The following is a 115,343-nucleotide window of genomic DNA, read 5'->3' on the forward strand; positions in this document are numbered from 1 at the left end:
AGCTGTTGGTAATAACGGTGAGCCTTTTTTTGCAACCATACGTGTTGGTGTGTTGTAGATTTTGCTACTAAACAAAATTTGTTTCGCACGTTCATCAGTCACCGTCATTGATGAAAGAATACCGTCAAATTTTTTCGCTTTAAGTGCTGGAATCATCCCATCAAAAGAGTTTTCAACCCAAACACATTTGGCTTTGAGTTTTGCACAAATAGCATTACCCAAATCAACGTCAAAACCAGTTAACTTGCCATCTGGTGTTTTATATTCAAACGGCGCATAAGAGGACTCAGTCCCAAAACGAATCACCTTCCAATCCTTTGCTTGTACATTCGTTGCAACAGCAGCCAAAACTAAAGTTGTTGAAACGAACATTTTTTTCATAAAGCTTGCCATCTTGAAGCTTCTCCTTAAAATCCAAATAAGGTGATAAAAACTTGAGTAATTAAATTACTCTTCTGCCGAAATAATTGCAATTTCTATACCAGTAAATTAAGGATTTATGAAGATGACTAAACAGTGGATTTTATTAACTGATTAAATGTTGAAAAATCACTCAAAATATGAAGCTAATTTTTGAGTGTATAAGCCTCTGCCATATTTTCATTTTCGACCAATGTCCGAATCGTATATTCATGGTTATGTTCTTTGGCACTGGCAAATTCACATTTCTGATCCCATAACATTGAGCAACCACTCAACAATGGACAACCTGCAAATAATTCAGCGACCCAGTCAACAAACACGCGAACTTTAGGCGATAAATGACGGTTTTGCAGATATACGACTGATATTGGCATAGGTGCTGGCAACCATTCAGTGAGTACTTCCTTGAGTGTTCCATCTTCCAGATGTTTAGCTACCATATAATATGGACATTGAATTAAGCCAAACCCCTGTACAGCCAAATCAACATATGAATCACCATCATTGACAGAAACACGCCCTTTCACACCAACGCTATGAATTTCACCATCTACCATAAAATCCCAGTCGATATTGCGTCCGGTACGACTGTTAAAGTAATGCACAACCTGATGTTTTTTTAAGTCCTCAATAATTTTGGGTTCGCCATGCTCTGCCAAATAACGAGGTGCAGCAACCGTCACACACTGAATTGTTCCAATACGACGTGCAACCAAACTTGAATCTTTCAACTGACCAATACGAATGACACAGTCCACCGCATCTTGTACCAAATCGACCGGACGATCACTCATTCCAATCACCAAATCAATATCTGGATAACGTGTATGGAAGTCACAGAGCATTGGAATTAAGATCATACGCCCAATCGAAGCTTTAACATCAATACGCAGTCGGCCTCTTGGTCCACGTTCCGAATCATGAAAATTTGATTCTACGTCTTCGACATCGGCTAAAATTCGCGAAGAACGTTCATAATAAACCGCACCATCTGGTGTCAAACTCAATTTACGGGTAGTTCGGTTTAATAAACGAACCTGTAGATGTTTTTCTAAACCCTGAATGGTTGTAGTCACAGAAGCACGCGGTAGGCCTAAACTGTCAGCCGCTAAACTGAAACTATTTGTTTCGACAACTTTGTTAAATACTCTCATCGCATGAAATAGATCCACACGCACACTCCTATCAATTCATGCATTTTTCATTCAAACACATCAATTGTTATAAAAATACGAATAGTGTTATCAAATTTAATATATTTATTCGTGATTGACAAACTTTTATGCTCCGTCCATCCCATAAACCCTGTTTCTCCCATACGGACCATAATTAAAAGTCTGAAAACAGGTATCCAGATGATTAGGAGCACCTCATGTCATTTTCACGCAAACAGTTCGCACTGTCTGCCATCTTTGTTGCCATTTTAGCAACAGGAGGCAGTTTTATATTTTTACATGAAAATGCCGATGCAAAAGCTGCACCAACAACAGCCCAACAAGCTGCTACTGTTGATATTTCTAATGTCATTAGCAAAACCATTACCGATTGGCAAGAATATTCCGGTCGCTTAGAAGCCATTGATCAAGTCGATATTCGGCCTCAGGTTTCAGGTAAACTCATCGCCGTACATTTCAAAGATGGCAGTCTGGTTAGAAAAGGTGAGTTACTTTTTACCATTGACCCACGTCCTTTCGAAGCAGAACTCAATCGTGCTCAAGCACAACTTGCTTCCGCTGAAGCACAAGTGACTTATACGGGTTCAAATCTTTCTCGTATTCAACGATTAATTCAAAGTAATGCTGTCTCGCGCCAAGAGCTGGATTTAGCAGAAAATGATGCACGCTCAGCCAATGCCAACTTGCAAGCAGCTAGAGCAGCCGTTCAATCTGCACGTTTGAATCTTGAGTACACGCGCATTACTGCACCAGTCAGTGGTCGAATTTCTCGTGCCGAAGTGACTGTGGGCAACGTGGTCTCTGCTGGTAATGGAGCACAGGTTTTAACAAGTTTAGTCTCTGTATCTCGCCTTTATGCATCTTTCGATGTTGATGAACAAACTTACCTCAAATACATCAGTAATCAGCGTAATTCTGCACAAGTTCCTGTCTATATGGGGCTTGCCAATGAAACTGGGTTTTCTCGTGAAGGAGTCATCAACTCAATCGACAATAATCTAGATACGACCTCAGGTACGATTCGCGTTCGCGCGACTTTCGACAATCCAAACGGAGTTTTATTACCGGGTTTATATGCTCGAATTCGTTTAGGTGGTGGTCAACCTCGTTCAGCAATTTTGATTAGTCCAACCGCGGTCGGCGTCGATCAAGATAAACGTTTTGTTGTGGTAGTCGACGCTAAAAATCAGACCGCTTACCGTGAAGTAAAACTTGGCACACAACAAGATGGCTTGCAAATCGTAAATAGCGGATTACAAGCGGGTGATCGTATTGTTGTAAATGGTTTACAGCGGATTCGTCCGGGTGACCCGGTTACCCCGCATCTTGTTCCAATGCCAAATGCACAAATCACTGCGAGCAGCACTACTCCTCAACCTCAGCCAACAGAAAAAACATCAACTCCGGCAAAAGGTTAATCACATATGAATATTTCTAAATTCTTTATTGATCGGCCGATCTTTGCTGGTGTGTTATCAGTATTGATTCTACTTGCCGGTTTACTTTCGGTATTTAAATTACCGATTTCTGAATATCCGGAAGTTGTTCCACCATCTGTGGTGGTACGTGCTCAATATCCGGGTGCGAACCCAAAAGTGATTGCTGAAACTGTTGCCTCTCCGCTTGAAGAGTCGATCAACGGCGTAGAAGACATGCTGTATATGCAGTCTCAGGCAAACAGTGACGGTAACTTAACCATTACAGTGAACTTTAAGCTCGGTATCGACCCTGACAAAGCTCAGCAATTGGTTCAAAACCGTGTGTCGCAAGCATTGCCCCGCTTACCTGAGGACGTACAGCGTTTAGGTGTCACCACTTTAAAAAGTTCGCCTACATTAACCATGGTTGTGCATCTGACTTCGCCAGATAATCGCTATGACATGACCTACTTGCGTAACTACGCGGTGCTTAACATAAAAGACCGTTTGGCACGCTTACAAGGTGTTGGTGAAGTCGGTTTATTTGGTTCTGGTGACTATGCGATGCGTGTGTGGCTCGACCCACAAAAGGTAGCGCAACGTAATCTCACAGCAACTGAAATTGTGAGTGCAATCCGCGAACAAAACATTCAAGTTGCAGCAGGTACCATTGGCGCATCGCCAACTAATTCTCCTGTACAACTTTCGGTGAACGCTCAAGGCCGCTTAACGACTGAGCAAGAATTTACAGATATCATTTTAAAAACTGCACCAGATGGCGCGGTCACTCGCTTAGGTGATGTTGCTCGTGTTGAACTTGCAGCTTCACAATATGGTTTGCGTTCATTGCTTGATAATAAACAAGCAGTCGCGATTCCAATTTTCCAAGCACCTGGTGCCAATGCATTGCAAGTTTCTGATCAAGTGCGTAGCACGATGAAGGAGCTTTCAAAAGATTTCCCATCTTCAATTAAATACGACATTGTGTACGACCCGACTCAGTTCGTACGTGCCAGTATTAAAGCGGTCGTTCATACCTTACTTGAAGCAATTGCACTGGTTGTTGTTGTTGTAATTTTATTCTTGCAAACATGGCGAGCTTCCATTATTCCATTGCTTGCCGTACCGGTTTCAATTATTGGTACGTTCGCACTCATGCTTGCTTTTGGTTATTCCATCAATGCACTGTCACTATTCGGGATGGTACTCGCCATCGGGATTGTGGTCGATGACGCGATTGTCGTCGTCGAAAATGTCGAGAGGAATATTGAAGCTGGTTTAAGTCCAAGAGATGCAACTTATCGCGCCATGCGAGAAGTGAGTGGGCCGATTATTGCGATTGCCTTAACGCTTGTTGCGGTATTCGTACCTCTTGCCTTTATGACAGGCTTAACAGGGCAATTTTATAAACAATTTGCCATGACGATTGCCATTTCAACTGTTATTTCGGCATTTAACTCACTAACGCTCTCGCCGGCTTTAGCAGCTATGTTACTGAAAGGACATGATGCTAAACCTGATGCATTAACACGCCTTATGAACCGTGTGTTCGGACGTTTCTTTGCGCTGTTTAACCGCGTATTTACCCGTGCGTCAGACAACTATGGTAAAGGCGTAAGTCGCGTTATCTCCCATAAAGCATCGGCAATGGGTGTCTATGCTGCACTTTTAGGTTTAACCGTTGGTATTTCTTATATTGTTCCGGGTGGCTTCGTACCTGCTCAAGATAAACAATATTTGATTAGCTTTGCTCAATTACCAAACGGCGCTTCATTAGATCGTACCGAAGCAGTCATTCGTAAAATGAGTGACACTGCACTTAAACAGCCGGGTGTAGAAAGTGCTGTTGCTTTCCCTGGCCTATCAATTAATGGTTTCACCAACAGCTCAAGCGCCGGTATTGTTTTTGTAACCTTAAAGCCATTCGATGAACGTAAGGCGAAAGACTTATCTGCCAATGCAATTACTGGTGCTCTCAACCAGAAATATTCAGCTATTCAAGATGCCTATATTGCGGTTTTCCCACCGCCACCAGTGATGGGTTTAGGTACTATGGGCGGCTTTAAACTCCAACTCGAAGACCGAGGTGCCTTAGGTTATTCAGCGCTGAATGATGCTGCACAGAACTTTATGAAAGCAGCACAATCAGCTCCTGAACTTGGTCCAATGTTCTCAAGTTATCAAATTAACGTACCTCAACTAAATGTAGATCTGGACCGTGTAAAAGCTAAACAGCAAGGTGTTGCAGTAACAGATGTTTTCAACACCATGCAGATTTATTTAGGTTCTCAGTACGTTAACGACTTTAACCGCTTTGGACGTGTTTATCAGGTTCGTGCACAGGCAGATGCCCCTTTCCGTGCTAATCCTGAAGATATTTTGCAGCTTAAAACCCGTAACAATGCCGGACAAATGGTGCCGTTATCTTCATTGGTGAATGTAACTCAGACTTATGGTCCTGAAATGGTAGTACGTTATAACGGCTACACATCAGCCGATATTAACGGTGGCCCTGCACCAGGTTATTCATCTAGCCAAGCAGAAGCTGCGGTTGAACGTATTGCTGCACAAACCTTACCGCGTGGCATTAAGTTTGAATGGACTGATTTAACTTACCAAAAAATCTTGGCAGGTAATGCAGGACTCTGGGTATTCCCAATTAGTGTATTACTCGTTTTCTTAGTCTTAGCAGCACAATATGAAAGTCTCACCTTACCATTAGCCGTGATTCTGATTGTGCCAATGGGTATCTTGGCGGCTCTGACAGGTGTCTGGCTAACAGGTGGAGATAACAATATCTTTACTCAAATTGGTCTGATGGTACTGGTCGGGCTGGCCTGTAAAAATGCCATCTTAATTGTCGAATTTGCGCGGGAACTTGAAATGCAAGGTGCGACTGCATTCAAAGCTGCTGTTGAAGCAAGTCGTCTACGTTTACGTCCAATTTTAATGACTTCTATTGCATTCATTATGGGTGTCGTACCACTGGTTACCTCAACTGGTGCAGGGTCTGAAATGCGTCATGCCATGGGTATTGCAGTGTTCTTCGGGATGATCGGTGTAACGCTGTTTGGTTTGTTCCTAACCCCTGCCTTTTATGTCCTGATTCGCACACTGAACAGTAAACATAAATTGCATTCGGCAGCAGTTCATGAAGCGCCTTTATCTACCCCACATGATCATTAAGGAGGATATTTGATGGCTACAGCAAAACAAAGCTTATTATTGTCCTCACTGATGGGAAGCCTGCTGCTTGCAGGCTGCTCTTTGGCTCCAGAATATCAACCTGCAAAGGTGATAGTTCCAGTCAAATTTAAAGAGTCTGATCCTAAATTTGAAGACAATAATTGGAAAATTGCCCAACCTGCCGATCAGCAGATTCGAGGTGAATGGTGGCGTGTTTTTAATGATGCTCAATTGAATGAGCTCGAACAACAAGCCATTTCTGGAAACCAGAGTCTTAAAGCGGCAGCGGCTAATATTCAGGCTTCACGTGCGTTACGTTCCGCAGCACAAGCTGAACGTTTGCCAAGTATTGGTGCTGGCTTTGGCCCAACTCGTCAAAAACCCTCTCCTGCTTCATTGGGTTTAGATGACAATGCCCATACATCTGCACAAACCTTATGGCGTGCTCAAGCAAATGTTTCATATGAGCTAGATTTATTTGGTCGTATCGCCAGTAGTGTCAATGCAGCAACAGCTGATGTACAGCAACAAGAAGCTTTATATCAGTCGGCACTTTTAGCCTTACAAGCAGATGTTGCCCAAGGTTACTTTCTCATTCGTCAGCTTGACGCTGAACAAGCAATTTATAATCGCACTATTAAACTGCTTGGCGAGACACGAGATCTCGTTCAAACTCGATTTCAAAATGGCTTAGTCAGCGAATTAGATGTTTCTCGCGCACAGACTGAACTGGCTACCGCCCAAACCAATGCACTGAACATTGCTCGTAACCGAGCCAATGCGGAACATGCACTTGCAGTATTGTTAGGCAAAACACCTGCTGAGTTTAACTTGGCAATTCAACCATTAACTGCAAACAATCTCCGTCTGCCAGCAGGTTTACCATCGGCCTTACTTGAAAGACGACCTGACATTGCTGCTGCCGAGCGTGCGATGGCAGCAGATAATGCACGTATTGGAATTGCACGCGCTGCTTTCTTCCCAAAACTGGACCTAACAGGTGCACTCGGTTATGAATCATCAACTTTAGGTGATTTAGGTAAATGGTCGAGCCGTACATTCTTACTTGGTCCAGTCGCAGGCACTATTTTATCTTTACCATTATTTGACGGCGGGCAACGTAAAGCTGGAGTCGCTCAAGCGCGAGCTGCCTATGAAGAAAGCGTTGCGAATTATCGCCAAACTGTATTGAATGCATTTCGCGAAGTTGAAAATGGTTTATCTGATCAAAGAATTCTCGATCAGCAAATCCAGGCTCAAAGCCAAGCACTTTCTTCTTCTCGCCATGCAAATCAGCTGTCTCATCTACGTTATCGAGAAGGTGCAATTAGCTATCTTGATGTGATTGATTCAGATCGGACTATTTTGCAACAAGAGCAACTTTCCGCACAGCTTAACGGCACTAGAATGATGGCTAGTGTAAATTTAATCCGTGCATTAGGTGGTGGCTGGCATGATGCCGAGTCATCGGCAAAATCTAAAAGTTAATTCTTCCATAATTAACTTGATATAAAAAAAGCGCCGTATGGCGCTTTTTTTATATTTACAACTTATTGTGCGTATACAGGGAATTTTGCACAAACAGTTTCAACTTTCGCTTTTACATCAGCAATAACTTTTTCGTCACCTTTGCTGTCAATCACGTCAGCGATCCAAGCAGCAAGTTCACGAACTTCAGCTTCACCGAAACCACGAGTTGTTACCGCTGGAGTACCGATACGGATACCAGAAGTCACAAATGGAGAACGTGGGTCATTTGGAACTGAGTTTTTGTTCACAGTAATGTGAGCAGCACCTAACCAAGCATCTGCATCTTTACCAGTTACATCTTGCTTGATTAAAGATAACAAGAATAAGTGGTTTTCTGTACCACCAGAAACAACGTCATAACCACGAGCGATTAACACTTCAGCCATAGCTTGAGCATTTTTCACAACTTGTTGTTGGTAAGCTTTAAACTCATCAGACATTGCTTCTTTGAAGCAGATTGCTTTAGCAGCAATCGCATGCATCAATGGACCACCTTGGTTACCAGGGAATACAGCTGATTGAAGTTTTTTCTCGATTTCTTCATTCGCTTTCGCAAGGATTAAACCAGAACGTGGACCACGAAGTGTTTTGTGAGTCGTAGTTGTAGTTACGTCAGCAATTTGAACTGGGTTTGGATATACGCCAGCAGCTACAAGACCTGCAACGTGAGCCATATCAACAAAAAGGTAAGCGCCAACTTTGTCCGCGATATCACGGAAACGTTGCCAATCTACAACACGGCTGTAAGCAGAGAAACCAGCAACGATCATACGTGGCTTGTGCTCTAATGCTAAGCGTTCAACTTCTTCATAATCGATCTCGCCAGTTTCAGCGTTTAGACCGTATTGAACTGCATTATAAGTTTTACCAGAGAAGCTTACTTTAGCACCGTGAGTCAAGTGACCACCGTGAGCCAAGCTCATACCTAAAACAGTATCGCCTGGGTTAAGAAGCGCTAGATAAACAGCAGAGTTAGCTTGTGAGCCAGCGTGTGGTTGAACGTTTGCGTAATCTGCACCAAAAAGTTCTTTAGCACGATCAATCGCCATTTGCTCAATGATATCCACATATTCGCAACCGCCATAATAGCGTTTACCTGGATAACCTTCTGCATATTTATTCGTAAGTTTTGATCCTTGCGCTTCCATCACAGCAGGAGAGCAATAGTTTTCAGAAGCAATTAACTCGATATGTGCTTCTTGACGCTCACCTTCAGAAGCAATTGCTTGAGCTAATTCTGGATCAAATTCAGAAATGGAAATATTGGCAAACATTAGCGGGGGTCCTATAAAATTAGGGCTTTTAAGCCGTGCTAAGATTGCGACATATTGTAGCATGAACTTTATAATTAAACAGAATGAAGTTAGCTCAGTTTTAAATAAAAATGGCTCAAGTTTTATAAAAAATGAGCCATTGTTTATAAATCAATAAAAAAGCTGGTTTAAAGCTTATATGTTAAATTTTTTCCTCATTCACTTTAGCTTACAATAATGTTAAAAATACTTTAAATATCAATAACTCTATTGTGCTGTTAGCAAGGTCTGAACATTTCCAACAATGTTGTCTACATTACTACTCATCGCCGTGCCATGGTCCCAGTTACCAGTCACATAACTATTAATTTTAGTACCTACGACAGTGGCATTAGATATCAAAATATCTGTAGCTACTTTAGGAACTGTTGTATCTGCTACCCCCTGATAAATAATGATTGGTGTAGATACTTTTGCCTGTAAAGGTTGAGAATCTTTATCTAAGAATGTTTTAACCAAGGGTACTGCCATAAAGTTAGGTTGTGTACGTGTAAAACCGTCCAATGTGCCGCCATGTGTTGCTGCGTAGGTTTGCATATTAACTACCAAAGCTTGAGCTAATGGCCCCGCACAAATCGTTTCTGCCTGCTGTGCTGTACTTTCTGTTTGTGAAGTAAATACCTGCGAATAATTAAAACTTGGCTGTGTATTTCGAATACCTGCTGTAACTAACGCAGTATAGGTATCAAGCTGTGCATACATCGGAATCTTTTTATCTATAGTTGTATTAGCAACAGCTTGTTCACCTGCAACTAAAATAAAACCTAAATTAGAAGCTGGTGCTACGGCTACTGTACCTTTATAGTCTAGCTGTGCACGACTCGCATATTGTGCAGCACTCAACGCAGCATGTCCCCCTTGGGAATGTCCGACTGTAAGCCATTTTTTTGAAGTTAATAAGTTACGCTGTGATAAATAGTTACGCGTTGCAACCACAGCATCTGTAATTGAGAAAGCCTCACTTTTAACATTTAAAAATGGATGTATGCCTGAAGTACCTAAACCTTCATAGTCTGGTGCAACAACAACATAACCAGCTGCAAGTAACTTACTAATTAAATCTTTTGTACTGTCTGTTAAAGCTGCTTTACTCGGTGCACAGGCATCAGCAACACCTGTAGTGCCATGTGCCCAGACTACAATTGGCCAACCTCCTACTGGTGGTGGAGTATTTGGTGTAAATACCAAACTGGTTGCCTGTACTTCTTGACCACTTTGACCCAACATTTTATAAGTCAAAATACTACTTTCTGCTGCCACACTTCCTAAGTTAGTACTTGTGTAAGCTTCAACTTTAACAACTGGATTTTGAATATTATTGATTGGTGTCCCGGATGGATTAGTAGGAGCTGGGCCATCATCACTACTCCCTCCTCCACAAGCGACTAAAAATAAACTCGTGCTAAGAACACTGGTCATGAACAGTTTCATTTTCATTGGTATATCTTCCCTTAAATTCCATTTTTGTTGTGCTTTAGTTTTTTAATCAACATTTTCTAATGCCTTAAAAACAATTACGCCTAAACTTAATTTTTGGCAAGTCATATTTGAGCAAAATTAATCCATGAAAGACTCTATTTTTGAGCATGAATTGTCATTCTCGCTAATTTCTGGCTCTACTCCATGTTTTAAAGTGAATAGCCAACTGTTACCATTCATAGCTACTCGTAATTATTTGAAAGGCCAAATATGCAAGCCATTATTTTAGATACAGAAACACATACACTAAATGGTTTGCCTATTGAAATCGCGTATGCCCCGATTGAACTTAATGAAGGCAAACTCACCTTAGATAAAAGCAAATTGTTTGATCAGCTCTATCAAGTGGGTACTCCTATTTCTTACGCGGCTATGGCAGTTCACCATATATTAGAGTCAGATTTAGAAAACCAGCCCCACTATAAAACCTTTGAATTACCAGAGACCACAACTTATATTATTGGTCACAATATTGATTACGATATTGCCGCAATTGCTCGTTGTGGTGTTGATGTATCGAATATTAAACCGATTTGCACTTTAGCTTTAGCACGTAAAGTTTGGCCTGAAGCAGAAGCACATAATATCTCCGCCCTCATTTATATGATTTCACAAGGCAGCAGTAAAGCTCGTGAATTACTCAAAGGTGCACACCGTGCCGATGCCGATATTATTTTGACTGCCAATATTTTGATGCATATTGTCTATCATTTAAATATTCAAGATATTGAAGAGCTATACCGAGTTTCTGAAGAAGCACGTATCCCCACGACGGTTAACTTTGGTAAGCATAAAGGCACAGCAATTGCTGAACTTCCTAAAGACTATATTCAATGGTTATTACGCCAAGATGAGCTTGATATTTACCTTCGCAAAGCATTAGAAAGTGTACTTTAATGACTTAAATAGATGATATTCATCAATTCTTCATCATATTGTCATTTTTGAGTTTTATGGTTAACCCCATTTATATTTTATTAAAAACAGCACTGTTCAACTCAGAAGATTGAACAGTCTGATTTTTTTTATATTGGGGAAACATAATGGCTGGTTTTTATAGAACCAATTTAGGAAGAGTTGCGCTTCAACAACGCAATATTGTTTTAAATGCAAAACAAAGACGTTTATTACTCTTAATAGACCATGAAGATTTTCAAAACTTAAATGTTGAATTTAAAAAACGTATTGCTTCTCCAGAATTGATTCAACAGCTTGTCGACTTAGAACTTATTGCCTCAACTGCCTCTACAGAAACGTTAACTGATGAAGAAATTATTTTAAAAACATCCCCATCCCCAATAAATAAAGTAGAAGAAAATCAAAAAGAATCTGTTGGTAGCTCCATAGCACATTCCCCAAATATTGTTGGAGAAATCCAGCTTTCCGAACAAAAAACTTTAGATCAGTCCAGTACTACATATTTTCAACCAGTAATACCTTCTAAGGCTCTTTCTTTCGAAGAAATACAACTATTAATGATGAAAACGCTTAGCAGTTATTGTGGACTAATGACTAAACCACTAGTTCAAAAAATAGAGAAAACGACTACAATACAAGAGCTTAAATTATGTCAGATGCAGTGGATTACCAGTTTACAAGAATCACGGATTCCTCCTCAGGAACTTGCAAGTGCTTTACATACAATTAACTATTCAATTCAGCTTCTTCAAGAAAGTATATAAATATTAAACAACTTGCTGTTTAATTAAGCATTAAATTCACTTGGCACGTATTTCGTGCTTTACCTGCCAGTGTTTTTTTCCTATGATGTGCCCCACGCATGCGCTCGTAGCTCAGTTGGATAGAGTACAGGTTTCCGAAACCTGGGGTCGTGGGTTCGATCCCCGCCGGGCGCACCAGCTTTTATATAATAATTTCTCAATTTCTCTTAATTTTATAAAATTCCGACTATTTTACTTGGTTTATTAATCATTATCGCTCAAAATATACCCCTCTTTCATAATGTGAGAATTTCATGACTGATGCTTTGGTTTTAAGAGATTTGTCCAAAACATATCGTAATGGTTTTCAGGCGTTAAAAGGTATTAACCTCACTGTGCCTGAAGGTGAATTTTATGCGTTGTTAGGCCCAAATGGTGCCGGCAAATCAACAACCATTGGTATTATCAGCTCCCTCACGAAAAAAACCTCAGGAACTGTTGAGATTTTTGGGCATAATCTCGATACCCATCCATCTCTGGCAAAACAGCAGCTTGGTGTCGTTCCTCAAGAATTTAACTTTGGACAGTTCGAAAAAACATTCGATATTTTGGTCACTCAAGCTGGCTATTATGGAATCCACAAAAAGATTGCAGAAAAACGTGCAGAACATTATTTAGAAAAGCTCGGTCTTTGGGAAAAACGTAATATACAAGCACGTATGCTATCTGGTGGTATGAAGCGTCGTTTGATGATTGCCCGTGCCATGATGCATGAGCCTAAACTTCTTATTCTAGATGAACCTACTGCCGGTGTAGATATTGAATTACGCCGTTCTATGTGGGATTTTCTGACTGAAATGAACGAAAGCGGTACTTCTATTATTTTAACGACCCACTATTTAGAAGAAGCAGAAATGTTGTGTCGTCAAATTGCGATTATTGACCGCGGTGTAATTAAAGAAGATACCAGCATGAAGAACTTCCTTAATCAGCTCAATGAAGAATCATTTATCTTCGATTTAGCCGAACCGATTGGGCCGCTTCAGTTAAATATTATTGGTGTAAAGTTTAACTTAATCGATAGCAATACATTAGAAGTAACGATGGATAGAGCGCATACATTAAATGACCTATTCCAGCTATTAGAATCTCAAGGTATTCGTGTTCGTAGTATGCGCAATAAATCGAACCGTTTAGAAGAGTTATTTGTCAAAATGGTCGAGAAAAATCTTGAAGGAGAGGCAAAATGAATTTTAGCCAACTGCAAATTGCTCTCTGGACCATCGTTCGTAAAGAAGTACGCCGTTTTCTACGCATTTGGCCACAAACCTTATTACCACCGGCAATTACAATGAGTTTGTACTTTGTCATTTTCGGTAATTTGGTGGGTTCACGCATTGGACAAATGGGTGGTGTGAGCTACATGCAATTTATTGTGCCCGGTTTAATTATGATGGCGGTCATTACCAATAGTTATGCCAACGTTTCTTCAAGTTTCTTTAGTGTGAAATTCCAAAAAAGTATTGAAGAACTCATCATGAGTCCCGTGCCACTCCATATCATTTTATGGGGCTATGTAATTGGCGGTATTTGCCGTGGTGTATTAGTGGGTGCTATTGTGACTGCAATGAGCATGTTCTTTACTGACCTTTTCATACATAACTGGTTCGTAACTATATATACAGTCTTAATTACATCGGTTCTTTTCTCATTAGGTGGTTTTATTAATGCAGTCTATGCAAAATCATTTGATGATATTTCTATTATTCCCACCTTTGTTCTTACACCCTTAACTTATTTAGGTGGTGTGTTTTATGCCATTAGTGCACTTGGTCCTTTTTGGCAAAAACTTTCTTTAATTAACCCTATTGTTTATATGGTTAATGCTTTCCGTTTCGGCATTTTAGGTCATAGTGATGTGAATGTTTCATTCTCTTTAATCATTGTGACATCATGCTGTGTTGTACTTTACGGAATTGCTTACTATTTACTTGCTCGTGGTTCAGGAATGCGTGAATGAGTGTCGAACAGTCTTTATTGGGTAAAGAAACCCAATATCCAACTAATTATCAACCTGATGTTTTATTTCCAATTGCCCGTGCTCAGTCTCGTGAAAGCTATTCACATATTGAAGGCATTACTCAAGGTAAAGATTGGTGGCATGTTTTTGAAATCTCATGGTTAAACGCTCATGGTATTCCACAAGTTGCGATTGGCAGAATTACACTGCCCGCTTCTTCACCTAATTTGATTGAGTCAAAGTCATTAAAACTCTACTTCAATAGTCTTAATTTCACTCAATTTGATTCGAAAGATTCATTCATTGAAACGGTTGAAAAAGATCTCTCAGCTGCTGCGGGTGCAAAAGTTGAATTAACCTTATTTCAGGTTGATGATTTAGATATCTCTAAACCTCAAGGCATTTGTATTGATGACCTTATTCCAGAACGTTTAGAGCATCATCCTGATGCAACTCTTTTAAAACGAGATGAGGCTGGTGAAGAAGTTGAAATTGAGCTGTATTCTCATCTTTTGAGAAGTAACTGCCCAGTCACGGGACAACCAGATTGGGGTACAGTTTTTATTCGTTTTAAAGGCAAAAAACCTTGTTATCGTAGTGTTTTAGCTTATATTATCTCGTACCGTCAGCATAACGGCTTTCACGAACAGTGTGTTGAACAGATTTTTGCCGATATTTGGCAAAATCTAGAGCCTGAGAAGCTGATGGTTTATGCAACTTATACTCGTCGCGGCGGACTTGATATTAACCCTTGCCGAGTATCGGATCTTTCATGGATGCCAAAACCGATTCGATTGGCACGACAATAAAACGAATAATTTGAGGATACACCATGCCGTTTTTTGGTTTTACCCCTTCTGAAGGCTTATTGAACGATATACAAACTGGAATTGCGAATAAAAATTCTAGCGAACCTTTATATCCACTTCGCGATAAGATTGCTTTACAACTTAATGAAGAGATTATTGATAATGTCTTAATTCAGTTAGTTCAGCATTTTCCTGCAAGTGAAAAGCGCGATACTGCCGAAAAACTAGCAGGCTATGTCAAATCAACTGTTGCTGTTCTTTTAAAGCAATTGTTAAGCAAAGCACCAAATGATGTGGTTAAACAATCAGTAGAGTTTTCTGAAAAAAGCTTATTTAAAGACCCACAAGGCCAATATAAAGTAGGCGTAAATTTAGATGCAGGTTTAGTGACTAACCTTAAGCATAACTTTGCTGAGCTTGAAGCAGGCAATGACATTAATAAAGCTGCTTTAGCCGAGTTATATAAACAATTCGGCGATGCCATGATTAAACACTTCATGTCTGATTTTAATAAAACATTAGATCTTGGGATGATTAAGCGTAAAGCAGCCGATATTGGTGCAGCAGCTGTAACAAAAGCTGTTCACATTGCGATCGACAAATTGATTCCAAGCTTAAATCGTACTGAACTAAAAGCGATGGCTGAATATCATGATGGTTTATTCTTTAACTAATAAAAAATAGACTATCGGAAACCTAGCGAAAGCTAGGTTTTTTTATTGCAAAATATTGATATACATTGCCATTAACCAAGTTTATGTTAGCATGCGCCAAGCACTGATTGACCTTAGTTAACGCCGCATGTCTCCTAGTCCGCAATATAAATTTTTACGCCAAGCTCCTCGAGATGGTCTTAGCACTGCTATGCAACCTTCAAAGTGGCAACAACTCCATGTTGACCCTTGGCTATGCCTATTTCTGCTCTTAAATGCGCTATTAGGTTTAACCGTACTATATAGTGCTTCTGCACAAGATGTAGGGTTAGTGAGTAAACAAGCCATGAGTTTTGGTATTGGTTTTCTAGTGATGATTGGCCTAGCCCAAATTCCACCTAAGGTCTATCAAGCTTTTTCACCCTATTTTTATTTATTTGGCTTATTTTCACTTTTGGCAGTCATGATATTTGGTGAAGTCCGAATGGGTGCTCAGCGTTGGATTGATATTCCTGGTTTCGGAAGTGTGCAACCCAGTGAATTCATGAAAATCGGCATGCCCATGATGATTGCCTGGTTTTTAGCACGTAAACCCCTTCCCCCTAGTTTTTCACAAGTTGTTTTATCATTAATGTTAATTGGTATTCCTTTTTTATTGATTGCAGAACAACCTGACTTAGGGACATCACTTTTAGTATTAGCAAGCGGTATATTTGTTTTATTTTTAAGTGGGCTATCGTGGCGTATGATCGGTGCTGCGGGAGCCTGTGCCGCGGTGGTCATTCCGATTGCTTGGGAATTTCTTTTACACGACTACCAACGTCAAAGGGTTTTAACTTTACTTGATCCAGAGGCAGATGCACTCGGTACTGGTTGGAATATTATTCAATCTAAAACTGCAATTGGTTCTGGTGGTTTTTCAGGTAAAGGATTTCTTGAAGGTACCCAATCACATTTGCACTTTTTACCTGAAGGTCATACCGACTTTATTATTGCTGCGTACTCCGAAGAGTTTGGGCTTATCGGTGTACTTATTTTAGTTATTCTTTATTTTGCTATTATTTTTAGAACATTCCAAATCGGTTTACAAAGCTTCCATAACTATGGACGTTTAGTTGCTGGCGCCTTTGGTTTGTCTTTTTTTGTGTATGTATTTGTAAATGCGGGAATGGTCAGTGGTATTTTACCTGTAGTAGGTGTTCCTTTACCTTTTATGAGTTATGGCGGAACAGCTATTATTACTTTAATGGCCACCTTTGGTTTAGTCATGTCCATTCATACACATCGATAATCTGGAATTTTAAAACGATATGTTGTCTCAACACTTAAATAAAACTTTAAAAATGCTCGCTTTGTGTACTGGTTTAATCAGTACAAGTCACTTCGCTCAGGCCAACGATTTTGCCACGCATCCTGATTATGTAAATTTTAAACAAAAAACGATGAGTGCTTATGGTTTAAGTGGCGATCAAGTTGATGCAGCTATGAATGGTGCAAAAAATTTACCAAACATTCTAAATATTATGACTCGTCCAGGTGAAAGCAAACCTTGGTATGACTATCGCTCTATGTTTTTGGTTGAAGGAACAATTCAACGTGGTGTCCGTTTTAAAAACCAATATGCAGATGCTTTAAACCGTGCTGAACAACAATATGGTGTATCTCAAGCTGTCATTTTGGGCATCTTGGGTGTTGAGACAGGTTATGGCGCAAATAAAGGTTCATTTATTACACGTGATGCATTAGCCACACTTGCTTTTGGCTACCCTCGCCGTGCTGAATATTTTGGAGATGAACTCGCGGCTCTTATTGCATGGACCTATAAAGAAGGTTATCCAACAAGTAGTATTGTAGGTTCCTATGCAGGTGCAATTGGCTATCCACAATTTATGCCGAGTAATATTAGTAAATATGGGGTCGATTATGATGGTAATGGACACATCGATTTAAGAAACTCTGCAGAAGATGCAATCGGTTCAATCGCAAATTACTTAGCAAAACAAGGATGGCAACGCGATCAACCTATCGGTTTCATGGCACGTTACACAGGGTCAAATCCAGACAGTGTTATTGCTAAAGATTTAACTCAACCTTTTCCATATGGTGCATTAAAGACACTCGGGATTTCACCCTTAAATCCTTTAGTTAAAATTGATGATTTGGATATGGTGAATGTTATTCAATTACAAGACTATAATGGTCCAATTTATTATTTGACTTACCCGAATTTTCAAGTAATTACGACCTATAATAAGAGCCGTATGTATGCGACTGCTGTATGGTTATTAGGCACTGAAGTGGCTAGCCGATAGGCTAGCTTTTTTATTAGTTATGTAAAAGTCAATAAATATTTTTGTTAAATAGATCACAATACGCACAAATTTAATATTTTGTTACACTTTTGATTATTTTTTAACCCAGAACTGTAAGTTTTTGCCCTTTTTGTAACTATTTCTCGTTAAAGACTAGACACTCTCCGTAAGCGATGAATATCATCCACCCCAATGTAGCAATTGCAAAAGTGAATAATAAGACATGTTCACTTTAAATTTCAGTCAATCGCTGAAAGAAAAAAGTACATGTTCTCAGGAGTTTATACAAATGCAGTTATCGCTGAAATACGTTCTTGCACTGACGGCTAGTTTAAGCATAGCCCCATTGCACGCTGAAATGGTGCAATCTTCATCATTAAATAGTGATGTAGATGGTTCTAATTTAGCAGCACGTGTATTGAGTAAAGATACTCAAAATTTTAATTCTCGTTTTTCTAACATTAACAGTCTTTCAATCACTGAACGTTCTGGCGATCAAATCCGTCGTCAAGCGATCGCAGCAAAAATTGAAATCCCTGAAGATGAGCCTTCAGTGATTGAAAAACTTAACACAGTAGCTTCAAACACTGTTCGTAAGTTTAGCCAAACTGGTATGGCTTCATGGTATGGTCGTCAATTCCATGGTCGCAAAACAGCAAGTGGTGACACATTCGATATGAATGCGCTTACTGCTGCTCACCGTAGCCTACCGTTGAACTGTTACATTCGAGTAACGAATAAAGACAATGGCAAAAGTGTGGTTGTAAAAGTAAATGACCGTGGTCCTTTCCATGGCAATCGTGTACTTGACCTATCTTACGGTGCAGCTAAACGTCTTGGTATTACCAATGCTGGAACTGCAAAAGTAAATATTGAGCGCGTTGATGGTCCAACTTCATAAGTTATAGACTCTAGAGCTCATGTAAAAAGCCGCAATTTTTCTGCGGCTTTTTTTATGTTTTAAACTATAAAAATAATTCCTAGCTTAAGGTAAAAAAATTATCTTTTTTAACCCTTCTCCAACCCCAGTTTTGATTATTTTTCGAACAAAAAATTTCTTTTATTTTATCAAAGTCTATTTCGCCTCTAAATTGCGCTTAGAGCGACCTTAATAAATTTGCGCTACCCTAGTACCATTTTTCTAAAATAAGGGCTATTTATGGCGTTTTTAGAGTAGATGAGTAGAGCTTTTTCACACAATTTTCCCACTCATCTCAAAATTACACTTTTTTTGATGTTTTCATCATTGAGCAACACAGAAAAAATATTATGAAATATTGCACTCTTTTTTGAGTTCAAATGGACTATTTTTTCAATCATCGCCACATTATTTTTTCTTCCACCCCTTCCTCAGTTTTTACTGCCAAGTTGCTATAGTTGAATAGTGTGGGTTTCTTGTCGAACTCCTCCAGAACAGGCTAAAATATATCCAGAAAAAATAAATCAAAGTTAAAACAAGGAGTGTGCCATTAATGAAATCCGTTACAGAATGGTTTGACGAATATAGCGAAAGCCATCAAAACCCAACCAATAAACAAATTCACTGGCTCTGCGTTCCTGCCATTTTATTTTCTATTATTGGAATCATTGCCCATTTCAGTACCTTGCTCACTGCTCTATTACTTGTACTCACTTTAGTATTTTATGCTCGTTTAGATCTTGTACTTGCTGTTGCTATGGCAGCTTTACTTGTTGTTATGGCGTGGCTCATTTACACCCTACCTGTAGGAGTAGGATTTTATATTGCTATTTTTGTAATTGCTTGGATCGGACAGTTCTATGGCCATAAAGTTGAGGGTAAAAAACCATCTTTCTTTAAAGATTTACAATTTTTACTCATTGGCCCGGTCTGGTGTATGGATGCTTATCTAGGAAAAATCTTACCTAAATGGAAAAGTAGACAAAAACACGCTATATCCTAATTGTTGAATTAAAGCTGGATCATCTCGATTCAGCTTTTACATTTTAGTAATTTATTAGAAAATTTATAAAATAGAAAAAAACCAAACTAGCAATAACACTTAAAAGCACTTTCTTCAGATAAAGGGCAATCACAATACAGAAGATTGCTGCATAAATATAAGGATTATCAATAATTCCTTTTAAATTATCGCCATCAAAAAAAACAACTGGAATACAAATTGCTGTTAATAAACAAGGTGCAGAATAATTAAGCATCTTATTCATAATAATTGGTAATTTAATTTTAACGTTAGGTTCTAAAAAATAATAACGATTAAAAAAGACGATTGCTGCCAAACCTAAAATCATAAACCAAGACATATTATTGCTCCTTACCTATTTTTTCAGTTAACACAGCAACCAACATCCCTATTAATCCTGAAAGTAAAATTGCCCCTTCAACTTGATACAATTTAAAGAAAAATCCGCTGAAACAAGTCATTAGGACACCCGCAATTACAGGTAACCCCTTACATAGCGGCACGATCATGGCAATAAAAATAGCCACAATGGAAAAATCTAAATGATAATTTAGTAAATCTGGAATCACTGTTGCCAAAAGTATTCCAACCAAGCTAAAAACTACCCAGAATAAATAAAAAGACAGACCTGCACCCAACAGATATTCTGGCTGTCTTTTTTCGCCGGATACACACACCGCAAATAATTCATCTGTTAATAAAAAACCCACACTTAACCGTTTCGAAAGAGACAAAGCAGAAATGTCATTTCTTAAAGTTAATGCATAAATAAAATGCTGAGCCGTTAAAAAGAAAATCGTCACATAAATTGTAAAAGTAGATGCCCCTTCTATTACCATGCTTAAACTAACTAATTGAGCTGCTCCAGCAAAAACAATTCCCGACATCGCAAAGGCTTTATAAAAAGATAAACCTGCATGAATTGCCATAGAGCCTGCCAAAATTGCCCACGGAATAACAGAAATTGACAAGGGCAAAATATCCATTGCACCACGTAAAAAAAGATAGGATGGCTTATTTTTTGGAAACCTCACCAACTGATGAAGTTGAATATTCATATATAAAATCCAAGATAAAAGATCTCTCTATAAAATGCGTAATGAGAGTTGATTTATATTGAATAAAATTGCTGTAAATAAATTTTTAATAATCTAGTTATTTAGGCTAACTACATATTGAGTAGGCGTCACTCCCATTGCTTTTTTAAAGTGACGATTAAAATGGCTTTGATCAGAAAAACCACATTGCTGTGCCACCATCGCAATTTGGTCACCCTGTTTTAATAATTGTCTTGCTTTTTGTAAGCGTGCTTGAACAAGCCAAGCATGAGGTGGCAAGCCCACATATTTTTTAAATTGTCTTAAGAAGTGCCATGCGCTTAGACCCACCATATCAGCCAGATCTTGCAAAGAAAAATTCGTTTCAGGCATTTCTATTAGTAATTCTTTAACTCTTAATATTTTTGAATATGCTTCTGGCAACTCACAAAAAGTATGATTTGATTTACCATGTCGCTTCATTAGACAGGCTAAAGTTGATAAATACATTGTTTCTTTAAGTAAAAAATTATCTTTTTGTTCTAATAAATCAAAGAGTAAACAAAGTTGTTGAGCCAGACCTAAGTCACGAATGACAGCTTGAGGAAACCATGGAGCTCCGCGTGAATTTTCAAAAAAATCTTGGCTGACTTCTGCCAACATTTCAGGTGTAGGATAAATTGCCCGATATCGCCAACCTGATTCAACAGCAGATGAGCCCGTATGAATTTCGTCAGCATTTACTAAAATAATATCGCCTTTGGGAGCTACATGCAGCTGGCCCGTCCTAAAAAAAGACTGTGCTCCCTCTTCAATTACACCAATACAGTACCCTTCATGAGTATGCTTCGAAAATTGTGTTTGGTGATAATGTGCTTTTAGTAACTCTAAACCGCCCAGCTCTCGCACATGCAGATAATCGGCTTGCTCCCGCTGCATAAATACGTCTCATCTATTCAATAAAAAAACCATAGCATGTTTTAAGAAACTGAATAGAATAAAATTGCTCTATAAAAACAATCTCTTTATTTGTTTATTCGGCTTTATTGGTAGATTTGCCCATCATGTTTGAGCCAACCGCTTTCATGACGATTTTGTGGATCACGATGTGTCCAGTGCAATACACCGCCTTTTGGGTTATATTCATATTCACCGTAAAACTCTACCGCATCACCTTTTTTCAAATTAGGAATTTTAGGTGCTAAATCAATATTATGTGCGACTAAAATTGAAAGGCCATTTTTTAGTACAAGAATAAATTTCTGGTGTCTCGACCCATCATTATCATCTCTTAAAATTGCTTTTACTCGGCCACTTCCCTGCACTTGAACATTACTTTGTCTCTGCTCATAAGCAGCTTTTATTGTATCCGCCCCATTATTTGAAAGTGTAGTTTCAGTATGCTGAGCTTCGGGTATGACTAATGATGGCGATTGATTTTGCTTATGCCCAGATAAATCCAGACCAAAATATGCAGCAATCAATAAAATTATGACACCACCAATACTGAGATTTTTTTTATTTGTCATTTTCTACCCTTAATTTAACTGAGATAAAAAAAGCCCCAATGGGGCTTTTTTTATTGTGATACGAATTACTTCGCAGCAGCTTGAGCAGCAGCAACTTCTTCAGCGAAGCTCATTTCTGCTTTTTTCTCAATACCTTCACCAACTTCGAAACGTACGAAGTTAGCAACAGTAGTACCAGTTGCTTTTAATACATCAGCAACTTTTTTGTCGTTGTCAATTACGTACATTTGACGATCAAGAGCAACTTCGTTCAAGTATTTATCAACTGAACCAGTTACCATTTTCTCAACGATGTTAGCTGGCTTACCAGACTCTAACGCTTTCGCTTCAGCAATTTCTTTTTCTTTAGCGATAAGGTCAGCAGGAACAGCTTCAGCATTTACAGCTACTGGGTTGAATGCAGCAACGTGCATTGCAATACCTTTACCAGTGTCAGCATCACCAGTATAAGAAACTACAACACCGATTTTTAAACCGTGTTTGTAGATAGCCAAGTTTTCGCCTTCAACGATTTTCGCACGACGAACTTGGATGTTTTCACCGATTTTTTGAACAAGCGCAATACGAGCTTCTTCAACTGTTTGACCGTCTGCTAATTTTAATTCAGCGATTTTAGCAGCATCAGTTTCACCAGCAGCTAAAGCAGCAGTAGCAACAGCTTTAGAGAAGTTAGAGAAGTTTTCGTCTTTAGCAACGAAGTCAGTTTGACAGTTAACTTCAACTAGGATTGCTTTGTTGCCTTCTTGAACGATTGTGATTGCACCGTCAGCAGCAATGTTACCAGCTTTTTTAGCAGCTTTAGCTTGACCAGATTTACGAAGGTTATCAATAGCAAGCTCGATGTCACCGTTCGCTTCTGTTAATGCTTTTTTGCATTCCATCATTGCAAGACCAGTACGGTCACGTAATTCTTTTACCATGCTTGCAGTAATTGCAGTCATGTTGATCTCCTAAAATCGGTAGAAAATAAATCTTTTCAACAAAAACGGCCCAAAGAAACTCTGGGCCGTTTGCACTCTCGACGCTTAATTTGCCACCATTACATGTCGCAAAAATGACAAGCATGCGTCAAAACGCATTAAGCCTCAGAAGCGTCTTTCGCAGCGTCATCGCCTTTTGCTTGAGCGTTCGCTTGAGATTGAGCGTATTCTTTACCAGCAAGAATTGCGTCAGCCATAGCTGAAGCATATAGAGTTACTGCACGGATCGCATCGTCGTTACCCGGAATAACGTAATCAACGTTGTCTGGATTAGAGTTTGTATCAACGATACCGATAACAGGAATACCTAAGTTCTTCGCTTCTTTGATTGCAATCGCTTCGTGATCAACGTCGATTACAAATAATGCGTCAGGTAAACCACCCATGTTTTTAACGCCGCCTAAAGAACGCTCAAGTTTTTCCATCTCACGAGCACGTTCTAAAGCTTCACGTTTAGTAAGCTTAGCAAAAGTACCGTCTTGAGATTGAGTTTGAAGATCTTTTAAACGGTTGATAGATTGGCGAAGTGTTTTCCAGTTCGTCAACATACCACCTAACCAACGGTGGTCTACATATGGTTGACCAGCGCGTTGAGCTTGTTCACGGATGATGTTAGAAGCAGCACGTTTTGTACCAACGAACAAAACTTTGTTCTTTTTGCTTGCTAATTGGTTAGCGAAGTTCAAAGCATCATTTAACGCAGGAACAGTGTGCTCAAGGTTGATGATGTGAATTTTGTTACGCGCGCCAAAAATGTATTGACGCATTTTTGGGTTCCAGAAACGAGTTTGGTGACCAAAGTGCGCGCCTGCTTGAAGAAGGTCACGCATGCTTACGTTGTAATCTGCCATTTTCTTTACCTTAAAAGTTGGGTTAGGCCTCCATATATCCGCATTCTCCACCCTTTTACAGGCACCCAGAGTAATGTGACGATATATGTGCGGATTTTTTACTCCACCTATCAAATTTGTTCGTAAAAGATATTCACGAAAAGCATTTGATAAAATGGGCGGCTATTTATACCATAGACACTTGTAAATTACCAAAAGTTTTTAGAGATCATGAACAGTACTTATACAGCTCCACGTCGATTAATCAAAACTCCAGATGAAATTGAAAAAATGCGCATTGCAGGACGACTGGCGGCTGAAGTTCTAGAGATGATCAAGCCGTATATCAAGGCGGGTGTAAGTACACTTGAACTTGATACCATTTGCCGTAATCACATTGAAAATGTACAACATGCTATTCCTGCCTGTGTCGGCTATGGTGGCGCTCCTGGACGCCCTGCTTTTCAGCACTCTATTTGTACTTCGGTTAACCATGTTGTCTGCCATGGCATTCCTTCTGAAAATAAAACGTTAAAAAACGGTGATATTTTAAACATTGATGTGACTGTGATTAAAGATGGTTATCACGGCGATACAAACATGATGTATATCGTCGGTGGTGAGACGTCTATTTTAGCCAACCGTCTATGTAAAGTTGCTCAAGAAGCAATGTATCGAGGCATGGCAACTGTTAAAGATGGTTCATATTTAGGTGACATTGGCCATGCAATCCAGAAATATGTCGAATCAGAGCGTTTTAGTGTAGTTCGTGAATATTGTGGCCACGGTATTGGTACCGTTTTCCATGATGAACCTCAAGTATTACATTATGGTCAAGCTGGTACAGGTATGCGTCTGGAAGCTGGTATGACTTTTACTATTGAACCCATGGTAAATGCTGGCGTATGGCAAACTAAACTATTAGGCGATAAATGGACTGTTGTAACGAAAGACCATAAACTTTCAGCTCAATATGAACATACTATTTTAGTGACTCAAACAGGCATTGAAGTTTTAACTGCACGCCCTGAAGAGGACTTATCTCGCTTCAACTAATAGTTTAACAAACTTAAATAAAAGGCTGCTTTATGTAGCCTTTTATTATTTATTATGTATTTAAAATTAAAAAATATTGCCAAATATAAACAATTATTTCAAAAAAATTACAATTATTAATTTTTAATAAACAATCATTTTAATAAAACGCGGTATGGTTGGCTCAATAAAAATCAGTAAACAAATGTTCGGACATGGAGTCCTTTTATGATGAAAAAGTCATTATTTTGTATGACAGCTGCCTTTTTTGCCCTGCCAACAATCACTAACGCCGCTTCGCCGTATTTTAGTTTAAAGGATGGTGATGGCTTCAAACGTTTCTCTGTATCTGCTGGTCCTTTATATGTTAAACCGACTGGTAATGCTCAGCCTTTTAGAATTAATACTTCTGTTAAAGAAAATGAGCAATCTAAAGTCGGAGATATTAAAGTTAAAACAATTCAAGACAACATTTCAGACAGTAATAGTAATGTCGTTCTTGAACAGCTCATTGGTGTTATTGGTTTAGGTACAGATACGATTCCTTCTTGGCTAAGCGGAACAGCTGAGGTGCGCGGTCTAAGTCAATGGGATGCTGACAAAACAGGTTTAGAAGCCGATGATGTCACCACCTTAGGATTGATGAGTAATTACTTTTTTACAGATAATTTTTCATTAGAGTTAAAAGCTGGGATTCCACCTAAAGTTGACTTACAAGGAAAAGGGAAAATTTATGCGCCTTTTTCAGCCACAGCGAAACCCGCTGGTGGGATTCTTGGATCTATGGAACTTGAAAATAATCTTTTCATTACAGATCTTGAAGGACATGGGAGTGCCGCTTCAGCGCGTGCTTGGACACCAGCATTTGAATTTCAATATCACTTCGGCAAAACTGGTGTAAATAAATTTAGACCATATGTTGGACTAGGGGTTATGTACGCCTATTTCAGTGAATTAGAAATGAACCCAGAAATTGAGAAAGATTTAGTCAATGCTGGTCATATGATTGTGAATATTAAAGATGGTAAAGCAGGTGCTGCTTTAGAAAGAAAAACTAGCTCAGGAGATCCTAAAGTAGAACTTGAAGCTTCAGATGCTATAGCTCCTGTAGCGACTTTAGGTTTCACCTACGACTTTAATGATAAATGGTATGCGGTTGGCTCTGTTTCCTATGCTCACTTAAAAACAGATACGACGATTACAGTAAATGATGCTAAGTATGGTGAATTAATCAATGCAAAAGCAGATATCGAAATTAACCCAATTTTAGGTTACGCTGGTGTTGGTTACCGCTTCTAATTTCTGGTCCCGTATAGAGCTATAAAAACTTATGCACGTTTTTATAGCTTTCTTTCTATCTACATTTTGCTTCTTTTTAAATCAAAATGCTAAAAAAATGAGCATTTTTTATAAAAACTACAAATATAAAGACCTTCTTATTCTCTTATTACTACTTAACCATTTTCGTAATTGTTTTTCTTACATTCATCCTCACAAACTAACTCAATAAAATTAGAAAGTAATTTTTCCTTTTTAGTAAAATTCATTTTTTGGCACAAGCTTTGCTTTATTCATTGCATGATGAATCAATGATGATTCAATGAATAAACAAAGACGGCCAACGATGTCCGCTCTGATCAGTCTGCAGATAGGCAATAAATTGCCATGCAAATTAAATTTCGTTCAGTTCAGAGGGACGGCGTATGTCTTCGAATATCCAATTAGATGCAAAAAAAGCAACTGAAATCAAATTATTTAGTTTTTCAACTCCAGCAATGCGTGCCTTCCACATGACATGGCTCGCTTTCTTCGTATGTTTCTTTGCATGGTTTGCGTGTGCACCACTAATGCCCGTGATTAAAGGGGAATTTGGCTTAACAAAAGACCAAATTGCTAATATTAATATTGCTGCTGTTGCTATTACTATTTTAGTGCGGCTTATTGTCGGACCACTCTGCGACAAATATGGTCCACGTATTACGTATACCACCCTCCTATTAGTTGGCAGCATTCCAGTATTTGGTGTAGCTGCTGCCAATAGCTATGAATCTTTTCTATTCTTTCGCTTACTTATTGGTGCGATTGGGGCAAGTTTCGTCATTACTCAATACCATACAAGTGTCATGTTCGCACCTAACGTTGTAGGAACAGCAAATGCGGCAACGGCTGGCTGGGGAAATGCTGGCGGTGGAGCAACACAAGCTTTAATGCCTTTATTACTTGGCGCAATTGTGATGTTTGGTGTTGAACAAACCATGGGATGGCGCGTGGCATTAATCGTACCTGGCGTAATGATGGTTATTGTTGGCATTCTTTACTGGAAATTAACTCAAGACTGTCCTCAAGGGAACTTTAAAGAAGTTCGCGCACAAGGTATTGAAGTCGGAAGTGGTAAAAAAGGTGGTACTGCCATTTTAATGCAAGCTGCACGCAACTATCGTGTCTGGATTTTATTTTTGGCATATGGCGCAAGTTTTGGTATAGAGATTTTTATCCATAACGTTGCAGCAATGTACTATGTTGATCAGTTCAAAATGGATTTAAAAACCGCTGGTCTAACTGCCGGAATCTTTGGTCTGTTGGCATTATTTGCTCGTGCACTGGGCGGTATCATTTCCGATAAAGTCGCACTCAAAAAAGGCTTAGATGGTCGCACCAAAGTACTTGTACTCATGATTTTAGGTGAAGGGTTATTCTTAATACTCTTCTCACAAATGAATGCTGTTGCGCTCGCAATTATTTCGATGACTATTTTTGCATTGTTTACGCATATGGCATGTGGTGCAACTTACGCTCTCGTACCATTTATCGATCGTACTGCATTAGGTGGAGTCGCAGGAATTATTGGTGCGGGTGGTAATGTTGGCGCTGTGGCAGCAGGTTTCCTACTCAAAGGTTTACTTGATGTCCAAACTTGCCTGTTTATTTTAGGCGGTCTGGTTATGGTCGCAGGATGTAGCGTAATTTTGATTCGCTTCACAACTGAACATAAAGAAAAAGAACAAGTTCTTTTTGAGCAAGCATTACTTGAACGTAATTCCACAGCTTAATTTTTATAAGAAGCAGAGATCAAAATGGTGTCTGCTTCTTCAAATTTCTTATCATAAAATATTAACATTAGTCACTTTTTAATTCTTCTTAAATATTCTTGCCATCTATATCGATATTCCTCGATATATCTTCTACAATAAATGACCACATTATTATAATTTTCCATTAATCATGACTAAAACTGCTCACAACTTTTCCCAGCCACTTATCTATATGCTGATTGGTAGTGCCCTTATTTTGGCTCTTTCTTTAGGCGTTAGGCATGGTTTTGGACTGTATTTGGTCCCAATGAGCCATGAATTTGGTTGGGGACAGCATGTTTTTAGTCTCGCAATTGCGATGCAAAACTTAATCTGGGGAGCTGTGCAGCCTTTTACTGGTGCAATCGCAGATAAATATGGCAGTAAAATTGTAGTTGCTGTTGGCGGATTGCTTTACGCCCTCGGCTTACTCTTAATGGCTTTTAGCTCAAGCATCTTAATCTTAAATTTAAGCCTAGGATTGATTATTGGCCTAGCTTTATCAGCCACCTCTTTTACAGTTTTACTTAGTGCAGTAGGTCGAGCGGCACCTCCAGAAAAAAGAAGTATGGCAATGGGGATTGCCAGTGCAGCAGGTTCTTTCGGTCAGTTTATTATGTTGCCATCTACCCTTCTCTTACTCAAAAATGTTGGATGGTCAGCCGCCCTAATGGTCAGTGCACTACTAATTGCTCTTATTATTCCTCTTGCATGGATGTTAAAAGGACCAAGCAATCAAACACCAAAAGCAATTGCACAACCTCAGCTTACATTTAAACAAGTACTGAATATTGCCAGAAAACATAAACCCTTTTGGTGGTTAGCTTTAGGTTTCTTAGTATGTGGATTCCAAGTTGTTTTCTTAGGTGTACATTTACCCGGCTATTTAATCGACCACGGCTTTGATGCAGCTACAGGAACTGTATTTCTAGCCCTAGTTGGACTATTTAATATTGTGGGGACTTATGGTGCAGGCTGGTTAGGAGACCGCTTCTCAAAACCTAAATTATTAATGGCGCTTTACGGCAGCCGTGGCATCGCGATCATTGCCTTTCTGTTATTACCTTTAAGCATTTATACGGTATATGCTTTTGGCGTCATTATGGGCCTTTTATGGCTCTCTACTGTTCCGCTCACCAACGGTATTGTGGCAAATATGTTTGGCGTTAAATATCTTTCAATGCTCAGCGGCATTGTGTTTTTCACTCATCAAGTCGGTTCTTTCTTTGGCGGTTGGCTTGGCGGTGTTAACCATGACTTAACAGGTAATTACAATGCAATTTGGCTATGCTCTATTGCATTGAGTATATTAGGTGTAATCGTACACTTCTTTGTGAATGAGGAGGCTGTTATTCATGATGCATAATGCCTTACTTTTGAAAACAATTATGACTTTTATCCTAGTCACGCTTTTGGTGCTTTCTATAATTTTATGGAAACAAACACCAGATTTATTTGAATATTTTAACCAAGCATTTTGTCCACACTAGTAGGATGAAAAGCTAGAATCATCCTTTGGATTGTCATAAAAATATAAAAAACTTATGGTCTAATGAAAATAAAAAAGCCCGCAGATTTGCGGGCTTTTTTATTAAAAACTTATTTAAAATCAAAACAAACGATTCATACCATTAAGTGCAGCTACACGATATGCTTCAGCCATTGTTGGATAGTTAAATGTCGTTTCAACGAAATATTTCAATGTATTATTTGGGCTGTGCATAACTGCTTGCCCAATGTGGATAATTTCGGCAGCATTATTACCAAAACAGTGAATACCTAAAATTTCCATAGTGTCGCGGTGGAAAAGAATCTTTAACTCACCTACTGTATCGCCCGTAATTTGTGCACGAGCTAAGTGACGGAAAGAAGCTTGACCCACTTCATACGGAATTTTCTCTTCCGTTAATTCCTGTTCATTTTTACCAATTGATGAGATTTCCGGAATGGTATAAATACCAGTTGGAATGTCTCGTACTGGTTTAGCATCTTCACCACTCATGTTTGCGCCAGCACAGCGCCCTTGGTCATAAGCAGCAGAAGCAAGTGATGGCCAACCAATCACGTCACCAGCAGCATAGATGTTTTCAACTTCAGTTTGGTATTGATCATTTACAGAAAGCTGACCACGGTTGTTTGGAACTAACCCAACGTTCTCAAGACCTAAGCCTTCTGTATTACCTGAACGGCCATTACACCAAAGAATGGCATCGGCTTTAATCTTTTTACCACTTTGTAGATGTAAAACAACATGGTCATCAAACGTTTCAAGATGATCCATTTGTTCATTGTGACGAATCAATACACCTTGTTCACGTAAGTGATAAGACAAAGCATCAGCAATTTCATCGTCCAAATAACTTAAAAGTTTTTGCTGAGTATTGATCAAGTCAACTTTATGATCTAGACCAATAAAGATTGAGGCATATTCACAGCCAATAACGCCCGCGCCGTAAATAATGATTTTTTGAATTGAATAATCAAGATCAAGAATCTTGTCCGAATCAAATACGCGAGGATGATCAAAGTCGAGACCTTGTGGATGATAAGGACGACTACCTGTCGCAATCACTATTTGCTTACAGATAATTGTCTCTTTAATGCCTTCGTGGCTAAAAACTAAGACTGTATTTTTATCTTGAATGTATGCACGACCATGGAAGACACCAATCTTGTTACGGTCATAAAAACGTGTATGTGTATCAACCTGTTGTTGAATCACTTTGTGTGCATTACGCAAAACCTGTTTCATGGTGAACTGCTTCCATTCACCTACTTTTTGAAACATTGGATCACGCTGATAGCGAATAATACTAGAAACTGTTTGACGTAAAGCTTTACTTGGAATCGTTCCTACGTGTGCACAGTTACCACCAAGTTGATCACGCACATCTACAATTGCAACACGCTTACCAGCTTTTGAAAGCTTCATTGCCGCGCCTTCACCCGCAGGTCCAGAACCGAGAACTACCGCATCGTATTTAACGAAATTCCCACTAACGACCTCTTTTTTACGTGGCATTGAAAGCTCCTTCCTCACTTGAATGACCATATTTTATAATAAATTATGGCTAATATGCGGTGAATTTATGTATTTCTCAACCCTATATTTCTGAATAGCCACATTTATTATATGAATAGTTATTTTCCGCTATTAACTGAAGAACTTCGCTATAATACAATGTCAATGTCTCTATAAACGAGTGGAAAAGTTAGATATGTCAGAACACCGTAAACCTGAACAGGGTGTAAAACTTCGTGGCGCAGAAAAAGTCGCAAGAATTCCTGTAAAAGTTGTACCTACGGTTGAAGTGCCGCGTAAACCTGACTGGATTCGTGTCAAGATGACGGCACCAGAAGAAGTTCAGCGTATTAAAACGACTTTACGTGCTCAAAAACTCCATACCGTTTGTGAAGAAGCTGCTTGTCCTAACCTACCAGAATGTTTTGGTGGCGGTACGGCAACATTCATGATTATGGGCGATATTTGTACACGCCGTTGTCCTTTCTGTGATGTAGCACATGGTCGTCCAAATGCACTCGATGCTGATGAACCTCGTCACATGGCAGAAACCATTTCTAACCTGAAACTCAAGTATGCAGTAATTACTTCAGTTGACCGTGATGACTTACTTGACGGCGGTGCACAACACTTTGTGGACTGTATTAAAGAAGCTCGCGCGCTTAGCCCAACGACATTGCTTGAGATTTTAGTACCTGACTTCCGTGGACGTATGGATATTGCTTTACGCATTATGACTGAATGTCCGCCAGACGTATTTAACCACAACATTGAGACTGTACCTCGCTTATATAAAGCAATGCGTCCAGGTTCAGACTATCAACACTCTTTAACCTTATTAAAAATGTTTAAAGAATACTGTCCAGATATCCCAACAAAATGTGGTTTGATGGTCGGTATTGGTGAAACTGAAGAAGAAGTTATTGCATTGCTTGATGACTTACGTGCTCACGATGTTGACTATGTGACGATTGGTCAATATTTACAGCCATCTAAACAACATGCGCCAATCGACCGCTTTGTAACGCCAGAAGAGTTTGAACGTTATGCAGAGCATGGTCGTAAACTTGGCTTTAGAAATATCTGGTCTGCACCAATGGTTCGTTCTAGTTATTTTGCTGATCGTCAATACCACGGTGAACCAGTACCAGAAGTTCGTCGTAAAGTAGATCCAGCTAAGAAAATCGCTGTTCAAACCGTCGAAGCTTAATAAATTAAATATCTATAAAAAGCCCTCTAACCCAGAGGGCTTTTTATTTGTATAAGAAAATCAATAACATTTCTTGACAAATCGATAAAACAAGCCATTACACTTTCACTGAAAAATATCTTATACCTAAAAGTACGATATATCCCTGCTCTAGCATATACATCAATTGCGATATAAAAAATTAAATTTAAACAGCATTAAAATTAGCTAGTTAAGCCTTAAATCTCTCCTCGCTTTTTTGTAACTTCTAACTTGAGGGCTTATCTAGCAAGGAGCAAGTATGATTTTCCTACTCTTTGTTTTAAGCATTGTCATTCAGCTTTTTGCAATATGGGCAATTTTCTTTTTTAACCTGAATCGAATCATTGGTAGTGTAATTACGATTGCGGTGGCTATATTTACTGCACTCATATTAACCCCATGGGCTCTCATTTTAGGTATTCCCCTCATTGCCGTTAGTATCATTATTTTATTTGCACCATTACGCTTTAACCTGATTACCAAACCAGCCTATAAAACTTTAGCGAACTCAATGCCAAGCATCAGTACTACTGAACAAGAAGCTTTAGAAGCAGGTACCAGTTGGTGGGAAAAAGAATTATTTATGGGGGCACCTGATTGGTCTCAATTTGAGAAATATCCCTACCCAACGTTGTCAGAAGAAGAGCAAAGTTTTATTGATAATGAAGTTGAATTACTTTGTAGCATGCTAGATGAGTGGGAAATTCATCATCACTTAAAAGATCTTCCACCAGAGGTTTGGCAGTTTATTAAAGACAAAGGTTTTTTAGGTCTCATTATTCCAAAATCCTTTGGCGGCAAAGAATTTAGCTCATTTGCCCAAAGCCGTATTATGAGCAAAATTGCTTCACGCTCGCTCACCACTGCTGTGAGTTGCATGGTTCCTAACTCATTAGGACCGGGTGAACTACTCATGCACTACGGTACTGATGCTCAAAAGCAACAATATTTACCGGGCCTTGCTAAAGGCGAAGAAATCCCATGCTTTGGTTTAACCAGCCCAGAAGCAGGTTCAGATGCTGGTGCCATTCCAGATTCGGGTGTTGTTTGCTACGGCGAACATGAAGGTGCTCAAATTCTTGGTCTCCGCATGAATTTCTCTAAACGCTGGATTACGCTTGCACCAATTGCCACCGTTGTTGGTCTAGCATTTAAACTTTATGACCCAGAAGGCCTACTCGGAGATAAAAATAAAACAGAATACGGCATTACTTGTGCCTTAATTCCTGCAAGTCATGCGGGTGTAAAAATTGGAGCACGACATTTTCCAGGTTCTCCATTTATGAACGGAACTGTAGAAGGAGAAGATATTTTCATTCCTATTGACTGGATTATTGGTGGGCAAGAAAATGCCGGTAAAGGCTGGCGAATGCTCATGGAGTGCTTAGGTGTTGGGCGTGGTATTTCCCTTCCAGCTTTAGCAACAGCAGCAGGTGAAATGAGCTATTTAACCGTTGGTGCTTTTGCGAAAATTCGTCAACAGTTCAATATTTCAGTAGGTAAATTTGAAGGCGTGCAAGAAGCGACCAGTGAAATTGCCAGCGATGCCTACATGCTTGAAGCATTCCGTTATTTAGTGACATGTGGCTTAAACCAAGGTGGAACTCCTGCTGTGATGACGGCCATGGCAAAATATTATGCAACTGAAACGATGCGTAAAGTCGTTAATCACGGAATGGATATTGCTGGAGGACGCGCAATTCAACTTGGACCACGTAACTTCCTTGCCCTTACCTATCAAGCGATACCAATTGCGATTACGGTAGAAGGCGCAAATATTTTGACTCGTTCATTGATGATTTTTGGTCAAGGTTCAATGCGTTGTCACCCTTATCTTTTTGAAGAATTACAACTCCTTCAATCTGAGGATAAGAATGATTCAGTCAAAAAATTCGATGATTTATTATTTAAACATTTAGCCTATACCTTTAACCGTGGTGCAAAATCATTTGCTTATGGTTGGACAGGTGGCTCAAATGATGCTCCACAATCAGTAGATCAATTTACTGCCAGTTACTATAAGACCATCAACCGTTTTAGTGCCAACTTTGCACTTGTTTCGGATATGTCACTTGGTTTACTTGCAGGAGACTTAAAACGCAAAGAAATGTTATCAGGACGCTTGGCAGATATTCACGCGCACCTCTTTATTTCTACAGCAATTTTAAAATTTTATGAAGCTGGACAAAAAACTGAAGCTGAACAACTTCACGCCAAATTAGCTCTACAAAAAGCTTTCTTGAATATTCAGGAAGCATTTTGGGGATTATTTGAAAACTTCCCAGCTAAACTCCCAGCAGCACTTGTAAAATGGATCTGTTTCCCTTTAGGCCGTGTCATTTCAAAACCTGACGATGAGTTAAAACAACAAGTCGCTGAACTTATGATGCAAGAGCATCCTTTTAGAGAGCAGCTTAAACATCACGTATTTTATTCAACTAAAGCCGATGATGTGACTGGACGTTTAGAACATGCATTTCAAATTTTACGAACGCTTGAGCCTCTTTGGGATAAGTTTAAAAAAGCTGAATCTAAAGGCAAATTTACTGGACTGACTTTCGAAGAGAATATTCAACAAGCGATAAAAGAAGGTTTTATTACTGAAAGCGAAGCTCAACAATTATTGCAATACAATGCAATTCGATTCGACAGCATGCTTACAGATGTATTTGATAAAGATTTAAATAAAGATCTTCCTTTGTCAAACCCTCATCAAATTGTGTGACTGATGCCTCCACTAATTCACTATTGCAATCACACTTGATTCGCATTAATTAATAAACAGCCATAAAAGCGTCAATCGACGCTTTTATTTTTAGGAGAAATTAATGTCTAAGCAAGATTACGAAAATGGATTAAAAGTTCGCACAGAAGTGATGGGAGAAGCTTTTGTAAAACGCGCCCAAGAAAACACCGTACCCTTTACCCAGCCTTTACAAGACTGGATTAACGAGCATGCATGGGGATCGACTTGGCAGCGTGAAGGCGTATTACCGCGTAAATATCGTTCATTAATTACTTTGGCAATGTTAACTGCACTTAAGTCACCAACAGAACTCAAAGGCCATGTTCGTGGTGCACTTAACAATGGCTGTACAGTTGAAGAGATTCAAGAAACTTTATTGCATAGTCTGCCATATTGTGGCGCACCTGCTACTCAAGAAGCTTTTCGCGCTGCTCTAGAAGTGATTCAAGAATATCAACAAAAATAACTTCAATATGAGCCAGCACTCTACTGGCTCTTTTAAGCTAATTCAATTTAGTCGAATGTATCTGAAAATTACGGTCATCAATCACGATAGCCTGACGACAAATCCCTTCTACTTGACGTTGCTTTTCAAAAACTGCTGCTGACATCGGTTCAAAATTATCAAAAAAGCAGATTTCTTTTGGGTCAATAGAATAGATAAGAGACTGATTTCCGACACCCTCTAAAGTATCGTAATAGACAATCACCATTTTGCCATGTTGAATTTCAGCTTGAATATCTTGATAGCTCAACGCAGGTCCTGTCGGTATTTTCAGTACCTTTGCTTCTTTATAGCTCATTCGTTCGCTTGGGCTAATATTAGGATCTTCATCTGAATGAAATGACACGTTAAATCCTAATTTCTTTAATGCAACAGCTAAGGCAATAGTATAGGTGCCCCCTTCGTCGTGTCGGCAAACTTTAATCAACTCAGCAAAATCAATTTGTACTCCATGATGTTGAAGCACCATCCAAACCGCAAAAACACCACAGTTTGCTTCGAGGTTTGCTAGAGCTTGGGGAATATTTACTGCCATAATTTGAATCTATAAGGATAATTAGGCAGATAATAAACAAAACTGGATTGGCACTAAAAGCTTTTCCAAGTACAATGTTTCGCTAGTCGAGGGATGCTGCGACAAATGATCGGCACTAAAGATCAATTTGCCAGGCTCGACAATCGGTTAAACACTCGTTTTAACCAACAACGGCATCCGCGAACAGAACGATCCATACTATTTTTTCCCTAGGAGATCCTGATGAACGCGGTTAATGCTTCATTTACAGATTATAAAGTTGCTGACATCTCTCTTGCTGACTACGGTCGTAAAGAAATCAAACTTGCTGAAGCAGAAATGCCGGCTTTAATTGGTTTACGTAAACGTTATGCAGCGTCTAAACCACTTGCTGGTGCAAAAATCCTTGGTTGTATTCACATGACCATTCAAACAGCGGTTCTTATTGAAACGCTTGTTGAGTTAGGTGCTGAAGTTCGTTGGACTTCATGTAACATTTTCTCGACTCAAGACCATGCTGCTGCTGCAATTGCTGCTCGCGGTATTCCTGTTTTTGCTTGGAAAGGCGAAACTGAAGAAGAATATGTATGGTGCCTTGAACAACAAGTAAATGTTAACGGTCAACCTTGGGATGCCAACATGATCTTGGATGATGGCGGTGACTTAACTGCTCTTGTTCATGAAAAATACCCTGCTCTTTTAGAACGCATTCACGGTATTACTGAAGAAACGACTACAGGTGTTCAACGTCTTATCGAAATGTGGAAAGACGGTTCTTTGAAAGTACCTGCAATTAACGTAAATGACTCAGTTACTAAATCTAAAAACGACAACAAATATGGTTGCCGTCACTCATTAAATGACGCAATCAAACGCGCAACTGACATGCTTTTGTCAGGCCGCCGTGCGCTTGTGATCGGTTATGGTGACGTTGGTAAAGGTTCTGCTCAATCTTTACGTCAAGAAGGCATGATCGTTCGTGTAACTGAAGTTGACCCAATTTGTGCAATGCAAGCATGTATGGATGGCTATGAAGTTGTATCTCCATACAAAAACGGCGTACAAACAGGCAAAAAAGAAGATATTAACCACGACTTACTTGGCAACACTGACCTTGTTGTAACGACTACTGGTAACTACCACGTATGTGATGCTGCAATGTTAGATAGCTTAAAAGCTGGCGCAGTTGTATGTAACATCGGTCACTTCGACACAGAAATCGACACAGCTTATTTACGTGGTTACAAGTGGGTTGAAGTTAAGCCACAAGTTCACCAAGTTTATCGTTCAGAAGACGAAAACAACTACCTCATTCTTCTTTCAGAAGGTCGCCTTGTAAACCTAGGTAATGCAACTGGTCACCCATCACGCGTAATGGACGGTTCTTTTGCTAACCAAGTGTTAGGTCAAATTCACTTATTCCAAGAGAAATTTGCTGACCTTCCTGCAAACGAAAAAACTGCAAAAATTCGTGTAGAAGTTCTTCCTAAGAAACTTGACGAAGAAGTTGCTGCAGCAATGGTTGCAGGTTTTGGTGGTGTACTTACTCAGTTAACTCAAGAGCAAGCTGGCTATTTAGGTGTTGCTGTTGAGGGACCATTCAAGTCTGACGCTTACAAATACTAAGAACTTAAGGGCAGACGGTGAACCGACTGCCCTTTTTTCTAAAAATATTGTTTCGCTGTTTACAAGGATTTGACATGACTAAACGTATACCTATTTCTTTTGAGTTTTTCCCACCGAAAACTGATGCCGGTGCTGAAAAACTTCGTATTGTTCATCAAGAATTACAACTATTAAATCCAGATTTTTTCTCGATTACCTATGGTGCTGGTGGTTCTACTCGCGAACGTACTCTTGCTGCTATTGACGATTTCAATGGTAAAGGTACACCAGTTGCGCCTCATCTTTCATGCATTGGTGATGATAAAGCGCGTATTGCTGAGTTACTAGATTTATATAAAACTCAAGGTATTAACCGTATTGTCGCTTTACGCGGTGACTTACCTTCTGGTCAAGTCGGGCTTGGCGAACTTCCTTATGCTCAAGATTTAGTACGTTTTATTCGTGAGCACTCAGGTGATCATTTTCATATTGAAGTTGCAGCTTATCCTGAAATGCACCCTCAAGCTGAAAACCTTGATTCAGATATCCAACGTTTTATTGAAAAAGTACAAGCTGGCGCTAATGCAGGAATTACACAATTCTTCTTTAATCCAGACTCATACTTTTATTTTATTGAGCGTCTGGAAAAAGCTGGAGTTAATATTCCGGTGGCTCCTGGCATCATGCCGATTACCAATGCCAGCAATTTAATTCGCTTTGCTGATGGTACAGGTGCTGAAATTCCTCGCTGGATCCGTAAACAATTACAAACCTATGGCGATGACAGCGAGAGTATTAAAGCTTTTGGTCATGAAGTTGTTGTGAAGCTATGTGAACGCCTAATCGCAGGTGGTGCACCAAGCTTACATTTCTATTCAATGAATCAAGTCGAACCAACTCGTCAACTCGTTGTTGATCTTGGTTTAAATTAATTTTGTAAGGCGTACCCAATGAATCGTTTTTTTATCGAAACTGAACTTACAGTTGGTTCAACTATTCAACTAACTGAATCAGTATTTCATCATTGGGTGCGTGTCTTACGTGCACAATTACAAGAACAAGCGACTCTATTTAATGGCCAAGGTGGCGAATATCTCGCGACACTGACCGAAATTAATAAAAAAAATGCGTTTGTCACCATTGAGAATTTCAACCCTAATAACCGTAATGCCCCATTTAAAGCAGTTCTTGGTCAAGTCATGAGTAAAGGTGACCGAATGGATTATGCCATTCAGAAAGCCACTGAACTTGGCGTAAGCAAGATTCAGCTTTTAACCAGTGACCGCTGTGAAATGCGTTTAAAATACGACCGAGATCAAAAAAAATTAGATCACTGGCAAGCTGTTGCAATTGCAGCATGCGAACAATGTGGTTTGAACTTAGTCCCAGAAGTATTAGCACCTATTTCTCTTAATGAATGGTTAAGCTCTTCAGAACTTCCTCAATCTAAATTTGTTTTAGCACCAGAAAAAGAACAAAAAGATGTATTAGCAGGCATACAACCTGAACTTGCCTTGTTGATTGGACCAGAAGGCGGTTTAAGCGAGGATGAAATTACTCAAGCCAATCAAGCTGGTTTTATGAACTGGTGTATTGGTGACCGTGTTTTACGTACAGAAACTGCACCAGTCGTCGCCTTATCTATTTTAAATTATCGGTTTTTATCCACCTAAGTTCATTGAACATTGATTAAATCGCTATTTAAAGTTAATTTACTTTTATTGTATGAATAAAATTTCAAATTCTTTATCACTGATAAATCAGATTCTTTCTGTGTATATGTAAAAAAATAGGATAGAAAAATCTTATGTCTGGGCTTCAGGAAGAATATTTACAGCATCAAACAAAAATTGAGCAGCTAAAACTTTCAATTCAATATATACGCTGGTATTTAGTTAGCTTAATACTGCTATGTCTCATTTCATACGCTATTTTTTCTTATTATTTTTCATCTTCAATAACAATATTTAACTGGTCTATGGGCCTGACTATTGCATCTCTTACCTGCCTATTATTTGTTCCAAATATTTTAACGCACTATCGTACTATTAATTTTATTAAAAAAGCTGATCTTATCTTACAAAGTATTTGTTTTATTTCAGGAGTTTTATTAGGGGCAACCGTTACGGTTATTCATTTTTATCTTCCTCAAGAGCTAGTTACCCTACCAGATACTCATATTTTAATTGCTTTGTTTATCACTTCTGCCCATATCATTGGACTGACTTTTTTAACGCAACAACCTCGATACTTTTATCTCTTATTTATTCCCAGTACATTACCCCTATTAATCGCTCAATTTACACACACCCCCATTACTCAGCTGCCTTTTTATTTCGCCTATAACATTGCTTTTGTAGCTACCATACTTTGTGCATACGCCACTCAACGTAACTATCAAAAAATTTCTCAACTATTATTCAGAAATAAACAGCTCATTCAAATTTCAGAACAACATACCCAGTGGGCTGAAGAATTATGTGTACAACTTCAACAAGAAGTGAATAAATCTAAAGATATTGAAGCCCAGCTCCAATTTAATAACCATTTACTAGAACAAAAGGTACGTGAACGTACATACGATCTCACAAAAATGAATGAGCAACTCGAAAGCCACCACTACAATTTAGCTTTTGCAAATGAAACGGCAGGCATTCGACCTTGGGACTGGGATATTGAAAATCAAAAATTAGAAATTACGTTTTTTGATCAACAAAAGCAGACACAAACGACTGTTATTCATCTAAATACTATTTTAGACCGCGTACATCCCAGTGATAAAAAACTGTTTAACGAGCGTTTAAAGCAACATCTGGAAGGAATTACAGATCATTTTAATATTAATTTCAGGATTTTACGTCGAGATGGTTCATGGCGATGGATTCATGATGTAGGTCGTGTCATTACCAGAGACCCCAAAACACAAAAAGCGCTCCGTATGGTTGGGATGACCCGAGATATACATCAAGAGAAAAAAGACCAAGAACACTTAAGACTATCAGCAATTGTGCTTGAACAAGCAGCAGAAGGCATATTCATTTTAGATGAACACCTAAACTATATTGATATTAACCCTTACTACGAAAAATTAACCGGATTTTCTAAATCAGAACTTCTAAATAAAGAATTATTTAGCATTGCGATTAATCAAAAAGAATTACAACAACAATTTCACACCTCAATTACCCAACAGCTCCTAGAGACTGGAGAATATATGGGTCAATTCGATGAAAAATTTAGTTCTGGCAAAAGCGTCTATTTGTGGTTACACATCAATGTCGTCAAAGATGAGTTCCATCAAATTACAAATTATATTGGATTTGCACGTGACCTCACTGAGCAAAAACGTCAGGAACAACACCTATCCTATTTAAAAAATTACGATAGTCTCACCCACTTACCTAATCGCCTTTACTATTACAATCAATTACATCAATATCTTGTAAATCCTTCATATAACATTAAAAATCTAGCATTGATACGAGTAAATATTGACCGTTTTCGCGCGTTTAATGAATTTTTAAATAATGATAGTGGTGATGAACTTCTTAAACAGTTCGCACAACGATTACGCCTAATTAATATTAATGCAATTTTGGTTGCCTATTTAAATAGTGACGATTTTGCAATTATTTATGAAATTTCTCCAATTCATCCAAATATTGAGCAATATTGCCAAAACATCCTGCAAGCGCTCAACGCACCTTTTTATATTGATAATCACGAATATTTTATTACAGCATCTATCGGTGTGGCATGCTTTCCTGAGCATGGCCGACAAATTGACCATCTTAATAACCATGCAGAACAAGCACTTTCAGAAGCAAAGCGCTTAGGGGGCAACACCATTTCCTACTATTGCAATAAAGCAGAGCATCCATATAAAACTGCTGATTTAGAACAAGAGTTACGTAAAGCCATTCAGAATGATGAATTTGTCATTTATTACCAACCCAAAATTAATCTACTAGATCAATCTATTATAGGTTTTGAAGCATTAATTCGTTGGCAACATCCTGAAAAAGGATTAGTCATGCCAAATATGTTTATACCTTTTGCTGAGCGTAGTAGCCTGATTTCAGATATTGGTAAAGTCGTTTTAGATAAAGTTGGAAAACAATTACAAGAATGGAAAAACGCGGGCTACACAAATGTTCAAGTCTCTGTAAATATTGTCGCTCAGCAAATACATCGTGGCTTATTACTTAATGATCTAGATGAAGTTTTGCAAAAATATAATATACAGGGTTCGGACCTTGAACTTGAAATTACTGAGTCGGCTTTATTAGACAATACGGATAACGTCAAAACGCTATTACATGCGATAAAACAACGAGATATTTCAATTGCTTTAGATGACTTCGGTACAGGTTACTCCTCTTTGGCTTACCTGACAGAGTATCCAATTGATGTACTAAAAATTGACCGTGCTTTCATTTCTAAAATTGGTGATCACAAACAAGAAGCTATTGTAAATGCCATGATTGCAATGGGTAAAAGTATGGGCCTTAAATTGGTTGCCGAAGGTGTAGAAACAGAAGAGCAAGTTGCCTATCTGCAAAAACAGCAATGTGATTTTTTACAAGGCTATTTCTTTAGCCGCCCTATCCCAGCTGAGCAGATTCTTCCTTATCTACAAACAGATTCGCATATTTATTAATTGTTCCAACTCTCTATTTTTACATATGCTGCTTTTTCCAAAAATGAGCGTTTTTGACTGTGAGAAATAAAGAAGTAGTGTTATATTCTTTAGCATTTAGCTCACTACAGGGCTATTGGCAATTCGTCTACTATTCTCTTAATTGGTAAAAATTAAAGCATAGTAAAAGAACTGAGTTGCCTTCTCCCTGAATGAGTGATTTGACTAGTTTGCTTTTTTGTATCAAATAGAGACTCAGATGGACGATCAATCTTTAAAACAGGCCGCTTTAAATTACCATGAATATCCAAACCCAGGGAAAATCAGCGTTACCCCAAGTAAGCAACTTGTCAACCAACGAGATTTGGCTTTAGCCTACTCACCCGGAGTTGCTGCGCCATGTTTAGAGATTGAACGTGATCCTTCAACTGCTGCTAAATATACAGCTCGCGGAAACTTGGTTGCTGTAGTAACTAACGGTACTGCTGTTCTTGGTTTAGGTAATATTGGCCCATTGGCTTCTAAACCTGTAATGGAAGGTAAAGGCGTTCTCTTCAAAAAGTTTGCTGGTGTAGATGTATTTGACATCGAAATTGCAGAAAACGATCCAGATAAAATTGTAGATATCGTTGCCTCTCTTGAGCCAACTTTCGGTGGTATCAACCTCGAAGATATTAAAGCGCCTGAATGTTTCTATATTGAAAAGAAACTTCGTGAACGCATGAAAATTCCTGTATTCCATGACGATCAACATGGTACAAGTATTATTGTAGGTTCAGCTTTGCTTAATGCATTGCAACTTGTAAATAAAAAAATTGATGAAATCAAAATCGTAGCTTCAGGTGCAGGTGCAGCAGCACTTTCATGTTTAGACTTGCTTTGCGCGCTTGGTGCTAAAAAAGAAAATATCATTGTTGCCGATTCTCGTGGTCTATTAACCACTTCACGTGAAGGCTTAGATGAATCTAAAAAACGTTATGTTCAAGATATTTCAGCATCTCAGCTTCATGAAGTAATGGCTGGCGCTGATATGTTCTTGGGTCTTTCTGCTGCTGGTATTCTCACCAAAGAAATGGTGAAACAGATGGCTGAGAACCCTATTATTTTTGCTTTGGCAAACCCAGACCCAGAAATTTTACCTGAACATGCACATGAAGTACGTTCTGACGTCATTATGGCAACTGGCCGTTCTGATTATCCAAACCAAGTAAACAACGCGTTATGTTTCCCATACATTTTCCGTGGTGCACTTGACGTTGGTGCGACTACGATTAATGAAGACATGAAAATTGCATGTGTACATGCAATTGCGCGTATGGCTCACGTTGAAGCTGATGCAGCAACATATGGTGAAAAATCTGCTTCATTTGGCCGCGACTATTTAATTCCACGCCCACTTGATCAACGTTTAATTTTAGAAATTGCACCAGCAGTTGCTAAAGCTGCAATGGACTCAGGTGTAGCAACTCGTCCTATCGAAGATTTCGCTGTATATCGTCAAAAATTGTCTGAGTTTGTATATAACTCTGCATTCTTGATGAAACCAATTTTTGCTCAAGCAAAAGCTGATCCAAAGCGTATTGCATATGCGGAAGGTGAAGACGAGCGCGTATTACGTGCAGTACAAATTGCTGTTGATGAAGATTTAGCTAAACCAATTTTAGTAGGTCGTACTGCTGTAATTGAAGCAAATATCAAAAAATTAGGCTTACGTTTACAACATGGCGTAAATATTGAGATCGTAGATCAAGAACAAAACCCGATGTATGAAGAGTTTTGGAAAGATTACTATCAAACAATGCAACGCAAAGGCATCACAGTTGAATATGCTCAACGTGAAGCTCGCCGCCGTTCAACGTTAATTGCATCTCTACTGGTTAAATTCGGTAAAGCAGACGGTATGTTATGTGGTACTTACAGTAGCTATAACATTCACCTTGACTTTGTACGCAATGTTATCGGTCTTAAAGAAGGCATGAACAACTTCTTCACATTAAATGCATTAATGCTTGAAGATCGTAACTTGTTTATTGCAGATACCTATGTAAACACTAATCCGACTGCTGAACAACTTGCTGAAATGACTATTTTGGCAGCTGAAGAAGTACGTCGCTTTGGTATTACTCCACGCGTAGCACTTCTTTCTCATTCAAGCTTTGGTAGTGACCAAACTGATTCAAGTGCTCAAAAAATGCGTGAAGTTTATCGTATTTTATCTGAGCAAGCTCCTGAGCTTGAAGTTGAAGGTGAAATGCATGGTGATGCAGCATTAGACGAAAGCATTCGTCAATTTGCATTCCCTGGTTCACGTTTTAAAGGTTCTGCAAACTTGCTCATTATGCCAAACCTAGATGCAGCAAATATTTCATTTAACTTGTTGAAAGCGACTTCTGGTAACAACGTTACTATTGGTCCAATTTTGCTTGGCGCAGCAAAACCTGTTCATATTTTGACACCGACAGCAACGACTCGTCGTCTTATCAATATGACAGCTTTAACTGTTGCAGAAATTCAACAACAAGAAAAGTAATTTAGAAAGAGCTTTTTACGAAAAGCCTGTCTAATGACTTGAGAAAACCTCTATTCTGTAGCATGATTGCTTGAAGAATAGAGGTTTTTTCATGCAAGTGTATTTAGTAGGCGGTGCCGTCCGAGATTCTCTACTTGGGCATCCCTATCAAGAAAAAGATTATGTTGTGGTCGGAGCAACACCTGAACATATGCTCGCCCAAGGTTTTCAACCTGTAGGCAAAGATTTTCCTGTGTTTCTTCATCCTGAAACGAAAGAAGAATATGCACTTGCACGTACTGAGCGAAAATCCGGTAAGGGCTATCACGGTTTTCAGTTTTTTACTGATACCACAGTAAGTTTAGAAGAAGATTTAATTCGCCGTGATTTAACCATCAATGCCATAGCAATGGATCAAGATGGCAAATTATATGACCCTTATGGCGGTCAGAGTGATTTAGAAAATAAAACCTTACGACATGTTTCAGAAGCTTTTGCTGAAGATCCTTTACGTGTTTTACGTGTCGCACGCTTTGCAGCTCGATATTCTGCATATGGTTTTCATATTGCACCTGAAACCTTACAACTCATGCAAACGATGGCTGAATCAGGTGAACTTGATGCATTAACGCCAGAACGTGTATGGAAAGAAACTTCGCGTGCGCTTTTAGAAGATCATGCAGATATTTATTTTCAGACATTACGAGATTGCGGTGCGTTAAAACATCTTTTCCCTGAAATTGACGCATTGTTTGGTGTGCCACAACGCCCTGAATATCATCCTGAAGTAGACTGCGGCATACATACTCTCATGTCTTTGCAACAAGCGTGTAAGTCAAACTACTCGCTTGATGTTCGATTTGCTGTTTTAGTACATGATTTGGGTAAAGCATTAACGCCAGTTAACGAACTTCCTCGCCATATCATGCATGAAGAGCGTGGCGTGAAACCAGTTACCGAACTATGCGAACGTTTAAAAGTTCCGACACAAACTCGACAGTTAGCATTATCGGTGTGTAAAGAGCATTTAAAATGTCATCAGATTATGTCTTTAAAACCAGGAACGGTATGGCGTCTATTACAACGCCTTGATGTGCTACGTCGTCCTGAGAGAGTTGAAGCTTTTGTACAGGCATGTGAGTGTGATGCTAGAGGAAGACTAGGTCTAGAAGATCGCCCCTATCCTCAAGCTCAATATATGTTAGATGCAATGCAAGTGGTTCGCTCTATTAAAGTTCAGGATTTACCAGACAACATTAAGGGTGCTGAAATTGGCGAAATGTTAATTCAATATCGCATTGATGCTTTAACTGAGTTCAAACATCAACATCAGACACCGACACATTCTTAATTTAAGCTAATAAAAAAAGCCTCATTACGAGGCTTTTTCGTTTTACTGTTTAGGTAACGGTATATATTGAGATTGACTATTTTGGTTTTTTCTTTCGCCAACTGTTACCACAAAGTTTTCTTGTTTCCCAGCTCGCTCAACCACTACATTAATTTCGCTATTAGGCGCTTGTAATGCAACGTAATTAATCAAATGAGATGCCGAAGTGATTGGTTCATTATTTACTTGAACAATCTTATCTCCAACTTTTATACCTGCTGAAGCCGCTGGACCACTTTTTAATACATCAGCAACAACTACACCAATTTGTTGTTTTGGTGCCAATACATCGTCTTGTGTAGGCGGTACTAAACTAATGCCTAACCATCCACGAACTACTCGGCCATCTTTCAAAATCGAGTTTAATACTTGTTGGCAAATTTTAGCTGGAATTGCGAAGCCAATACCTAAAGAACCACCTGACTGAGAGAAAATAGCAGTGTTTACCCCAATTAAGTTACCAGCAACATCAATTAATGCACCACCTGAGTTACCTGGATTAATTGCGGCATCGGTTTGAATAAAGTCCTCATAGGTATTAATGCCTAAATCAGAGCGCTCAGTGGCAGAAATAATGCCCTGAGTTACCGTCTGCCCTACGCCAAATGGGTTACCAATTGCCAAGACAACATCACCCACTTCATTGCCGCTGAGCTTAAATGGCAACACAGGTAATTTATCTAAATCGATTTTAATGACAGCTAAATCTGTATCTGGATCCGTTCCAACAATCGTTGCTTCTGCACGGCGGCCGTCACGTAATGCCACTACAATTTGATCAGCTTGAGCAATCACATGATTATTGGTAAGAATATAACCATCAGCACGTACAATAACCCCAGACCCTAAACTATTTTCATTTTGCTGTTGTTGTTCAGGAACCTGATTTCCAAAAAATTCGCGGAATACGGGATCGCTTAACAATGGATGATTTTGTTTAACTTTCTGGGTCGTAAAAATATTAACAACTGCCGGCGCTGCAACTTTTACCGCAGCACTATAAGACACCACCCCGCCCGTTCGTGAAGTATCAACCAATGGCTCAACTTTCTCAGCAGGCATTTGTACCCCATCAACTGCAACAGTTGGTTTTGGTTGATGGTATTTTTGCCATGCAATAAAACTGGCAATTACAATAATAAGTAACACCCAAGGTAACCATGTAAAGGTGCGGCGCACGTTTATATCCTCTACGAAAAGAAGTTTTTAATTAAATTAATATATTGAACAAAAAGAGTTTTCAGTTAAGCATTTTAAATTAAATATGTCGATATACACAAAAAACTCAAAAAAGATTTGTCTAGCTTTAGTTACACAACAAAATATGTTTCTATAGCTTTAGCAATTATTTACTACTCAATTCAGGAAATATCATGGCGAATTTGCATGAAATTATTCAGTGGTGCGACCAAACCTTAAAAGCAGCAGAATTTAAAGATTACGCACCAAATGGCCTGCAAATTGAAGGTTCAACTGAAGTAAAACGTATCGTTTGTGCGGTTACTGCTTCCGAAGATGCGATTGATGCAGCAATTGCTCAAAATGCGGATCTATTACTTGTACATCATGGTTATTTTTGGAAAGGCGAACCGTACCCAATTACAGGAATGCGCGGTAACCGCATTAAAAAACTCATTCAAAATAATATTTCATTAGTCGCTTATCATCTGCCGTTAGATGCGCACCCAACTTTGGGCAACAATGTAGCCATTGCAGAGAAATTAAATTTACAGAATTTAGAACCACTTGATTTAACCGAGAAACATCCAATTGGTAATATTGGATATTTAGAGCAAGCACTTTCTGTGGACGAATTTAAAGCAAAACTACAAAACAGTTTTGATTTTAAGGTGATTCATTTACCAGCTGGAAAACAAAGCATTCAAAAAGTAGGTTTTTGTACAGGCGGCGCTCAAGATTTTATTGCTAAAGCAGCTATGCAAAATTGTGATGCTTATATTTCAGGCGAAGTCAGTGAACGAACCTTCTATGAAGCAAAAGAATTAGGTGTTCACTATTTTGCTTGTGGTCATCATGCAACTGAACGTTATGGAGTTCAGCGATTGGCACAAGCAATTTCACAGCAGTTCGCTATTGAAAGTGAATATTTTGAATTGAATAATCCGATTTAATTAAGTCTTTTTTTCAATCTGTATTATGCGTATTAATTAGATCTTTATTGTGTATAGTTCTTTAAAACGATGCCCTATTGTGAACAGAATCATTTACAATAGAGCCACTTAATATTGTATAACCCAGCAAATGCAAGGAATAGGAACATGACAACCATTACTTTACCTGCACTTCCATATGGCTATGATGATTTAGCGCCACATATCAGTAAAGAAACTTTAGAATACCATCACGATAAACACCACAATACCTACGTTGTTAACTTAAACAACTTAATCAAAGGAACTGACCTTGAAGGTAAAACTTTAGAAGAAATCATCAAAGCAACTGCTGGTGATGCATCTAAAGCTGGTATTTTCAACAACGCTGCTCAAGTTTGGAACCATACATTCTACTGGAATTCGATGAAGCCAAATGGTGGTGGTAAGCCTACTGGTGCAATCGCTGCTAAAATTGAAGAAGCTTTTGGTAGCTACGAAAAATTTGCAGAAGAATTTACTGCTGCTGCAACAACTCAATTCGGTTCAGGTTGGGCTTGGTTAGTTGCTGACGAAGTAAATGGCAAATTATCTATTACTAAAACTTCTAATGCAGACACTCCACTTGCACATGGTCAAATCGCTGTATTAACAATTGACGTATGGGAACATGCTTACTACATCGATTTCCGTAATTTACGTCCTAAATACATCGCAACTTTCTTAGAAAGCCTAGTGAACTGGGACTATGCAAATGCAAAACTTGCAGGCCAACCAGCGGGCGTAGAGAAATAATTTTATTTCTTTCTAAAAAACCACCCTTTTTGGGTGGTTTTTTAATTTTTAGTGCCGTAAAAGCATATTAATCAAGCAAACGATTCATTTTCTTTAATATTCTTATTGACGCTTTTAGATTTCATCCATAAAATGCGCATCAGATTCTCCAATAGCTCAGTCGGTAGAGCGACGGACTGTTAATCCGCAGGTCCCTGGTTCGAGCCCAGGTTGGAGAGCCATCTACTAATCTCCCATAGCTCAGTCGGTAGAGCGACGGACTGTTAATCCGCAGGTCCCTGGTTCGAGCCCAGGTGGGAGAGCCAAGATTCTAAAAGCCCGCATCTATTGCGGGCTTTTTCTTATCCAATCATTTAATAATTTTCTATTATTTTTAATAAAATCAATGTTTCGAATATTTTTAAACCAAACGATTAGATATTCTCACTAATTCTGTTATTAAGACTTGACCCAGCCCCCTTTCCTCCCTAAAATCCTTTTCCAGATTCTCCAATAGCTCAGTCGGTAGAGCGACGGACTGTTAATCCGCAGGTCCCTGGTTCGAGCCCAGGTTGGAGAGCCAAGATTCTTAAAAACCCACTCATCATGAGTGGGTTTTTATTTGTATGATGCCTTCACATGTTCGAATCGAGTCACTTATTTTTTATTGTTTTAGGTTGTATAAGTACCTGCTTTTTTCTTGTTGTTTGTTTACGTCCTTATTTATTTCCAAAACAAAAATTCTTTGCTCGTCCTGTCATTACGAACTTTGAAACTCAAATGTTTATTCGTTTAAAACAAAGTTTTCCAAGTCATCATGTTTTAGCACAAGTGGCTTTTAGTGCTTTGATTACCAGCAATGACTATAAAATTCGTAGTCAGTTCAACCGTAAAGTTACTGACTTCGTTGTGCTTAACGACAAGATGGAAGTAATTGCCATTATTGAGTTAGATGATCCTACCCATCTTGAAAAAGCAGAAGAAGACCGTATTCGCGATCAAATGCTCACAGAAGCAGGTTATATAGTAAAACGTTATACAAACATCCCAAGTGTACGTCAGCTACAAAAGGATATTCATTAAAAGCACTGCTATTATTTCTTTTCAGAACTTGCTGCTTCTTTTTCAGCTATTCTTTTTTCCATCTCTAAACGTTGCTGTTCATATTGCTTTTTAGTCTTAGCATCACTTTTTGCAGCCAAGAAAAGTATTCCAATAATTAAAAAAGGAATAAGTAAACCTAATCCCATTAATAACCAAGGAACAGATTTTTTTTCAACAGGTTGCTGGCTCATAAATGCTTTAAACTCAAATAGTATCAATTTCAGACCACGTAACAATATAACAAAAAGAGCCGCTATAAAGTGGCTCTTTTTTTAAAGCTAATTTTTTAATTAGATAATTAAATCTTAGAATTTACCGGTACAGTGAGGACTTTGGCTAGCATCCTTCTGAGCATCTGTTAGTACAATACCCGTACCAGCTGACATATTGGCTTGAATAAAATCTACAGCATTCGCATTTTGACATATGATTGCTTGTGTATGGGTCGCATTAGGTACAATGGTTAGCTTATAGCCTTTATCATAGGCTGCTTGAGGGAAAAATTTCAAAGCATTCGCTTTCATATTCGTGAATAAGCCTTGTGTTACCACAGGCAACACAGCTTGATCTTTTTCACCTTGAATAATAAATACAGGCGTTTTAATGATTTTCTCGACTGTAGCATTCGTCGCAGGTTGGGTTGCTGTCAAAAAGTTTTGAACAACTTGATCTGTCTTGAATTTATTCAGATCAATACCGTACTGTGCAATTTGATGAGTAGGATCAGCCAAGAAAGTTAAAATTCCTGCTTTAAATTTCTCTTGCAAGCCATTTGCACTATCAGGTGTAGGATAACTTAAACAAGCCCCATCATCACCTGTACGTCCATAAGCCAATTCTGCAACGTCAGCCGCTCCTGATGTAAAGATTGACTTCATATCATAATTTGGTTGCTGTGCTTTAATTCCTGCACTTGCGAATGCTGCATATGCTAATAATTCGGCATAACCATCTGCAATTTGGTCAATCATCACCTGACCTTCAGCTTCTGTAATCAACTTATTGGCCACTGCATAACGAACTTGTAGTAAGTTCTCATCCAATTTATTTACTTGTTTAGGTTTTCCATTTGCATCAAGATTAAATTGAGGATCAATATAAATTTGAATAATTGTTCCTAAGCTTGAAGCTGGTGCACCAGCTACAGCTCCTTTATAACTTGCATCCGTATTGGCAAATTCGGCCGTACCTAAAGATGCATGTCCACCTTGTGACTGACCAATCGACATCCAATCACCTTTTAACTGGGCACCATAATGCTCTTTTACTGCTTTTACTGCCGCAAGCGCTGATTTTGCTTCGCTAGATAAGTTTAAGTACGGATGTACTCCTGGGGTACCTAAACCCTCATAATCTGGCGCCACAATCACATAACCAGCCGCCAATAAAGTCTCAGCTAGGATTTTAAATCGTGGATTAATTGTATTCTTACTTGGCGCACAACCATCACCCACCCCAACAGTTCCATGCTCCCACACGACCACGCGATAACCATCTTTCGGTTGTGTGGCTTTGGGGAACAATACCATTGCTGTGGCAGTTGCTGTTTTTCCTTGAACATTTGCCATGTTATAAGTCATTACTTTAATCGTTGAAGCATTATCAACTTGATCTATAGCGTAATTACTTTCAGACAGATAGGTTTTATCAGGGTTTACGCCAACATAGTCATCATCATTGTCATTACATGCTGCAAGAAATAATGTTGAAACCGATAATGTTATAGCTAAAGCAATTTTTGACCGTTTCATAGAATATCCTTTTTTATGTATTATTTATTCCGCATATTTTTTATGCACGAATATTAAGACATAAAAAAAGTGCTCTGCATAGAACACTTTTCAACCTTGCGGTCATTTTTACTATATGAAATTTAAAAATATTCCTAGAAAAATGATTAATCCAACCCAGCGATTGTGACGGAATGCCCAAAAACATACTTGAGGGTTGCGGTCTTTGGTTTTAATTGTTTGATATATAAAATCGAATGCAACAACAATTAAAGCAATGATCGCCCATGGAAATAAGATATTTTCTAAATACAGTGCAGCCCCAATCAAAACAAGGCTAGTTGCCTGTAAGAGTGCAATAATCTGAATGTCATATCGACCAAAAAGAATAGCAGTAGATTTGACGCCAATCTTTAAATCATATTCACGGTCTGTAATTGCATATTGAGTGTCATAAGCCACTGTCCAAGCCAGATTACCAAAATAAAGTAGCCAGCAAGTCAAATCTGGAGTTTTACCTACCGCAGTAAAAGCCATTGGAATTGACCATGAAAATGCCGCACCCAAAAAGACCTGTGGTAAGTTGGTATAGCGCTTCATAAATGGATAAATGAACGCTAAGAATAATGCCCCAAATGACCAGTAAAAGGTTTCAATGGGTAAAAAGAACAATAAACATGCGCTTGCTAAAACGAGTACTAAGAACACATATACTGCTTCTCTTGCACGAATAATTCCAGTTGCGAGCGGACGCGTTTTAGTACGTTCAACATGAGCATCTACTTTACGATCAGCAAAGTCATTAATCGCACACCCCGCAGCACGCATAAAAATCACGCCTAAAATCATGACAAATAAAATACCTAAATCAGGTATTCCTTTTGATGCAATCCAAAGCGCCCACATGGTTGGCCAGAACACCAGTTCAGTACCAATTGGCTTATCAAATCGACATAGATAATAATAAGCCTCTAAGCGCTGACGCCATGTTGTGCTTGTTGCAGTCGTCATAGTAATTCCTTGTCGTGCTGCTGATTTAAAAAAGCTTCAAAAGCCGGTAAGAATGTTTCTTGAACAATAAATTTACACCCATGCCAAGTATAGCAACTTTGTCTTGTCCAACCTTCTGGCAAACGAATGACACGACGGTCACAAAGTGGTGTTGTTCTTTGAAATAGAAAAAAGCCAATTGGCTTAGAACCAATGTGCTGAAATATACGCGCTTTTTTTTGTAAACTTTGAATTGGAAAAATACTTTTTGCTTTCACCCATGGCTCTGCTTCACAGCCATATAAATAGGTTTCCCTTACCCACGAAGTGTGAGCATGAGACATCTTCATCCACTGACTATCTGCAAAAGTTAAACGCTGAAAATGTTCTTGAAAAGGCTTTACACTAAACTGGCCACCGCCAAGTTCAGTCAATTGTTGGGTCAGTGAACCAGACGCATACAACCATGTTTTCAATTCAGGATTTAAAGTCTTTTCCTGTTTAAGTACTGGTTGTCGTTTACGCATAATCTGCTCACATGAAAACTCGCACCTAGTTTACCCCAAATTTTTGATAAAAAACGTAGAGAATTCAATCAACATTCCAAGCAATAAAAAAGCCTGCATAAGCAGGCTTTTTTACGAAATACGTATTACAAGCTGTAGTACATATCGAATTCAACTGGGTGAGTAGTCGTGTTAAGACGACGTACATCTTCAGTTTTAAGTTCGATGTATGCATCAAGCATTTCTTTAGTGAACACGCCGCCTTTTAACAAGAATTCGTGATCTGCTTGAAGTGCTTCAAGAGCCATATCTAAGCTATGAGCAACTGTTGGGATTTTTGCTTCTTCTTCTGGAGGAAGATCGTACAAGTTCTTATCAGCAGCTTCGCCCGGATGGATCTTGTTTTGGATACCGTCGATACCAGCCATTAACAATGCAGCGAAACCTAAGTACGGGTTCATCATTGGGTCTGGGAAACGAGCTTCGATACGCTTACCTTTAGGGCTAGAAACGTATGGAATACGGATAGACGCAGAACGGTTACGTGCTGAGTAAGCAAGCATGATTGGCGCTTCGAAGTGAGGAACCAAACGCTTGTATGAGTTTGTAGATGGGTTTGTGATTGCATTCAATGCACGAGCGTGCTTGATAACACCACCGATGAAGTACAATGCCATTTCTGAAAGGCCTGCATATTCATCACCAGCAAACAAGTTCTTGCCATCTTTAGAGATAGACATGTGAACGTGCATACCAGAACCGTTATCACCTACCATTGGTTTAGGCATAAAGGTTGCAGTTTTTGCATATTGGTGAGCAACGTTCCAAACAGCATATTTGAACTGTTGAACTTCGTCAGCTTTACGTACAAGTGTATTGAAGCTCACACCAATTTCTAACTGGCAAGAAGCAACTTCGTGGTGATGTACTTCTACACGACCTGGGCCCATGATGTCTTCGATTTTTGCACACATTTCTGCACGCATATCTTGTGAAGAATCTACTGGAGGAACTGGGAAGTAACCGCCTTTAACACGTGGACGGTGACCAGAGTTACCAGACTCGTAATCTTTACCAGTAGACCAAGCAGCTTCTTCAGCGATTAATGTATGACGAGCGCCAGACATATCGATGTCCCACTTCACTTCGTCAAATACAAAGAATTCTGGTTCTGGACCAAAGAATGCAGTATCACCGATACCTGTAGATTTTAAGTATTCTTCTGCACGGCGAGCAATCGAACGTGGGTCACGCTCATAACCTTGACCAGTTGAAGGTTCAATAACGTCACAAGTCACAACTACAGTTGGTTCAGCAAAGAACGGGTCGATGAAACCAGTTTCTGCATCTGGACGTAAAATCATGTCAGATGCTTCAATGCCTTTCCAACCAGCGATTGAAGAACCATCAAACATTTTACCGTCTTCAAAAGTATCTTCATCAATAGAATCAGCTGGGTAAGTTACGTGCTGTTCTTTACCCTTAGTATCAGTAAAGCGAAAATCGACCCATTTTGCGCCACTTTCTTGTATGAGTTGAAGGACCTTGTTCGCCATGCTCATTTTGCTCCAATGAAATTTTGTTGCACTTGTTAAGTGCGTGTTAATTGCTGGTATTTATATAGCAATTCTCATACCAACTTTATAAGACTTACCTAAAACATTGAATTGCTTATAACTATCCATGATTTAGGCCCCTTGTCTTGAACCCATTATACTGTTTGCATAGTTAAATGCACCATATTCAGACATTTTCAAATTATGGCATACAAGAATAGCTCGCAATCGCCCTAATTTAGTGCAAAATTGTTGCGCCAATATGAATCACCGCATCAATATCTAACAGTCCTTCATGATCATAATACTTTCTCATATAGAAAGCTGACTTTCTTATTACAAAGAATGAAAATAATAAACGATGACTTATACAACTTTAATTTTTAACTGAGCCTTCTATATCTATCCATGCCTTTGCCAAAAGCTCTAACGCAAATATCACTTCAAAGAATAGTTCTCAAAAATTTAAAAAAGTCAGCAATCGAATCATCCCCTTACCTCAATAACAACTAAAGTTTTATAAAATTCATTTTCTTTGGCTTATCAAGTTCTCTGCCGGGAAGTAAGTTTTGATCAGCTTTGGTGCAGTAAGAAACTAAAGGGATTTTTTACCATTTGTTATATACCTTTTTTATACATGACCAACTTGCTTTTCAATTTAAAAAAATCTAAAAAATAAAACATAACTTTTTTTTATAACTAAACAAACTAAAAGTTTGGCTTATTAAACTACAAATATGTTCAAAGGATTTGAAATGAAGCATGAACTCGAACAATCTGACACAGCTTTTTTCGGCCATCCAAAACCCTTAAAAACTTTATTTTTTACAGAACTGTGGGAACGCTTTTCTTACTATGGAATTCGACCCTTACTCGTTCTTTATATGGTTGCGATGGTCAATGATGGTGGTTTAGGTCTTGACCGTCCTACCGCCGCCGCAATTGTTGGATTATTTGCAGGCTCTATGTATTTAATGACCGTTTTAGGTGGTTGGATTGCCGATAACTGGTTAGGTCAAGCACGATCTGTCTGGTATGGCTCTCTCATTATTGCATTAGGTCATTTATCAATTGCGCTTACCCCCATCTTTGATCAGTTCTTTTTTTATTTCGGTTTAGTCCTTATTGTTCTTGGCTCAGGTTTATTTAAAACCTGTATTTCAGTGATTGTCGGAACATTATATAAAGCTCAGGATAGTAGACGAGATGCCGGCTTCTCCATTTTTTATATGGGAATTAATATAGGTTCCTTTATTGCTCCCCTTCTTACAGGTCTATTTGCACGTGATCATAACTGGCACTTAGGTTTTGGAATCGGCGGCCTTGGAATGTTGATTGCATTACTCATTTTCCGAGCATTAGCCATTCCTCAATTACAGTCCTTCAATCAATTGCGTCAGCAAACTGACAATTGGAATAAACCAATTGTTGAAAATAAAAATGCGCCAAAAATTGCTTTCTCCTTTTTGCTATCTGTTGCAGTTGTTATTGCTCTTACCTTCTTTGGTGTCATTCACATCAATCCAGTCGCTGTAGCAACCTACTTAACCGTAGGAATCGGCGTTGGTATTATTGCTTACTTTGCATATTTACTATTTTTCCTGAATTTAGAGCAGCATGATAAATTCAAAATTATTATTTGCTTTGTTTTATTAGCAGCATCTGCCTTATTTTGGTCAGCTTTTGAACAAAAGCCCACAACTTTTACTTTATTTGCGCAAGATTACACAGACCGTATTGTTTTCGGATTTGAGATTCCAACTGTATGGTTTGAATCAATCAATGCTCTGTTTATTATTGTTTTTGCTCCAGTTGCAGCTTGGCTTTGGGCTAGACTAGGTAAGGCAAATAAAGACCCAAGTTATATCAGCAAATTTATTATTGCGCTTTTACTGGCAGCAGGTGGTTTCTTATTGATGTCACTTGCAAGCAGTTTTGCTATTGCGGGTGGATTAGTTTCACCATTTTGGTTAGTAGGTACTTTATTTCTACTTACTATCGGAGAACTTTGCTTAAGCCCGATTGGTCTATCTACCATGACTAAACTTGCACCTGATGTTATCCGTAGTCAAATTATGGGCCTATGGTTTACAGGTTCAGCTTTGGGTAATCTTATCGCTGGCTTAATTGGCGGGCACGTATCGGCAGATGGTATTAATCATTTACCTACCCTATTTATGCGATGTGTTTTAGCGTTAGTGATTGGCGCAATCGTGTTATTTTTATTAAAGAAACCTATTAATAGATTAATGAACAAAAGTACCAGTAAAGTTCAACCTGAGTTGGAAACTATATGAGCGTTTTAACTGTTCCAGAAAAACTTGAGAAACTTCGTGAACTCATGCGCAATCAGCATGTTGATGCTTTGATTGTGATGAGTGCCGATCCGCATATGTCAGAATATTTACCAGACTACTGGAAAGCAAGGCAGTGGTTAAGTGGTTTTAGTGGTTCGGTTGGTACGCTCGTCGTGACCAAAAACTTTGCAGGACTCTGGGCTGATGGCCGCTATTGGGTACAAGCCGAGCAACAACTTATTGGAACTGGCTTTGATCTTCAAAAATTAACAAGTGAAGAATCTTCAACACATCTCGCTTGGATTGAAAAGAATCTACAACCAGAATCAGTCCTTGTGGTAAATGGACATACCTTATCAATTCAACAATTTAAGGCACTCGAACATACTGCACGAGTTAATAATTATAAACTCGAAACCCAGCAAGATTTAGTCGGAGAGATTTGGTTAAACCGCCCAGAACTTCCATCAAAGAAAATCCATCTCATGCCTGAAGGGTTAAATGCCCTATCTCGTAAAGAAAAAATCCAGGCTATTCGTGAGACATTAGTTAGCAAGAATATTGCGGGTCATTTCATTTCATCTTTAGACGATATTGCCTGGGTCTTAAATGCACGTGGGCAAGATGTAGAATATAACCCTGTGTTTCTTTCACATTTATATGTCAGTGCAAAACAAACTGTTCTTTTTATTGATGCTGAAAAAGTTGATGTAAGCATTCAACAAGCTTTGGCAACCGATGGTATTGAAATTCGTAACTACCAAGATACAGCTAAGTTTTTATCGAATATCTCTGATGCTTCAGTACTTTTAGATCCAGCCAAAGTCTCGATTTTTCATGAACAAGCAATCGCAAAAGATATTCGGGTTGTATATGACATCAACCCGAGTACGCTTTTTAAATCGCGTAAACATGAAAGCGAAATTGCTCATATCCGTCATGCAATGGTTAAAGACGGAGTCGCGCTTTGCCACTTTTTCCACTGGTTAGAAAAAACGCTTCATCAAGGTGAAAGTATTTCAGAACTCACTATTGATGAAAAGATTACAGCTTTCCGTGCTCAGCAAGATGGATTTATAGGGCCAAGTTTTTCAACGATTGCTGGCTTTAACGCTAATGGTGCTCTACCCCACTACCGTGCAACTGAAGAGCACTATTCATTTATCGAAGGCGATGGTCTATTGCTGATTGACTCAGGTGGTCAATATGTAGATGGAACAACCGATATTACTCGTGTTGTTCCTGTAGGCACGCCAACAGGGCAACAAAAACGTGACTACACCTTGGTTTTAAAATGTCACATTGCTTTGGCAAAAACGATTTATCCAGAAGGTTTAGCAGCTCCTCTACTCGATTCAATTTGTCGTAATACTTTATGGCAACATGGTTTAGATTATCGACATGGAACAGGCCACGGCGTAGGCTTTGCGCTTAACGTACATGAAGGTCCACAAGTGCTTTCTTATTATGCGCCTATACATGCTTATAGTAAGTTGCGTGAAGGAATGATTATTTCTAACGAGCCGGGCTTATACCATGAGGGACAATATGGTATTCGTATTGAAAATCTAGTTGCAAACCAGCTCCACTCTGGGTTTGAAAAAACTTACGGTGAATTCTTGGAGTTTGAAACGCTGACCCTTTGCCCGATTCATTTAGACTGTATCGTAGTTGATATGCTAACTAATGAAGAGAAAGACTGGCTAAATCATTACCATCAAACAGTCCAAGAAAGACTTGCTGAACATTTGTCTGGAGAAGTTTTAGACTGGCTGATTTACAACACTAGAGCGATTTAATCTTCTTTTTTAACTCAGGCAGAATAATTTTCTATTTCCAATGAAAAGCTTATTCTGCCCGAGTTGTAGTTATTTATCATCTCAAAAAGTTTCACTTCTCAAAGTCGTTTTTTCTGCAAATTTCTAACGAATGAAATAGTTAAACTGGTTACTTCTTTTTTTGTTATATTAGCCGCTTAGAAAGCGGCTTTTTATTTGATCAAATAAAGGTACTTTTTAAAAAGTGAGCAATATTGTGAGTAAATCTCTAGTCACTTATTAAATATATATTAACTATCATGAGGTTAAGTTCATCATGCTTCTAATGATCGACAATTACGACTCTTTTACCTACAACATCGTCCAGTACTTTGGCGAGTTGGATCAGGAAGTAAAAGTTGTTCGCAATGATCAAGTCACATTAGAGGATATTGAACGATGGCAACCTAAATATCTGGTTATTGGTCCTGGCCCATGCTCTCCAAGTGAAGCAGGTATTTCAATTCCGGCAATTAACCACTTTGCCGGAAAAATTCCTTTGCTTGGCGTGTGTTTAGGGCATCAAAGTATTGGGCAAGCTTTTGGCGGAAACATTGTAAGAGCCAAAACGGTGATGCACGGACGTTTATCTGATATGTACCATAGCAATAAAGGTATTTTCAGTAATCTCCCTAGCCCATTCTCAGCAACCCGTTATCACTCATTGGTCATTGATCAGCAAACACTGCCTGATTGCCTTGAAGTAACGTGCTGGACCAATGAAGCAGATGGCTCAATGGAAGAAATCATGGGTGTTAAACATAAGACATTGCCTGTTGAAGGTGTGCAGTTCCATCCAGAATCAATCTTGAGCCAACATGGTCATCAAATCTTTAAAAACTTTTTAGATATTTATGCATAAGTGATATTTATGAACATTCAACAAGCACTTAACCATATTACAAAAAATATTCACCTGACTCAGCCGCAAATGGAAGACATTATGCGCAGCATCATGCAAGGTGAGGCAACCGAAGCACAAATTGGTGCTTTGATGATGGGCCTTCGCATGAAAGGTGAAAGTATTGACGAAATTACTGCTGCCGCACGTGTTATGCGTGAATTTGCCATCAAGATTGATGTCAGTGATATCAAATATTTAGTTGATATTGTCGGCACGGGTGGCGATGGTCAAAACTTATTTAATGTCTCTACTGCTTCAAGCTTTGTGATTGCGGCGGCAGGTGCAACCATTGCCAAACATGGTAACCGTGGCGTTTCAAGCAAATCAGGTTCATCTGACTTACTTGAGCAAGCAGGTATTAATCTTGATTTAGACATGCAACAAACTGAACGCTGCATCCGTGAGATGGGTGTAGGGTTTTTATTTGCTCCAAACCACCACAAAGCAATGAAATATGCTGTTGGACCACGTCGAGAGCTTGGTGTTCGTAGCATCTTTAATTTACTTGGCCCGCTTACGAATCCGGCTGGTGTAAAACGCTTTGTGATTGGCGTGTTTTCAGATGAACTTTGCCGTCCGATTGCCGAGGTTATGAAGCAACTGGGTGCAGAGCATGTCATGGTGGTTCATTCAAAAGATGGACTTGATGAAATTAGCCTTGCTGCTCCTACTGCTATTGCTGAACTTAAAGACGGCGAAATTACCGAATGGACGCTTAATCCAGAAGATGTCGGGATTGAATCACAAACCTTAAATGGTTTAGTGGTAGCTGATGCCGCAGCAAGCTTAAAGCTGATTAAAGATGCATTAGGTAAAAATAAATCTGACATTGGTGAAAAAGCAGCAAATATGATTGCGCTTAATGCAGGTGCAGGTATTTATGTCTCAGGCATTACCAAAACCTATGCTCAAGCTGTTTCATTCGCTCAAGATATTATCTATGGCGGACAAGCATTAGAGAAAATGAGTGTTTTGGCGGAATTTACCAAAACATTAAAACAATGTCAGGCAGATTAAGGACTTCTCATGATTAATATTCAAAATACCATTTTAGGTAAAATTGTTGACCGTAAACATGAGGAACTTGCTGCACGTTTAAAACAACGTAATTTGCAAGATGTTGAAGAACTAGCAAAAGCTGCGACTCCGGTACGAGGCTTTGCAAAAGCTTTACAGCACAAACGCCCTGCCGTAATTGCTGAAATTAAAAAAGCGTCTCCGTCAAAAGGCATTATTCGTGCAGATTTTAATCCTGCTGAAATTGCCGAGCAGTACGAACAAGCTGGAGCAGCATGTTTATCCGTTTTAACTGATGTTGATTTTTTTCAGGGTGCGGATGAAAATATTGCCATTGCACGAAGCCACTGTGCTTTACCTGCTTTGCGTAAAGACTTTCTGATTGATCCATATAATGTAGTTGAAGCACGTGCATTACATGCTGACTGTATTTTATTGATTGTTGCATCTTTGTCAGATCAACAACTTGAAGAAATGTCTAAAACTGCTTTTGAACATCAGCTTGATGTATTGGTTGAAGTTCACGACGAAGAAGAACTGGAACGTGCTTTAAAGTTGTCTGAGCAATGTGTATTAGGTGTGAATAACCGTAATTTAAAAACCTTTGATGTAGATTTAAATACCTCAATTCGTTTGAAAAATTTGCTTCCATCATCACGTTTACTTGTGACTGAAAGTGGTATTGCCACTCCAGATGATGTTCGTATGATGCAAGAAAATGATATTCACACCTTCTTGGTTGGCGAAAGTTTTATGAAACAACCAAGACCAGATCAAGCCTTTACAGCCCTTTTTGGACAACCCCAAACGGTTTAATAGAAGATATATGAGTAATAAAGATTCATCGCTTTCTAAAGAGCAACAAAAGTTACTGAAGCAATTTAAAAAGCAAATCTCCAATCCTCATTCAAGCAAAATCGCAAGTCAGTCTGAGGCCCCAAAACCTCAGGCTGAGTCTGAAGAATTGGAAGATGCAAACCTGTTTCAAAGTGCTCTAGCAGGTGTTAAGCCCATCAACAATAATAATATTGCTGATGTAAGAACGCCTCGCACAAAAAAAATTGATGCTCAAACACTCGCTAAACGTGCAGCCGCCGAAGGTGGTCGTGAAACTGAACATGCCGAGTTATCAGACACTCAAGCCGCTCTAAATCCTGTAGCAAGTCAAGCAACGCTAAGCTATCGCATTGCCACACTTCAGCATAAAGTTTTCGAAGACTTAAAAGCTGGAAGAATGCGCTGGTTTGAAGCTGTAGATTTACATGGCTGTACGATTGAGCAAGCACGTGACGCGGTTTTACAAGTTATCCAAATGGCAAAAGATGAAAATCAAAATGTTGTCAAGATTGTACATGGTAAAGGCCCTGAAGCTGTTTTAAAAACCTATGTCAACGGATGGCTACGTCAGCACCGCGATGTTTTAGCTTTTGTAAGTGCACCTGAAAATCAAGGCGGCACAGGTGCCGTTCTCGTACTGCTTAAACGTGCAGAAAAAAATCCAAAGTTCGAACAAAAGAAATGATCCCAAAAGATCATTTCTTCACATCAAACACCTGTAATAATTGAGCAACCACTGCAACGGCAATCGTTGCAGGTTGTTTCGATGAAATCCCTTCTATCCCGATCGGGCAAACTAAACATTGTAATGCTTCTGGTGCATAACCGCGCGTCAGCATACGTTTCTCAAAAATAGCCCTTTTACTTTTTGAGCCAATCATCCCAACATAAGCAAATGGCTTGGGCGCAGGTTTTAAAGCTGCAAAGCACAGTTGCAGATCTAGTTGATGATCATGGGTTAAAATTAAAATTGCACCCGAACGATCAAAATGTTCAATTTCGGCGTCTAATGCATCAGTCGTTAAACATTGCACCTGCTCTAATAAGTCTAATGGGAAAATATCATCACGCGGATCAATCCATTTCACACTAACACCAATAGGCAATAAACAACGGACAATTGCTTCACCCACATGCCCCGCGCCACAAATCAGCACTTGCATGGCATAAGGTTGAATCTGCTGGTCAAATTGCCATTGGTCACTGCTGGCAGGCTGAACCTCGAAACATGGTTGCTGTTCCTTGTTCATATCCACAATCTGCCAAATGGATGCGTGTTGACGTGAGACTGTACGCCATATACGCTGTCCGGCTCGCCATGCTTGCAAACAATGGGATAAATCTGAGGTAATTACAGCGGGTGATATTTTTTCAAACAATAACCACATTACTCCGCCACAACACTGTCCCAACCGAGCACTGAGGTTAAATCGCTCAACACGCCTCACACAAGCTTCCGTTTCTCTTAACATTGCTTTCGCAATATCAATAGCCTGAAACTCTAGATGCCCGCCCCCAATCGTATCCGACTGCTGCCATTGTTGTTGCAAATTAAGCCGCAATAACATTGTTGCACCAACTTCTCGTGGTGTTGAACCATCAGCGCGTACCACTGTTACCAATACCGTAGGCACAGCATCGGCTTGCCACGCCACAAAATCAGTCCACCATTGTAAATATTGCATAATCTTCTACATTTTAGCTTGTGGGCGGTCAGCCAAAGTTTGTCCCCGTCCAATAGCAATTGCACTTAAAATTTCTTCGGCAGTTGCTGGCGCATTAAGTACGAGCGGTGCATTTTCTGGAATAGCCGCCTGTACCGCCTGACGAATTGCAGAGAAAACAGATAATGCCAACATAAATGGAGGTTCACCTACCGCTTTGGAGCGATAGATGGTGTCTGCCTGATTTTGGTTATTAAACAGTTTGACGTTAAAAATATGAGGAATATCAAAACTGGTCGGGATTTTGTAAGTTGAAGGTGCATGCGTAAACAAGCGTCCTACATGTGGGCCTTGTGGCTGCCAATACAACTCTTCTGTGGTGAGCCACCCCATCCCTTGAACAAAGCCACCTTCAATTTGCCCAATATCAATTGCAGGGTTAATCGACTGACCAACGTCATGCAAAATGTCAGCCCGTAATACTTTCATTTCCCCAGTTAAGGTATCTATTGCGACCTCACTGACTGCTGCACCATAGGCATAATAGAAAAATGGACGCCCTAAATGGTTGACCTGATCGTAGTGAATTTCTGGTGTTTTATAAAAACCACTGTCCCATAGTTGCACACGTGCCATATATGCCCGTTGAACTAAGTCAGGAAATGTCCATGAATGTCCATTCGCTGTTGAAACCATACTATCTTCAAATTGGATTTGCTCAGCATCACTTTGACTTATTTCTGCTGCAAGTTTTGCCAGACGCTCACGAATTTTAATACAGGCATTTTGCACAGCTTTACCATTTAAATCCGCTCCACTCGATGCTGCGGTTGCCGATGTATTTGGCACACGAGAAGTATCGGTTGCAATTAAGCGAACACTATCGATTGGTAAACCCAACTCATGTGCAGCAACCTGCCGTACTTTGGTATATAGCCCCTGTCCCATTTCTGTACCACCATGCGTAATGGCGACCGTACCATCCATATACACATAAACCAATGCACCTGCCTGATTGTAATGCACGGCGTTAAACGAAATACCGAACATTAATGGTGTTAACGCAATACCGCGTTTAATGATGTCATTGTTCTGATTAAAGGTATGAATGGTCTGTTTACGTTTCGCATAATCACTACTTTGCAACAATTCAGCCACCAGTCGAGGAGCAACATTATCACGGACTTCTGCCCCATAATGCATACGATCACGTCCGGCACCGGGCTGCTCAGCAAAGAAATTACGCTGCCGAATTTCAACCGGATCACAACCTAAATAACGAGCAATGTCATCAATAATATTTTCAATGACAAACATGCCTTGCGGTCCACCAAAACCACGATATGCCGTATTGGAAACAGTATTGGTTTTACAGCGTAAGTTACGCAACTGAACCGCATTTAAATAATAGGCATTGCCAATATGACAAATAGCACGTTCATTCACAGGCCCAGAAAGATCAGCCGAAAAACCACAGTTTGAAGCCAATTGCACCTTTAGGCCTTGCAAAATACCAGTGTCATCAAAAGCCACCGACCATTCATATGCAAAACCGTGACGTTTGCCTGTAGCGCTCATGTCATCATCACGGTCTAAGCGTAATTTACAGGGATGGCCTGTTTTTTGTGCTGCCAAAGATGCAATGCATGCCCATTGTGCCGACTGCGACTCTTTACCACCAAAACCACCACCCATACGGCGGCTTTCCACACTCACCTGATGCATATTCATGCCTAATGCATGACAAATCAGCAACTGCATTTCTGTTGGATGTTGTGTCGAGCAATAGACTTTTAGGCCCTGATTTTCTTGTGGAATAGCATAGGAAATCTGTCCCTCTAGGTAAAAATGCTCTTGCCCACCCAACTCAATAGCACCTGAAAGTTGATGTGCAGCATTTTGAAATGCCTGTTCAACTTCACCATGACTAAATTCGACAGGCGGTAACACCCACGATTCTTTTTCAATCGCATCTTGAATTGTTAAAATCGGGGTTTCTGGCACATACTCAATTTTTGCCAACCGAACTGCCTGACGGGCTTGCTGATAACTATCGGCAACAACCACAAACAAGGCTTGTCCATAAAATTCGACCTGTTCCTCGGCAAAAATCGGGTCATCTTTAACAATTGGTCCCCAGTTATTTTCAACCTCAATATCTTTTGCTGAAAAAACTGCATGGACGCCATCAGCCTGACGTACTGCATCCAAATCAAACTTACTGATTTTACCTTTGGCACAACTCGAAAATCCGACCGCTAAGTGCATGGTATTTTCAAGTTCGGGTAAATCGTCAATATAAGTTGCCTGCCCAGTCACATGTAAATGTGCACTTTCGTGTGGAATGGAGTCGCCTGCTTTAGCAGACTTTTTAGAAACACTTAAGTCAATGGTTTGGTTCATGTTAGATCTCCACCAGAGCAATCAAGTCATTCACACGAGTGATCGCTTGAGACAGGATTTTTTCTACATAAAACCGCTGTAAACAGTTTTTCGCGACTTGTAAACGATATGCCGAACTAGCCCGTCCATCATCTAGAGGCTGATAGTCTTGCGACAACACGTACTGTGCCTGAACCATCAATTCTGCTGTAAGTTGCTGACCTTCCAATATGGCTTCTGCATATTTTGCACGTTTGGGAATAGCAGCCATGCCACCAAAAGCAATTCTCACATTGTGAGCAGCATAATGAGTATCTAACTCACATGAAATAGCTGCACATACCGCAGAAATATCTTGCTCAAAACGTTTGGCAATTTTATAGCTGGCAAATTTAAAACGCGTCTGCCCTTCACGAAGTGGAATAACAATCGCTTCAACAAATTCACCAAGCTGTAATGCTGTTTTTTGATAATCTAGATAAAAATCTTCCAAGGTGATTTCACGGGTCTGTTCACCTACACGCAAAATCAATCGTGTACCTAGCGTAATTAATGCCGGCATTGAGTCACCAATAGGCGAGCCATTTGCAATATTTCCACCTAGAGTTCCCGCGTTTTTAATCGGCATGGAAGCAAAACGGCGCTGTAATTCTTGAAAGTCAGGATAAAAATCTGAAATTTTGATGAGTGCATCACTCAAGCTTACATTTGCCCCAATCGTTAAAGCGTGGTTGGTAACTACAATCTTTTTCAGTTGTTCAACCTGACCGATATAAAGCATATCACCTAAATCACGGCCCTGCTTGGTTACCCACAAACCGACATCTGTGCTACCAGCGACAATACGTGCTTGCGGTAACTGCAAACGTAATGCGGCAAAATCCTGCAAAGTCTTTGGTGCAAAAAATTGCTGACCATGATCATTCAAATGCAATGCGGGTAATGCTTTAATCTCTTTTAATACATCAAGTACCTTTTGACGTTCTAATACAACACGTGGATAGTCATATGCTTTTTGTGCTGCATCTAAAATAGGGCGATAGCCTGTACAGCGACACAAGTTTCCAGAAATATAATCGCTGATTTGATCTTTGCTTGGAGGTTGTTTTTCATTTTCATACATTGACCATAAGGACATGATAAAACCGGGCGTACAAAAACCACATTGTGAACCATGCATGTCCACCATTGCCTGTTGTACTGGGTGAAGTGCTCCATCTTGTGTAGGCAATAAATTATGCAGATCTTCTACTGTAAACAGGGCTTTACCATCTAAAGTCGGTAAAAACTGAATACACGCATTCACACTGCGCAATTGCAGATTGTCATTGACCAACTCACCAATCACTACTGTACATGCACCACAATCGCCCTCAGCACAGCCCTCTTTTGTACCAGTCTGCCGAGTCTTACCCGTTTGAGTATATTCTCGCAAGAATTGTAAGACTGTCATGGTGGGTAATACATTTTCTACTTGTTGCTGACTACCACGAAAAAAAAAGGTGATTGGACGTTCTGACATGTTTTATCCTTATGCTCTATAGTACGGCATATTTGCAAATATGATGCCATCAGGCGATCATTTATAACTTACCCATATTAGTTGCACATTTCATGCTCAAATAATTGACTATTAACGATAAAAAACATGAAATTTATTCACCATTTATCTAATGCATGCCGAACAGGATAAATATAGTGCGACGAGTTATGAACATCAGGTCATGTTTCTGATACAATGCCGAGCTTGTCTAATAGAGTAAATTTATACGCCTTATGTCAATGCAGCAATCGTACGCAAACATTCTGACTGCCGTCGGTGAAGACCTTAATCGTCCCGGCCTTAAAGATACGCCTGTGCGTGCGGCTAAAGCTTTTTCATATTTAACTTCTGGCTATAGTAAAACTTTAGAAGAAGTCACCAATAATGCGGTTTTCCCATCAGATAACCATGAAATGGTATTGGTGAAGAATATTGAATTCTATTCGCTTTGCGAACATCATCTCCTCCCATTCTATGGCCGTGTTCATGTTGCCTATTTACCAGAAGGCAAAGTTCTTGGCTTATCTAAATTTGCGCGTATTACCGAGATGTTTGCTCGTCGTTTGCAAATTCAAGAAAATTTAACTCAGCAAATCGCTGAAGCTGTAGCTGAAGTGACTGGCGCACGTGGTGTTGCTGTCGTTATCGATTCAGCACATATGTGTATGATGATGCGTGGTGTAGGTAAACAGGAATCTACAACTCGTACAGTTTCTTTTGTCGGAGATTTTAAAACTGACAAAGAAGCACGCCGTGAATTCTTAAGTGCAGTTCCAGAAAGCTACTAATCTGGTGACTACTGCAAAAAAGCCCGACTCAGTTGGGCTTTTTTTATATTTAGATAAAGCACTTACTCTATAAAACATAACAATCAAATTATGTGATTTTTGTTATAAAAGTACACATCTTTAATTTTAAATAATTTATGAGTTAATCATGCGATTTAACAAAATTTCTTGCTTACTTTTATCCCCTCTTTTTATTTTTAGTACCTCAATTTATGCAGAGAATACATCAAAAGAGCAAGAAATTAAGAAACTGGTTGATCAAAATTTTAAACCTTTATTAGAAAAATATGATGTGCCCGGTATGGCTATTGGCGTCATCCAAAATAATAAAAAGTATGAAACGTATTATGGTCTACAATCCGTTCAAGATAAAAAAGCCGTAAATAGCAGTACCATTTTTGAGATAGGTTCTGTTAGTAAATTATTTACTGCTACAGCTGGCGGATATGCCAAAACAAAAGGAACAATTTCTTTTAAAGACACTCCCGGAAAATATTGGAAAGAATTAAAAAACACACCGATTGACCAAGTTAACTTACTTCAACTTGCTACTTATACAAGTGGCAACCTTGGCTTACAGTTTCCAGATGAAGTCCAAACAGACCAGCAAGTTTTAACTTTTTTCAAAGACTGGAAGCCTAAAAACTCAATCGGTGAATATCGACAATATTCAAATCCAAGCATTGGTTTATTTGGAAAAGTTGTTGCTTTGTCTATGAACAAACCTTTCGACCAAGTCTTAGAAAAAACCATTTTTCCAAATCTTGGCTTAAAACATAGCTATGTAAATGTGCCTAAAACTCAAATGCAAAACTATGCATTTGGCTATAACCAAGAAAATCAGCCGATTCGAGTTAACCCCGGCCCGCTAGATGCACCTGCGTACGGCGTTAAATCGACCTTACCTGATATGCTGAGTTTCGTTAATGCCAATCTAAATCCACAAAAATATCCGGCAGATATTCAACGCGCAATTAATGAAACACATCAAGGTTTCTACCAAGTGGGTACGACGTATCAAGCATTAGGTTGGGAAGAGTTCTCTTATCCAGCACCATTACAGACTTTATTAGACAGTAATTCAGAGCAAATCGTAATGAAATCTAATAAAGTGACAGCTATTTCAAAAGAACCTTCAGTCAAGATGTTCCACAAAACTGGTTCAACCAACGGTTTTGGAACCTATGTCGTGTTTATTCCAAAAGAAAATATTGGTTTAGTCATGTTAACCAATAAACGTATTCCCAATGAAGAACGCATTAAAGCAGCCTATGCGGTGTTAAATGCAATAAAGAAATAATCTTTTGCTAAAACAAAAAAGGGAGAAATGATTTCATTCATTTTTCCCTTTTTTTATTCATAATGCTATTTAAAAGAACCAAACATATCCTAGACTTGATTTCATCCAGTCTCGATGATTTTGTTGTTCATAATCCCAGTTTAATCGAACGGTATTATTACTATTAATCACATATTGCCACTGAGTATTTACTCTCAAATTCCATTGGTTTTGGTCTTCCCAATAGGGCAATTCAATTTGCACCACAGAGTTGAAGTGTTCAAACCACTGATTCATACAACCTAAAGTTGGGCCCATCCCTATGCGCCATCCTTTATCTAGATTTGAGCCTGCTTGTAGGTAGGTTTGTAGTTGCCCATAGCAAATATGTTTGCGTTCATAGTCAGCAAAGCTATATCCGACTTGAGCATTAAAATTCGCTACGCCATGCTGTTTTTCTTCACTAAAAGTACCATCATGAATCGCTTCCTGACGCCAACCTAAATTAAATCCCCAACTCAGCGGCGTTTTAAAAGGTTGAATCGGGTTATAAGAATTTACTTCTAGCAGATCCAGACGTTCTAGCTTTAAATGATCATTTCGCCACTGTGTATTACCATTTAAAAAAAGTAATTGAGTTCCCGCACGGTATCCTCCTTGAGGATCTATTAAGTCATGGTAGGCTTGGCGATGACCAATTTCGATAAACTTATCACCTTGCACCTCACCAGCTTTAACTGAAATATTACGTGCATTGTGACCTTGAGTTGGCACTTTTGTTGGTCTTTTAGGTTCTTGACGCTGTTTGTCTAAATCAATCTGACTTCTGAGTGCTAAAAGCTGCCGCAACTGCGGCTGAGCAACGCTTTCTTCTATTTTACGGCTCGTAAATTGAAGATATAAATCATCATAGGCCATCTCTAAAATTTTAGCCTGATCCTGCTCACTAAATGATTTTAAAATTTGAGAAGACTGCTGTGTTGGCATCATCGCAATGTGATGAGCCACCTTCGCTAGTGAGGCACCATGCTGATGAGCTTGGGCCAATAACTGAGTTTCTAAAGCAGGTCGATATACAGGAGCTTTAGTTAACCCTTGCTGCTGCATCGCTTTAATAGTTTCCATTGGGATGGAAGCATGAGTAAATTTTTCTTGTAAGTTAGATTCAGGTTTTACTAAATCGACTAACCCTAACAATCGATAGGCGCAATTATCACTTACAAAGTAATAAGGGAAGCTCACATGTTGCATTTCCCAAATATGGCTTACTAAAAACCGTGTTTCTTCAGGTGTTAAATTTAACTCATATTCCCATAAGTCACGGCTTTCAAAATCACCATACTCTTTTACCTTACGGTAATAAGGCATGAGTGAATATTCACCCGGATATTGCCCTGTTAAACCTTTCCATGCATATGACCAGTTGTCGTTACCTGCTACAGTTGCTGCATAATTTACAGCGTAAGAAACTAAATTTAATTGTTGCTGATCTTTGGGGTCTAAACGCAATAAAGTATGGCCAAACATTGAGCTCGGATTGCCCATAAAATCTGTCGCATAAATTAATGTCGCTTTATGAGGCTTAATCTGCCCAATCCAATTTTCAAACTCTGAACACTTCACTTGAGGCAATTCATTTTCTTGAATGCCTACTTTTTTTATAAGCCATTGACTGCGTGCCGGAAATTTACAGCGAATCGACTGATTATCTTGAGCGGGCATAAATAATGCCGAGATATCCGCTTTCAGTTCTTCTTTTAAATTATTTTTCCCATTTTCCGACATGAAATAGCCAGAATAAGTCACTTCACTTTTATGGTCTTTATTGGCATACATAAGCCTTTGCCAGGTAATGTCTTGATCTAAGTTTTTCTGTTCTGCAATTGACCAATATTTTTGAATAGATGGATTTATATCTGCTGAATACGCAATATTAACTGCCAAAGAGGCAAAAACTAAAACAACTGACTTCATTAAGCTCATCAATTTTTATCATTAAATATAAGAAAAACCCTGCCAAACGACAGGGTTTTCAATTTCAAACTTATACGTAAGCTTTTAAAACGTCGTCTTTAGCCATTACAGTTTGTAGTGATGCTAAAACTTGAAGGGTATTTTGGTTGTTTGCAGAATAGATTTCACCAAAGTTTGCTTTTGAAACTTTAAAGAAACGGTCTTTGTCTTGAGGTTTGATTTGCATTAACTCAGCAAGTACGTTCAGGCTTTCACCTTGGCCTACAGCCATATCACGTGCTAAAGCTTCTGCATTTTCATTTGTGAATGTTACAACTTGCGCTGTTACTGTTCCGCCTTGACGGCAGCCTAAAGTACCGAAAGTGATCCCTAGTAATTGGTTAGTAAAAATACCGTTTGTTGTTGCAGCAAGAATTTTAGGCGCTACTCCTTTTTTACCAGCCCATATTTGTGTACCTGCACCACAACCCACATCGTTGTCAGCCATTGCAACACTTGAACCAGCTGCTAATAAAGCAGCTAAAGCTAATTTTTTTAACATAGATGTAAATCTCCAAAATCATTATTGATTGTTTCTTATGTGTTGTATTGTTATGTGTAATTCTTATTACACGATATTAAAGATAGCGAGAAGGCTGTGATTTAGCAATTAAAAAATAAACAATATGATAAAAAGTGCAAAAGAAAAATTATCTTAAATTCCAGTTACCTTGATTATCCCTGTTGCCTAATATTTTGAGCACGAGTACGAGACTTAAAATTAATAATAAATACCACGATCCTAGCTTGCCCCAACCGACCATATGCCAAGCATCGACCTGACTTGGATAAAGCCAGATTTTATAAAATGTACTTATATTTTCAGCAATCCAGATCAGAAACGCGAGTGTAAACAAAACAGGTAACATCGGGATTTTAAATTTATGTTCATTTAACTGGAAATAAAGTTTTGTTTTCCAAAAAATAAAAATACTAATCGCGAATAAAATATAGCGAATGTCTGGAACAAAAAATTTACTCATAAAATTTATATATGAGAAAAATGCCAGTAACAGCATAGCTCCAAAACTTGGAAGTTTTTCAAAAGACACTTGAAACAGTCGGATTGAACGTGCAAAAAAACTACCCACAGCTGAATACATAAAGCCTGCAAATAAAGGCACAGTTAAGATTTTAAATACGGCGGGCTGTGGATATTGCCATGATGCAATTGCAGGATGCGTTAGGAATATTTCCATGCACATCGCCATAACGTGAAATAAAGCAATAACCTTGGCTTCTGCCCATGACTCCAGTTTTAAATAGAGTAAGCAGATCTGGATTAAAACTGCATAAGTCAGTAAATAATCATAACGATAGAACCCCATGTATTCATGGCTTCCCATCGGTGCTGTTAAAGCAAAAGCAATTAAAAGCAGAATACCAAACAAGGCTGCCGAGACAGCCTTGCCGATAAATTGAAACGGTAAAGTTAGATATTGCACAAAAACTATCCTAGATATTTAGCACTATACTCATGCACTGTATCTACAAAGATTTTTGGTTGTGCAGGGTCTACCCATTGAGTAATCCCATGGCCCAAGTTAGCAATGTAACCCGTCTTTTCGCCATTAGCGTAGGCATCGTCCAACATCGCTTTTACTGCTTTCTCAATTGAAGCAGCCGAACCATATAAAACAGCCGGATCAAGATTCCCTTGCAGAGCGACACGTCCAGCCACTGTAGTTCGAGCCGTATTTAATGGTGTCGTCCAATCTAAACCTAAAGCATCTGCACCTGTTGTGATCATTGGCTCTAACCATTGACCGCCACCTTTAGTGAACACAATAACAGGAATACGTCGGCCATCTTTCTCACGTTGTAAACCTGCAATGATTTTATTCATGTAGTTTAAAGAGAATTCGACATATTCACGGTGTGCTAATGCCCCACCCCAGCTATCAAAGATCTGGATGGCCTGAGCACCAGCATCAATTTGAGCATTTAAATAGTCAATGACTGAGTCTGCTAAATGATCAAGCAAAGCATGTAAAACTTCTGGTTGAGCGTACATCATCTGCTTGGTAAAACGGAATTCTTTACTTGAACCACCTTCAACCATATAAGTTGCAAGTGTCCAAGGGCTTCCAGAGAAACCAATCAGTGGAACTTGACCATCTAAAGCAGAACGAATTGTACTTACCGCATTCATCACATAATCAAGATCTGATTTTGCATTTAACTTTGGTAAATTTGCGACCTCTTGTTCAGTACGTACGGTCTTTTGAAACTTAGGGCCTTCGCCAGTTTCAAAATAAAGTCCTAAACCGAGTGCATCTGGAATAGTTAAAATATCTGAAAATAAAATTGCTGCATCTAAGTCGTAACGACGCAAAGGTTGTAAAGTCACTTCACAGGCAAAATCTGTATTTTTACATAAAGATAGGAAATCACCTGCTTTTGAACGTGTTTCACGATATTCAGGCAAATAACGCCCTGCTTGACGCATCATCCACACTGGTGTGGTATCTACAGGTTCGCGTAACAAAGCACGGAGGAAACGATCATTTTTCAAAGTCGTCATTACCAATCTCTATCTTCTTTATGTGGCAGCATCATATCAAAAATAGAGACATTTTTATAATTTCAATTTCACACAAAAAACTCGTCAATCTACTAAAAAATGCATATTTACACAAAAGTCTACTGCAAGCCTTGGGGTTTTCTGCAATACTTGCAACATGTTACATTGGGGTTATTGGATATTCTTTTAATCACTAAATTACCAATCTTGGGCTCATAGAAATGAGTTATTGGTAATTTTATGCACTTTGAGATTAGATCAATCCCCTATTGCTTATATGAAAATTCTTAAGGTTGAATTACATGTTTGTTCGCTCATTACTCGCTATGAGTTTAAGTTGTATTATTGCTAATGTTGCTTTTGCTGCTTCAACAACTGAGCAACCCCTGAACCCTAAAAAGGTATCAGCTCCTGTAGAAGATCCGATTGATCCTTTAGCAGTAGATGCAGCTTCAACTGTAAAAGCTCAAGCTTCGACACAAATTACCGCTCAAGAACAAAATGACTTAAACCGGGCGTCAACAACATTACAAAATTTACAGAAAACTGAAGACCCAAATGCTGAATCAGGCATCGCGGCGTCTACTCCAGCTGTTGCTAAAAGCAGCACTGCGTCTACGGCTCCTGCGACAACCGCTGCATCATGGACTTTAGATAGCTTAAACTCGGCAGAATGGTCTGAAAATATTGGTAAAGGCCAACTTCCAGTTTATGCGCGTGCACATGTAATGCTCAATAATGCACATGCTTCGCCAGGTGCAATTGACGGCATGAGCGGTAAAAATACATTAAAAGCAATTTCTTCATTCCAACAAATGAATGGTTTATCACCTACTGGTGACCTGACCAAAGAAACTTGGGATGCGTTAGTTGCTAAACAAACCAAACCAGCATTTATTGAATACACAATTTCTGATGCTGACCTAAAAGGCCCATATGCTGAGTCGATTCCTTCTGACTATGCATTACAAGCTAAAATGAAAGGTTTGTACTACACGCGTGTAACCGAAATGTTGGGCGAGAAGTTTCATATTGATGAAGCTTTCTTAAAGAAAATTAACCCAACTGCGACATTCAAAAAAGCGGGTGAAAAAATCATTGTTCCAAACGTACGCAATGATTTACCAGAAGATATTCATTTGATTATTGCCCATAAAGGTGCAAAACAATTGTATCTCTTCAATAGCCGGAACCAAATGATTGCCTCATTTCCTGCAACAATTGGCAGTACTGATACGCCTTCTCCGGCCGGTACTTACAAGGTAGTTGGTGTGGCTCGTAACCCTTGGTACAGCTATTCACCTTCGAACTTCGTACAAGGTAAAAACTTAAAACCTCTTTCTTTACCACCTGGCCCGAATGCTCCAGTGGGTAATATCTGGATTGGTTTAAGTAAAAAATCTTTCGGTATTCACGGAACACCGAATCCATCTTTAATTTCTAAAACAGCATCACACGGTTGTATCCGTTTAACAAACTGGGATGCAAACGATTTAGGAAATAAAGTACGTTCTGGCGTAACTGTTAAATTCCTTGAGTAATCCATATATTCTTTAAAAGACCTGCCTTCATGGCAGGTTTTTTATTCTTAAAAAATTGATCAATAAAAACTTTACAACCATATCAATTATGCAACGACATGTTGCAGTTAGCCTATTTTTCTAGTCTCCATAGAACATTAATATATTTCTCAAGAGATAAATAAAAAATTTGGGAGATTAAATCATGAATACTTATCTACATCGTGGTGAAGATCGAGGTCATGTAAAAGCGGGTTGGTTAGAGTCTTATCATAGCTTTTCATTTGGTAGCTGGTACGATCCTAAATATATGGGTGTTAGTGCATTACGTGTGATTAATGACGACAGAATTGATGCGCATAATGGTTTTGGTACACACTCGCATGACAACATGGAAATCTTAACCTGTGTGCTAGATGGTGCTATTTCACACCGTGACACCATGGGAAATGAAGGTCAGATTAAAGCAGGTGAATGGCAGCTCATGAGCGCTGGCACAGGTGTTGCCCACAGTGAAATCAACAACACTGATACGCCTGTACATTTATTACAGATCTGGATTATTCCAGACGTAAAAGAAGCTGAGCCAAATTACCAGCAAATTAGCCTTGACCCACGTAATGATCCAAACAAATGGCATTTAATCGCAGGGCCTGATGCAAATGCACCGATGCATATTCGCCAAAATACAGAGATAAAGTCAGCTGTATTGGAAAAAGGACATGAGTTAAACGTTGAGCCAGTTAAAAAAGTGAACTATGTACACGTGATTTCAGGTGTAATCCTTATTGGCGATCAAGAAGTTAAAGCAGGCGATGCTTTCGTGTTTGAAGGTAAAGCGACGATTCAAGCAACTGAAGATAGTCAATTTATCTGGTTCGATTTACCTTAAATCATTCAAAGCCCTTTGCATAAAAGGGCTTTTTAATCTCCACCGCCGCCACTATCGCAGCTACCTGAATCTGAAGATGATGAACAATCATTTGAATAACTAGAGCTATGATGACTAGGACTATTATCGTAAAAATGATGTGTTGAAGAAGATGAATGATCGTGTTCGCCAGATGACCAATTGTTTTTTAGATTTTTGAGTAGAGCAATTAAACAGATCATTCCAATACTAGAAAAAATTGCAATAAATATAATAATAAATAACTTCAAATAACGACCTCCTACTAAAGCAACAGAGATGTGTGTTGTGTTCCTATTTCATTATTTAAATGAGTCATGCTGAAGAAACAAGTTGTTTTTTGATAAATAAGCTCAAACCTTTAATTTTCCTTTACATATAAATAAGCACTTGCTCTTGATATACCTAAATGTTGCGCAACTGTCTCGACAGCCTTTTTAATATCTAACAAACCATTATTCTTTAGCTCATGTATTAATTTTTTTCTCTCATTGAGTTTTAGCATACGCGGTGTAGTGGCATGTTTTGAGGCAAATTGATCGATATATTTACGGATTGCTTCAGTGCCACTCGGCTCCAAATTTTCAACAATATTATCAGTTTCAATTTTAGTGAAATGCTCTAAAGCACTTTGCATCCCTCTAAATAGGGTTAAATCAATATTCATGCATAAAGCAGCCACATACTGGCCCTCTTCATCTTTAATTCCAATAGACGTGCTTTTTGCGGGACGGCCATCTGCAAACTGATTTGCATAGTTTGAAATAAGATTCGGAAATTCTGGAGACATGATTCTAGCCAATCCTAATTCAGTTGCTGGATCTCCAACTTTTCGACCAGATAAATTATTGTGTATTGAAAGTATGGCATGTTCAGGATTTGTTAAGTCATGGACCACAACTTCGCAAAAAGGAGATAGCGTTTCACTTAATCCCTTTGCAATTGTATCTAGCTGAGTGAGTAAATGTTTATCACGATTGCCCAATGTATTTCCTCCTAATAACTTACTTACTATTTCAAACCCTAGCGTGAAGCATGCAATAGTAATTTAGACTTTTTATCTAATTTTAAACTTAATGTAAATCAAAATCTTATATCTCATTGTTATCACATTAGAAAATAAAATTAGACATTTTATCTATATATATATATTTTATCTAAACAAGGTCAATATATTGTGCGTTGCTTGAGCAATAGCAAATCTTGCATCCGAAAACATTGAATAGCATTAGGTTTAATTATGAAAAATTTAACCCTTCCCACTTATGAAGATGTAGCAGCCGCTGCTGAACGTATAAAAGGTTTTGCAAATAAAACTCCTGTTTTAACTTCACGTACTGTGAACAATGAATTTGAAGCAGAAGTATTTTTTAAATGTGAGAATTTTCAGCGAGTTGGCGCTTTTAAATTTCGTGGTGCAATGAATGCACTTTTGCAATTTAGTGATGCTCAAAAAAAAGCGGGGGTGGTTGCTTTCTCTTCGGGAAACCACGCACAAGCGATCGCACTGTCAGCAAAAACTCTTGGTATTCCAGCCATAATCGTTATGCCTCAAGATGCTCCTGCTGCAAAAATGGCAGCAACGCGAGAATACGGCGGTAATATTGTTGAATTTGACCGTTATACAGAAGATCGGGAAAAAATTGGAAAAGAGATCGCCGAAAAAAATGGCCTGACACTCATTCCTTCTTATGACCATCCACATGTAATTGCAGGTCAAGGAACGGCTGCAAAAGAGTTATTTGAAGAAGTTGGTGACTTAGATTACCTGTTTGTATGTTTAGGTGGTGGCGGTTTATTGGCGGGCTCTGCCTTATCTGCCCGTCAACTCTCCCCTAACTGTAAAATATTTGGGGTTGAACCTGCGCTAGGAAATGATGGACAAATGTCATTTAGAAAAGGAGAAATTGTCCATATTGATACGCCACAAACCATTGCCGATGGTGCTCAAACTCAATATTTAGGCAAATTAACATTCCCTATTATTCAAAAGAATGTAGATGACATTTTGACAGTAGAAGATGAAGACCTGATTAGCTGTATGAAGTTCTTTGCTGAAAGAATGAAAATGGTCGTTGAACCGACAGGATGTCTCGGATTTGCTGCTGCGCGTAATTTAAAGCATGAGTTAAAAGGCAAACGTATAGGCATCATTATTAGTGGCGGGAATGTCGATATTTCTAAATATGTAGAGTTTTTATCTGCTTAATAAAAGTCACTGTCTATCTATGATGTCAGTTAGTGCGTCATAGATAGGTATCACATGCTACTCGTCTCTCGACTTGTTCACGTCTTAATTTAAATATTAATTTTTAGAGATGGTTATGAGATTTATTTCCGAGTCGGAATCTTCTGCGCTCATCAATCATGAACTGGCTTATGACGCCATTTACCAAGCTTTAATTGCTGCAACTCAACCAGAAACTAAAAGTTTTCCTGTGGTTCACGGTCAAGGGTCCGATAGCAAAAATACCTTTAGCGTTAAGTCATCGGCGACTCAGCACTTAGCTGGTCTTAAAGTTGGTTCTTTTTGGGAAGATAATCCTAAAAATGGTTTGCCTCGACATAACGCACTTATTTTACTATTTAATCAGGCCAACGGAAGAATGGCAGCAGCTATTGAAGCAGGCAAAGTCAATGCTTTTCGTACAGCCGCGTCTAATGCAGTTGCGACCAATTTACTTGCAAGAAAAGATTCAAAAGTATTGGCTATATTTGGTACAGGAAATCAAGCTAAATATGAATGCGAGGCTTTAGCGAGAATTAGAATTTTCAAACAGATTTTGATAGTTGGACGCGACTCAAGTAAAGCTGAACAAATGGCAGAAGACCTCAAACACTTAGGCGTTCAGCTTCAAATTACGAGTGCAAAAGAAGCTTGTGAACAAGCTGATATTATTGTGACAGCAACATCTTCGAGTTCTCCTCTTTTTAAAGCAGAATGGGTCAAAGCTGGCACACATATTTCATCGATGGGTTCCGATAAACAAGGCAAACAAGAACTTCCGCCAGAGTTATTTTCACATTGTGGTTTATTTTGTGATCTTGATGTTCAGTCTAAACTCATTGGTGAATTTCAACATGTGCCTGAGTCTGCAACTTTAATCAATATAGGTGATGTGCTTTTAGCAAACGTTCAAGGGAGACAGTCTCAGGAACAAATCACAATTTATGACAGTTCAGGGCTATCCATCCAAGATTTATATATTGCTCAAAAAATTTTAGAAATTTCTTAATCTTTACATTTAACTGCATCATTCAAGCGGATGCAGTTAAGTTAAAATATCTTCCTTTTTATAACGCTTTTCGAATTCTTTCTTAAAATCAGAATTCATCTTGAGTAAAAACTTTGGCAAAAGACGCTATATATTGCTCGGCCTTAGCCTCATAATTTTGAAAACCTGAATCAAAAATCCATCTTTCAATTTCAGATTTTTTGACTAAATTTTGCAAATAAAGCTGATGATGTTTGTCTAACTCTTCTTTTAAACTTCTTAGCATAAGTTCATTTAAACCAGCGGGAGGATTCAGGCCTGTATCTAAAATACTCGGGGCAAATGCCACACTTTTCAGTTCCAGTTGATGTGCTGTTTTTACAGCAGTTCTTATCGCAGACTCGATTCTCTCTATCGTGAAATCTTCTGGAGCGCCCATTCCTATTAGTAAAACTTTAGAGGCTTGTATGGTTGATGGAGTTTGATTTATTAAAAGAGCATCATTCAATTTCGCGCTAAACCAATTATTTTTTCGTATCAGATCTAATCTGCCATTTAGAGCTTCATCTAAATGTGCTAAGCCACCCGAAAAAGAACGGTTATTTATTTCATGTTCAAAAATACAAGTACAGGAAAGTTCAACCTCGGCCGAGGTGCAGTCCCAAGTCACGAGTTCGATGTCTAGATTTTGATAGTGACCAATTTTTGTTTGCTTTATAACTGTGCTCATATTTTGCTCTTCTATTTTTACCATGCATATTTAAGTTCAAGACCTAAATAATTTGAGTCTTTACCACCTGCTTTCTTAATGGTATCTCCGACTTCAAAGTGAACCCCTTCGGCAGCAACAGACAAATTAGAATTTATTTTTTGATCTGCTCTTAGTTGAATATATGCTCCCGTCCAGCTTGAGCCTTGTCCTGCTGTGTTCGCCATGCTGTTATTACCTTGGAAATAAACTGCATCATTGGTGGTTTCACGCCACTGAAAGCCTAAAGCACTTAACAGAGTAAGTTTATCGGAAGGCTTAAGTGTGAGAGATGGTTTTATGTGAATAATATTGCTGTAGCCACTATAACCCGCCAAAGTAAAGTATGAACCGTTTGCAAAGAGCTGGTTAAAAGTATTGAGCTCATTATCGTTGGCGTTTTTATCACCTGTGGCAATATCAAACTGGACGCCTAAACGCGGTGACCAAGCTTGCTCAGCAAACGTATACCCTGTAATACTACTGAGTCCCCATGCTTGAATAGTTTGTCCACCAATCCTTCCATGTTGCAGCATGCCTTCAACATCCCAATCGATATTATTCTTTTTACCCATATGGCGAACGTCATATAAGTCGCGAATCTCATTTCCCTTAATGCTTGTAAAAGATGCATTATCCCGTTCATAACGCGAGTAATAACCGGACAACTCACCTCCCCACACATTTTGTTTATCTACGCGAAAGCCGCTAAAACTTAAATTACGTTTCGAGTGATCATTAAAAGTTGAATCTTTTTCAATTTGAACAGGTCTGGTGAGATAGCCTAAAACTCTCCAATCGCCATATTCATAACCCGACCAAATGCCATCAAAGGCTTGCCTAACGTTTGGGCCTTCACGATTTGAAATAAAGCGCTGTAAGTCAAATGCCATCTCTTGACGGCCCACTCTAAACTTAAAAGTTCCGTTATTTAAAGGACTCACCCACGCAATAAAAGCTTGCTCTACATCGAGTCTATTCTGATCGGTGCTGCTAATATTCTTTTTATCAAACGCTCGCGCGTCACTGAGCTGAGTAAATAATTGTAAATGATCGCCAATACGTGCATCTGCATGAACTTGTAATCTTTGAATTAAATAGCGATCAGCTTGATTATTTCCGCTGCCAAATCTCGCATTATTATTGACTTCAAAACGCTCACGAATATTCGCACCCAATGACAAATAATTATTATTGCCAAAGGGTATATATTTAAAATCGTCCCCTATTTTCTTTGGAACACACGAGTTTTTTAAAACATCCCAATTTTCTTGCCACCGATTCGTTGAAATCTTTGGGCGAGCTGGACATGTATTTGTATTTGAGGCCTCATTTTCCGCATGAGAAAATTCATAAAGAAATAAACTCCCCGTAAGCAAGACGCTCATTTTTATAATTTTAAGATAATTTTCTGAGGTCCTAATGCGATATTTTCTATCATTAGAAATAGGCTGAGCCATATGGTTATCCACGGTAATAAACAGGTCATTGCAGAGACTTCGTCTTTTACACTCACACCGCCCTTAGGCCATATGAGTGTCAGTTTCTATCTATCATTAAGCGAATAAATTACTTTGTAGCAGCATGAATTTCGGCAATATAACCACCCGGAAACTGTACCATCGCCGCCTCGCGACCATCTGATTTATAGGCATTCACCAAAACTGTTGCACCCGCTTTTGTGGCTTTATCTAAAGTCTCAGATAAATTTTTGACTTCATAACCCGTCATATCGTGCCCATATGGATATGGAAGATGACCATCGGTGACCAACACTGTCATTTTGCCGAAATCAGATTCAACGCGAATACGTCTATATGTTTCATTTGGACGTCCAATCTCTATACCAGCCGCTTTAGGGTTATCTGAAACCACTTTGCCATGCGAGAAATTGACGAACTTTTTAACAAAAGAATCGGCACTTTGTTTTGAAACATAAATACGATTTTCTGGAACAGTTTCAAGTTTGTTATAGCTCGGTTTAGTCGTGTGCCAATAAAGCTGCATATTTACGCCACCCGGCCACTGGATGACTGCATCCCGCCCGATTGGGTCAGGAAATGCATCAACAATCACATCTGCGCCATTCGCTTTGGCAGACTGGACGGCTGCATCCATATCTTTGACTAAATAGCCTGTTCTTTCTAAACCAAAAGGATGTGGTATTGGAGTTTTAAAACCAAATACAGACAGTGTTCCTACTGGAGTCAATACAAGTTGGGAAATGGTCTGGCTTGGTGTTGGCGTCACCTGAAAAATACCCTGTTTAGATTTAGTCCCACCAAAAGTCGCGACTAAGCTGTCGGTAAATTTATCGAAGTCTTCTGGGTTAACATATACATGCGTTGTATCGTATTGAGGAGCTACACCGGGCGCTTCACTTTTTATACTGGTTGTTGTTTTGGCAAAAACTTGAGGAACAATGGCAACATTTGTGCCCACTAGCATTGTGCTTAAAAGCAAGGCTGATAATGATTTACGCATAAAAGACTCCGTAAGAATTGAGTACTACAACTTATTGTGACTTTGTTTGTTGATTAGAAAAAATGGTGACCATCACTAGAGCTGCAATGAGACCAAGGTGTTCAAAGAAACTATTAAACGTGCTAAAAAATGCCGGACCTGTGTGATTCCAAAAATCGTTTGCAACCAGCATCGCTATGGCGGTTAGACAGCCTAAAGCCCCTGCTCCTAACCAGACAAAACGATTAAAAACAACCAAGAGCGAACCCACAATTTCAATCACAATCGCTGTAGATGCCCAGAGCCAAGCAGGTTGCAAACCGAAATTCGCCTGCTCATCAATCGCCGCATGAAATCCGATGAATTTATTCATTCCGCCGACTAAATAGGCTGAAACTAATGCAACTCGAAGAAGTGGCAGCAATCCACGAATTGATAAGATCTTTTTTACCCACACAGGATTATTATTAATTAAGTCACTCATCTATTTACCTCATTGGTATTTCGATTTTTAATAACCCTATAAAATTATAAAAATATTAATATTTTCAAGAATCATGATTTTAATTTAGATATTTAAAATACTTATTTAAACAACTCCAAAACAAACTTAATTAGCAGCCTATATAAAATCAAAAATAACTGTAAACTACTAGATATTTATTTAAATACAAACTGTATCCTCAAAAGATACAATGATTGATAAGTACAAAATCATAATATAGTTTAGCGGAACACCAATTTAGCCTTTCAAAATTTAATGGATAAACTAGACTGTATTAATACTTTCATTAGTGTTGTAGAAACTGGAAATTTTAGTCATGCCTCTAGAAAATTAGGTGTTACTAGAGATCAAGTTTCTAAAAGAATCCTTTATTTAGAAAGTCTATTTAGTACATCATTGTTTACACGTAATACCAGAAAGATGGACCTTACCCGCTCAGGAGAGAAGTTTTATCAACGTTGTAAGGTCATTGTTAAAGAATTAGATTTAGCCGCCAATGACTTCATCTATGATCAAAAGTACCCTGAAGGCATATTAAAAATTAGTACTCCTCATGCTTTTGTACAAACATGCTTCTCAGAGATTATTTCTAATTTTTTAATCCAATATCCTAATATTGAAATTGATCTTTTATTTACAGAAAATTCAACAAATATCAATGAACATAAATTTGATATTATTTTAAAAATTGAAGAAGAAATTAAAGAACAAAATATATTCTTACTAGATACTTATAAAAGAAACTTTTATGCAACAACAACATTTTTAAATAAATATGGAAAACCCAAAAGCATAGAAGAATTAAGAAAATATAATATATCGCTATATTCAAAATCAGATTTAAAAAATAATTTTATTGATTCAATTCCTCAACTCATTTGCAATAATATAGAAATTCTTTTAGATTTTTGCCAAAAGAATCACAGTATTTTATTTATTCCCGATTTTTTAGCAAAAAAATATGAAGATGCAGGCGTTATTATTAATTGCTCACAGGATATCTTTTCATCAACGGTTCATTTTTATGCAACCACACCCTATGGGTCAAAAATTCCCAAAAAGGTTCAGCTTTTTTTAGACTCGTTAAAGCAGCATTTTCGGCCTAACACTGATCGCTCTATAATTTAATTTTTGAATCACCTACAGCTATGCATTTTTTATTAACCACAAATTCCCCCTTCCAAAAAACAATCCACCACCCTTTCTTGCTCAATTGCCACATCCGAGCTTAAAAGCTGAATGATTGCGCCTTCAATCATATATAAAAAGAGTTTGGCATCCTGAAAATTTGCATCGTTTTTGAGTGTTCTAAGTTGGCTATAAATCTCATTGTTGAGCCATGTTCGATATCTCACTGCCACTTGATAAGCTTTGGGATAAGTCAGTTTCGTTTCAAAAATGGCTTTAAATAATAAATAGTACGGCCCTTCTAAATCGGTATGTAAGAAATAGAGTTTCTTTAATTGATCAGTTACGCTGGTACGGTTGACCTCCTCGGCAATTGAAACCACTTTTTCTTTTAAGCGCTCTTTTTGCACAATCAAACAGATTTCGATAAACCGCTCTTTGGAATGAAAGTAATTATAAAAAGTCGCTTTTGGAATTTGTGACTCTTTCACAATTCTGTCGATGCCCACGGTATGGAATCCGTAATGGTGAAACAAATGAATTGATGTATTAACAACTTTTATGGCGCGCGTGGGGAGAACTAAATTTTGCATATTTTTTACCGTTATAAATTCTTGTTGTTTCTAAACGAGATACTTTTTTGGGAGAAAAAAGGCATAGCAAAGCCATAAAGACTGCTTGGCACATCTCAAGTTTTATTGTTGATGCAAGTTTTTTTGAGCCGTAATGACTTAAAACCTGAAAACCCTAAAGGTTAACAAGCTGATAGATCTAATTTAAGTCGTGTCGTTATAGCTTTTGGCAAAGGCTGCCAAGAAATTAAGAATGTGCAAAGCCAACTCCTTTTTATTGGGAGTTCTGCCAGACATTTATAGAATTATGGTGGCAGAACGAAAGAGGGTTGACAGACTGGCTTTGAGAACCCAGCACGCACAAAGGCGTCCCCCTTCCGTCCTACCGCTACAAAAAGGGAGACGAACGGGTCTACATTAAAAAAAGATTTTTTCAATGTACTCAAAGAACAGCCTGTCAAAGCCGGCTGGCAATGTGGCCAGCAGGCAAAGGATAAGCTTCACATTTATTGCAGTCAAGCACACAAAATGACATTTGTTTTAAATTAGATCATTAAAAAGTAAGGATAAATAATGAATAAGTTATTGTTTAATACGGGTTTATAAAGCTGGGTTTTGTGAAGTAGGAATACGCTAGTGTGGCTTTCACCACCTGCGCTTTATTATTAAAGTTATTGTTTAATTGATTATTTACAATATGCTCTAGCACGATGAGAGTTTTATATTTTTGATGAACTCTATCCTGTCATATACAGGTTCTATATTGATAAATTAATTTATCTTATCAATTTTAAAAATTTTACCACTTAAAGTACTTTGAAAAAACATTTCAAAACTCGGTCGTATATCTTCACCTTCAACTGTAATGTATTTCAAATTAGAAAAACATTGAGTATTAGCGAAATAATTATCTACAGTTGCCTGAATGACGTATTTAATTCCGAACTGGTCTTTAACACTGATATTTTGTTTAAGCATAACGATATCCTAATAAAATTATGGCAGAAATAATGGACCCGCCTAAATATCCAATAGCAAACTGAGTTTTAACTAACTCTATAATCTAATTTAAATAGTTGATTTATAGACGCATAAAAGGTACGCCCATCTAAATTTAAATCAACTTCAACTCCAGAGGAAAGGAGAACCCTTTTTCCAACTTCAACAGTTTTAAAACCTTCACGTGTATTTTGTATTCTATTTAGAGGAATTAAAGACACTAGAATTTCTGTACCATTTTTAGATTTTGCAATTAAGTCATTTATTTTTAACAATTTATATCCTAAATTAAAATTTACTTATAATCTTAAAAAACTTTAAAATTATTTAAAAACCAAAATAAAAGCACCCATTAGTGCTTTTATTTATTAGTGCTTATAATTATTTATAGAGCAACAATATTTACAGCATTTGGGCCTTTTTGGCCTTGTGTAACACTGAATTCAACACGTTGACCTTCAGCAAGAGTTCTGAAACCTGAGTTAGCGATTTCGCTAAAATGAGCAAAAACGTCTGGTCCTGATTCTGGTTGGATAAAACCGAAACCTTTAGCTTCGTTAAACCACTTAACAGTACCTTTCATGATATTTGAATTAGACATAATACATCCTAGTTTTTTTAAAAATTTAAACCATTTTATTGGTTATGAGTAACATCGAAATAATAAAGAATGGAGCTGAAAATCTGAAAAAAACGAAGGATTATGACTAATACTGCGGTACTTAGAGAAGATTTACCAAACATGACTTTTTCTAGTTATGTTCATTGTATACGAAAAATAAAATTAATCAAGTTTTCCAATATATATATTTATTTTATTTATAAAATATAAGGAATTCTCTTAATTCTAAGTTGTTTATAAGCAACTTATGCTCAATGCAGGCATTCTTAATGAAATTTAAATGTCCATAACTTAGATCTTTTATAATTATTCTCTATAAACTTCCCCCACCATCAACATTTAGAACTTGACCAGTAATAAAACCTGCATGATCTGACAGTAAAAAAGAGACAGCATGTGCAACATCTTTTGGTGTTCCAATCTTTCCTAATGGAATGCTATCTAAAATAGCTTTCTCAGCTAAACTACCAACTGGTCTGGTTTTTCTAAAAAGTTCCGTTTCAATCGGTCCAGGCGCTATACAGTTTACTGTTATCCCAAATTCAGCCAACTCAAGTGCCCATGTTTTAGTACAACCAACCAATGCACTTTTTGCTGCTGAGTATGCTGTCCGTTCTTTGGCCCCGTAAATAGCCCTACTACCAATATTAATAATTCGACCAAATCGCTGTTCTTTCAGTTGTTCAACAAAATGTTGCGTAACTTGAATGGCAGCCCTTACATTTAAGTTCCACACATCCTCTAAAGCCGAAAATGTAATCTGACCTAAAGGTTGAGGTAAACTAATTCCTGAATTATTCACTATTCCATGGATGACGTGAGATTTAGAAATTAAAGCTAGTGTTTCTTCAGTTTGTTCTATGTTCGATAGATCACAACTAAAAAGCTCCCCATGAAAGTCTATATTATCGATATTTCTAGCAATTCCTATAACGTGATGTCCATTCAAAAAGAGTTCATCACTAATTGCTTTTCCAATGCCTTTTGTAGCACCTGTAACCAAATAAGTATTTTTCATAGTTAATCCTGAATAGCAGTAAAGTAACTTCTGGTAAGTTATGCCTCTAAACATCAAAATAGTAAAAACTGTATCTCTAATTTTTAAAACAAGCTATTTACGTTAAGTAAATCTGGAAAATGTCAATAATTGATACCCCCCTGCATGACCATTTGCTATCAGGTTTCTTATACTTTAGTTGCCATAATGTATTCCTTTTTTGTACAAGAGAATACAGATTATTGTTATTCAGCCCTCTATAGTCTTATTTTCTGGCTCAAGACTGGCCAAAGTATTAACAGATAAGGGGCTTTTCTTAATTGCAGTTCTTTTCATAAAAATGATGATATATAAACTTTTATCATGAGTTCAGTAATCGAATGATGATACAAGGATCAATCCGCTATATGAGTTGATACAAACCAATAAAAAAAGCCCTAAATCATTATAATTCAGGGCTTTTTCAAGTCATATAAAGCTATTCGAGTTTATATGATTTTAATATCTTGGTAGGTATATCCAGACTCGAACTGGAGACCTCTACGATGTCAACGTAGCGCTCTAACCAACTGAGCTATACACCTAGAATGGAAAGCATCATATTCATTTTTCAAAAGCAAAACAAGTGATTTTCAATTGAAAAAAATACAAATGAGCAGACTTTAAGCAACCTTTTTTTATTTCCCAAAAAAGAAAAACGGTACATGGTTTAACCACATACCGTTTTGTTTAGCTGAGTTTCAAACTCAACTTAACAAGGGCATTTCTTCAAAGTACCACCCGCCGATGGATAACGCGCATCGACACAATGACGATAGAAAGTCTTCGCATCCATGGGTGTTAAATCAGGATGATGAGCTTTCATGTGCTCCAAATAAGTTTGGTAGTCTGGCACACCAACCATCAGTCGAAAGCTTTGCTGTAAACGCTGCCACAGCGTCGCAATACGCGACCAGTTCTTTGGAGAAAGCAACAGCTCTTTTTGCGAGAGCACCGTCATTTTGATGATTTTCGCAATAATGACAGTTCCATTTTTTGCAAATTTAAAATTCATCATTACTCTCCTCGTGGGGTGATCACTTCCGGATCAGCATATACAGCTGGCGCTTCATTTACAGTTGGTTTAGGGCTTGCTAAAGCACGGCGCACAATACCAATCGAAGCAATAATCATGACAATCGAAACAATCATAAAGAAGCCACAAAGCGCAGCATTAATCTGATTCGACATCACAATGTTTTGCATTTCAGCAATACTTTTAGCTGGTTTAAGAATTTCACCACGAGCAATCGCGTCAGAGAACTTATGTGCTTGCGCTAAGAAACCAATCTTAGGATTTTCGTGGAAAATCTTTTGCCAACCCGCAGTCATACAGGTAATGAATAAGAAAATTGTTGGAATGATTGTCACCCAAACATATTTTTCTTTTTTCATTTTAAACAAAATGACTGTCCCCAAAATGAGGGCCATTGAAGCCAACATTTGGTTACCAACACCAAATAAAGGCCATAAGGAGTTAACACCACCGAGTGGATCAATCACACCTTGATAGACAAAGAAGCCCCATCCACCGACTGCAACTGCCGTACCGACCAAGTTACCAAAGAATGAACCTGATGCTTTAACCGCAGGAATAACAATACCAACCGTATCTTGCACCATGAAACGACAAGCACGAGTACCCGCATCTACAGCAGTTAAGATGAATAATGCTTCAAATAAAATCGCAAAGTGGTACCAGAACGCCATCATTGAACGGCTATTGAAAATTTCCGAAATGATATGTGCCATACCAATCGCAAAGGTAGGCGCACCACCCGTACGCGATAAAATCGAAGATTCTCCGACTTCTTGTGCCAACACAGTTAACATTTCAGGAGTAACGACAAAGCCTAAATTACGCACAGCTTCTGCCGCAGTTTCTACAGTTGTACCCAGTACAGCCGCAGGAGCATTAATTGCAAAGTACACGCCTGGGTCTAAGACTGTTGCACAAATCATCGCCATGATACCGACGAATGATTCCATGAGCATACCGCCATAACCAATCACACGAATATCTGCTTCGTTATCGACAAGTTTTGGTGTTGTACCACTTGATACAAGCGCATGGAAACCAGAAATCGCACCACAGGCAATGGTAATAAATAGGAATGGGAATAAGCTACCCGAGAAAACAGGACCAGTACCGTCAATAAAATGAGTCACTGCTGGCATTTTCAGTTCAGGTAATGCAATGATAATACCGACTGCTAAACCGAGAATGACACCAATTTTAAGGAATGTTGATAGATAGTCACGTGGCGCTAACAATAACCAGACAGGTAAGACTGAGGCGATAAAACCATAAATGATTAAGCACCATGTCAGCTGTGTTCCTGTTAAGGTGAAAAACTCACCCCAGTAAGGATCTGCTGCAACATGTCCACCGTAAACAATTGCAAGCATCATTAAGACAAAGCCAATAATCGAAACTTCAGCAATACGTCCCGGGCGAATGAAACGCATGTAAACGCCCATAAATAATGCAATTGGAATAGTTGCTGCAATCGTGAAAACACCCCATGGACTATGGGCAAGTGCTTTAACCACAACTAAAGCCAATACCGCAAGGATAATAATCATTACTCCAAGCGCACCAAGCATTACAACGATACCAGCAAAAGAACCTAATTCTTGTTTTGCCATTTCACCAAGCGAACGACCGTCTCGACGCGTTGAAATAAATAAAACTAAAAAGTCTTGTACTGCACCCGCGACAACCACACCGACCAGTAGCCAGATTGTCCCTGGTAAAAAACCCATTTGTGCAGCCAAAATTGGCCCTACTAATGGCCCCGCTCCTGCAATCGCAGCAAAGTGGTGACCAAAAAGTACATATTTATTGGTGGGAACATAATCCAGCCCATCGGCTAAACGGTGGGCGGGGGTTAAACGTCTTGGGTTTAATTCAAATACTTTAGTTGCAATAAATAGACTATAAAATCGATATGCGATGCTATATACACATGCTGCAGCCAGTACAAGCCAAACCGCATTAACATGTTCACCACGACTGAGTGCCAGCATCCCAAAAGAAATTGCACCTATAATTGCCACTAGGCTCCAGACCAGCTTGGAGGGAAGCGTAGATTTCGCTTGCATTGTGTCCATTCTTAACCTCTCAATAAATAACTACAGCATTTTTATATTGTTATGTACTGTTTCTCTTAATCCCTGTGACTCTACTCCTCCTTTTTCTTTTTTCCTCTTATACTTTCGCATAAAAAAAGGGATGATTTACATCATCCCTTCGATAATAGTGTATTTTTTAACTATTATGCACGCTCTAAATAATCGCCAGTACGAGTATCTACACGAACGCTTTCTTCTTGCTGAACAAATAACGGAACACGAACAACCGCACCTGTTTCAAGCTTAGCTGGTTTACCGCCACCGCCAGATGTATCACCGCGTACGCCTGGATCAGTTTCAACAATTTTTAATACAACGAAGTTCGGCGGGTTTACAGTTAAAGGTACGCCATTGAACAACATAATTGTACATTTTTCATTTGAATCGTCTTTTAACCATTTTGCAGCATCGCCCATTGCAGTTTTGTCTGCAGCGATTTGCTCAAAAGATACAGGATCCATGAAATTCCACATTTCACCATCGTTGTATAGGTATTCCATTTCAACTTCAACAATATCAGCAGCTTCTAAAGAGTCACCTGATTTGAAAGTTTTTTCTAATACTTTACCAGTTTTAAGGTTACGTAATTTTACACGGTTGAACGCTTGACCTTTACCTGGTTTTACATATTCGTTTTCCATGATTGAACATGGGTTACCATCAAGCATAACCTTAAGGCCTGCTTTAAAATCATTTGTAGAATAATAGGCCATGAAAGGCACACTCCAAACTTAACAAGTCAACTATGCGATATAATGCGTTGTTGCATTATCTTAATCGTGTCAAATGATAAACTATTTATACCAAGAGCAAAACTGGCAATCACAACTGAGTGACCTTATTACTGATCCGTCGGAGTTGCTAAGCCTACTCGAGTTATCCTCTGATCAGCTATTATCAGGTGCGATTCTGGCTTCTGAACAGTTTAAATTGCGTGTTCCTCGCGCGTTCGTCGGAAAAATGAACGCTAAAAACCCTTTTGACCCGCTTTTGCTACAGGTTTTACCTCATCATTTAGAACTTGAAGAACATCCTGAATTTGTAACAGACCCTTTGGGCGAAGAAGCAGCAAATCAATTACCCGGTGTATTACATAAATATAAATCACGTTTTTTACTGACTTTAACGGGTGCTTGTGCCGTACATTGCCGTTATTGTTTCCGTCGTCATTTTCCCTATCAAGAAAATTTACCGAAAAATGATGATTGGCTAAATATTAAAAATTACATTGAAGCGAATCCGCACATTAATGAAATCATTTTAAGTGGTGGAGACCCCCTTACGCTTTCTAACCGTAAATTAGCACTTTGGCTAGAACGTTTATCATCTCTCAAACAAATTAAGATTCTGAGAATTCATTCACGAGTTCCAATTGTGATTCCAAACCGGATCGACGAAGAGCTAATTTCTTTATTAAAAAACAGTAGGCTGCGTATTATTCTGGTGGTACACTCAAACCACGCTTCTGAACTCGATGACTTTACCTGTTCAAAATTGTTGCAGTTATCTGCCAAGCACATTACTGTACTTAATCAGGCAGTATTGCTTAAAGGCGTTAATGATTCTGCACAGACATTAATTGATTTAAGTTATCGTTTATTTGAAGCTCGCGTTATGCCTTATTACTTACATGTTTTAGATAAAGTAAAAGGTGCACAACATTTTGATTTAATACCATCTGAGATAGATGATATATATCGTGATGTGTTAGCGAACCTACCGGGGTATTTGGTTCCTAAACTCGTCAGGGAAATTGCGGGCGAAAAGAATAAAACACCGCTTTTTGGGGCAACAACATTTTGAGTTATATAATAAGTGATGATGAATAATGCACTATCGGACATTTTTCACAATCAAACCGAACTCACTCGTGAACGGTTAAGCTTTTGTGAAGCCAATATTAAAGATCTTAATGAATGGGTCACTACCCTTTCTATTATGCAACTCGGCGATACGTCAAAAGCATTATTCACCGCCATTTTAGAGCTCAATGAATTAAAGTGTAGTGAAACCTTACGTTTTGATCTTATACAAACGCTCCACCCCACCATTAATAATGTTCTTGCAAGTCTAGAAAAAAACTTTTTTAACCAAGGTGTGATTAGTACAGACCGTAACGAACATATTATTGAGTTGGCGATGTTGCTACGTTGCTATTTCGCCAGTATTTATTTAAATATTGCGCAAAATAGCCATGGGCAATTACAGCATCAAAAGTTTTCTCTATTTGCCTATAAGCAAAAAAAGAATTTGCAAACGGCACGTACCTTATCGACTTTTCATGCCCTACAACAATTAACGAGTCTCTTATATCAGCAGCATATGCTTTATAGTGAGCCTCTTAAAGGACAGTGGCTAGTTGCACATCAGCTCTACGAAACCGCTGTTCAACACAAATATCATCTCATCAATATTAATCATATTCAGGGTATCCACCACCCTCTAGCAAATATTACCCAAGCTTATGCTCAGCTAATTTTGCTCGATATTTTAAATACGAACCAGATTCGCCAATCAGAAATTCAGGCCTTATTTCAATGTAGTTTTGACTGGGCAAGAATGATTCATATTTTGCCGAAAGATACTGCCTTAACCAAATATGTGGTCGACCCAAGTAAAGACCATCCGCCGGTCTATAACACCAAACGCAGCTCTAATTTCAGTCCAAGCATTTTTATAGGCACACAGGCTTTACTTGAGCATGTCACTGCAACCATGCATAAAAATGCGCAATATATTTCTAAAAATGAAAAGTTTTATTTAAGCCCAGCTTTAAAGTTTCATGTACAAACGATTTTGGGTACAACTGCTCAACGTCGTCACGAACGTTATGAGTACAATGCAGAGCTACAAATTTGTTTCGGTTTAAGTACAGCTCATTTCTATCTTGCCAAAGCAAAAAACTTTGAAGAAACGCTACAACTCAACAATAACTACAACTTACAAAGTGAGTCTAAAGTTTTATCAAATTTAGAGAAAAAAGACCAACAAACCACATCCTACCAACGCTTAAGTCGTGAAAGCAAAACCATTTATCAAACCACTGTTCTCGATATTAGTGTCAATGGATATCGTATTAAATGGTCTGGGGAAGCACCGAAAAATTTAAGAACCGGTGAATATATTTTAGTTAAAGAAACTTTGCATGGACAATGGCGCGGCGGCGTAATCCGCTGGATTAAACAGTCGACAGAGAAATCTCTAGAGTTAGGTCTAGAGATTTTGTCACAAGCGATGTTCCCTTGTGCAGTGCATGTTCAAGCAGAGCGTCATACACGCAATTATCATCCTGCACTATTACTACAAACACAAAATCTAGAAGAAATACAAAATACGTTGATTTTACCGGGGTCACAAATTTTTAGAGAGCAACAAACAATTCATTTACGATTGGGGACAGAAGAAATCAAAGTGTATCTACTCAAAGCACAACTCATTACTCAAAGTTTTATTCAATTTCATTTCGAACTTCTGAATGAGCAGCAACAAAATCTGCTTGATCAGTTCATGATGAAAAAGAATAGCAACTCTAGCAGTCAAGATTTATGGGAAGCACTAAAGTGAGAAACTCTTTATTATCTAAGAAGTTAAAACGTACTGAAACACGTTTACTCATTATTGATGACAACCAGCTACGTTATAACCAGATTTTAAATTTATTATTGGGGAATAATTATCAAGTTCATGCTTTATTACTTGATGATCTAAAAAGTTTCGAAAAACAGTTAAATACGCCTTGGGATGCTATTATTTTTGGTCGTGCTTATGACCTAAAAATTGAACAAACACTCTCCCTTATTCAAGCATCTGAGCAGCCACATTTACCTGTTTTATTATTGCAACCTGAAGATTATCAACCTCAGCAATATCAAACCTATATTCATAAAGGTATCTATGACGTAGTTCCATTAGAGCCATTAGATTATTTTTACATCACGCTCATTCGGACCTTGTCGTATAGCCACTTATTGCAAACTGAGCAACGTCTGACCAATGAATTGGAAACTATTCATTCTCATACACAAACACTGGTTAATAACAGCCATAAAGCAGTTGCCCTCTTTCAAGAAGGCATGCACGTTAAGGCAAATACAGAATACCTCAACCTTTTTGGCTTTAAGCAAGAAGAAGAGATTATTGGCCTACCCATCTTAGATGTTTTACAACCCAATGATTTAAATATTTTTAAACAAAGATTTAAGAAGATTTCATTAGGTCAATTTGATCAGGCACGTTTTGAAATCCAGAGTCAACATGCAGCAATTTCAGGTAATAATGCTTTAAAACTTGAATTTATTCCGAGTCAGGAAGAAGACGCCGTACAGTTAACCATTGACTATCAACTGGATTTACAAACACCGGCAAATACAGCATTTTCTGAAAAAAGTTACGGGGCAACTGCGCCTTGGCAACAAATTAATCGACAAATATCAACACATCCAGCTCAAGCAAATGCATTGGTTTTATTCAGACTAAATCAGTGCCCAGAACGAGTGTTTCAACTAGACTGGCAAACACCCGGACAATATTTTAATCAGTTGCAAAGTTTCTTGAAAGAACAGGCTCAAATGCCGATTTTCAATCTTGAACTTGGAGCGTATCTTGGCGTTTTGCAAGCAGAAAACAGTACAGTCCTTAACTCCCAATTGGCTAGTCTGCAAAGTTTGCAAAAAGAGCATTTATTAACGGTTAATGAACTTAATTACTCAGTACAATTCAAACTGAGTTATGTGCAAATTACAGAACCATTAAATGAAGCTTGCTTTGCAAAGCTTCTTGATCAAACAAATCAGCAAGCGTTACCTAAGGCCAAGCCAGAAATTGAGCTAACGCCAACAATCGATATTATCCCTTCTGAACCTACCCACTCTTCTCTGTCACTTGATTTAAGCCTTCAAGATGTTGATGCTCCAATGCCCTCACCACTATTGCAGCAGTTAAAGCAACAGCTGGCACGGGGTGAAATTCATTTAAAATATCAGCAGATTTATGATAAGCATGATCAAGAAACCCATAACTACGAAGTGACGAGTGGTTTTATTGCAGATGAACAGTGGCATGATTTAAATGATTTAGCCGCTTTGCGAGATGATAGTGAACTTTCGATTCAATTAGACCGTTGGATTTTAGTCGAGGCTTGTAAGCAGCTACATAATTTCATTACGCAGTATCCGAAAGCCAAGCTGATTATTAACTTAAATATTGATATCTTACTCAAAGATAAATCAGCCCCTGAACTCATTTCGAAATTACTCACCATTATTGGTAGTAAGCAAGAAAGCCCATTGATTTTACAATTTTCAGAGCAAGCGATTCAGCCACACCTTGCAATTGCGCAGCAACTCATAGCCCGCTTACGACAACACGGCGCAGAAATTTCAATTCGGGATTTCACATCTTCTATGTATAGTGAATCGATATTGCAACAACTTGATGTTCAATATTTAAAATTGCAATCGAAGAAGACAGAGCTATTAAACTCAGATGCTGGTTTAGTGCAATTACAAGAAAAGATTCTAAATTATTTGACTGTAAAACCTGTAGGGATTTTACTTGCTGATCTTAATGATATGAACTTATTTGCTAACGCGTGGAATGTGGAAGCACGTTTCTTACAAGGTCGTTATTTCCAGAAAAGACTTGATCGATTAACAGACGTACAAGACCAATAGTGGTCTTGTCGTTCATAAACAAAAAACGGGCATAAAGCCCGTTTTTTGTTTCGTTTTGCAGTATTAACGCTTGATAGAGCGAGACATACCAGAGAAACGTTGTTTGAATTTGTCGATACGACCACCAGTGTCTACATTCTTTTGCTTACCAGTGTAGAAAGGGTGGCAAGCTGAACATACGTCAAGGTAGATAGTGTCTTTACCTAAAGCAGAACGAGTTTCGATTACGTTACCGCAAGAACAAGTTGCTACTAATGTTGCATATTTTGGGTGAATATCGGCGCGCATCGTCGATTACTCCTAATTTAGAAAGGCTTAAGCTGTTATCGCAATTGATCACTCTCAATATAAATCGAGGAAAGCTCAAAATGAGCAGATCAACACCACAACAGACCATTCTTTTGGCTCACCGAAACCCCTAGGGTTAGAGCTAAGCACAACAAGTGGACAAGATTATACGCCAAATAATTTTTATTTGCGAATTAATCTTTAGATTTAGCCCAGTAATTTGCAATGACCCCACAAACCATTAACTGGATTTGGTGAAAAATCATAATAGGTAACACAATCATGCCTAAAGGCTGGCCAATAAATAAGATTTGCGCCATCGGCACACCACTTGCTAATGTCTTTTTTGAGCTACAAAAGAAAACCGTAACTTGATCTGCGCGGTTAAATCCAAAAGCACGAGGTAAATACAGTGCTAATAACATAATGACTGTTAAAAGAACTGAACAAGCAACGACTAAAATAAGTAAGGTTTTCCAGTTCACCTGATGCCAAAGACCTGCAACGACTGCCCCACTGAATGCGCCATACACCACCATCAAAATTGAGCCTTGATCGAATGCTTTAACGATACTTGGGACTTTTGCCATATAAGGAAAAATATAAGGACGTAATATTTGCCCTAAAATAAACGGCACTAACAGCAACAAGGTAATTTGTATAATTGAAGCAGTCGGATCGAACCCATGTTGGCTTTGGCCTAAAATAAAAAAGCTCACCAACACTGGTGTAATAAACATACCAATCAAATTTGAAAAAGATGCGCTACAGACCGCTCCAGCCACATTCCCTTTTGCAACTGATGTAAATGCAATAGAAGATTGAACTGTAGAGGGTAAAAAGCACATAAACAGAAAACCCCAGTACAGCTGCTGGCCGAGTAGAGGTAACAGAATCGGTTTAGCTAACAAACCAAGTACGGGGAAAATAAAAAAAGTAAATGCGAAGACAAGTAAATGCATTTTCCAATGCAAAACGCCTTCAATTACAGCCTCACGAGACAGCTTTGCACCATGCAAAAAGAATAAAATTGCAATCGCGACAGTAGTCAGTGTATTGAAATATTGCGCTGCTTGACCACTGACTGGAAAAAATGTTGCTAGCAGTACCATTCCAACTAACAAAATTGTAAATCGATCAAGTGCCAATAACTTCAACATAGCCACATCCTATGATTATTTTAGATAATAAAAAACCCAGTTGATAAATTGACCATCTGGTCAAACGTTCATCATACTGGGCTAAAAAAATAAAGCTAGACTTTTAAGACCTAAATCTTAAAGTATCATAGTCAATTTTTAGTTATTTGTCGCATTAGCATCTTGTTGAATCAACTCGATTTTATAACCATCTGGATCTTCAACAAATGCGATAACGGTCACACCACCTTTCATTGGGCCTGCTTCACGCACAACTTTACCACCACGTGCTTTAATTTCTTCACACGCTTTATAGGCATCGTCAACACCAATCGCAATATGACCATAGGCATTGCCTAACTCATAACTTGATGTATCCCAGTTATGGGTAAGCTCAAGCACTGTATTGGTTTCTTCATCACCGTAACCAACAAATGCCAGTGTAAAGCGCCCTTCTTCATAATCACGCTTACGAAGTAACTTCATTCCTAATACTTCGGTATAGAACTTTAAAGATTGTTCTAAATTGCCTACTCGCAACATTGTATGAAGCATTCGCATGTTTATTCACCTGCCTTTTCTGATTCATGAGTTTGATGATCTTTTAAAAGCTTTCCAACCCAAACCACTAAAATCAAGATTGGAATACCAATAAGAGTGGTCATCAAAAAGAACTTTGGATAGCCAATATTACTCACTATGGTACCTGAATATCCACCCAAAAGTTTTGGTGTGAGCGTCATGAGTGAACTAAAGATCGCATATTGAACAGCTGTAAATGACACACTCGTTAAACTTGAAAGGAATGCAATAAATGCTGCACCAGCCAAGCCAGAAGCTAAGTTGTCGACAATAATGGCAAAATAGAGCCATAAAGAACTATATGGTTTAATTACCTTACCGCTGACTTCAACTGTTTGGCCAGAAAGAGGATCGATGTAAGGGAGCGGCTCAATATTCACATCTAATTCACTTGTCGCTTTTAGATTCGCACTCACCGCATATGGATGAGATGCAGAAAGTATTTTCTGTTCGCCCTCTACTACAGCGACCTTAAGCTCTTTACTAGTTGATGCTACTAATTTTTTCGCATCGATTGTCGTACTAAAAACACCTTTTTGGTCAGTCATTTTTGCATCAAAATTTTGTCCATCAAGACTAATTATAATTTTTTGTGCAGGAGTTAAAGCTTGTCCAAAGTATTGGCCTCGAACGACAACACTTCCCTCTCCATCTTTTAATGAAACCTGATCATTTCCCATAACAGGTAAAATTTGTAGAGGTGATTTTGCCAATTCGGTGGTCAGTAACGGCTGAGTACGCACCACAGGCGGCACAGTATTTTGTGCAGCATAAGCAGCTTTTACTTCAATTTGTTTTGTTCCGCTAAAAGCAGAACTTGGAACTTCTAATTTCCATAAGCCTACTTCATCTGGTTTAACTTGATAGCTTTGACCACCAACTTTTACATCAACCATATCTAATGGCTGACCAGATTTTACGAGCCCAATAAAAATGAGATTAGTAGAACTTGCTAACACCGCACCCACAAACATCAGCTTCATAATGTTTATGCGCTGTGCTAAAAGTCCCCCTAAGAATCCACCGACTAAACTGAATAGCACACCATAGATTTTGACTGCTTCGGCAATTTCTTCTTTGCTAAAGTTCAGATCTTGATAAAACACATTGGAAATGACACCAGCAATAATGTCTGAAATACGGAAAAAACCAATGAGAAGTAATAAGACTAAGGCAAGTTTGACACCATAACGTTTAAAGAAATCTAAAATGGGTGCAATCCACGTTTCTTTCGCCATTTGCTGATTAACTACACCAAATTTAACCAGTAAATAACCCACAAAAATGGCGCAAGCTGTAGCCGTTAAAAATCTTAAAGCTTCTAAGCCAAACAGTGCCGCGTTATCTTTTATATTTCCAGCTTGTGAGATTGCATCTGTAATCTGCCCAGAATAAATATAGGTGACTACAAATGAAATAACGGCAACAAAAAACACGAACACCAAGCGATAATAATCACTACTCTTATAGTTTTTATAGACACGATTTACCTGAGGTTCACGAACGAGCAAAGTCGTTACAATACCGACTAACATAACCGCTGCCATGGTTAAGTAAGTCATTTTCCAAGCTTCGTAAATGTAATTACCTTTAGCAGTCCCTAAATGTGCAGCTAGAAATAATGCCCCTGCTCCAGCCACAATCATGCCGATTCGATAACCAGCATTATAGGTAGATGCCAACACGGTTTGCATTTCTGTTTCTGCTAGTTCAATACGATAGGCATCAATTACAATATCTTGTGTTGCTGCTGAAAAACCAAGCAACACTGCACCCACTGCCATTTGAACCAGATAACTCTGACCTAAAGCTGGGTCCGAGAAAGCCATAATACAAATAGCAAGAACGATTAAACACTGTGCAATTAACAACCAAGCTCGTCTTCGTCCTAACATTTTAGTTAAGACTGGTACAGGTAACTCATCAATAAGAGGAGCCCAAACGAACTTAAAAGAGTAACCTAGAGCCGCCCAACTAAAAAAAGTGACTGCACTTTTATCAATGCCCGCCTCTCCAAGCCATAAAGAGAGACTAGAGAAAATTAATAAAATTGGAATTCCGGCAGAAAAACCCAGAAACAGCATAATTAATGCACGGCGATCTAAAAACGCTTTAAAAGCCGAGACCCAACCCGAAGCTTGTGTGGTCATTCGTTTTTTATTTTCCATAAATTATAAATGTGCCTATTCAAACCCTTCTTACAATTGCTTTCAAGATTCTTTATGCAAACATTTTTGTTTTGGCGATAAAAACCGCAAGTTTGCTTGATATTTTATGCTAAACCTGTATACCTTTAGGCTTCAACCTTCGTTTTCTTTTGCTGGATATCAACAGTGACACAAAAACTTGATCAAGTGACTATTTCAACTTTATCACTCGCTAAAACAACCACCACAAACGTCACAGTAAATGCATTTCCTTCAGCTTTTGAGCAACCTGATATAAAAATGACCTTAGATAAAACCGTTTTAAAACCTGAACAACTTACACATATCCCCGATTTTGAAAAAATTCCAGCTTCAACTAAACGCATCAAACCTCTTAATAACTTTTTAGGTCAAGATCGTGCCAAAGCATCTGTAGAGGCGGGAATTTCTTTACCCTACTCAGGCTATAACATTTTTGCAGTAGGAACTGCTGGTTTAGGCAAACGTACCATGATTAAACGTTTGTTACAGCAACACGCTAAAACAATGCCAACGCCTGATGACTGGGTGTATGTCTATAATTTCAAACAAGCACGTCAACCTATTGCCCTACGCTTTCCAGCAGGTCAAGGAACTAAGTTTCAACAGGCACATGACCAAACTTGGCAAATTATTTTAAAACAACTTGAACGCCGTTTTAGTGCAGAGACTTATCACAATCGTATTGAACGTATCCGTCAGGAAACAGGTGATGTACAACAACAAGCGCTTGTTGAACTAACCAAAGAAGGCGAAGAGCTCGATTTAAAACTCATTTCTCGTAATGAGAAACACGGTTTTGTTCCTGTACACGTCAAAGATGATCAGGTTCAAGAACTTACCCAAACAGATATTGATGCATTAAATAGTAAGCAACGCGCTGAAATTGCGGCCAATATTCGCTATATGGATAAAAAGCTAGATCGCCTTGGTCTACATTTAGGTGATTTAGAAGATGATGCACGTGACAAAGTGTCTGTGTTAAATCGGGATATTGCAACGCAAGTCGTTATGCCAAGAATGGAGCTTATTTTAAATAAATATGGTCAAGTTAAAGGACTTGAAGATTATTTAAAACAATATGCCCAAGATATTATTGATAATGTTGAACTGATCTTAGAACAAGATGAAGATGATTTTACTCCATCAATGTTCAATCGTGTTCCAGCACGTTATCAAGCCAATGTGATTGTTGCAAATAAACCAAATAGCGGCGCTCCTGTTATTTTTGAAGACTTTCCAACGCACTATAATTTACTCGGCCACGTTGAACAGCTTACCCATAACGGCACAATTACTACAGATTTCACTCTCATTCGTCCAGGTGCTCTACATCAAGCGAATGGTGGTTTTTTAATGCTTGAGGCCGAGCAATTACTCGAACAGCCTTATGCATGGCAAGGTTTAAAGCGTGCCTTAAAATCAGGCCAACTCAAGTTATCTTCTCTTGAACATATGCTAACCTTAACAGGCTCTATCTCGATAGAACCTGCTGCGGTTCCACTTGATATTAAAGTGGTTCTTATGGCAGAACCTGAAATTTATTATGAAATTTTGGAAGTAGAACCAGAGCTTGGTAGTGTATTTAAAATTCGTGCAGATTTTACTGATACATTACAACGTAATGACGAAAATGAACAAGCCTACATGCAGCTCATTGCTGACTATGTACAAGCGGATAAATTGCTTCCGTTTGATCGCAGTGCTTTAGCCGCTTTACTTACTGATTCAAGTCGTCAGGCTGAAGACCAAAGTTCACTGTCGTTGCATGCTTCAACTCTAGGCGATCTTATTCGCGAAGCACATCATCATGCATTTAAAGCGAATGAGAAGCTGGTAACCGACCAGCACATCAACCTCGCTCTACAACATCGCCAATATCGCTTAGGCTATTTAAGAGAGCTTTACTGGCAAGATCTTTCACGTGGTACACAATTAATCGAAACGTCGGGATACCGTTTAGGTCAAATCAATGCCCTCTCCGTCATTCATTATGCGGATGTTGAATTTGGTTTGCCTTCTCGTTTAACGGCATCTGTTTATCAAGGTGGCGGTGATATTCTTGATATTGAACGTAGTGTAGAACTTGGTGGCTCACTTCATGCGAAAGGCGTGCTGCTGATGTCTAGCTTCTTGAAAGCTCACTTTGGTCGTGAACAGATTTTACACTTCTCCGCTGCGCTTGCATTTGAGCAAAGCTATGGTCAAGTTGATGGCGATAGTGCAACTGTTGCTGAGCTTTCAGCGTTGATTTCTGCAATTAGCCAAATACCAATTGATCAATCATGGGCAATTACCGGCTCGATGAACCAATTAGGACAAGTTCAACCTATTGGCGGCGTAAATGCAAAAATTGAAGGGTTTTATGATGCATGTAAACTACAAGGTCTGACAGGTAAGCAAGGTGTTATTATTCCTCGTCAAAACATGCAGCATTTGATGTTACGTCAAGATGTTATTGATGCTGTTCGCAGCGGTCAATTCCATATCCATGCAATTGATACGATTGATCAAGCACTTGAAATTTTAATGGCTCGTCCAGTCGGTACGCTCGATAAGAAGGGTAAATACAGCAAAAATTCAATTTATGCAGCAGTAATGGAACAACTTGAATATTGGCAAGCCATTGAAGATGGTGCTGAAATTGAAGAAGAGCCAAAAAAGAAAAAGAAAAATAAGAAAAAAATTAAGAAGCATGAAGAACTTACAGCTGACGATCTGCCACAAGAAAATGCAGAAGAAGTAGCTACATTAAAACAGAAGTAATAAAAAAGGGCCTGTAAAATACAGGCCCTTTTACTTTTAGACTTGCAAAATTAACGAACGATCTGAATCGCTCGTCCTCCTGCTAACTGGCTAAAATATTGTTTAAGTGCTTCAACACAACGTTGAATTTTCATTGGTTGCTGATCATGCTTGGCAACTTCTGCATACAATGTAAACGTTGGTAATTTCCAATCTGGCATGAGTTCAATCAAAGAACCATTTTTTAGTTCTTTCTGAGCATCCAAATATAAAATTCGTGCAATACCGTGCCCTTGCTGACATAACGCTTTTGCAACTTGTAAATTATTACTCTGCAAACGGCTTTGCATTTCAATATTGAGTGTTTCACCTGTTTTGACATGTTGAAAATTGAAATGGCGTGAGTCATTCATGACATTAATCGACAACAATTCATGATCTCTTAAATCATTAGGATGCACAATTGGACTAGACTGATTGAGATAACTAGGAGAAGCAATCAAAATCTGATCTACAAAGGCCAACGGAATGATAGAGCTACTTTCTTCTACAGGAGTAGAACTCATGCGGACTGCAATATCAATTCGCTCTTCAATTAAATCGATATAACGATGCCCAACTTCAAAATGCACCGATAAACCGCGATGAGCCGACATCCAGTGAGATAATGCAGGAATGAGGTGTTGAACTGCCAAATCAGGAGTTGTCGCAATACGCAAATCCCCGATTAAGTCATCCCTCAATTCATTAATTCGGATTTTTCCCCTTTCAGCAGCCGCCAACATCTCTTGACAGCTTGAAAAAAAAGCCTGTCCGGCTTCTGTCAAACTAAGTTTACGAGTGGAGCGATGTAATAGAGTTACATCCATTTCATGCTCAAGCGAGCGTATCTGCTGACTCACCGCACTTGTTGTAATTCCTAATTCACGTGCCGCACCACTAAATGAACTTTTTTCAACCACACAAGCGAAAACACCCATCGCACGAAGCTGATCTAACATAGGTTTCCTCGAATCTAATTTTAAATTTATAAAAAATGCTTATTGTTGTAATGAAAGCAACCAATTACATTATACGAGGAAACCTAAGTTTTTTGCATTAGCTATTTTGGTAAAAGATTTACAGGATTAATCGGTTTTCCATCCAAACGAATCTGGAACTCGAGCATGACTTGAGATGCGCCAGTAGATCCCATTTCGGCAATTTTTTGTCCAGCAGTTATATTATCACCGCTTTTCACAAACATCTTGCTATTGTGGGCATACGCACTGATATATCCGTCAATATGCTTAATTAAAACCAGATTTCCGTATTCTTTTAAGCCATCAGCTGCATAGACAACTTGACCATCGGCTGCGGCATAAATAGGGTCACCCTGATTTCCACCATAACGGATTCCCTTGACATTATTTGCCAAATTAAACCCTTGAATCACTGGTCCATTCGTCGGTTTTATCCAACGTAAGCTCGAATTTGGTGCAACTGATGCCACTGTCGTATTTGTTGACGGTACAGTAGACGGCTGTGTTACTGGAGTCACAGGCTGTGTAGTTGGCAAAGCAATCGTTTGACGCTTGATTTGCTCAGGCTGCGCCATGACTTGTGTAGATACCGTTCTTGGTGATGAACCTTTCTTCAAACGTAACGATTGATTGACATAAATACGATATGGCGCAGGAATATCATTCATTTCGGCAATACTGATGTAGTCCAGACCATAACGCATTGCGATACCACTTAAAGTATCACCTGAACGAACTGTGTAATAGTTAGGAGCCATTGCATAGCGAGAACTATTATTAATTTGTGGTTTAGAAGCACAACCTGCCATAGCTACGGTAAAACCTACAACCGCAGACAACAACATAATTTTCATTATTTTGTCTTTTTGGATATGCACTCTGTTTTGTTGCCCAATTAAATGCATTGATCTCCCTCACTAAATGCTACAAATCATTTCGGCTAAGAGTACCAAAAAAGTAAGAGGAAACACGTTCCTCTTTTTCTTTATTCACAAAGTTATAACATTCGAGCTCAATTATTGACTCAAACTGACCTGAAGGTCTTCTAAAACGGCGTAATTTGTAGCATCCATCTGAATAGGTGTAACACTGACATAACCGTTTGCTACCGCAAAGAAATCCGATTGAATCTGGCTTGAAACACGCTCAGGATCTGTAACCGCCTCGCCTGCTAATCCAATCCAGTAAACTTGGCGTCCTCTTGGGTCGACATGGCTAGTAATAGGTTTAGATTGAGCACGGCGTCCCTGATACGTAATTTGTGCTCCTTTTAACTTCGGCACATCAGGAATATTGATATTAAAGATGTGTCGTGGAGGCAAAGCTGGCAATCCGCTTGCAATAAAATCATGTACCCACTGTGCAGCCTGAGCATAATCTTCTTTAACATTATAAGCGCGTACATCAGGACCAGCTAAAGAAACAGCAATTGCAGGTTGCTTCATTAAACGCCCTTCAAATGCAGCACCGACTGTTCCAGAATATAAAACATCATCACCCAAGTTCGCGCCACTATTGATTCCACTTACGACCAAGTCAAATTCGAAATCAAACAAACCATTCATAGATAAATAAACACAATCTGCTGGCGTACCATTCACTGCCCATACATCTTCGGCAATTTGAATTGGGCGCAATGGTCGATCTAATGTTAATGCACTTGAAAAACCACTTCTTTCACTTTCTGGTGCAACCACAACCACACGTCCAAGCGGTTTTAATGCTTCAGCTAAAGCCTGTATACCTGGCGCAAAAACACCGTCATCATTCGCTATCAAAATATTCACTAAAATCTTTCTCTACAAATAAACCTAAAGGTTTTCACAATTGAATTATTTGTTGAATTATATATATTTATGCCTCCATAGCATTATAAAATTGTGAAAAAATGAAAACTTTTGCTCCTTTTTTTCAGGTATTGGGGATCAGTATCACATTGTGTACGCAAGCGGTTTTTGCAGATGAGGATATCTCAACACAAGAAGCTGATAGCTTAATTAAAGATGATATTGCGGCAACGCAAGTCTTACAGGAAATTTGTCCAGCTTTCGTAGGGACAAATAAAAAACTTGAGTCAAATACTCAAAAAATTATCACAACGTATCTTCAAGGGTATTCGAATAAATCAATTACCCTCTCTGCTCTACAAAATGATGCAGAGTTTAAAACCCTGTTAAATGAAGCACGTCAAGCTTCAAAACAAATGGACCATCATGAGCAACATGAACTCTGTGAAGAGATCGTCAACTATAAAGGATAGATTTTTGCTCGTTTAGAGTAGAGGTTTATTTACTGAGGTTTTCTGCTTGGTATTAAGCAGAAAACCAACATAACAATACATTTTTTCCATTTTTTTAACGTCTAAATTGGTTAAGCTATCGACATATTTAAAAATTTTATTTTGGGTTATCGATGTTTATGAAGAAAAGCTTAGTTCAATCGCTCTCTTTGGTTTTACTTATGAGCATGGCAACAGTTGGTTTTGCTGCTGATAAGAAGAAAACAGCTGAAAAGAAAACCGAAAATGAAAATGTTGTTGAAGTAACTCCACAGCAAACTATAACTCCTGAAGAATTAGCTGCAATTCAAGTACTTTCTGAAATTTGCCCAAGCCTTATTGGCAAAAAAGATGCTGATTTTGCTCAAGGTTATGAACGTTTAGTAAAAGACTATTTACCAAATGAAGCCGATCCAGTTGCAGCTTTAGAGAAACGTGCTAAAGACAAAAGTTTCAAGAAAGTCTTAAAAGAAGCGCGTAATGATGCAAAAGCTGCTGGTAACGAGCAAAACACATTAGTTTGTCAAGACGTGAAAGCTTATCAATCGCAAAACTAAATTAGTAAAAAACTCTTGAGTTACAATACTGTTTGAAAAAGCCGACTTCCCCCATAGAAGTCGGCTTTGCTTTATCCTAAAATGCTAGGTTCTTCTGCTTCATACAAGATATTGGAATTACCTAGAATGACTCGAAAAAGCGCTATTGCTGCACTCCTCCTCTTACCAAGTTTTTCTTATGCAGCAACTGTCTTATCAGCTCCGCCAGAATTAAATAATAAGTCTTATGTATTAATGGATTATGAGACAGGACAAATTCTCGCTTCTAAAAATGAAAACGAAAAGCTTGCACCTGCTTCAATGACAAAAATGATGACAAGCTACATCATTGAACAAAAATTATTAAAAGGTGAACTGACTGAAAATGAGCAGGTTCGTATGAACGAGTCTGCATGGTGTAAAGGAAGCAGCTCTGAATCATGTATGTATGTTCCTTTAAATGGTACAGCGACTGTTCTAGAAATGCTTCGCGGTATCATTATTCAGTCAGGTAATGATGCATCAAAAGCAATGGCTGAACATATTGCCGGAAATGAAGGCACGTTTGCGCACATGATGAATCAGGAAGCAAAACGTATCGGTATGACAAATACCCAGTTTATGAACTCAACTGGTTTACCGGCAGAAGGTCATTATTCAAGTGCTAAAGATATGGCTGTTTTAGCGCAACATATTATTAAAGACAGCTCAAGATATTACCCAATCTACTCTGAAAAAGAATTTACGTTTAACGGCATTAAACAAGGTAACCGTAATGCCTTGCTTTACACAGACCCAAGCGTAGATGGTTTAAAAACAGGCCATACTGATGAAGCGGGTTACTGCTTAACAACGTCAAGCAAACGTGGTCCGATGCGTCTCATTTCCGTTATTTTCGGAACGGATAGCGTTAATGAACGTGCCAACCAAACGCGTACATTATTGTCTTGGGGCTTTGCAAACTTTGAAACTGCAAATATTCAACCAGCCAATCAAGTTCTTGCGAAAGCAAAAGTGTGGTTTGGTAAAGAAGACGAAGTTCAAATTGGTCTGGCTGAAAACTTTAGCGTGACTATGCCTAAAGGCAAAGCTAACGGCATTAAAACACAGTTAGTTGTTCAACCTAACTTAAATGCACCGCTTCAAAAAGGCCAAGTTGTGGGCAAACTTGTTGCTAGCCTTGACGGCAAAGTAATTGCTGAAAAGCCATTAGTAGCATTAAAACCAGTTGAAGAAGCAGGATTCTTTGCACGCTTAATCGACCATGTTAAACAATTCTTCAGCAACTTATTCTAATTTTTGAATAGTTGAATTAAGCACTCATGCTATTTAGCCTGAGTGCTTTTTTATTTTATAATTCATCTAAATTTTATTTTGATACTACTCATGGCAAAGAACATACGTCCTTATCTTGAACACCGTCCTCAAGTTGATACAACATGTTATATTGATGACATGGCCGTTGTAGTCGGTGAAGTCAGCTTAGCCGAAAACGTTTCTGTCTGGCCTTTTGCCGTCATTCGTGGTGACGTAAATAGTATTCAAATTGGTAAAAATAGTAATGTACAAGACCATTGTATGTTGCACGTTAGTCATAAAAATGATGCAAAACCTAATGGCTCACCTCTTATTATTGGTGAAGATGTGACGGTTGGACATCATGTGACTTTGCATGGCTGTACCATTGGCAACCGAGTTTTAATCGGAATCAATACTGTTATTTTAGATGACGTGATTATTGAAGATGATGTAATGATTGGTGCAGGAAGTTTAGTTCCACCGCGCAAAGTCTTAAAAAGTGGTTATCTATATGTAGGAAGCCCTGTACAACAAGTGCGACCGCTAACCGAAAAAGAACTAGCATTTCTTCCTTATTCGGCAAGGCATTATGTAAAAGTACAAAATAATCATAAAGCGGCTCAAGCAGAGCAAGATTAATTAGCTCTATGAAATTTCAGCAATAAAATTCTGATTTTTTAAACGATATTGTTTTGTAGTATTGCTCATATCGTTTAGCAGATCACCATAGCCAAAAACCCCTAAATTTCGTATCATACGTCTTTTAAATCATGGTGCTTTTTTATGGCCGCATGGACTCCTCATGTCACTGTTGCTACAGTCGTAGAAAAAGACGGACGCTATCTTTTTGTTGAAGAACATAGCGAAGGTTTTGTACACACAGTATTTAACCAACCTGCTGGTCATGTGGAATGCGGTGAGTCATTAACAGAAGCCGCTATTCGAGAAACACTTGAAGAAACAGGTCATCATGTTGAAATTGATGCCTTGCTTGGTATTTATACGTATACCCCGCCCATGTTTCCGGATCGTACCTATTACCGCTTCTGTTTTCTAGCACATGTGACTCAAGTTGAAAATAATCCTCAACTCGATACAGATATTGTAGCTGCTGTGTGGATGACACCAGATGAGCTCAAAGAATCTGCTCGTGCTCGTAGTCCACTCGTGCTCAAAGCAGTTGAAGATGCCATAAAAGGCCACCGTTATCCTTTATCGCTTATTTATGAGCACCCTTTCTCTCCCTCATTAACTTCTCATTTGGATGCCTAGTCCTATGCAACAACGTGTCATCGTCGGTATGTCTGGTGGTGTAGACTCTTCTGTTTCTGCAGCACTTTTACTTCAACAAGGATATCAAGTTGAAGGTCTTTTCATGAAGAACTGGGAGGAAGACGACGGCACGGAATACTGTACGGCAATGGAAGATTTAGCCGATGCTCAAGCAGTAGCGGATAAAATCGGTATTAAACTCCATACAGCAAACTTTGCTATGGAATATTGGGATCGCGTGTTTGAACTTTTCTTAGCTGAATATGCAGCTGGACGCACCCCAAACCCAGATATTTTATGCAATAAAGAAATTAAATTCCGCGCATTTTTAGATCATGCCATGACTTTAGGTGCAGACTTTATCGCGACTGGTCATTATGCTCGCCGTGGTGAAACTGCATATAACTCGAAAGGCGAAGCCTACGCACCATTATTACGTGGTGTAGACAATAACAAAGACCAAACTTATTTCTTGCATGCTGTTCATGGTAAAGAAATTAACAAAACCCTATTTCCAGTAGGTGAGATTGAAAAACCAGAAGTCCGCAGAATTGCTGAAGAACTTGATCTTGCTACAGCCAAGAAAAAAGACTCTACAGGAATCTGTTTTATTGGCGAACGTCGATTTAATGACTTCCTTAAACAATATTTGCCCGCTCAACCTGGAAAAATTGTACTTGATACAGGTAAAGAAGTTGGTGAACATCACGGTCTGATGTACTATACGCTCGGTCAACGTGGCGGAATTGGTCTAGGTGGTTTGAAGGGTGCAGCGGAAGGTGCATGGTTCGTACTACATAAAGATATTGCCAATAATCGCCTCGTTATTGGTCAGGGACATGAACACCCTCTCATGCAAAGCACACAGCTTTGGAGTGAGTCAATTGACTGGGTGGCGGGTGAACAGAATATTCCTGTTGAAGGTTTACGCTGTACAGCTAAAACACGCTATCGCCAACCTGATCAGACATGTACAGTTTTTATTGATGAAAATAGTGAACACGGTGTACGAGTTGAGTTTGATGATCCTCAGCGTGCTGTTACACCGGGTCAAAGCGTTGTATTTTATTCAGATGAAGTTTGCTTAGGCGGGGGTGTCATTCACCATACAAATGCCCCTACACCAAATTTTATTTAAGGGAATGAATGACATGGTGGAGTTACCATTTCAACAATCACAAGCCTTGAATGTTCGCCAAAACCGTGCCCTTGCCTTGGCTGGGGTATTTCAGGCTACCCAGCTCACGCACATGACAGCTTTAACTGGTCAGCAGAGTATTGGTGAAAGTGGTAACTTCTATTTTGAGCTGTTAATCAAAGCGAGTTTAAATATTCGCCCTACAGTCAACAATGGTGTTCAAACATTAGATTTTTTTAATCAGTTGGCAGATATTTCTTTGGGGCTTAAAACCCTCGAAAATTGTATTACTCAACCTTTTACAAATATGCCCAAATCTCGTCTTCCGAAAATGGGAACTGCCAAGCTTCCAATGTCATATGCGATGTCCCTTTTGCAATTAGAAAAGAAGGTCTATAGCAATCCTGAATACGTCGCAATCATTGAAAAAGCTCAGCAAAAGATCTTAAAACAGCTTTCTTTTTTTGATAATAACTACTTACACCCAAGCATTTTAGCCAATTTGGCTCAGACTTATGTTGATACTGCTGGGCAGATTAACCCTCGCATTCTCGTTCGTGGTAATGCAGAAGCATTTAAAGATACCAATCACACTAACCGCATCCGTGCTTGTTTGTTTACTGGCTTGCAAATGGCCCATTTATGGCGACAACTCGGTGGTAGTTCGTGGAACATGATTTTTAGCAAACGTAAATTGCTACAGGATATTCAGGCACTTGCTCGTTTACAGTACCAAGTCATCTAAGGCTGTAAAGAGATTATTTTTTGTTTTATGTTTATTCCAACATTAAGGAATCGTTATGAACGCTTTAACCGCACTATCACCATTAGATGGACGTTATGCCAGCAAATGTGATGCGCTACGCCCTTTTCTTTCTGAGTTTGGTTTAATTCATGCTCGTGTCACTGTAGAAGTGCGTTGGTTACAAGCGCTTTCTAACCGTCCAGAAATTGTTGAAGTTGCTCCTTTTTCAAATGAAACAAATGCAGCTTTAGATGCAATTGTTAGCAACTTTTCTGAAGAAGATGCAAACCGCATTAAAGAAATTGAGCGCACAACTAACCATGATGTAAAAGCTGTTGAATATTTCTTAAAAGAGAAAATCGCAGGTATCGCTGAATTACAAAATGCAGGTGAGTTCATTCACTTTGCATGTACTTCAGAAGATATTAATAACTTGTCTCATGCACTCATGCTTAAAAACGGCCGCGAAGTTTTAGTATCAAGCATGAAGCAAATTTTAAATGCGATCTCTACTTTAGCAACAGCTCACGCTGAACAACCAATGTTGTCTCGTACACACGGTCAAACTGCAAGCCCAACAACTTTGGGTAAAGAAATGGCGAACGTTGCATACCGTTTAGCTCGCCAAATTAAACAATTTGAAAATGTTGAGCTACTCGGCAAAATCAACGGTGCTGTAGGTAACTACAATGCTCACCTTTCTGCTTACCCAGATGTTGACTGGGCAGCACATGCTCAAGCTTTTGTTGAATCTTTAGGTTTAACGTTCAACCCATACACGACACAAATCGAACCACATGACTACATGGCAGAGTTGTTTGATGCCTTACGTCGCTTTAACACGATTTTAATCGACTTTAACCGTGACGTATGGGGTTACATTTCTTTAGGTTACTTCAAACAAAGATTGAAAGATGGTGAAGTTGGTTCTTCAACTATGCCACACAAAGTTAACCCAATTGACTTTGAAAACTCTGAAGGTAACTTAGGTATTGCAAATGCTGTATTGGCACACTTAGGCGAAAAATTACCAATTTCTCGCTGGCAGCGTGACTTAACTGACTCTACTGTACTTCGTAATATGGGTGTTGGTTTTGCGCAAAGTTTAATTGCTTTTGATGCGTGTTTAAAAGGTGTTGGCAAACTTGAGCTCAATGCAAACCGTTTACTTGAAGATCTTGATCAAGCTCAAGAAGTTTTAGCAGAGCCAATTCAAACTGTTATGCGTCGTTATAACGTTGAAAAGCCATATGAGAAGTTAAAAGCATTAACTCGTGGTCAAGCAATGACTCGCGACATGATGGTTAACTTCGTAAATGGTGATGAACTTTCTCAAGTACCAAGCGAAGAGCGCGCACGTTTAGCTGAACTTACTCCTGCAACTTACACAGGTAATGCAGCTGAACAAGCTAAACAAATTAACGATTTAATTAGCAAAATCTAATTAAAAAGTTCATAAAAAGCGGAGCTTCGGCTTCGCTTTTTTATTACACTAATATAAAGCACAATAAAGTTATATTTCTAAAATGATCGAAAAACAATTCAAACTTAAACACTATATTGCTCTTGGCCTTATTTTTATTGCCATTATATTGTCTGGGATCCAGCCCCTTGAATTTGAAGCCTATTTACTTCATCAAGCAGGCACTGTTTTTATGTTGATTTTGCTTTTTATTATTTTTAAAAAGATTGGCCTCGATTTTTTAAGTTTTACTTTTTATTTAGTGTTCTTGTTGATCCATATTATCGGTGCGCACTATTTGTATTCATATGTTCCTTACAATGACTGGATTCAACATATATTCCATTTCAATCTAGATCAATACATGGGATGGTCCCGTAACATGTATGATCGTTTAGTTCATCTTGCCTATGGTGTTTTGCTCTACCCTCTTATTTATCGAGTTTTTCAAGTTTGGTTACCTACAGCACGGCCTTTTACTCTGTTTTTACTTGTGGTCCAATTCGTCATGGCATCAAGCGTTTTATATGAACTTATTGAATGGGCAATTGCAATTGGATTATCACCTGAAGAAGCCGAAAATTATAATGGGCAACAAGGTGACATGTGGGATGCACATAAAGATATGCTATTAGCAACGATTGGGGCAATTATCTATGGACTTCCCGCACTGGTGCTTCCCTCTAAAACAAATAACTCATAAATAAAAAAGCGCTCAATGAGCGCTTTTTTTAAGACCACTTTAAACGACAGGATTCGTATGTTCTAAGAGGTTTTGTAGAACAGAAGAAGTTGTATCAGGTAAAACATGCTCAAGATTAGCTGTCGTATTGCTAGCGTTGGTAGTTATATCACTTTGATCATTTACTTGCGTAGGCTTTAGTGCTGTTGATGATAAAAGAGTTTCAATTGGGTCTGGTTCACTAGAGACAGAACTTTTTAACAAATCATCTATTGGTAGAGATTTATGCTGCTGATTATCCGCTTCATTCGTTGTGTTTTGGACTAACTTTAATGTATTTAGGCCAACGCTATCAGCAACAGATACAGTTTCTGCATGAGCGGTATCAACTGCTGCATCACTTAAGCTCGCAGTTTTTGGAGCAACCACATAAAACGTAAATGGTGAACTCACTTCACTTGTAAACCCTGCAGCATCTGTCTGAGTTAAAGTAATGGTATGTTTACCAATTGCTAAGTCTTTATCGAGCGTAAAGCTCCATAATCGACTACTACTTACATTTACAACCCCAATAGCAACACCATTATCATAAATGGTTAAAGTTGCATTTGCCTCACCTGAGCCTGTGAGCTTGGGTCTTGCATCGTCAGTTTCTGAACCAGCAGTAATCGCACCTTTTAGAGCACCAACATCATCATCCACACTATTTAACACAGGTTTTGCAGGTGGTGTTGTGTCCTTAGTACCAATAATATCAAGCACCTCAGATTTATTTCCTACACTATCAATAGCCGAAACTGAAGCATGTTTGTTATCAGTTAAAGCAGGCGAAATCGTAATTGTAAATTTGCCGTTTGCATCTGCCGTTCCCGTACCAATGACCTTACCTGTTGTATCTTTAATTTCAACTTTTGCATTTGCTTCGGTTGTACCTGTTACGGTTGTTCCATCAGCATTAATTTGAGCAACAGGTTTATCAGGTGCAATAGAGTCATAACTTGGAGAAACTTCTAAAGGTTTAGATGTATTACCCGCTGCATCTT

At 38.7% G+C, this 115,343-nt stretch carries 102 protein-coding genes, 5 tRNA genes and 1 pseudogene (2 of these 108 running past the window's edge); 60 read left to right on the forward strand and 48 right to left on the reverse strand.

Annotated elements, in window-relative coordinates:
• Both ACS125_RS16945 and ACS125_RS16950 read right to left on the reverse strand, forming a co-directional pair.
• Positions 1 to 393 carry the start of an ABC transporter substrate-binding protein gene (locus tag ACS125_RS16945; protein ID WP_443273489.1) on the reverse strand. Its footprint begins 393 nt before the window's first position, so the window shows 393 of its 786 coding nt (coding positions 1-393); it begins with the start codon at positions 391 to 393; its stop codon lies off the left edge, out of view.
• A 173-nt stretch (positions 394 to 566) separates the two neighbouring features.
• Positions 567 to 1,595, reverse strand: coding sequence for a LysR substrate-binding domain-containing protein (locus ACS125_RS16950; RefSeq protein WP_443273491.1), 1,029 nt, complete (start codon positions 1,593 to 1,595; stop codon positions 567 to 569).
• A 200-nt stretch (positions 1,596 to 1,795) separates the two neighbouring features.
• On the opposite strand from ACS125_RS16950, the gene adeF reads away from it, so the two are divergent.
• Genes adeF through ACS125_RS16965 form a run of 3 tightly spaced genes read left to right on the forward strand, consistent with a single transcriptional unit; the run spans position 1,796 to position 7,690 of the window.
• Positions 1,796 to 3,016, forward strand: a complete 1,221-nt coding sequence (adeF, locus tag ACS125_RS16955) for a multidrug efflux RND transporter periplasmic adaptor subunit AdeF (protein ID WP_443273493.1) — start codon at positions 1,796 to 1,798, stop codon at positions 3,014 to 3,016.
• Positions 3,017 to 3,022: 6 nt separating this feature from the next.
• On the forward strand, positions 3,023 to 6,202 hold the full coding sequence (adeG, locus tag ACS125_RS16960) for a multidrug efflux RND transporter permease subunit AdeG (protein WP_443273495.1): 3,180 nt from the start codon (positions 3,023 to 3,025) through the stop codon (positions 6,200 to 6,202).
• Between the two features lie 12 nt (positions 6,203 to 6,214).
• On the forward strand, positions 6,215 to 7,690 hold the full coding sequence (locus ACS125_RS16965; protein ID WP_443273497.1) for an efflux transporter outer membrane subunit: 1,476 nt from the start codon (positions 6,215 to 6,217) through the stop codon (positions 7,688 to 7,690).
• A 62-nt stretch (positions 7,691 to 7,752) separates the two neighbouring features.
• On the opposite strand, the gene glyA is transcribed toward ACS125_RS16965, so the two are convergent.
• A complete protein-coding gene (gene glyA, locus ACS125_RS16970) occupies positions 7,753 to 9,006 on the reverse strand; it encodes a serine hydroxymethyltransferase (protein WP_443273499.1) in 1,254 nt (417 codons plus the stop codon).
• A 61-nt stretch (positions 9,007 to 9,067) separates the two neighbouring features.
• Between glyA and ACS125_RS16975 the strand changes: the two are divergent.
• Positions 9,068 to 9,160, forward strand: a pseudogene (locus ACS125_RS16975) (hypothetical protein); the annotation flags it as partial.
• Between the two features lie 92 nt (positions 9,161 to 9,252).
• Here ACS125_RS16975 and ACS125_RS16980 read toward each other — a convergent pair.
• A complete protein-coding gene (locus ACS125_RS16980) occupies positions 9,253 to 10,482 on the reverse strand; it encodes an alpha/beta hydrolase (RefSeq protein WP_443273501.1) in 1,230 nt (409 codons plus the stop codon).
• 252 nt (positions 10,483 to 10,734) lie between these two features.
• Here ACS125_RS16980 and ACS125_RS16985 point away from each other — a divergent pair, with 252 nt between their 5' ends.
• From ACS125_RS16985 to ACS125_RS17035, 11 genes are all read left to right on the forward strand, one after another.
• Entirely contained in the window at positions 10,735 to 11,421 is a 687-nt protein-coding gene (locus ACS125_RS16985) for a 3'-5' exonuclease (RefSeq protein ID WP_004791168.1), read from the forward strand.
• Between the two features lie 143 nt (positions 11,422 to 11,564).
• A complete protein-coding gene (locus ACS125_RS16990) occupies positions 11,565 to 12,206 on the forward strand; it encodes a hypothetical protein (RefSeq protein ID WP_443274018.1) in 642 nt (213 codons plus the stop codon).
• A gap of 100 nt (positions 12,207 to 12,306) precedes the next feature.
• Positions 12,307 to 12,383, forward strand: a tRNA-Arg gene (locus tag ACS125_RS16995).
• A gap of 116 nt (positions 12,384 to 12,499) precedes the next feature.
• The gene (locus tag ACS125_RS17000; protein ID WP_005307103.1) at positions 12,500 to 13,435 is read left to right on the forward strand and encodes an ABC transporter ATP-binding protein; all 936 of its coding nucleotides are present in this window, start codon (positions 12,500 to 12,502) and stop codon (positions 13,433 to 13,435) included.
• On the forward strand, positions 13,432 to 14,205 hold the full coding sequence (locus tag ACS125_RS17005) for an ABC transporter permease (RefSeq protein WP_004791025.1): 774 nt from the start codon (positions 13,432 to 13,434) through the stop codon (positions 14,203 to 14,205). The genes ACS125_RS17000 and ACS125_RS17005 overlap by 4 nt, the downstream gene beginning before the upstream one ends.
• Positions 14,202 to 15,014 carry an NADPH-dependent 7-cyano-7-deazaguanine reductase QueF gene (queF, locus tag ACS125_RS17010; RefSeq protein WP_443273504.1) on the forward strand — a complete coding sequence of 271 codons (813 nt, stop codon included), beginning with the start codon at positions 14,202 to 14,204 and terminating at the stop codon, positions 15,012 to 15,014. Before ACS125_RS17005 ends, queF begins: the two co-directional genes overlap by 4 nt.
• 23 nt (positions 15,015 to 15,037) lie before the next feature.
• Entirely contained in the window at positions 15,038 to 15,688 is a 651-nt protein-coding gene (locus ACS125_RS17015) for a hypothetical protein (protein WP_004791021.1), read from the forward strand.
• 127 nt (positions 15,689 to 15,815) lie between these two features.
• Positions 15,816 to 16,958: a rod shape-determining protein RodA gene (gene rodA, locus ACS125_RS17020; RefSeq protein WP_004791019.1), complete on the forward strand. Its 1,143-nt coding sequence runs from the start codon at positions 15,816 to 15,818 to the stop codon at positions 16,956 to 16,958.
• Between the two features lie 19 nt (positions 16,959 to 16,977).
• A complete protein-coding gene (gene mltB / locus ACS125_RS17025; RefSeq protein ID WP_111854377.1) occupies positions 16,978 to 17,979 on the forward strand; it encodes a lytic murein transglycosylase B in 1,002 nt (333 codons plus the stop codon).
• Positions 17,980 to 18,268: 289 nt separating this feature from the next.
• Positions 18,269 to 18,880, forward strand: a complete 612-nt coding sequence (locus ACS125_RS17030; RefSeq protein ID WP_004791014.1) for a septal ring lytic transglycosylase RlpA family protein — start codon at positions 18,269 to 18,271, stop codon at positions 18,878 to 18,880.
• A 571-nt stretch (positions 18,881 to 19,451) separates the two neighbouring features.
• Entirely contained in the window at positions 19,452 to 19,901 is a 450-nt protein-coding gene (locus ACS125_RS17035; RefSeq protein ID WP_004791012.1) for an Mpo1 family 2-hydroxy fatty acid dioxygenase, read from the forward strand.
• A 43-nt stretch (positions 19,902 to 19,944) separates the two neighbouring features.
• Here the strand turns inward: ACS125_RS17035 and ACS125_RS17040 are convergent, their stop codons facing one another.
• The 6 genes from ACS125_RS17040 to rpsB form a co-directional block, all read right to left on the reverse strand.
• Entirely contained in the window at positions 19,945 to 20,262 is a 318-nt protein-coding gene (locus tag ACS125_RS17040) for an AzlD domain-containing protein (protein WP_238611777.1), read from the reverse strand.
• A gap of 1 nt (position 20,263) precedes the next feature.
• Entirely contained in the window at positions 20,264 to 20,980 is a 717-nt protein-coding gene (locus ACS125_RS17045) for an AzlC family ABC transporter permease (protein WP_174741163.1), read from the reverse strand.
• Between the two features lie 93 nt (positions 20,981 to 21,073).
• Complete coding sequence (locus ACS125_RS17050) at positions 21,074 to 21,898, reverse strand: AraC family transcriptional regulator (protein WP_174741165.1); 825 nt, start codon at positions 21,896 to 21,898, stop codon at positions 21,074 to 21,076.
• Positions 21,899 to 22,002: 104 nt separating this feature from the next.
• A complete protein-coding gene (locus ACS125_RS17055) occupies positions 22,003 to 22,488 on the reverse strand; it encodes a DUF3465 domain-containing protein (protein WP_004791003.1) in 486 nt (161 codons plus the stop codon).
• Positions 22,489 to 22,553: 65 nt separating this feature from the next.
• Complete coding sequence (tsf, locus tag ACS125_RS17060) at positions 22,554 to 23,429, reverse strand: translation elongation factor Ts (RefSeq protein ID WP_004791001.1); 876 nt, start codon at positions 23,427 to 23,429, stop codon at positions 22,554 to 22,556.
• Between the two features lie 137 nt (positions 23,430 to 23,566).
• The gene (rpsB, locus tag ACS125_RS17065; protein WP_002118204.1) at positions 23,567 to 24,319 is read right to left on the reverse strand and encodes a 30S ribosomal protein S2; all 753 of its coding nucleotides are present in this window, start codon (positions 24,317 to 24,319) and stop codon (positions 23,567 to 23,569) included.
• Positions 24,320 to 24,529: 210 nt separating this feature from the next.
• On the opposite strand from rpsB, the gene map reads away from it, so the two are divergent.
• The 4 genes from map to ACS125_RS17085 all read left to right on the forward strand — a co-directional run bounded on the left by map (position 24,530) and on the right by ACS125_RS17085 (position 29,770).
• On the forward strand, positions 24,530 to 25,354 hold the full coding sequence (gene map / locus ACS125_RS17070; protein WP_004790999.1) for a type I methionyl aminopeptidase: 825 nt from the start codon (positions 24,530 to 24,532) through the stop codon (positions 25,352 to 25,354).
• 207 nt (positions 25,355 to 25,561) lie between these two features.
• Positions 25,562 to 26,632 (forward strand): OmpW/AlkL family protein, encoded by a 1,071-nt coding sequence (locus tag ACS125_RS17075; protein WP_013197209.1) that lies wholly within the window; start codon positions 25,562 to 25,564, stop codon positions 26,630 to 26,632.
• Between the two features lie 404 nt (positions 26,633 to 27,036).
• Complete coding sequence (locus tag ACS125_RS17080) at positions 27,037 to 28,383, forward strand: MFS transporter (RefSeq protein WP_004790995.1); 1,347 nt, start codon at positions 27,037 to 27,039, stop codon at positions 28,381 to 28,383.
• Between the two features lie 172 nt (positions 28,384 to 28,555).
• A complete protein-coding gene (locus ACS125_RS17085) occupies positions 28,556 to 29,770 on the forward strand; it encodes an MFS transporter (protein ID WP_443273512.1) in 1,215 nt (404 codons plus the stop codon).
• A gap of 243 nt (positions 29,771 to 30,013) precedes the next feature.
• Here ACS125_RS17085 and sthA read toward each other — a convergent pair whose 3' ends face one another.
• A complete protein-coding gene (sthA, locus tag ACS125_RS17090; RefSeq protein WP_004790990.1) occupies positions 30,014 to 31,426 on the reverse strand; it encodes a Si-specific NAD(P)(+) transhydrogenase in 1,413 nt (470 codons plus the stop codon).
• A 196-nt stretch (positions 31,427 to 31,622) separates the two neighbouring features.
• Here sthA and lipA point away from each other — a divergent pair, with 196 nt between their 5' ends.
• The 3 genes from lipA (at position 31,623) to ACS125_RS17105 (ending at position 35,869) form a co-directional block, all read left to right on the forward strand.
• Positions 31,623 to 32,636: a lipoyl synthase gene (gene lipA / locus ACS125_RS17095; RefSeq protein WP_004790988.1), complete on the forward strand. Its 1,014-nt coding sequence runs from the start codon at positions 31,623 to 31,625 to the stop codon at positions 32,634 to 32,636.
• Positions 32,637 to 32,916: 280 nt separating this feature from the next.
• Positions 32,917 to 35,382: an acyl-CoA dehydrogenase gene (locus tag ACS125_RS17100; protein WP_443273514.1), complete on the forward strand. Its 2,466-nt coding sequence runs from the start codon at positions 32,917 to 32,919 to the stop codon at positions 35,380 to 35,382.
• A gap of 103 nt (positions 35,383 to 35,485) precedes the next feature.
• A complete protein-coding gene (locus ACS125_RS17105; protein WP_000043120.1) occupies positions 35,486 to 35,869 on the forward strand; it encodes a carboxymuconolactone decarboxylase family protein in 384 nt (127 codons plus the stop codon).
• Between the two features lie 37 nt (positions 35,870 to 35,906).
• Here the strand turns inward: ACS125_RS17105 and ACS125_RS17110 are convergent, their stop codons facing one another.
• The gene (locus ACS125_RS17110; RefSeq protein ID WP_443273515.1) at positions 35,907 to 36,443 is read right to left on the reverse strand and encodes a cysteine peptidase family C39 domain-containing protein; all 537 of its coding nucleotides are present in this window, start codon (positions 36,441 to 36,443) and stop codon (positions 35,907 to 35,909) included.
• A gap of 222 nt (positions 36,444 to 36,665) precedes the next feature.
• Here ACS125_RS17110 and ahcY point away from each other — a divergent pair, with 222 nt between their 5' ends.
• The 6 genes from ahcY (at position 36,666) to ACS125_RS17140 (ending at position 46,526) form a co-directional block, all read left to right on the forward strand.
• Complete coding sequence (ahcY, locus tag ACS125_RS17115; RefSeq protein WP_144731861.1) at positions 36,666 to 38,048, forward strand: adenosylhomocysteinase; 1,383 nt, start codon at positions 36,666 to 36,668, stop codon at positions 38,046 to 38,048.
• Positions 38,049 to 38,122: 74 nt separating this feature from the next.
• Complete coding sequence (gene metF, locus ACS125_RS17120) at positions 38,123 to 38,959, forward strand: methylenetetrahydrofolate reductase [NAD(P)H] (RefSeq protein ID WP_443273518.1); 837 nt, start codon at positions 38,123 to 38,125, stop codon at positions 38,957 to 38,959.
• Between the two features lie 18 nt (positions 38,960 to 38,977).
• Positions 38,978 to 39,700, forward strand: a complete 723-nt coding sequence (locus ACS125_RS17125) for a 16S rRNA (uracil(1498)-N(3))-methyltransferase (RefSeq protein WP_312822665.1) — start codon at positions 38,978 to 38,980, stop codon at positions 39,698 to 39,700.
• 134 nt (positions 39,701 to 39,834) lie between these two features.
• Positions 39,835 to 42,687, forward strand: a complete 2,853-nt coding sequence (locus ACS125_RS17130) for a putative bifunctional diguanylate cyclase/phosphodiesterase (protein WP_443273520.1) — start codon at positions 39,835 to 39,837, stop codon at positions 42,685 to 42,687.
• A gap of 238 nt (positions 42,688 to 42,925) precedes the next feature.
• Complete coding sequence (locus ACS125_RS17135) at positions 42,926 to 45,196, forward strand: NADP-dependent malic enzyme (RefSeq protein WP_111854390.1); 2,271 nt, start codon at positions 42,926 to 42,928, stop codon at positions 45,194 to 45,196.
• Between the two features lie 91 nt (positions 45,197 to 45,287).
• Positions 45,288 to 46,526: a multifunctional CCA addition/repair protein gene (locus tag ACS125_RS17140; protein ID WP_443273523.1), complete on the forward strand. Its 1,239-nt coding sequence runs from the start codon at positions 45,288 to 45,290 to the stop codon at positions 46,524 to 46,526.
• A gap of 42 nt (positions 46,527 to 46,568) precedes the next feature.
• Here the strand turns inward: ACS125_RS17140 and ACS125_RS17145 are convergent, their stop codons facing one another.
• A complete protein-coding gene (locus ACS125_RS17145) occupies positions 46,569 to 47,744 on the reverse strand; it encodes a S1C family serine protease (protein ID WP_013197197.1) in 1,176 nt (391 codons plus the stop codon).
• 194 nt (positions 47,745 to 47,938) lie between these two features.
• Between ACS125_RS17145 and ACS125_RS17150 the strand changes: the two genes are divergently transcribed.
• The 6 genes from ACS125_RS17150 (at position 47,939) to ACS125_RS17175 (ending at position 50,533) form a co-directional block, all read left to right on the forward strand.
• Positions 47,939 to 48,697, forward strand: coding sequence for a Nif3-like dinuclear metal center hexameric protein (locus ACS125_RS17150; RefSeq protein ID WP_151827038.1), 759 nt, complete (start codon positions 47,939 to 47,941; stop codon positions 48,695 to 48,697).
• Positions 48,698 to 48,844: 147 nt separating this feature from the next.
• A complete protein-coding gene (locus tag ACS125_RS17155) occupies positions 48,845 to 49,471 on the forward strand; it encodes a superoxide dismutase (protein ID WP_263030843.1) in 627 nt (208 codons plus the stop codon).
• A 145-nt stretch (positions 49,472 to 49,616) separates the two neighbouring features.
• Positions 49,617 to 49,692 (forward strand) — tRNA-Asn (locus ACS125_RS17160).
• 8 nt (positions 49,693 to 49,700) lie between these two features.
• Positions 49,701 to 49,776: transfer RNA gene (locus tag ACS125_RS17165), tRNA-Asn, on the forward strand.
• 181 nt (positions 49,777 to 49,957) lie between these two features.
• A tRNA-Asn gene (locus ACS125_RS17170) sits at positions 49,958 to 50,033 on the forward strand.
• 56 nt (positions 50,034 to 50,089) lie between these two features.
• Positions 50,090 to 50,533, forward strand: coding sequence for a DUF2726 domain-containing protein (locus ACS125_RS17175; protein ID WP_443273526.1), 444 nt, complete (start codon positions 50,090 to 50,092; stop codon positions 50,531 to 50,533).
• 11 nt (positions 50,534 to 50,544) lie between these two features.
• Here the strand turns inward: ACS125_RS17175 and ACS125_RS17180 are convergent, their stop codons facing one another.
• The 5 genes from ACS125_RS17180 to glnA form a co-directional block, all read right to left on the reverse strand.
• The gene (locus ACS125_RS17180; protein ID WP_151766924.1) at positions 50,545 to 50,745 is read right to left on the reverse strand and encodes a hypothetical protein; all 201 of its coding nucleotides are present in this window, start codon (positions 50,743 to 50,745) and stop codon (positions 50,545 to 50,547) included.
• A 114-nt stretch (positions 50,746 to 50,859) separates the two neighbouring features.
• Positions 50,860 to 52,305, reverse strand: a complete 1,446-nt coding sequence (locus ACS125_RS17185) for a lipase family protein (RefSeq protein ID WP_443273528.1) — start codon at positions 52,303 to 52,305, stop codon at positions 50,860 to 50,862.
• A 111-nt stretch (positions 52,306 to 52,416) separates the two neighbouring features.
• Entirely contained in the window at positions 52,417 to 53,295 is an 879-nt protein-coding gene (gene ubiA, locus ACS125_RS17190; RefSeq protein ID WP_004790963.1) for a 4-hydroxybenzoate octaprenyltransferase, read from the reverse strand.
• A complete protein-coding gene (locus ACS125_RS17195; protein WP_004790961.1) occupies positions 53,292 to 53,801 on the reverse strand; it encodes a chorismate--pyruvate lyase family protein in 510 nt (169 codons plus the stop codon). The genes ubiA and ACS125_RS17195 overlap by 4 nt, the downstream gene beginning before the upstream one ends.
• Positions 53,802 to 53,926: 125 nt before the next feature.
• The gene (gene glnA, locus ACS125_RS17200) at positions 53,927 to 55,342 is read right to left on the reverse strand and encodes a type I glutamate--ammonia ligase (protein ID WP_171056845.1); all 1,416 of its coding nucleotides are present in this window, start codon (positions 55,340 to 55,342) and stop codon (positions 53,927 to 53,929) included.
• A gap of 731 nt (positions 55,343 to 56,073) precedes the next feature.
• On the opposite strand from glnA, the gene ACS125_RS17205 reads away from it, so the two are divergent.
• The 6 genes from ACS125_RS17205 to ACS125_RS17230 all read left to right on the forward strand — a co-directional run bounded on the left by ACS125_RS17205 (position 56,074) and on the right by ACS125_RS17230 (position 62,893).
• Positions 56,074 to 57,633, forward strand: a complete 1,560-nt coding sequence (locus tag ACS125_RS17205) for a peptide MFS transporter (protein ID WP_174765678.1) — start codon at positions 56,074 to 56,076, stop codon at positions 57,631 to 57,633.
• On the forward strand, positions 57,630 to 59,432 hold the full coding sequence (locus ACS125_RS17210) for an aminopeptidase P family protein (RefSeq protein WP_443273532.1): 1,803 nt from the start codon (positions 57,630 to 57,632) through the stop codon (positions 59,430 to 59,432). Before ACS125_RS17205 ends, ACS125_RS17210 begins: the two co-directional genes overlap by 4 nt.
• 295 nt (positions 59,433 to 59,727) lie before the next feature.
• Positions 59,728 to 60,312, forward strand: a complete 585-nt coding sequence (locus ACS125_RS17215) for an anthranilate synthase component II (protein ID WP_003650566.1) — start codon at positions 59,728 to 59,730, stop codon at positions 60,310 to 60,312.
• Between the two features lie 9 nt (positions 60,313 to 60,321).
• Complete coding sequence (gene trpD / locus ACS125_RS17220; RefSeq protein WP_443273535.1) at positions 60,322 to 61,371, forward strand: anthranilate phosphoribosyltransferase; 1,050 nt, start codon at positions 60,322 to 60,324, stop codon at positions 61,369 to 61,371.
• 9 nt (positions 61,372 to 61,380) lie between these two features.
• Positions 61,381 to 62,187 (forward strand): indole-3-glycerol phosphate synthase TrpC, encoded by an 807-nt coding sequence (gene trpC / locus ACS125_RS17225; RefSeq protein WP_017387943.1) that lies wholly within the window; start codon positions 61,381 to 61,383, stop codon positions 62,185 to 62,187.
• A gap of 10 nt (positions 62,188 to 62,197) precedes the next feature.
• Positions 62,198 to 62,893, forward strand: a complete 696-nt coding sequence (locus ACS125_RS17230; RefSeq protein WP_443273537.1) for a Smr/MutS family protein — start codon at positions 62,198 to 62,200, stop codon at positions 62,891 to 62,893.
• 10 nt (positions 62,894 to 62,903) lie between these two features.
• Here the strand turns inward: ACS125_RS17230 and xdhC are convergent, their stop codons facing one another.
• Genes xdhC through xdhA form a run of 3 tightly spaced genes read right to left on the reverse strand, consistent with a single transcriptional unit; the run spans position 62,904 to position 67,776 of the window.
• Positions 62,904 to 63,893 (reverse strand): xanthine dehydrogenase accessory protein XdhC, encoded by a 990-nt coding sequence (xdhC, locus tag ACS125_RS17235; protein WP_443273539.1) that lies wholly within the window; start codon positions 63,891 to 63,893, stop codon positions 62,904 to 62,906.
• A gap of 6 nt (positions 63,894 to 63,899) precedes the next feature.
• On the reverse strand, positions 63,900 to 66,275 hold the full coding sequence (gene xdhB, locus ACS125_RS17240; protein WP_443273541.1) for a xanthine dehydrogenase molybdopterin binding subunit: 2,376 nt from the start codon (positions 66,273 to 66,275) through the stop codon (positions 63,900 to 63,902).
• A gap of 1 nt (position 66,276) precedes the next feature.
• Complete coding sequence (xdhA, locus tag ACS125_RS17245) at positions 66,277 to 67,776, reverse strand: xanthine dehydrogenase small subunit (RefSeq protein WP_443273543.1); 1,500 nt, start codon at positions 67,774 to 67,776, stop codon at positions 66,277 to 66,279.
• 260 nt (positions 67,777 to 68,036) lie between these two features.
• Here xdhA and folE point away from each other — a divergent pair, with 260 nt between their 5' ends.
• Both folE and blaADC read left to right on the forward strand, forming a co-directional pair.
• On the forward strand, positions 68,037 to 68,585 hold the full coding sequence (gene folE / locus ACS125_RS17250) for a GTP cyclohydrolase I FolE (RefSeq protein WP_001187844.1): 549 nt from the start codon (positions 68,037 to 68,039) through the stop codon (positions 68,583 to 68,585).
• A gap of 148 nt (positions 68,586 to 68,733) precedes the next feature.
• Entirely contained in the window at positions 68,734 to 69,885 is a 1,152-nt protein-coding gene (blaADC, locus tag ACS125_RS17255; protein ID WP_443273546.1) for an ADC family extended-spectrum class C beta-lactamase, read from the forward strand.
• 69 nt (positions 69,886 to 69,954) lie between these two features.
• Here the strand turns inward: blaADC and ACS125_RS17260 are convergent, their stop codons facing one another.
• The 4 genes from ACS125_RS17260 to hemE all read right to left on the reverse strand — a co-directional run bounded on the left by ACS125_RS17260 (position 69,955) and on the right by hemE (position 74,401).
• Positions 69,955 to 71,838 (reverse strand): Lnb N-terminal periplasmic domain-containing protein, encoded by a 1,884-nt coding sequence (locus ACS125_RS17260; protein ID WP_443273548.1) that lies wholly within the window; start codon positions 71,836 to 71,838, stop codon positions 69,955 to 69,957.
• Positions 71,839 to 71,908: 70 nt separating this feature from the next.
• On the reverse strand, positions 71,909 to 72,379 hold the full coding sequence (locus tag ACS125_RS17265; RefSeq protein WP_005307224.1) for a DUF3015 family protein: 471 nt from the start codon (positions 72,377 to 72,379) through the stop codon (positions 71,909 to 71,911).
• A gap of 148 nt (positions 72,380 to 72,527) precedes the next feature.
• Entirely contained in the window at positions 72,528 to 73,322 is a 795-nt protein-coding gene (locus ACS125_RS17270) for a DUF817 family protein (protein ID WP_312824697.1), read from the reverse strand.
• Positions 73,323 to 73,327: 5 nt separating this feature from the next.
• Positions 73,328 to 74,401, reverse strand: a complete 1,074-nt coding sequence (gene hemE, locus ACS125_RS17275; protein WP_443273551.1) for a uroporphyrinogen decarboxylase — start codon at positions 74,399 to 74,401, stop codon at positions 73,328 to 73,330.
• Positions 74,402 to 74,703: 302 nt separating this feature from the next.
• On the opposite strand from hemE, the gene ACS125_RS17280 reads away from it, so the two are divergent.
• On the forward strand, positions 74,704 to 75,942 hold the full coding sequence (locus ACS125_RS17280) for a L,D-transpeptidase family protein (RefSeq protein WP_004790931.1): 1,239 nt from the start codon (positions 74,704 to 74,706) through the stop codon (positions 75,940 to 75,942).
• 184 nt (positions 75,943 to 76,126) lie between these two features.
• Positions 76,127 to 76,813 carry a pirin family protein gene (locus tag ACS125_RS17285; protein ID WP_005307235.1) on the forward strand — a complete coding sequence of 229 codons (687 nt, stop codon included), beginning with the start codon at positions 76,127 to 76,129 and terminating at the stop codon, positions 76,811 to 76,813.
• 32 nt (positions 76,814 to 76,845) lie between these two features.
• On the opposite strand, the gene ACS125_RS17290 is transcribed toward ACS125_RS17285, so the two are convergent.
• Both ACS125_RS17290 and ACS125_RS17295 read right to left on the reverse strand, forming a co-directional pair.
• Complete coding sequence (locus ACS125_RS17290; RefSeq protein ID WP_443273554.1) at positions 76,846 to 77,082, reverse strand: hypothetical protein; 237 nt, start codon at positions 77,080 to 77,082, stop codon at positions 76,846 to 76,848.
• A gap of 110 nt (positions 77,083 to 77,192) precedes the next feature.
• On the reverse strand, positions 77,193 to 77,816 hold the full coding sequence (locus tag ACS125_RS17295; protein WP_013197177.1) for a helix-turn-helix transcriptional regulator: 624 nt from the start codon (positions 77,814 to 77,816) through the stop codon (positions 77,193 to 77,195).
• Positions 77,817 to 78,071: 255 nt separating this feature from the next.
• Between ACS125_RS17295 and ACS125_RS17300 the strand changes: the two genes are divergently transcribed.
• Together ACS125_RS17300 and ACS125_RS17305 are read left to right on the forward strand one after the other, a co-directional pair.
• Entirely contained in the window at positions 78,072 to 79,040 is a 969-nt protein-coding gene (locus ACS125_RS17300; protein WP_443273556.1) for a threo-3-hydroxy-L-aspartate ammonia-lyase, read from the forward strand.
• 115 nt (positions 79,041 to 79,155) lie between these two features.
• Positions 79,156 to 80,067 (forward strand): ornithine cyclodeaminase family protein, encoded by a 912-nt coding sequence (locus tag ACS125_RS17305; protein ID WP_443273558.1) that lies wholly within the window; start codon positions 79,156 to 79,158, stop codon positions 80,065 to 80,067.
• An 88-nt stretch (positions 80,068 to 80,155) separates the two neighbouring features.
• Here the strand turns inward: ACS125_RS17305 and ACS125_RS17310 are convergent, their stop codons facing one another.
• The 4 genes from ACS125_RS17310 to ACS125_RS17325 form a co-directional block, all read right to left on the reverse strand.
• The gene (locus ACS125_RS17310) at positions 80,156 to 80,776 is read right to left on the reverse strand and encodes a M17 family peptidase N-terminal domain-containing protein (RefSeq protein WP_443274020.1); all 621 of its coding nucleotides are present in this window, start codon (positions 80,774 to 80,776) and stop codon (positions 80,156 to 80,158) included.
• A 17-nt stretch (positions 80,777 to 80,793) separates the two neighbouring features.
• Complete coding sequence (locus tag ACS125_RS17315; protein WP_443273560.1) at positions 80,794 to 82,254, reverse strand: alginate export family protein; 1,461 nt, start codon at positions 82,252 to 82,254, stop codon at positions 80,794 to 80,796.
• A 109-nt stretch (positions 82,255 to 82,363) separates the two neighbouring features.
• On the reverse strand, positions 82,364 to 83,278 hold the full coding sequence (locus ACS125_RS17320) for a glyoxalase (RefSeq protein WP_238611804.1): 915 nt from the start codon (positions 83,276 to 83,278) through the stop codon (positions 82,364 to 82,366).
• Between the two features lie 31 nt (positions 83,279 to 83,309).
• On the reverse strand, positions 83,310 to 83,741 hold the full coding sequence (locus ACS125_RS17325; RefSeq protein WP_443273562.1) for a DoxX family protein: 432 nt from the start codon (positions 83,739 to 83,741) through the stop codon (positions 83,310 to 83,312).
• A gap of 276 nt (positions 83,742 to 84,017) precedes the next feature.
• On the opposite strand from ACS125_RS17325, the gene ACS125_RS17330 reads away from it, so the two are divergent.
• Complete coding sequence (locus tag ACS125_RS17330; RefSeq protein WP_443273564.1) at positions 84,018 to 84,890, forward strand: LysR family transcriptional regulator; 873 nt, start codon at positions 84,018 to 84,020, stop codon at positions 84,888 to 84,890.
• Between the two features lie 32 nt (positions 84,891 to 84,922).
• Here the strand turns inward: ACS125_RS17330 and ACS125_RS17335 are convergent, their stop codons facing one another.
• The 9 genes from ACS125_RS17335 to efp form a co-directional block, all read right to left on the reverse strand.
• Positions 84,923 to 85,483, reverse strand: coding sequence for a TetR/AcrR family transcriptional regulator (locus tag ACS125_RS17335; protein ID WP_443273566.1), 561 nt, complete (start codon positions 85,481 to 85,483; stop codon positions 84,923 to 84,925).
• 750 nt (positions 85,484 to 86,233) lie between these two features.
• Positions 86,234 to 86,440, reverse strand: coding sequence for a hypothetical protein (locus ACS125_RS17340; RefSeq protein WP_004790912.1), 207 nt, complete (start codon positions 86,438 to 86,440; stop codon positions 86,234 to 86,236).
• A gap of 68 nt (positions 86,441 to 86,508) precedes the next feature.
• A complete protein-coding gene (locus ACS125_RS17345; RefSeq protein ID WP_174742652.1) occupies positions 86,509 to 86,736 on the reverse strand; it encodes a hypothetical protein in 228 nt (75 codons plus the stop codon).
• A 110-nt stretch (positions 86,737 to 86,846) separates the two neighbouring features.
• On the reverse strand, positions 86,847 to 87,062 hold the full coding sequence (locus ACS125_RS17350; protein ID WP_004790911.1) for a cold-shock protein: 216 nt from the start codon (positions 87,060 to 87,062) through the stop codon (positions 86,847 to 86,849).
• A gap of 334 nt (positions 87,063 to 87,396) precedes the next feature.
• Positions 87,397 to 88,101, reverse strand: coding sequence for an SDR family oxidoreductase (locus ACS125_RS17355; protein ID WP_443273569.1), 705 nt, complete (start codon positions 88,099 to 88,101; stop codon positions 87,397 to 87,399).
• A 486-nt stretch (positions 88,102 to 88,587) separates the two neighbouring features.
• A tRNA-Val gene (locus ACS125_RS17360) sits at positions 88,588 to 88,664 on the reverse strand.
• Positions 88,665 to 88,831: 167 nt separating this feature from the next.
• On the reverse strand, positions 88,832 to 89,137 hold the full coding sequence (locus tag ACS125_RS17365; protein ID WP_016140379.1) for a YbdD/YjiX family protein: 306 nt from the start codon (positions 89,135 to 89,137) through the stop codon (positions 88,832 to 88,834).
• The gene (locus tag ACS125_RS17370) at positions 89,137 to 91,233 is read right to left on the reverse strand and encodes a carbon starvation CstA family protein (protein ID WP_443273571.1); all 2,097 of its coding nucleotides are present in this window, start codon (positions 91,231 to 91,233) and stop codon (positions 89,137 to 89,139) included. The genes ACS125_RS17365 and ACS125_RS17370 overlap by 1 nt, the downstream gene beginning before the upstream one ends.
• Before the next feature lie 164 nt (positions 91,234 to 91,397).
• Positions 91,398 to 91,967 carry an elongation factor P gene (gene efp, locus ACS125_RS17375; RefSeq protein WP_004790907.1) on the reverse strand — a complete coding sequence of 190 codons (570 nt, stop codon included), beginning with the start codon at positions 91,965 to 91,967 and terminating at the stop codon, positions 91,398 to 91,400.
• Positions 91,968 to 92,040: 73 nt separating this feature from the next.
• Between efp and epmB the strand changes: the two genes are divergently transcribed.
• From epmB to ACS125_RS17390, 3 genes are read left to right on the forward strand one after another with little or no spacing between them, the layout of a single operon-like run.
• Positions 92,041 to 93,057, forward strand: coding sequence for an EF-P beta-lysylation protein EpmB (gene epmB / locus ACS125_RS17380; RefSeq protein WP_443273574.1), 1,017 nt, complete (start codon positions 92,041 to 92,043; stop codon positions 93,055 to 93,057).
• A 15-nt stretch (positions 93,058 to 93,072) separates the two neighbouring features.
• Positions 93,073 to 94,818, forward strand: a complete 1,746-nt coding sequence (locus ACS125_RS17385) for a GTPase (RefSeq protein WP_443273576.1) — start codon at positions 93,073 to 93,075, stop codon at positions 94,816 to 94,818.
• Positions 94,815 to 96,926 (forward strand): EAL domain-containing protein, encoded by a 2,112-nt coding sequence (locus ACS125_RS17390; protein WP_443273577.1) that lies wholly within the window; start codon positions 94,815 to 94,817, stop codon positions 96,924 to 96,926. Before ACS125_RS17385 ends, ACS125_RS17390 begins: the two co-directional genes overlap by 4 nt.
• 63 nt (positions 96,927 to 96,989) lie before the next feature.
• On the opposite strand, the gene rpmE is transcribed toward ACS125_RS17390, so the two are convergent.
• The 4 genes from rpmE to ACS125_RS17410 all read right to left on the reverse strand — a co-directional run bounded on the left by rpmE (position 96,990) and on the right by ACS125_RS17410 (position 101,103).
• Positions 96,990 to 97,214, reverse strand: a complete 225-nt coding sequence (gene rpmE / locus ACS125_RS17395) for a 50S ribosomal protein L31 (RefSeq protein ID WP_003650476.1) — start codon at positions 97,212 to 97,214, stop codon at positions 96,990 to 96,992.
• Positions 97,215 to 97,408: 194 nt separating this feature from the next.
• Positions 97,409 to 98,380 (reverse strand): bile acid:sodium symporter family protein, encoded by a 972-nt coding sequence (locus ACS125_RS17400; RefSeq protein ID WP_171056844.1) that lies wholly within the window; start codon positions 98,378 to 98,380, stop codon positions 97,409 to 97,411.
• 132 nt (positions 98,381 to 98,512) lie between these two features.
• Positions 98,513 to 98,914 (reverse strand): lactoylglutathione lyase, encoded by a 402-nt coding sequence (gene gloA / locus ACS125_RS17405; RefSeq protein ID WP_005307276.1) that lies wholly within the window; start codon positions 98,912 to 98,914, stop codon positions 98,513 to 98,515.
• 2 nt (positions 98,915 to 98,916) lie between these two features.
• Positions 98,917 to 101,103: an AmpG family muropeptide MFS transporter gene (locus ACS125_RS17410; protein WP_416668924.1), complete on the reverse strand. Its 2,187-nt coding sequence runs from the start codon at positions 101,101 to 101,103 to the stop codon at positions 98,917 to 98,919.
• Positions 101,104 to 101,268: 165 nt separating this feature from the next.
• Between ACS125_RS17410 and ACS125_RS17415 the strand changes: the two genes are divergently transcribed.
• Entirely contained in the window at positions 101,269 to 103,887 is a 2,619-nt protein-coding gene (locus ACS125_RS17415) for a Lon protease family protein (protein WP_004790900.1), read from the forward strand.
• Between the two features lie 50 nt (positions 103,888 to 103,937).
• Here ACS125_RS17415 and ACS125_RS17420 read toward each other — a convergent pair whose 3' ends face one another.
• From ACS125_RS17420 to surE, 3 genes are all read right to left on the reverse strand, one after another.
• Entirely contained in the window at positions 103,938 to 104,867 is a 930-nt protein-coding gene (locus ACS125_RS17420) for a LysR family transcriptional regulator (protein ID WP_004790899.1), read from the reverse strand.
• A gap of 101 nt (positions 104,868 to 104,968) precedes the next feature.
• Complete coding sequence (locus ACS125_RS17425) at positions 104,969 to 105,793, reverse strand: peptidoglycan DD-metalloendopeptidase family protein (protein WP_049837198.1); 825 nt, start codon at positions 105,791 to 105,793, stop codon at positions 104,969 to 104,971.
• A 111-nt stretch (positions 105,794 to 105,904) separates the two neighbouring features.
• The gene (surE, locus tag ACS125_RS17430) at positions 105,905 to 106,675 is read right to left on the reverse strand and encodes a 5'/3'-nucleotidase SurE (RefSeq protein WP_005307288.1); all 771 of its coding nucleotides are present in this window, start codon (positions 106,673 to 106,675) and stop codon (positions 105,905 to 105,907) included.
• A gap of 101 nt (positions 106,676 to 106,776) precedes the next feature.
• On the opposite strand from surE, the gene ACS125_RS17435 reads away from it, so the two are divergent.
• The 9 genes from ACS125_RS17435 to ACS125_RS17475 all read left to right on the forward strand — a co-directional run bounded on the left by ACS125_RS17435 (position 106,777) and on the right by ACS125_RS17475 (position 114,321).
• Positions 106,777 to 107,148: an MCR_0457 family protein gene (locus ACS125_RS17435; RefSeq protein ID WP_192833905.1), complete on the forward strand. Its 372-nt coding sequence runs from the start codon at positions 106,777 to 106,779 to the stop codon at positions 107,146 to 107,148.
• A 152-nt stretch (positions 107,149 to 107,300) separates the two neighbouring features.
• On the forward strand, positions 107,301 to 107,723 hold the full coding sequence (locus ACS125_RS17440; protein WP_004790891.1) for an MCR_0457 family protein: 423 nt from the start codon (positions 107,301 to 107,303) through the stop codon (positions 107,721 to 107,723).
• A 126-nt stretch (positions 107,724 to 107,849) separates the two neighbouring features.
• The gene (dacC, locus tag ACS125_RS17445) at positions 107,850 to 108,998 is read left to right on the forward strand and encodes a D-alanyl-D-alanine carboxypeptidase PBP5/6 (RefSeq protein WP_004790888.1); all 1,149 of its coding nucleotides are present in this window, start codon (positions 107,850 to 107,852) and stop codon (positions 108,996 to 108,998) included.
• Between the two features lie 90 nt (positions 108,999 to 109,088).
• Positions 109,089 to 109,640: a gamma carbonic anhydrase family protein gene (locus tag ACS125_RS17450; RefSeq protein ID WP_443273584.1), complete on the forward strand. Its 552-nt coding sequence runs from the start codon at positions 109,089 to 109,091 to the stop codon at positions 109,638 to 109,640.
• A 144-nt stretch (positions 109,641 to 109,784) separates the two neighbouring features.
• Complete coding sequence (locus ACS125_RS17455) at positions 109,785 to 110,273, forward strand: NUDIX hydrolase (protein WP_004790883.1); 489 nt, start codon at positions 109,785 to 109,787, stop codon at positions 110,271 to 110,273.
• Between the two features lie 4 nt (positions 110,274 to 110,277).
• Complete coding sequence (mnmA, locus tag ACS125_RS17460; protein ID WP_443273588.1) at positions 110,278 to 111,411, forward strand: tRNA 2-thiouridine(34) synthase MnmA; 1,134 nt, start codon at positions 110,278 to 110,280, stop codon at positions 111,409 to 111,411.
• 13 nt (positions 111,412 to 111,424) lie between these two features.
• The gene (hflD, locus tag ACS125_RS17465) at positions 111,425 to 112,156 is read left to right on the forward strand and encodes a high frequency lysogenization protein HflD (RefSeq protein WP_004643577.1); all 732 of its coding nucleotides are present in this window, start codon (positions 111,425 to 111,427) and stop codon (positions 112,154 to 112,156) included.
• A 55-nt stretch (positions 112,157 to 112,211) separates the two neighbouring features.
• Complete coding sequence (gene purB, locus ACS125_RS17470; protein ID WP_004790879.1) at positions 112,212 to 113,600, forward strand: adenylosuccinate lyase; 1,389 nt, start codon at positions 112,212 to 112,214, stop codon at positions 113,598 to 113,600.
• A gap of 82 nt (positions 113,601 to 113,682) precedes the next feature.
• Positions 113,683 to 114,321 carry a DUF2238 domain-containing protein gene (locus ACS125_RS17475; RefSeq protein WP_443273591.1) on the forward strand — a complete coding sequence of 213 codons (639 nt, stop codon included), beginning with the start codon at positions 113,683 to 113,685 and terminating at the stop codon, positions 114,319 to 114,321.
• Positions 114,322 to 114,360: 39 nt separating this feature from the next.
• Here the strand turns inward: ACS125_RS17475 and blp2 are convergent, their stop codons facing one another.
• On the reverse strand, positions 114,361 to 115,343 hold the 3' portion of the coding sequence (gene blp2, locus ACS125_RS17480; protein WP_443273593.1) for an Ig-like repeat protein Blp2. The gene runs 1,204 nt beyond the window's last position; the window shows 983 of its 2,187 coding nt (coding positions 1,205-2,187); its start codon lies beyond the right edge, outside the window; the stop codon is at positions 114,361 to 114,363.

This window comes from Acinetobacter sp. PFS20, assembly GCF_052261015.1.
GTDB lineage: Bacteria > Pseudomonadota > Gammaproteobacteria > Pseudomonadales > Moraxellaceae > Acinetobacter.

Bases quoted from the DNA above. Each gene is read 5' to 3' on its own strand.
- purB (WP_004790879.1), top strand. From the start codon at position 112,212: ATGAACGCTTTAACCGCACTATCACCATTAGATGGACGTTATGCCAGC.
- adeG (WP_443273495.1), top strand. From the start codon at position 3,023: ATGAATATTTCTAAATTCTTTATTGATCGGCCGATCTTTGCTGGTGTG.
- glnA (WP_171056845.1), bottom strand. From the start codon at position 55,342: ATGAGCATGGCGAACAAGGTCCTTCAACTCATACAAGAAAGTGGCGCA.
- ubiA (WP_004790963.1), bottom strand. From the start codon at position 53,295: ATGACGACTGCAACAAGCACAACATGGCGTCAGCGCTTAGAGGCTTAT.
- ACS125_RS17440 (WP_004790891.1), top strand. From the start codon at position 107,301: ATGTTTATGAAGAAAAGCTTAGTTCAATCGCTCTCTTTGGTTTTACTT.
- ACS125_RS16985 (WP_004791168.1), top strand. From the start codon at position 10,735: ATGCAAGCCATTATTTTAGATACAGAAACACATACACTAAATGGTTTG.
- ACS125_RS17285 (WP_005307235.1), top strand. From the start codon at position 76,127: ATGAATACTTATCTACATCGTGGTGAAGATCGAGGTCATGTAAAAGCG.
- ACS125_RS17055 (WP_004791003.1), bottom strand. From the start codon at position 22,488: ATGACAAATAAAAAAAATCTCAGTATTGGTGGTGTCATAATTTTATTG.
- ACS125_RS17475 (WP_443273591.1), top strand. From the start codon at position 113,683: ATGATCGAAAAACAATTCAAACTTAAACACTATATTGCTCTTGGCCTT.
- ACS125_RS17325 (WP_443273562.1), bottom strand. From the start codon at position 83,741: ATGAGTGACTTAATTAATAATAATCCTGTGTGGGTAAAAAAGATCTTA.
- ACS125_RS17050 (WP_174741165.1), bottom strand. From the start codon at position 21,898: ATGCAGCGGGAGCAAGCCGATTATCTGCATGTGCGAGAGCTGGGCGGT.
- ACS125_RS17315 (WP_443273560.1), bottom strand. From the start codon at position 82,254: ATGGCTCAGCCTATTTCTAATGATAGAAAATATCGCATTAGGACCTCA.
- folE (WP_001187844.1), top strand. From the start codon at position 68,037: ATGCAGCAATCGTACGCAAACATTCTGACTGCCGTCGGTGAAGACCTT.
- dacC (WP_004790888.1), top strand. From the start codon at position 107,850: ATGACTCGAAAAAGCGCTATTGCTGCACTCCTCCTCTTACCAAGTTTT.
- ACS125_RS17075 (WP_013197209.1), top strand. From the start codon at position 25,562: ATGATGAAAAAGTCATTATTTTGTATGACAGCTGCCTTTTTTGCCCTG.
- ACS125_RS17140 (WP_443273523.1), top strand. From the start codon at position 45,288: ATGCAAGTGTATTTAGTAGGCGGTGCCGTCCGAGATTCTCTACTTGGG.
- ACS125_RS17450 (WP_443273584.1), top strand. From the start codon at position 109,089: ATGGCAAAGAACATACGTCCTTATCTTGAACACCGTCCTCAAGTTGAT.
- efp (WP_004790907.1), bottom strand. From the start codon at position 91,967: ATGGCCTATTATTCTACAAATGATTTTAAAGCAGGCCTTAAGGTTATG.
- xdhA (WP_443273543.1), bottom strand. From the start codon at position 67,776: ATGTCAGAACGTCCAATCACCTTTTTTTTTCGTGGTAGTCAGCAACAA.
- ACS125_RS17265 (WP_005307224.1), bottom strand. From the start codon at position 72,379: ATGTTAAAAAAATTAGCTTTAGCTGCTTTATTAGCAGCTGGTTCAAGT.
- ACS125_RS17035 (WP_004791012.1), top strand. From the start codon at position 19,452: ATGAAATCCGTTACAGAATGGTTTGACGAATATAGCGAAAGCCATCAA.
- tsf (WP_004791001.1), bottom strand. From the start codon at position 23,429: ATGACTGCAATTACTGCAAGCATGGTAAAAGAATTACGTGACCGTACT.
- mnmA (WP_443273588.1), top strand. From the start codon at position 110,278: ATGCAACAACGTGTCATCGTCGGTATGTCTGGTGGTGTAGACTCTTCT.
- ACS125_RS17080 (WP_004790995.1), top strand. From the start codon at position 27,037: ATGTCTTCGAATATCCAATTAGATGCAAAAAAAGCAACTGAAATCAAA.
- rodA (WP_004791019.1), top strand. From the start codon at position 15,816: ATGTCTCCTAGTCCGCAATATAAATTTTTACGCCAAGCTCCTCGAGAT.
- ACS125_RS17365 (WP_016140379.1), bottom strand. From the start codon at position 89,137: ATGATGAATTTTAAATTTGCAAAAAATGGAACTGTCATTATTGCGAAA.
- ACS125_RS17105 (WP_000043120.1), top strand. From the start codon at position 35,486: ATGTCTAAGCAAGATTACGAAAATGGATTAAAAGTTCGCACAGAAGTG.
- ACS125_RS17040 (WP_238611777.1), bottom strand. From the start codon at position 20,262: ATGTCTTGGTTTATGATTTTAGGTTTGGCAGCAATCGTCTTTTTTAAT.
- ACS125_RS17305 (WP_443273558.1), top strand. From the start codon at position 79,156: ATGAGATTTATTTCCGAGTCGGAATCTTCTGCGCTCATCAATCATGAA.
- hemE (WP_443273551.1), bottom strand. From the start codon at position 74,401: ATGACGACTTTGAAAAATGATCGTTTCCTCCGTGCTTTGTTACGCGAA.
- ACS125_RS17350 (WP_004790911.1), bottom strand. From the start codon at position 87,062: ATGTCTAATTCAAATATCATGAAAGGTACTGTTAAGTGGTTTAACGAA.
- ACS125_RS17455 (WP_004790883.1), top strand. From the start codon at position 109,785: ATGGCCGCATGGACTCCTCATGTCACTGTTGCTACAGTCGTAGAAAAA.
- ACS125_RS17085 (WP_443273512.1), top strand. From the start codon at position 28,556: ATGACTAAAACTGCTCACAACTTTTCCCAGCCACTTATCTATATGCTG.
- ACS125_RS17000 (WP_005307103.1), top strand. From the start codon at position 12,500: ATGACTGATGCTTTGGTTTTAAGAGATTTGTCCAAAACATATCGTAAT.
- ACS125_RS17175 (WP_443273526.1), top strand. From the start codon at position 50,090: ATGTTCGAATCGAGTCACTTATTTTTTATTGTTTTAGGTTGTATAAGT.
- ACS125_RS17015 (WP_004791021.1), top strand. From the start codon at position 15,038: ATGCCGTTTTTTGGTTTTACCCCTTCTGAAGGCTTATTGAACGATATA.
- ACS125_RS17330 (WP_443273564.1), top strand. From the start codon at position 84,018: ATGGATAAACTAGACTGTATTAATACTTTCATTAGTGTTGTAGAAACT.
- ACS125_RS17410 (WP_416668924.1), bottom strand. From the start codon at position 101,103: ATGGAAAATAAAAAACGAATGACCACACAAGCTTCGGGTTGGGTCTCG.
- ACS125_RS17435 (WP_192833905.1), top strand. From the start codon at position 106,777: ATGAAAACTTTTGCTCCTTTTTTTCAGGTATTGGGGATCAGTATCACA.
- rpsB (WP_002118204.1), bottom strand. From the start codon at position 24,319: ATGGCAGATTACAACGTAAGCATGCGTGACCTTCTTCAAGCAGGCGCG.
- ACS125_RS17100 (WP_443273514.1), top strand. From the start codon at position 32,917: ATGATTTTCCTACTCTTTGTTTTAAGCATTGTCATTCAGCTTTTTGCA.
- ACS125_RS17385 (WP_443273576.1), top strand. From the start codon at position 93,073: ATGATGAATAATGCACTATCGGACATTTTTCACAATCAAACCGAACTC.
- ACS125_RS17205 (WP_174765678.1), top strand. From the start codon at position 56,074: ATGTTCAAAGGATTTGAAATGAAGCATGAACTCGAACAATCTGACACA.
- trpD (WP_443273535.1), top strand. From the start codon at position 60,322: ATGAACATTCAACAAGCACTTAACCATATTACAAAAAATATTCACCTG.
- ACS125_RS17335 (WP_443273566.1), bottom strand. From the start codon at position 85,483: ATGCAAAATTTAGTTCTCCCCACGCGCGCCATAAAAGTTGTTAATACA.
- mltB (WP_111854377.1), top strand. From the start codon at position 16,978: ATGTTGTCTCAACACTTAAATAAAACTTTAAAAATGCTCGCTTTGTGT.
- ACS125_RS17150 (WP_151827038.1), top strand. From the start codon at position 47,939: ATGGCGAATTTGCATGAAATTATTCAGTGGTGCGACCAAACCTTAAAA.
- ACS125_RS17135 (WP_111854390.1), top strand. From the start codon at position 42,926: ATGGACGATCAATCTTTAAAACAGGCCGCTTTAAATTACCATGAATAT.
- ACS125_RS17260 (WP_443273548.1), bottom strand. From the start codon at position 71,838: ATGAAGTCAGTTGTTTTAGTTTTTGCCTCTTTGGCAGTTAATATTGCG.
- ACS125_RS17195 (WP_004790961.1), bottom strand. From the start codon at position 53,801: ATGCGTAAACGACAACCAGTACTTAAACAGGAAAAGACTTTAAATCCT.
- ACS125_RS17310 (WP_443274020.1), bottom strand. From the start codon at position 80,776: ATGAGCACAGTTATAAAGCAAACAAAAATTGGTCACTATCAAAATCTA.
- epmB (WP_443273574.1), top strand. From the start codon at position 92,041: ATGATAAACTATTTATACCAAGAGCAAAACTGGCAATCACAACTGAGT.
- ACS125_RS17110 (WP_443273515.1), bottom strand. From the start codon at position 36,443: ATGGCAGTAAATATTCCCCAAGCTCTAGCAAACCTCGAAGCAAACTGT.
- ACS125_RS17355 (WP_443273569.1), bottom strand. From the start codon at position 88,101: ATGAAAAATACTTATTTGGTTACAGGTGCTACAAAAGGCATTGGAAAA.
- ACS125_RS17280 (WP_004790931.1), top strand. From the start codon at position 74,704: ATGTTTGTTCGCTCATTACTCGCTATGAGTTTAAGTTGTATTATTGCT.
- queF (WP_443273504.1), top strand. From the start codon at position 14,202: ATGAGTGTCGAACAGTCTTTATTGGGTAAAGAAACCCAATATCCAACT.
- gloA (WP_005307276.1), bottom strand. From the start codon at position 98,914: ATGCGAATGCTTCATACAATGTTGCGAGTAGGCAATTTAGAACAATCT.
- ACS125_RS17130 (WP_443273520.1), top strand. From the start codon at position 39,835: ATGTCTGGGCTTCAGGAAGAATATTTACAGCATCAAACAAAAATTGAG.
- ACS125_RS17210 (WP_443273532.1), top strand. From the start codon at position 57,630: ATGAGCGTTTTAACTGTTCCAGAAAAACTTGAGAAACTTCGTGAACTC.
- ACS125_RS17230 (WP_443273537.1), top strand. From the start codon at position 62,198: ATGAGTAATAAAGATTCATCGCTTTCTAAAGAGCAACAAAAGTTACTG.
- ACS125_RS17320 (WP_238611804.1), bottom strand. From the start codon at position 83,278: ATGCGTAAATCATTATCAGCCTTGCTTTTAAGCACAATGCTAGTGGGC.
- lipA (WP_004790988.1), top strand. From the start codon at position 31,623: ATGTCAGAACACCGTAAACCTGAACAGGGTGTAAAACTTCGTGGCGCA.
- xdhC (WP_443273539.1), bottom strand. From the start codon at position 63,893: ATGCAATATTTACAATGGTGGACTGATTTTGTGGCGTGGCAAGCCGAT.
- ACS125_RS17180 (WP_151766924.1), bottom strand. From the start codon at position 50,745: ATGAGCCAGCAACCTGTTGAAAAAAAATCTGTTCCTTGGTTATTAATG.
- blaADC (WP_443273546.1), top strand. From the start codon at position 68,734: ATGCGATTTAACAAAATTTCTTGCTTACTTTTATCCCCTCTTTTTATT.
- ACS125_RS17215 (WP_003650566.1), top strand. From the start codon at position 59,728: ATGCTTCTAATGATCGACAATTACGACTCTTTTACCTACAACATCGTC.
- ACS125_RS16965 (WP_443273497.1), top strand. From the start codon at position 6,215: ATGGCTACAGCAAAACAAAGCTTATTATTGTCCTCACTGATGGGAAGC.
- glyA (WP_443273499.1), bottom strand. From the start codon at position 9,006: ATGTTTGCCAATATTTCCATTTCTGAATTTGATCCAGAATTAGCTCAA.
- ACS125_RS17370 (WP_443273571.1), bottom strand. From the start codon at position 91,233: ATGGACACAATGCAAGCGAAATCTACGCTTCCCTCCAAGCTGGTCTGG.
- ACS125_RS16980 (WP_443273501.1), bottom strand. From the start codon at position 10,482: ATGAAAATGAAACTGTTCATGACCAGTGTTCTTAGCACGAGTTTATTT.
- ACS125_RS17340 (WP_004790912.1), bottom strand. From the start codon at position 86,440: ATGCTTAAACAAAATATCAGTGTTAAAGACCAGTTCGGAATTAAATAC.
- rpmE (WP_003650476.1), bottom strand. From the start codon at position 97,214: ATGCGCGCCGATATTCACCCAAAATATGCAACATTAGTAGCAACTTGT.
- hflD (WP_004643577.1), top strand. From the start codon at position 111,425: ATGGTGGAGTTACCATTTCAACAATCACAAGCCTTGAATGTTCGCCAA.
- ACS125_RS17300 (WP_443273556.1), top strand. From the start codon at position 78,072: ATGAAAAATTTAACCCTTCCCACTTATGAAGATGTAGCAGCCGCTGCT.
- ACS125_RS17185 (WP_443273528.1), bottom strand. From the start codon at position 52,305: ATGAAACGGTCAAAAATTGCTTTAGCTATAACATTATCGGTTTCAACA.
- ACS125_RS17030 (WP_004791014.1), top strand. From the start codon at position 18,269: ATGCAGTTATCGCTGAAATACGTTCTTGCACTGACGGCTAGTTTAAGC.
- ACS125_RS17125 (WP_312822665.1), top strand. From the start codon at position 38,978: ATGAATCGTTTTTTTATCGAAACTGAACTTACAGTTGGTTCAACTATT.
- adeF (WP_443273493.1), top strand. From the start codon at position 1,796: ATGTCATTTTCACGCAAACAGTTCGCACTGTCTGCCATCTTTGTTGCC.
- ACS125_RS17155 (WP_263030843.1), top strand. From the start codon at position 48,845: ATGACAACCATTACTTTACCTGCACTTCCATATGGCTATGATGATTTA.
- ahcY (WP_144731861.1), top strand. From the start codon at position 36,666: ATGAACGCGGTTAATGCTTCATTTACAGATTATAAAGTTGCTGACATC.
- ACS125_RS17005 (WP_004791025.1), top strand. From the start codon at position 13,432: ATGAATTTTAGCCAACTGCAAATTGCTCTCTGGACCATCGTTCGTAAA.
- ACS125_RS17045 (WP_174741163.1), bottom strand. From the start codon at position 20,980: ATGAATATTCAACTTCATCAGTTGGTGAGGTTTCCAAAAAATAAGCCA.
- map (WP_004790999.1), top strand. From the start codon at position 24,530: ATGAACAGTACTTATACAGCTCCACGTCGATTAATCAAAACTCCAGAT.
- metF (WP_443273518.1), top strand. From the start codon at position 38,123: ATGACTAAACGTATACCTATTTCTTTTGAGTTTTTCCCACCGAAAACT.
- ACS125_RS17425 (WP_049837198.1), bottom strand. From the start codon at position 105,793: ATGCATTTAATTGGGCAACAAAACAGAGTGCATATCCAAAAAGACAAA.
- ACS125_RS17420 (WP_004790899.1), bottom strand. From the start codon at position 104,867: ATGTTAGATCAGCTTCGTGCGATGGGTGTTTTCGCTTGTGTGGTTGAA.
- trpC (WP_017387943.1), top strand. From the start codon at position 61,381: ATGATTAATATTCAAAATACCATTTTAGGTAAAATTGTTGACCGTAAA.
- sthA (WP_004790990.1), bottom strand. From the start codon at position 31,426: ATGCCACGTAAAAAAGAGGTCGTTAGTGGGAATTTCGTTAAATACGAT.
- xdhB (WP_443273541.1), bottom strand. From the start codon at position 66,275: ATGAACCAAACCATTGACTTAAGTGTTTCTAAAAAGTCTGCTAAAGCA.